Raw genomic sequence first — 115,343 nt, forward strand, 5'->3', positions numbered from 1 at the left:
CTCATCAAGTGTTCCGTAATCTTAAGGCCGTACTTGAAGCAGCAGGTGCTTCCTTTGAAACAGTCGTGAAAGCAACAGTTTTTATCAAAGATATGGAACAATTCGCAGAAGTAAATGAAGTGTACGGTGAGTATTTCCATACACATAAGCCAGCTCGTTCTTGTGTGGAAGTGGCAAGACTTCCTAAGGATGCACTCGTAGAAATTGAAGTGATTGCATTAGTAAAGTAAACAGGCAATCGTAACGAAAGCCGTTTGGTTTCATCATATGCAGGAAAAGACATCATCATGATGTCTTTTTTTCGCGCAGAGAATGTAAGCGTCGTCACTAAAGTGACAAAAAATGTATAAATATCCCGATATTTCAAAAAAAGTTTAAAAAAAGAGCAGGAGAATCACCACAATCGTTGAATACCTAAGTAATGCTTTTATATTGGGAAAAGGTGGTGAACTACTGTGGAAGTTACTGACGTAAGATTACGCCGCGTGAATACCGATGGTCGCATGAGGGCGATTGCATCCATCACGCTGGACCACGAATTTGTTGTTCATGATATTCGTGTGATTGATGGAAACAATGGCTTGTTTGTTGCAATGCCTAGCAAACGCACGCCTGATGGAGAGTTTCGCGACATTGCACATCCAATTAATTCAGGTACTCGGGGAAAAATCCAAGATGCTGTATTAAATGAATATCATCGCTTAGGCGAAGAGGAAGAGACAATTGAATATGAAGAAGCTGGAGCTTCTTAATGATACGTTAACCTAAAAAGGCAGCTTTAAGAGAAAATGGATGTTTTCTTTTAAATGCTGTCTTTTTTGCGTTTTTCCTCATGTGTCTTATATGTTTCATCCGTTAGAAAAATATTGTACTTCCTCATGTATCCTTGAAATCAGTCCTTATTTAGGATATATTTTTCTATGGATAATAGGGATATTGGAGGCCAATCAATGGATAAGCGGTTCGCAGTGATTTTAGCAGCGGGAAAAGGAACGAGAATGAAGTCAAAGCTATACAAAGTACTTCATCCAGTTTGCGGAAAGCCAATGGTCGAGCATGTGGCAGATGAAGCGTTAAAGCTTTCTTTAGCCAAGCTAGTGACGATTGTCGGTCATGGAGCAGAGAACGTCAAAGAGCAGCTTGGAGACAGAAGTGAGTATGCACTTCAAGAAGAACAGCTGGGAACAGCACATGCCGTCAAGCAAGCAAAGTCGTTCCTTGCGCAGGAAAAGGGAACAACCATTGTCATTTGTGGTGATACGCCATTATTGACAGCGGAAACAATGGAAGCTATGTTGAGCGAGCATCAAAAACATCAAGCGAAAGTCACTATTTTAACAGCACATGCGGATGACCCGACAGGTTATGGTCGTATTATTCGTGACGAAACTGGTGCTGTCGTGAAAATTGTGGAGCATAAAGATGCGAATGATGCGGAACGTCAAGTGAATGAAATTAATACAGGGACTTATTGTTTTTCAAATGAAGATCTCTTCCGTGTGATTGAGCAAGTGTCGAATGAAAATGCACAGGGCGAATACTATTTGCCAGATGTCATTGAAATTTTAAAGAATGAAGGACAAACGGTTGCAGCATATCAAACACCGCATTTTGAAGAAACACTTGGAGTCAATGATCGTATCGCTCTATCACAAGCAGAGCAATTCATGAAGCGACGTATTAATCATCAGCATATGAAGAATGGTGTGACCTTGATTGATCCTGAGAACACGTATATTTCACCTGATGCAGTGATCGGTGAAGATACAATGATTTATCCTGGGACGGTCATCAAAGGGAATGTGAAAATCGGTGCAGACGCCACTATTGGGCCAAACACTGAAATTGTTGACAGCATCATCGGAGACCGCACAGTGATTAAGCAATCTGTCGTCTGCGATAGTGAGGTTGGAGTCGATGTGACAATTGGGCCGTTTGCTCATATTCGCCCGTTGTCGAAAATTGGCGATGAAGTGAAGATCGGGAATTTTGTCGAAATCAAGAAAACGGTTTTCGGTGACCGCAGCAAAGCATCTCATCTAAGCTATATTGGAGATGCAGAGGTCGGAACTGATGTAAACCTTGGCTGTGGATCTATTACAGTCAACTATGATGGGAAGAACAAATTCTTAACGAAGATTGAAGATGGCGCTTTTATTGGCTGTAATTCTAATCTCGTGGCACCAGTCACTGTCGGAAAAGGGGCATATGTTGCAGCTGGTTCAACGGTTACAGAAGATGTACCGCAGGATGCATTGTCTATTGCTAGAGCAAGACAAGTCAATAAAGAAGATTATGTGAAAAATATTCATAAAAAATAATCCAAATACCCGGAGGTTTACCATGTCTAATCGTTATGCTGATGCGAATTTAAAGATATTCTCTTTGAATTCAAACCCTGAACTTGCGAAAGAAATTGCCGATCGTATCGGAGTTGATGTAGGAAAGAGCTCTGTTAAACGCTTTAGTGACGGTGAAGTCCAAATCAATATTGAAGAAAGTATCCGCGGCTGTGATTGTTATGTCATTCAATCCACTAGTGCGCCAGTGAATGAGCACATTATGGAGCTGCTCATTATGGTAGATGCACTAAAACGCGCTTCTGCGAAAACGGTCAATATTGTGATCCCTTATTACGGATATGCACGTCAAGATCGTAAGGCAAAACCTCGTGAGCCAATCACTGCGAAGCTATTTGCGAACTTACTTGAAACAGCGGGTGCTACACGTGTCATTGCACTTGATCTTCATGCGCCGCAAATCCAAGGTTTCTTTGATATTCCAATCGATAACTTAATGGCTGTGCCAATCTTAACAAACTATTTCGAACAGAAAAACTTGAATGATATCGTCGTTGTATCTCCTGACCACGGTGGTGTAACACGTGCGCGTAAAATGGCAGATCGCCTGAAAGCACCAATCGCAATTATCGACAAACGTCGTCCAAAGCCAAACGTTGCTGAAGTGATGAACATCATTGGTAACATTGAAGGCAAAACGGCGATTCTCATCGATGATATCATTGATACAGCTGGTACCATTACACTTGCTGCAAATGCACTTGTGGAAAATGGAGCGGCTGAAGTCTATGCTTGCTGTACTCACCCAGTATTGTCTGGACCAGCAGTAGAACGTATCACAAATTCTAAAATTAAAGAATTAGTTGTGACAAACAGTATTCACTTAACAGATGACAAGAAAGTTGGAAAATTCATTCCACTTTCAGTTGGGCCTTTGCTTGCAGAAGCCATCATCCGTGTACATGAAGAAGAATCTGTGAGCTACCTTTTCAGCTAATTTTCTGATTAAAAAAGGCCCTAGGCACCCGCTTAGGGTCTTTTTGCTATCATCATTCACAGCAAATAGGTTTAAAATGATTCGGTTATGGGTAATTATGAGAGTAGTGACAAAAATGAAATAGGATGGTGCTGAATATGGCAACTTTAAAAGCAAATAAAAGAACTGATTTCAAACGTTCCACACTGCAAAAAATCCGTCATTCAGGACACGTTCCTGGTGTCATATACGGAAAAAATACAGACAACCTGGCTGTTTCACTAGACAGCATCGATTTATTAAAGACCTTACGTGATGAAGGGAAGAATACAATCATCACACTAGACGTGAACGGTGAAACAAAATCTGTGATGGTCACAGAATTACAAACAGACCCGCTGAAAAATGAGCTTGTCCATGCAGATTTCCAAGTGGTCGATTTACAGCGTGAAATTGAAGCGGATGTACCTGTTCAACTGATTGGCGAATCTAAAGGAGTAAAAGATGGCGGTGTGCTTCAGCAGCCACTATTTGAACTATCCATTACAGCGAAACCAAAAGATATCCCTCAGCATATAGAAGCAGATATTACAAACTTAGAAGTGAATGATGTCCTAACAGTCGCTGATTTGTCTGTTCAGTCATCATATCAAGTGAATAACGATCCAGAAGAAGTCGTGGCATCCATTTTACCGCCTCAGCAATCAGAGGTTCCTGAACCAGATAGCGCAGAGGAACCAAAAGAACCTGAGGCCATTAAAGAAAAGGATAACGATGGAGAATAACTGGTCATTTAGAGACGTAACCCTCCCGCGGTTGCGTCTTTTGTGCTAGAATGAAAAGAATTCATACGTTTTACATGAGGCAATCCTATTGGCTCATTTTTTAGGCGTGTGCTTTGTGACAAAGGAGGTTATTGGTTTCATGCTTGCATTCATTGGATTGGGTAATCCAGGAAAAGAATATGAAAAAACAAGACATAATGTCGGGTTTATGACAATAGATGAATTATCGAAAAAATGGGACATCCCTTTAAATCAGTCAAAATTCAATGGACTGTTTGGAACAGGGTTTGTTTCAGGGCAAAAGGTTCTACTTGTAAAGCCGCTTACATATATGAACTTATCAGGAGAATGCGTGCGTCCGCTAATGGATTACTATGATATTCCTCTTGAACATTTGAAAGTCATCTATGATGATCTTGATTTGCCAACTGGCCGGATTCGTTTGCGTACAAAAGGAAGTGCTGGCGGGCATAATGGAATCAAATCGTTGATTCAGCATTTAGGGTCACCTGAGTTTGATCGATTCCGTATTGGCATTGGACGCCCTCAAAATGGCATGAAAGTCGTCGATTACGTGCTAGGACGCTTTTCAGAAGAGGAGCAGCCTGACATTGCATCAGCCATTCAGGCGTCTGTTGAAGCTTGTGAGGCGGCTTTAACTAAGCCATTTTTAGAAGTGATGAATGATTTTAACAAAAAGGTATAAGAATGATAAGCAAAGCACATACTGATCATAAAATCTCAGCATGGGAGGATCACGTATGGCTTTGCATTATTACTGCCGGCACTGTGGTGTAAAGGTTGGCAGTCTAGATGAATCCGCTGTTCAAAGTGAAGCACTTGGATTTCATCACTTAACAAATGAGGAAAGAAACGATATGATTTCTTATAGGGAAAATGGTGATTTACATGTACAAACCATTTGTGAGGATTGCCAAGAGGCGCTCGAAAGAAATCCTGATTACCATCAGTATCATACCTTTATTCAATAAAAAGCTTTGGTGTAGATAATAGACCAAAGCGTTTTTCTGTTTTAAACAAGCAGGGAGGAGGAGCCAAATGAAAAATATACAATCATTTATCAAACAAAGTGATGATTTTCAGTCCATTTTTAATGGGCTAAAGGAAGGGTTAAAAGAACAGCTGCTCGCCGGACTATCAGGCTCCGTCAGATCTTTATTTACAGCCGCTATATCAGACGAACTTAAGCGGCCAATGTTTATTGTGACTCACAACTTGTATCAAGCGCAGAAGGTAACAGATGATCTTGCCAGTGTGATGTCAGATCGCTCGGTCCTTCTTTATCCTGTGAATGAACTCATTGCTTCAGAAATTGCCGTTGCAAGCCCTGAGCTCAGAGCACAGCGTCTAGATGTTCTGAACCGGCTGGCGAATGGAGAAAACCCCATTATCGTCACCCCGGCTGCTGCGGTGCGTCGAATGCTTCCGCCAGTTGAGCTCTGGAAGGAGAGTCAGATCTATTTAAAGCTTGGTGAAGAAATTGATTTGGAGGCGTTTTCAAAACAGCTTGTACAAATCGGTTATGACCGGACGTCAATGGTTGCTGCGCCCGGAGATTTTAGTGTGCGCGGAGGAATCATTGATATTTATTCGTTAACGGAAGATCACCCAATTCGTATTGAGCTGTTTGATACAGAAGTAGACTCAATTCGAACATTCCACTCGGATACACAGCGTTCATTAGAAACACTTCAAGAAATTAAAATCGGTCCCGCAAAAGAGCTGATTGTGAGAGGGCCTGAACGAGTGAGAGCCATTGAACAGCTTGATCAAGGACTTGCGAAGAGCTTAAAGAAATTCAACTCGGACCAGCAAAAAGAATTGTTGCATCAACATATTTCTGCTGATCGAGAGAAGCTGCTAGAAGGTATCGTGACACAGGAAATGACGAAGTACCTGTCCTATTTCTATGAAAAACCTGCTAGTTTGCTAGATTACACTTCACAGGATACGATTATTATTTTAGATGAAATTAGCAGGATTCAGGAGATGGAAGAACAGCTTGAGCAGGAAGAAGCCGATTGGACAATTAGCCTGCTTGAAGAAGGCAATATTCTTCATGATTTATCCCTTTCTTTCCCGTTCCAACAACTGATCAATCAGCAATCGCGGTCGATTCTGTACTACTCCTTGTTCCTGAGACATGTCCAGCAGACAAATCCGCAAAATATCGTCAATGTATCTAGTAAGCAAATGCAGAATTTCCACGGTCAGATGAATGTGCTTGCAAGTGAAATTGAACGCTACAAAAAACAACAATACACAGTTGTCTTCTTAGGTGCGGATGAAGAGCGGACAGACAAACTGTCTTCTGTCTTACATGATTACGACATTGAAGCCGCTCTTGCCAAGCCGGCCGCAGAGCTTGTAAGCGGGCAGGTGTATATTTTACAAGGTGAGCTGCAAACAGGCTTTGAACTGCCGTTATCGAAAATTGCCGTGATCACAGAAGGCGAGCTCTTCAAGAAACGTGTGAAGAAGCAGGCGCGTAAGCAAAAGTTGACCAATGCAGAGCGAATTAAGAGCTATTCAGAGCTTCAAGTCGGCGATTATGTGGTGCACATTAACCACGGGATCGGTAAGTATTTAGGAATTGAAACGCTTGAAATCGGCGGCATTCATAAAGATTATTTAAATATTCATTATCAAGGAAGCGACAAGCTTTATGTACCGGTTGAACAAATTGATCAGGTACAGAAATATGTGGGATCAGAAGGTAAAGAGCCAAAGCTGTACAAACTAGGCGGCAGCGATTGGAAACGTGTGAAGAAAAAAGTAGAGTCCTCTGTACAGGACATCGCAGATGATCTCATTAAGCTGTACGCAGAGCGTGAGGCAAGCAAAGGGTATGCCTTCTCGCCTGATCATGAGATGCAGCACCAGTTTGAATCAGCGTTCCCTTACCAGGAAACAGATGATCAAATCCGTTCGATTCATGAAATCAAACAAGACATGGAGCGGGAGCGTCCAATGGACCGCCTACTTTGTGGAGATGTGGGATACGGAAAAACAGAAGTGGCGATTCGAGCCGCCTTCAAAGCAATTGCTGACGGGAAGCAAGTTGCTCTACTCGTGCCGACAACCATCTTAGCGCAGCAGCATTTTGACACGATTATGGACCGATTCCAAGACTATCCGGTCAAAATTGCTCAGCTGAGCCGTTTCCGTACAAGAAAAGAAACAACCGAAACGTTAAAAGGGTTGAAAAATGGAACGATTGATATGGTTATTGGTACACACCGTTTGCTTTCTAAAGATATTGTCTATAAAGACTTAGGTTTGTTGATTATTGATGAAGAGCAGCGTTTTGGTGTGACCCATAAAGAGAAAATTAAACAGATGAAAGCCAATATCGATGTACTGACATTAACGGCTACGCCAATTCCGCGTACGCTGCATATGTCTATGCTTGGCGTACGGGATTTATCGGTTATTGAAACACCGCCTGAAAACCGTTTCCCTGTTCAAACCTATGTGGTCGAGTACAATGGCGCTTTAGTCAGAGAAGCGATTGAGCGAGAACTAGCACGCGGTGGTCAAGTGTACTTCCTGTACAACCGTGTCGAGGATATTGAACGAAAAGCAGATGAAATCTCTATGTTAGTTCCAGATGCGAAAGTCAGCTATGCACATGGGAAAATGAGTGAGAACGAGCTGGAATCAGTGATGATCAATTTCCTTGAAGGTGAATCAGATGTATTGGTCAGTACCACCATCATTGAAACGGGAGTCGACATTCCAAATGTGAACACGCTCATCGTCCACGATGCGGATAAAATGGGGCTTTCTCAGCTGTACCAGCTAAGAGGACGAGTAGGACGCTCGAATCGTGTCGCATATGCTTATTTCACGTATCGAAAAGATAAAGTTCTTTCTGAAGTAGCAGAGAAGAGACTTCAAGCTATTAAAGAATTCACAGAGCTCGGATCAGGATTTAAAATTGCGATGCGTGATTTAACGATTCGAGGAGCAGGAAATTTACTTGGTGCACAGCAGCATGGATTCATTGATTCTGTTGGATTCGACCTCTATTCTCAAATGCTGAAAGAAGCCATTGAGGAAAGAAGAGGCGATACAACGGCTCAAGATAAATTCGAACCGGAAATCGATCTGCAAATCGATGCTTACATCCCGGACACTTACATTTCGGATGGGAAGCAAAAGATCGAGATGTATAAACAGTTCAAAGCGATTGGATCAATTGAAGAGCGAAAAGAGCTTCAAGATGAGATGATCGACCGATTCGGTGAATATCCGCAAGAAGTGGCGGACTTGTTCACGATTGCGACGATGAAAGTATACGCAGTGCAGGAACGTGTCGAACTGATCAAGATGGAGAAAGGCATTGTCAGGCTCACCCTTGAAGAGCAATCAAGCAGTGAAATCGACGGTCAAAAATTATTTGCCCTCGGCAGTAAATATGGCCGTGATATTGGCTTAGGAATGGAAGGCAGCAAGCTAATTATTTCTGTCCAAACGAAAGGCAAGAAGACAGGGGAATGGCTTGAAATCGTTCTGAATATGCTTCGGGGTCTTCAAGATGTGAAAAAAGAAACCATTCCATCTTCATAAAAATTTGTTTGTCTCTCGTGTATATTACGGTTGATGTGACGGATACTAATCTCAGGGTCAAGTGGTGAATGTTGCATAAAGTGGACGCTTTTGCTCCATTCACCCAACACATCATCAAACGAAAGAGAGGCAGCAGTGAATGAAAGCAACTGGAATTGTACGCCGCATCGATGATCTAGGTAGAGTGGTTATTCCGAAGGAGATTCGCAGAACATTGCGCATCCGGGAAGGAGATCCGCTTGAGATTTTCGTCGACCGCGATGGAGAAGTCATTTTGAAGAAGTATTCGCCGATTAGTGAGCTAGGAGACTTTGCGAAGGAATATGCTGATGCATTATTCGACAGTTTGGGTCATTCCATCCTGATTTGTGATCGAGATACGTATATTGCTGTATCCGGCAGTTCGAAAAAAGAGTACTTAAACAAATCCATCAGTGATTTACTTGAACGAACAATGGACCAGCGCAATTCTGTATTAGAAGAAAGCAAAAAAGAAATTCAACTTGTCGATGGTATTGATGATGACGTATCTGCTTATACCATTGCACCTATTGTTGCAAACGGAGATCCGATTGGCGCCGTCGTCTTATTTTCTAAAGAGCGTTCAATGGGGGAAGTGGAGCATAAAGCGGCAGAAACAGCAGCTGGCTTCCTAGCCCGTCAAATGGAACACTAGGTCTAATAATTCTATATCATTTTGATGAAACGAAAGAATGCCGATGAAATCATTTGATTTTGTCGGCGTTTTTTATATGGAATGAAACAAAACGAGAAATGTGCCGTCTACTCCTTAGAAAGAAACGGCTTTTCATTCACGTATGATATAATGAGTGCGTTTAACTGTAGATCTATTTTTAAAGGAGTCATCCATGAAAAATGCTGTGAATCAGCCGCATTGGCTTTTCCAGGGTGCGGTGATTTTGACCATCGCAGGCTTGTTATCAAAGGTACTAAGTGCCGTTTATCGTGTTCCGTTCCAGAACATCGTAGGAGACACAGGGTTTTATATTTATCAGCAAGTGTACCCCTTCCTTGGTATTGCGATCATGCTCGGCACCACAGGGTTTCCTGTCATGGTGTCCAAGCTTCTGAGTGAGCATGGGGAAGAAAATCGAAGGATCATTACAAGGGTATCTTTGGTCTATATCACTTTACTGAGCCTAGTCTTATTTCTTTGTCTTTACATAGGAGCAGGTAGAATTGCGAGCCTTATGGCGGACAGTCAATTAATCCTGCTCATCCAAATGAGTGCTTTCGTGTTTTTATTCCTGCCGCTTACCGTGATGCTGAGAGGCGTTTTTCAGAGTGACGGTATGATGCTTCCAACGGCTGTTTCTCAATTGGTTGAGCAGCTCATCAGGGTAGGCGTCCTGCTTGTTTTATCCTTCTATTTCGTCAGGCACGGCTATTCGCTTTATGAAACAGGGGCGGGTGCAGTCTTCTCCTCCATAGCGGGAAGCGCGGCCTCGCTTATACTGCTTCTTTTCCTTTGGCTGACTTACCGAAAACAGTCTTCTGCACCTATGACAGTCAAGCGGGCGACACTTCGGAAAAAGGATGTTTTGAAGAGTTTGGTGCTGTATACATTCACGATTTGTGTCAGCGGATTGCTCATTTTATGGATGCAAATGATTGATGCCTTTCATCTGTATGCGTTGCTGCGCAGTGAAGGACTGAGTGAAGCCGCGGCAAAGGCGGCAAAAGGTGTGTATGATCGAGGGCAGCCGTTTTTACAGCTAGGGACAGTGTTTGCCATTAGCATCGGGACCTCTCTTGTGCCATTTTTATCTGCTGCCATGAGGAATGGAGAGCATGAAGCGATCAGGCAAAAAGTACGTACATCGTTTAAAACCACGTCAGTTTTAGGGATTGGTTCCGCAGTTGGGCTGATTTGTATTCTTTCGTCAGTCAATACCATGCTTTTTCGTAATGATTTAGGTACCGATGCGCTGCAAATATTCTGTATTTCCATCGCATTTACATCGATTGCGATTACGCAAGCAGCTTTACTTCAAGGGCTTGGGCATACTGTGTATCCGGCTGTTGTGGTGCTTCTCAGTGTGCTGGTGAAATGGATACTTACGCTTGCACTGGTCCCGCTATTTGGCATCTACGGTGCCGCATGGTCAACCGTGTGCGGTTTTCTCGCTGCCGCTCTGCTCAATGCCGTTTATTTGAGGCATAAAGGATGGATTTCGTTGAGAGAGCTGTTCCCAGTGAAAATTCTTTTATCGGCCGCTTTCATGGCCATTGTCTTAATAGGGTATCAGGCACTGTTTTCTTGGGTCATTCCCTTTGAAAAACGTCCTTTTTCCGTTTTAGAGAGCCTGACGTCAGTTTTTATTGGTGGTTTCGCCTTTTTATATAGTATTCTTAAGCTAGAAGTATTTACGGACGAGGAATGGAGACTCATTCCATTAGGAGAAAAGATTTTATATTTTAAACAGATGAGAGGGAATCAAAATGGCAGGTAAGATTACCGTCGTCGGTCTTGGGGCAGGAGACATGGATCAGCTGACGCTCGGTGTATACAAGCAGCTGAAGCAGGCGAAAGAAGTATTTATGAGAACGCAGGACCACCCGCTTACCGCAGAGTTGATGCAGGAGGTTCCATCGCTGACCTTTTTTGATGAGATTTATGAAAAGCACGATCAGTTTGATTCGGTCTATCAGGAAATCACGGAAATTTTATTTACAGAGGCTGCGGAAAAGGAGATTGTGTACGCAGTACCAGGTCACCCATTTGTCGCTGAAAAGACCGTCCAGCTATTAGTTTCTCAGCAGCAAGAGCGCGGGATTGAGGTGTCCGTTGCTGGTGGACAAAGCTTTTTGGATGCGACGTTTAACTCCTTGCAGATCGACCCCATCGAGGGATTCCAATTCGTTGATGCAGGAGATATGAGAGCGGACGATCTGAAATTGACCCAGCATGTCCTCATTTGTCAGGTATATGATCAGCTCACCGCTTCGAATGTGAAACTCACGCTGATGGAAAAGCTTCCAGACGATTATGAAGTCTATATTGTGACTGCGGCTGGAAGCAGCCTGGAACAGATTACTGCCGTTCCTTTATTTGAACTTGATCGAGATGTGTCGATAAATAACTTAACGAGTGTTTATGTGCCTCCGATTCAAGATGAAAAGCTGCTTTACCAACAATTTGACACCTTCCGTGACGTCATCCGTACATTAAGAGGTCCGGGCGGCTGTCCATGGGATCAACAACAAACCAATGAGTCACTTAAACCCTATTTAATTGAAGAATGCTATGAACTGCTTGAAGCGATAGATGAAGATGATCCAGACCATATGGTGGAAGAGCTCGGAGATGTGATGCTGCAGGTGTTACTTCATGCTCAAATTGGTGAAGATGACGGCTTTTTCTCAATTGATGACGTCATCCAGCATGTCACAGAAAAAATGATTCGTAGACATCCCCATGTGTTTGGTGACACAAATGTTTCTGAAGCAGAAGAAGTGGTCGTCAACTGGGAAAAAATCAAGCAGCAGGAGAAGCCGGAGCGGGCAGCCTCTATGTTGCAATCCATCCCGGCGACGCTTCCAGCATTAACAAAGGCATATAAGCTCCAAAAGAAAGCCGCCAAAGTAGGCTTTGATTGGACAGATGTGAAAGATATTTGGAACAAATACGAAGAAGAAAAGCAGGAATTTCTCGTTGAAGTGGCAGAGAAGCCGGACGAAAGTGCAACGAAGCAGATGAAAGACGAATTTGGAGATCTTTTGTTTGTTCTCGTCAACATTGGAAGGTTCTATCAGCTAGAACCTGAAACGGCGCTCGCTTCCGCCAACACAAAATTCATGCGTCGCTTTCAGCATATCGAACAAAAAGCAAAGGACATGGGACGTTCATTAGAGAACTTAACGCTAGAGGAAATGGACGATCTATGGAACGATGCCAAACGTATAGAAAGAGGTGAGCATACATGAGATTAGATAAATTTTTAAAAGTGTCCCGTTTAATCAAAAGAAGAACATTGGCAAAAGAAGTCGCTGATCAAGGCAGAATTTCGATTAACGGCACACAGGCGAAAGCCAGCTCTGATGTGAAAGAAGGAGACGAGCTTAAAATCCGTTTTGGTCAAAAACTAGTGACGGTTCAAGTCAACGAGTTAAAGGACACAACGAAAAAAGAAGAAGCCGCTGGCATGTATACTGTGCTAAAAGAAGAAAAAACAACAGAATAGGGCTTGTTCTAAATGATCCTCCTGTCACATACAATGCAGTAACAATGCAAGTATGAGATATGGGGGATGTATAAATGAATCAATATTATAATCAACCTCAAGGCACGAAGCTGTCATCAGAAGCGGAGCACAATATCACAATGCGAAACAGAAAGCATTTAGATATTACCGGCGTCAAACAGGTGGAAAGCTTTGATAATGAAGAATTTCTGCTTGAGACGGTCATGGGGATTCTCGCTATCCGTGGAGAAAATCTGCAAATGAAAAACCTAGACGTCGAAAAAGGCGTTGTGTCGATTAAAGGACGTGTCTTTGACTTAATTTATGTAGATGAGCAGCACGGGGAGAAAGCTAAAGGATTTTTTAGCAAGCTGTTTAAATGACGCTGACAGTCCAGTTTTATACGATGCTTTCGATGGTAGCGATGGGCATCTGGCTGGGCGCATCGCTTGATACGTACAAGCTGTTTGTGAATCGGGAAAAGACAGCAAAATGGCTTTTGATTATACACGATCTCCTTTTTTGGCTGGTACAGGGTCTCTTATTCTTTTATGTTCTGCTGCTGACAAATGAGGGAGAATTCAGGCTTTATATCTTTCTAGCCGTTGCACTAGGTTTCTCGATGTATCAGGCATTGATGAAACAGCTGTATATGAACATTCTCAAATTTATCACGATGTGTATTTATCAAACCGTTCTCATCCTTAAAAGGCTGGTCATGTCGATCGTCTTCCAGCCGATCCGTTGGATTGTCACAATGGTCATAAGTGTTATACTGTTCTTGTTCCACTCGCTCTTACGTCTTGTTCGTTTTACGTTTCGGCTCGTGTGGAAGGTGCTGTCCATTGTTTGTTATCCGCTCATCTGGTTACTTAATGTGACCATTATTCATCGGATTCCCGAAAAATGGCGAACATCAATGAGATTGTTTTTCTCTAAAGGAGCAGGAATTTTACAAGGGACCAAGAAATTATCTGGTACCATCAAAACGAAATGGAAACAATTCTGGACAAAGTAAGAGAGGAGGCCTTCAACCTTGAACAAGAGAAAAAGAAATATCGCACAAATTCAAAATGATTACCAAAAACAAATGGAACAGCAAGCGCAACGCTTAAAACGCAAACGCCGTGGACTCCTTAGAAGGCTTACCGTGTTTGGTGTGATCGTGCTCATGTTTGCTGTCTTGGTGACAAGTGCCCTCTGGTCGCAATCGTCCTCATTAAAGGAAAAAGAAGAGAAGAAGGTTGCGCTCGAAAAAGAATTAAAGCAATTACAAACAAAGCAGGAAGATATTTCTGATGAAATTAAAAAGCTGAAAAGCAAGGAATACGTACTCGAACTGGCACGACGAGACTATTATATGTCCAAAAAAGGCGAAAAAATCTTTGATGTGGGCAATAAGAGCGATTAGCCTTGTTGACACTTAAAATTCAGTTTATGTATAATTGAACAAATGAGATTTTTTTATAAGTCTAAGGAGGAGCACTTTTTTTATGTCGATTGAAGTTGGCAGCAAGTTACAAGGGAAAGTTACGGGCATTACAAATTTTGGAGCTTTTGTGGAGTTGCCAGGCGGTTCAACTGGTCTCGTTCATATCAGTGAGGTAGCCGATAACTATGTAAAAGATATTAATGAGCATTTAAAAGTCGGTGAACAAGTTGAAGTGAAAGTGATTAACGTTGAAAAAGACGGTAAAATCGGCTTGTCCATTAAAAAAGCAAAAGATCGTCCTCAACAACAACAATCAAGACCGAGCAGAAATGATTTCCGTCCGAAGGAATCGTTTGAGCAAAAAATGAACAAATTCTTAAAAGATAGTGAAGACCGCTTAACATCTTTAAAACGTAACACGGAATCAAAACGTGGGGGACGCGGAGCAAGAAGAGGTTAACTTGTTGCTGCTTTCTATATATCTTTCACAACAAAGCACCTGCTGTCCGCAGGTGCTTTTTTTCTTGATCTATACGACATTTTTTGAGATTTCGTCATTTAATTTAAAACTTCCTATTGACGGACAAGCGATTCCTTTGTATTATAGATCTTGTGCTTCTTAGCGCATTTTTATTATGGCGGTGTAGCTCAGCTGGCTAGAGCGTACGGTTCATACCCGTGAGGTCGGGGGTTCGATCCCCTCCGCCGCTATCCTTTTTATTAGAACATAAAAGCAAGGCCCGTTGGTCAAGCGGTTAAGACACCGCCCTTTCACGGCGGTAACACGGGTTCGAATCCCGTACGGGTCATCTTCGAAAACAGCTTTCTTTAGGAAAGCTGTTTTTTTGTGTCTTCGTAAAATTCTGATGAAAGACATCGACTTTCATGAAAGTATGCCTTTTTGACGAATAAAGCGTCGAACGTTTTATGGAAACGACAACTTCTTTTGACAAAATTTCTTTTTCACCTTCGCTATAATGACAAGCAACGAATATCAGGTGGGGGATGAAAAGATGGAAAAACTAGAAAGAAGAACTGATTTAACAGGAGCGGGGTTTGAAAGAATCAGTGCAGGGTTAAAAAAGATGAAAAACCTGTTTCTTCATCATACGCATTCTCTTTTTTTCTATAAAGGGTTTATTTATGTCGTTCTTGGTTTTTTATTAGGACGAGCCTTTATATTATCTGAAATTATGCCGTTTGCTCTGCCTTTCTTTGGCTCCATGCTACTTATCAAAAGAGATAAGTCCATGCTTGCTTGTCTCGCTTTACTTGCTGGAGCCATGACGATATCACCTCAAAATGCATTGTTTGTGTTTGCGTCGCTGATCGTATTCCTTCTTATGTCCAAGGTGGTTTCTTTCATCATCAAAGACCCAGTGAAAACATTGCCGGTTGTCATTGTGCTGTCAATGCTGATCACCAGAGGAGCATTTGTTTACCTAGAGCAAGGTGCTGTGCAAAGCTACGATTACGTCATGGCGGGTGTTGAAGCAGGACTTGCCTTCATTTTGACACTGATTTTCCTTCAAAGCCTGCCGATTTTTACCGTTAGGAAAATCAAACACTCCTTAAAGGTTGAAGAAATTATTTGCTTTATGATTTTGATTGCCTCAGTTTTAACAGGTCTGGCTGGCATCACATTTCAAGGAATGCAGGCAGAGCATATTTTGTCACGATATGTAGTGCTGAGCTTTGCCTTTATTGGAGGAGCGAGTATTGGTTGTACAGTGGGTGTCGTGACTGGATTAATTCTCGGTCTCGCTAACATCGGAAACCTATATCAGATGAGTCTTCTTGCCTTTTCAGGTTTATTAGGGGGATTGCTGAAAGAGGGGAAGAAAGCAGGCGCAGCCATTGGCTTAATTGTGGGTTCCTTACTTATTTCCTTGTACGGAGAAGGATCAGCAGGACTCATAACCACGCTATATGAATCATTGATTGCGGTTGCGCTCTTCTTGCTCACGCCACAATCAGTGACCTCTAAGGTAGCGAAATATATTCCTGGTACGGTAGAGCATGTACAGGAACAGCAACAATACGCCCGGAAAGTACGAGATGTGACAGCAAAAAAGGTAGACCAATTTTCTAATGTATTTCATGCGCTGTCTGAGAGTTTTGCGACATTTTACGATTCCATTCCTGAAGAAAAGAAACAGGAAGAGGATGTAGATCTTTTTTTAAGTACGATCACAGAACGATCCTGTCAAACGTGCTATAAGAAAAATAAATGCTGGGTGCAGAACTTTGATACAACCTATGAACTGATGAAACAAGTTATGCATGAATCTGATGAAAAAACCTACGAGCAAAACCGGAAATTGAAGAAGAAATTTAGCCAGCACTGCTCAAAATCAAAACATGTTGAGGAATTGATTGAAGAGGAGATCGCTTACTATAAAGCCAACCAGACTCTGAAGAAAAAAGTCCAAGACAGCAGACGCCTTGTAGCTGAACAACTGATGGGTGTCTCACAAGTGATGGAGGATTTTTCCCGGGAAATAAAACGGGAAAGAGAACAGCATTTTATTCAAGAAGAGCAGATGATAGAAGCACTTCAGCACTTTGGAATTGAAATTCAGCAAGTAGAAATTTATAGCTTGGAGCAGGGGAATGTCGATATTGAAATGAGAATCCCATATTGCCAGGGCCATGGTGAATGTGAAAAAATCATCGCCCCTATGCTCTCAGATATTTTAGAAGAACAGATTTTAGTCAAAGCAGAGCAGTGTGCAGAGCACCCAACAGGCTATTGCCACGTTGTATTTGGCTCTGCAAAATCATATCGAGTGGCTACAGGCGTAGCGCATGCAGCAAAAGGCGGAGGATTAGTGTCTGGAGACAGCTACAGCATGATGGAGCTGGGTGCGGGCAAATATGCCGCGGCTATTAGTGATGGAATGGGCAATGGAGCAAGGGCTCATTTTGAAAGCAATGAAACGATTAAGCTGTTAGAAAAAATATTGGCATCAGGCATCAATGAAAAAGTGGCGATTAAAACCATTAATAGTATTTTATCTTTACGAACGACAGATGAAATCTATTCAACGTTAGATTTGTCCATTATTGATTTACAGGATGCGAGCTGTAAATTCCTTAAGATCGGTTCAACACCCAGCTTTATTAAACGGGGTGATCAGGTGATGAAGGTACAAGCGAGCAACTTACCGATTGGGATTATTGATGAATTTGAAGTGGAGGTTGTGAGTGAACAGATGAAGGCAGGAGATCTGCTGATTATGATGAGTGATGGCATTTTCGAAGGACCAAAGCATATTGAAAATCATGATCTCTGGGTGAAACGCAAAATGAAAAGCTTTAAAACAGAAGATCCGCAAGAGATTGCTGATTTATTAATGGAAGAGGTCATTCGAACAAGATCGGGTCAAATTGATGACGATATGACGGTTGTTGTCATCAGGCTTGATCACAATACGCCTAAATGGGCATCCATTCCGACTGGTACATTCTATCTTGAGAAACAAGAGATTTCTTGAAATATCGTATAATATGAATTTCTTCTGGCGATGATGGGGATATAAAGCATTCAGTTACGATCCCAGGAGGAATGAAGATGCGAAAAGGTCACGTAAACCAAATCTTATTGATTACAGATGGCTGCTCAAATCACGGGGAAGATCCACTTGCGATTGCCTCATTGGCAAAGGAACAAGGGATTACAGTCAATGTCATTGGCATTATGGAGGAAAACAGACACGATCATGAAGCAATGAAAGAAGTTGAGGGGATTGCTCTAGCAGGCGGAGGCATTCATCAAGTTGTCTACGTCCAGCAGTTATCTCAAACGGTACAAATGGTTACAAAAAAAGCGATGACACAAACCTTGCAAGGTGTTGTGAATAAAGAATTGCAGCAAATCCTTGGTAAGGACACTGAAATTGAAGAGCTTCCGCCTGATAAGCGCGGGGAAGTGATGGAAGTAGTCGATGAGTTAGGAGAGACGGTTCACCTTCAAGTACTTGTGCTTGTTGATACAAGTGCAAGTATGAAACCGAAGCTGCCGACCGTTAAAGAAGCACTCATTGACCTCTCCATTAGTTTAAATTCAAGAATTGGTGAAAATCAGTTTGGAATGTGTATATTTCCCGGGAAAAACTCAGATGCTGAAATTGTGTTGAATTGGACGCCTCGATTCGATTCACTGTCATCTATTTTCCCGAAACTGACCACGGGAGGAATTACTCCAACTGGACCAGCCCTTCGAGAAGCACTCCAACATTTCAAATCAGTTCGTTCACGTAAAGGGCTGCTTGAAGCAAAGGAAGAGCATGATGAATTCGGCTTCTAACATTCCGTTAGGCACGGTGATTCAAGGGAAATGGCATCACCATCATTACCGCATCGTAAAAGAGCTAGGAAAAGGGGCGAACGGTATTGTCTATCTAGCCGAATCGCCAAATGGTCAAGTAGCCCTTAAAGTGAGTGATGACAGTATGCTCATTGCATCTGAAGTCAATGTGTTAAAATCCTTTTCTAAGGCTCCTGTGAAAACCATGGGGCCTTCTTTTTATGATATGGATGATGCGATTTATCCCGGCATGCTTCAAAAGCGTTCCTTTTATGTGATGGAGTATGTCAGAGGCCCATTACTACTTGAATTTGTAAAACAAAAAGGTGATGAGTGGATCGTTGTTTTAATGGTTCAACTTTTATCTAACCTGGCTCATTTACATCAAGAAGGCTGGATTTTTGGTGACTTGAAGCCAGATAATCTCATCGTGTCAGGTCCCCCGGCCGCGATCCGGTGCATTGATGTAGGGGGAACGACAAAAGCAGGCAGGGCAATCAAGGAGTATACCGAGTTTTTTGATCGAGGCTATTGGGGATTCGGCACAAGAAAGGCAGAGCCATCTTATGATCTGTTTGCCTTAAGCATGGTGATGGTGAACTGTGCGTATAAGAAAGAATTCAAAAAAGGAGCAGAACCGGAAAAGCAGCTTTACAGAGCCATTGAAGGACATCCTTTATTAAAGCGTTATGAAAGGGTGTTAAAGGCTGCTCTACATGGTAAATATCAATCAGCGGCGGCTATGAAGAGTGCAATGCTGAAAGAAGGACAGTTGATCGCTTCAAGAAAAGCGAGTCAAAAGAAGCAGCAGCAAAAAAACGGGCAAAAGCCCGCTGTTCAACAAAATCAACAGGCGACTTCACGATCGAGAGTTGCAGCAGCAAAAAGAACATCAGTACGCCAAAAATCAGGCGGGCTTTTTGAAACTGTTCTTATCGTGTGCAGTGTACTTGCTCTTTACTGTGCATATGTAGTTTTGTTCCTGCTATAGACCTGTAAAAAAGCAGGCTTCATCTTTGCTTGGAGCTACTGAAAGTGATAGGATATGTATATCTTTAAATTACCTGCTCTTTGTGAGGAGGAAGTTGTGAATAGAATTGAATCATTTTTGAAAAAACATGATGTTTACCTTGAAAATACGACAGTCATTGTCGGGGTTTCTGGCGGACCAGATTCCATGCTTTTACTGCACGAACTAAACAAACGTCGAAAAGGTTCATTTCAGCTGATTGCAGCCCATGTAGATCACATGTTCAGAGGAGAAGAATCCTTTGCTGATTTGGCATTTGTTGAGGCATACTGCAAGGAGCAAGGAATTCTTTTTAAATCGGCCCGCATACAAGTTGCCCAATATGCAAAAGAAAACCACTTAAACAAACAGGCAGCTGCAAGAGAGTGCAGATATGCTTTCTTTCGTCAATTGATGGAGCAATACAACGCTCAATTTCTAGCGCTTGCACATCATGGAGACGACCAAGTAGAAACAATGATGATGAGGCTTGTGAGAGGGACAGTTGGAATAGGACTCGCAGGTATCCAAGCAAAACGTCCTTATCAAGATGGATGGCTGATTCGGCCGCTCATTGGATATTCCAAGGATGACGTGCTGACCGCTTGTGAAAAAGAACATATTCCCTATGTCATTGATCAAAGCAATCACACAGATGACTACTTGAGAAACCGGATAAGAAGACACATTCTTCCTGTGTTAAAAGAAGAGGCACCTCATGTACATGAAAGCTTTCAGTTTGTAAGTGACATGCTGACTGAAGATGAGCAATATTTGCAGGCATTAACAAAGGAACAAATGAACCAAGTGATAACGAATCAATCGCCTAAGCAAATTAAGATCAAAACGAAGCCTTTGCTTGACCTGCCTTTGCCTTTACAAAGAAGAGGCATTCAACTAATATTAAACTATCTTTATGAAAACACTCAATCAGCGTTTTCAAACCAGCATATTCTAGGGACTTTGGACTGGTTATCTCATACCGAACAACCGTCTGGATCATTAGATTTGCCAAAAGGTTTACAAGCTGTCAAGTCTTATGATTACTGTATGTTTACCTTTGAACGATCGCTTGTACTAGACCAGACTTATGCTCTTCACTTAAAGGGTGAGCTTGGAGAGAAGCTTTTCCTTCCAAATGGGCAGTCTATCGTGGTATCAAATCATGTTCCGAAGGATGCACGGAACGGAAACCATTTTTTCTTGCTTCAAAAAGATCAAGTTCGTTTCCCTTTGATCATTCGCTCACGAAAAAATGGTGATCGAATGAAACTTAAAGGGATGAATGGATCAAAAAAGGTGAAGGATATATTTATTGATAAAAAAGTGCCTCTTGCAGAAAGAGACAGCTGGCCGATCGTCACTGACTCGGATCATCAAATCATCTGGATCCCAGGTCTGAAAAAATCCGTTTTTGAAGAAATTGATATGACAAACAGCGATCTCATTGTATTACAATATAGACAGCATGAAAATTTGTAGGGGGCAAGCAAAAGCATGAAACAAGATATTGAAAAGGTTTTGATCTCAGAAGAAGAGATCCAGCAAAAAGTGAAGGAACTGGGTGCAACATTAACCAGCGATTATGATGGTAAATTTCCCCTGGCTATTGGTGTTTTGAAAGGGGCTCTTCCATTCATGGCAGACCTGATCAAACACATTGATACATATTTAGAACTTGATTTTATGGATGTATCTAGCTACGGAAAATCTACCGTATCTTCAGGAGAAGTAAAGATCATAAAAGATCTAGATACTTCTGTTGAAGGAAGAGATATTTTAATTATGGAAGATATCATCGACAGTGGGTTAACTTTGAGCTATCTGGTAGAGCTTTTCCGATACCGTAAAGCAAACTCCATAAAAATTGTGACATTGCTTGATAAACCAAGCGGTCGTAAAGCAGACATCAAAGCAGATTATGTTGGATTTGAAGTGCCAGATGCATTTGTTGTCGGCTATGGATTGGATTTCGCTGAACGTTACCGAAACCTCCCGTATATTGGAGTGTTAAAACCATCTGTTTACGAAGGCTAATCAGCATACGTATACATGAGGTTATTGGTTGTATTGGAATGATTTTCTATGATACTATTGAACATAGTTGTGCTTACTGTGGGAGGAGGTAAGGAATGAATCGGGTTTTTCGTAATACGATTTTTTATATACTTATTTTATTACTTGTGATAGGGGTAGTCAGTTGGTTAGGATCCCCTAATCAAAAGCCTGAGAACATGTCTTACAGCAAATTTTCGCAAAATCTAAGTGCGGGAAAAGTGGAGAGTATCTCCATTCAGCCTGTAAGAGGGGTTTATGAAATTCGTGGTCAATTAGATGGCGCGAAGAAAGATGAATACTTCATTACCCATGTTCCAGATGGTCAAGGTGTTGACCAGATTTACAGTGCACTAAAGAATACAGATGTAAAAGTAGAACCAGCACCTGAAACAAATGGATGGCTGCAAGTTCTGACAACCATCATTCCGTTCATCATCATCTTTATCCTGTTCTTCTTCTTACTGAACCAAGCTCAGGGCGGTGGAAGCCGTGTTATGAACTTTGGTAAGAGTAAGGCGAAGCTTTACACAGAAGAGAAGAAACGTGTGAAATTTAAAGATGTTGCCGGTGCAGATGAAGAAAAGCAAGAGCTTGTAGAAGTGGTAGAGTTCCTGAAGGACCCACGTAAATTCGCAGAGCTTGGCGCAAGAATTCCTAAAGGGGTTTTACTAGTAGGACCTCCAGGTACAGGTAAAACATTGCTTGCGAGAGCATCTGCAGGAGAAGCAGGCGTTCCTTTCTTCAGCATCAGTGGTTCTGACTTCGTCGAGATGTTCGTCGGTGTCGGTGCATCACGTGTACGTGATTTATTCGAAAATGCGAAAAAGAATGCACCATGCTTAATCTTTATTGATGAGATTGATGCAGTGGGTCGTCAGCGTGGAGCCGGTCTAGGCGGTGGTCATGACGAGCGTGAACAAACGCTTAACCAGCTTCTTGTTGAAATGGATGGTTTTAGTGCGAACGAAGGTATTATTATCATCGCTGCGACGAACCGTGCAGATATCCTAGATCCTGCATTGCTGCGTCCGGGACGTTTTGACCGTCAAATTACGGTTGACCGCCCAGATGTCATTGGCCGTGAAGAAGTGCTGAAGGTTCATGCGAAAAACAAACCGCTTGATGATACAGTGAATTTGAAAGCCATTGCAAGCAGAACACCTGGTTTCTCAGGAGCAGATCTTGAGAACTTACTAAACGAAGCAGCACTTGTTGCTGCCCGTCATAACAAAAAGAAAATTGATATGCGTGATATCGACGAAGCGACTGACCGTGTCATCGCTGGGCCGGCGAAGAAAAGCCGCGTCATTTCGAAGAAAGAACGTAATATCGTGGCTTACCATGAAGCAGGTCATACCGTCATTGGTCTTATCCTAGACGAAGCGGACATGGTGCATAAAGTAACGATCGTTCCTCGGGGTCAGGCAGGCGGATATGCGGTCATGCTTCCAAGAGAAGACCGTTATTTCCAAACGAAGCCAGAGCTTCTTGATAAAATTGTCGGCTTGCTCGGCGGTCGTGTTGCAGAGGAAATTACGTTTGGTGAAGTAAGTACAGGTGCTCACAACGATTTCCAGCGTGCAACTGGCATTGCAAGAAAAATGGTTACAGAGTTCGGTATGTCTGATAAACTTGGACCACTTCAATTCGGTCAAGCACAAGGAGGTCAAGTATTCCTTGGCCGTGACTTTAACAACGAGCCGAATTATAGTGAAGCGATCGCTTACGAAATTGACCAAGAAATTCAGCGTTTCATCAAGGACAGCTACGAACGTGCGAAACAAATTCTCACTGAGAATAAAGATAAGCTAGAAATCATCGCACAAGCTCTTCTAGAAGTTGAAACATTAGATGCTGAGCAAATTAAATCTCTTTACGAAACTGGAAAGCTTCCAGAGCGTGTATACGCAGATGACGAAGAGAAAAACGATGATGTGAAAGTGAACATCAAGAAAAAAGAAGAAGATGAGGAGATCTAATCTCCTTCTGTGAAAGCTGCCGGGATCATCGGCAGCTTTTTTTATTTCGATTCCTGAATGGATCGGTTTCGAATTGTTTACAAATGGAACTCAATTCGTGTATGGTATGATAGAAAGTCGAAAAATGCTCTTTTTGAGAAACTATTCAAAGTGGTGATGAAGTTGTTACTCGTGATAGATGTAGGGAACACAAATACCGTTTTAGGTGTTTATCATAATGGCGATCTAAACTACCATTGGCGAATTGAAACAAGCCGTCATAAAACAGAAGATGAATTTGGTATGGCCATCAGGTCTTTATTTGATTATGTCGGGCTGATGTTTGACCAAATAGAAGGAATTATCATCTCGTCTGTTGTCCCGCCAATGATGTTTGCATTAGAAAGAATGTGCGAGAAGTACTTTCACATAACTCCCCAAATTGTAGGGCCTGGAATGAAGACTGGATTAAACATTATGTGTGACAATCCAAAGGAAGTCGGGGCTGATCGAATTGTGAATGCAGTAGCGGCGATTCATCTATATGGGGCACCTCTCATTGTCGTAGACTTTGGCACAGCGACAACCTACTGCTATATCAATGAACAAAAACAATACATGGGTGGGGCAATAGCACCTGGTATTACCATCTCAACAGAGGCTTTATATACAAGAGCGGCGAAACTGCCGAGAATTGAAATTGTCCGTCCAGATCACATTGTTGGAAAAAACACCATCAGTGCGATGCAATCCGGCATCCTTTATGGATATGTTGGGCAAGTCGAGGGAATAGTGAAACGGATGAAGCAGCAAGCGAAACAAACACCGAAAGTCATTGCAACAGGCGGTTTGTCAACATTGATTGGAAATGAATCAGACTGCATTGATATTGTCGATCCGTTCTTAACATTAAAAGGACTTCAACTCATTTATGAACGTAATCGTGTCGGTGTACTATAGGAGGTTTAAAATCGAATGGACTACTTAGTTAAAGCGTTAGCATATGACGGAAAAGTCCGAGCATATGCTGCAAACACAACAGATACAATCAACGAAGCACAAAGAAGACACCATACATGGCCAACAGCATCAGCAGCGATTGGCAGAACAATGACAGCTACAGTCATGATGGGTGCTATGCTGAAAGGTGAAAATAAGCTAACGGTCAAAATTGAAGGCGGTGGACCAATCGGTGCCATCATTGCTGATGGAAACGCAAAGGGCCAGGTGCGCGGATATGTCTCAAACCCACAAGTCCATTTTGACTTAAATGAACATGGCAAGCTGGATGTTAGACGTGCAGTCGGGACATCTGGAACGTTAAGTGTTGTTAAAGATATCGGGCTGAAAGATCACTTTACAGGACAAACGGAGATCGTTTCAGGTGAAATTGGAGATGACTTCACTTATTACCTTGTCTCTTCTGAGCAAGTGCCTTCCTCTGTAGGTGTAGGGGTTTTGGTCAATCCAGATAACTCGATCCTTGCAGCAGGCGGTTTCATCATTCAATTGCTGCCTGGAACAGAAGATGCTGTCATTGAAAGATTAGAAAAGCGGCTCTCAACCATTGAACCCATTTCTAAACTCATTGAAAAAGGGATGACACCAGAAGAAATCTTAGAAGAAGTACTCGGAGAAAAACCTCAAATTTTAGAAACTGTACCTGTCGAATTCTCTTGTAACTGCTCAAAAGAACGTTTTTCTAATGGCATTATCAGCCTAGGAAAAGCCGAAATTGAAGACATGATTGAACAAGACGGACAAGCAGAAGCTCAATGCCATTTTTGTAACGAAACGTATGTATTTACAAAAGAAGAGCTAGAAGAGCTACGTGAAGAAATAACCCGCTAAGCTCTAAGCAGCGGGTTTTCTTTTTAGAATGGAAAGGAGACGAAAGATGAGACTGAAAGCAAGAGTGGTATGGACATTTATTCTCGTGTTGCTTATGATCAATGCCGTTGTCATTGCATATGTATTAACAAAGTCGCAAATGTCACAGGCTTCTTCAAACGGGAAGAGCGGTGAAGAAATTGCGTCGATTGGAAAAGAGAAGGTGACACGTCAAGAATGGTTAAAGAAGATGGAAGACCGCTATGGAAAGGCAACACTTGAGCAAATGATTAATCAGAAGGTGGTCGATCAGCTTGCGAAAGAAAACAAGCTTGAGGTGTCCTCAAAAGAAATCAATCGTGAATTGTTAATGCTTAAAGCGGTATCAAATAATTTCTACGAAGATGGACATACGAGTGAAAAGGACTGGACAGAACAGATTCGTTATCAAATATTATTAGAGCAGCTTTTAACGAGAGATGCTGTCGTTTCTGAAAAAGAAGCGAAATCCTTTTATGAAAAAAACAAGGACTTATATCAATATGATGATTCATACCGTATTCGTCATATCGTCGTGAAGACAAAGGGCGAAGCTGAAAATGTATTGAAGGATCTAAAAGGCGGATCTAGCTTCGAAGCGGTGGCAGCTGAACGCTCCATTGACCGCTACACCTCTCCATATGGCGGAGATCTTGGGTTTGTGACAGAAGAACAAGAAAGTATCCCAGCCCTGTACATACAGGAAGCTCAAAAGCTTCAGCCAGATCAATGGACTAAAGAACCGATCGAGACCAAAAACGGGTATGCCATTATTCAATTGAAAGAAAAATTAGATGGCCGCTCCTTCTCGTATGAAGAAGTCAAAAATCAGATCAAAAGGCAGATTGCCATGGAAGATCTAGGTGAAAAGGCGAATGTTAAAACCCTGTGGAAAGAAGCAAAAGTCACATGGTTTTACGATGGCGAGCAGGACTAAAAGCATTGACAAAATTTTTCGAAATTGATAATTTAATATTAATACAATAAAATTACTCGGAGATAGAGGTGTTAGTGATGGCTCGTATTGCAAATTCAGTTTTTGAACTAATAGGAAATACACCAGTCGTTAAATTAAACCGTTTAGTAGATGAAGACAGTGCGGATGTCTACTTGAAACTTGAATATATGAACCCGGGCAGCAGTGTAAAAGATCGTATTGCGTTAGCGATGATCGAAGATGCTGAAGCGAAAGGTACTTTAAAAGCCGGCGACACGCTCATCGAACCAACAAGCGGAAACACAGGGATCGGTCTTGCAATGGTAGCGGCAGCTAAAGGAATTAACGCAATTCTAGTGATGCCAGACACAATGAGTCAGGAGCGCCGCAACCTTTTACGCGCTTATGGTGCAGAGCTTGTATTAACACCAGGTGCAGAAGGAATGAAAGGTGCCATCAAAAAGGCAGAAGAATTGGCAGAAGAGCACGGTTACTTCATGCCTCAGCAATTTAACAACGAAGCCAATGCGGAGATTCACCGTCGTACTACAGGAAAAGAAATTCTTGAACAGTTCGACGGCGAGCTTGATGCATTTATTGCAGGTGTTGGTACGGGCGGCACAATTACGGGTGCTGGTGAAGTCCTCAAAGAAGCCATCCCGTCGATTCAGCTTTATGCGGTAGAGCCGACAGATTCTCCTGTATTATCAGGCGGAAAGCCAGGCCCGCATAAAATCCAAGGGATTGGAGCAGGTTTTATCCCTTCCATCTTGAACACGGAAGTATATGACGGCATTATCCAAGTGAAAAACGAAGATGCATTTGAGCTTGCAAGAAAAGCAGCGAAGGAGGAAGGAATCCTTGGCGGTATTTCTTCAGGAGCAGCTATTTACGCAGCACTTCAAACAGCGAAGAAGCTTGGTAAAGGGAAAAAGGTTCTCGCAATCATCCCAAGTAATGGGGAGCGTTACCTCAGCACACCTCTTTATCAATTCGATTAAACCAATTACCCCAGCATTTGCTGGGGTTTTTTTATGAAATCTGTAGATGGAAAGCAAATACTATTTTCTAAATAAATTGGATTGCATTACAATAAGATTAATGAAAATGAAAAAGGATGATAACATGACACAACGCAGGCCGATGGGCATCAAAATTCCTTTTACGAAAGATGCATTCTTGAAAAGATACGAACAATTAACTGCTGGCGAAACACACCACGTTCTGCTTGAAAGTGCTCGCGGCGGTTCATACAGCATTGCTGGCATTCACCCAATCGCTAAAGCGAAGGGAAAAGACGGGATGACAACCATCCATTATCAAGATGAGGTGCTGTTCAAAGAAGGCGATCCATTTAGAGCGTTTACGGATTGGTTCCAAACCCTTCGAACCGAAACGAATGAGGAATACCCTGATTTTCAAGGTGGGGCGATTGGATTTTTAAGCTATGATTATGCTAGATATATCGAGCATTTTAAGATGCTGTCCATTGATGACCTGAAAACACCTGACCTTTATTTTCTCGTGTTTAATGATGTTGCGGTCTTTGATCATGAAGAAAACGTGCTGTGGCTGATCACTCACACAGAGGGAGCGGAATCTGTGAGTGACATTCATCAAAGACTCGAAGATTTGAAGCAAAAGTGGACAAGCTCTGCAAAAGAATCAGCACAATCACCTGTTTATGAACCTTCTGCAGAATGTGTACCAGCAGCACCTTTTACGGAAGAAACCTTTGGAGAAGCAGTAGAGAAGATTAAGCAATATATCGCAAGCGGTGATGTGTTCCAAGTGAATTTATCCATCAGACAAGATGAACAGCTCCACACCCACCCTTATGATTTATACAAAACGTTACGTCAAGTCAATCCATCTCCTTATATGTCTTATCTGCACACGCCTGATTTCCAAATTGTTTGTGGATCTCCAGAGCTGCTGATTAAGAAAAAGGGGACTCAATTAGAAACAAGACCGATTGCGGGTACAAGATCAAGAGGCAAAGACGATGCTGAGGATCAAGCGCTGGCAAAAGAGCTCATTGAAAATGAAAAAGAACGCGCGGAGCATGTGATGCTCGTGGATCTTGAGCGGAATGACCTTGGACGCGTGTCCACTTATGGCTCAGTAAGAGTGAACGAATTTATGGCGATTGAGAAATATTCACACGTGATGCACATTGTATCCAACGTACAAGGGGAACTGCGTGATGATTGTGATGCAGTAGATGTCATGAGAGCTGTATTCCCAGGCGGCACAATTACAGGTGCTCCAAAGGTGAGAACAATGGAAATCATAGAAGAGCTTGAGCCGACAAGGCGTGGGCTTTATACTGGATCTATAGGCTGGTTTGGATTCAATCAAGATATGCACTTTAACATCGTCATTCGTACGGCGTACTGCACTGAAGGCAAAGCCTTTATGCAATCGGGTGCTGGGATCGTCATCGATTCTGTACCAAAGCACGAATACAAAGAATCGATTAAAAAAGCCTATGCAGTAAAAAAAGCATTACAGTTGAGCAAAGAAGAGACTATTTTGAGTTAGAGGTGAGTAGAGCATGATATTAATGATTGATAATTATGATTCATTTACGTACAACCTGGTCCAGTATTTAGGTGAGCTTGGAGAAGAATTGATTGTGAAACGGAATGATCAAGTAACCATTCAAGAAATCGAAGAACTCAAGCCAGATTTTCTCATGATTTCTCCAGGGCCATGCAGTCCTGATGAAGCGGGAATTAGTATGGAGGCAATCAAGCACTTTGCGGGAAGTATTCCAATCTTCGGTGTGTGCCTGGGGCATCAATCCATTGCGCAAGTCTTTGGAGGGGATGTCGTTCGTGCTGAACGCTTAATGCATGGTAAAACGTCAGAGATTGCTCATGACGGAAAAGGTGTCTTCACTGGACTCCAAAATCCGCTCGTCGCAACGAGATATCATTCGTTAATTGTCAAAAATGAAACGCTGCCGGAGTGCTTTGACGCAACAGCTAGTACAAAGGAAGGCGAGCTCATGGCCATTCGCCATAAAGAGCTACCAATTGAAAGTGTACAGTTTCATCCTGAATCGATTATGACGTCCTTCGGAAAAGAAATGCTGAAAAATTTCATTGAAACCTATCGTAAAAAGGGGCATGAAGTAAACGCATGATCATTTATCTGAACGGTCAGTATATAGAGGAGAAAGACGCGACTCTTTCTCCTTTTGATCATGGTTTTCTATATGGCATCGGTGTATTCGAAACATTTACCAGCCTGGCAGGACAAGTCTTTCTGTTAGATTGGCACCTTGAAAGGCTCAATCAATCATTGCGTGACCTTTGCATCGAATCCACAATAGAGAAACCATTTGTACTCGACATCATTCGTACCTTACTGAATAAAAACGAAATAGCCGGTGCTCATGCGAGAATTCGCTTCAATGTTTCTGCAGGCAGAGGCAATGGATTTTCTGCAGATCCTTATGAAGAGCCTGTCGTGTTTGTCATGATCTCTCCATTCCGGCCCGAATCTATTTTAGATGAGAAGCAGGGGGTCATTCTTCAAACGAGGAGAAATACGCCGGAAGGTCCAAGGCGCCTCAAGTCTCATCATTATATGAACAACCTGCTGGCTAAAAGAGAAGTGGGAAATGATCCGTCGTTAGAAGGCATCTTTTTAACAAAAGAAAATGATGTGGCAGAAGGCATTACCTCCAATGTATTTTGGCGAAAAGGCGATGTGATTTATACACCGTCACTTGATACAGGCATTTTAAATGGGGTCACTCGTCGATATTGTATCGAAACACTCCAAGCGATGGAGGCGTCGCTAAAAGTAGGGCGATACCCGGTCTCCCATTTGCTATCAGCTGATGAGGCATGGATGACCAATTCTGTTCAAGGGATTGTGCCTTTCAGAAGTATAGGGGAAATCTCCTTTTCCCAAAACAGCCGGATCATCTCAATGAAATTGAGAACACAATATAAAAAAGAACGTCTAGAACATAAAGAGTAGGTGGACACAATGACACAACAAGTGATAAAACAGCCTAAAATCATACAAGCCAAGCACCACACCCTTAGTTATGAAGAAAAGACATTGGTCATGGGCATTTTAAATGTCACACCTGACTCTTTTTCAGATGGAGGAAAGTTTAATCAAGTGGATAAAGCGCTGGCTCATGCAGCGCAGCTGATAGAGGACGGGGCACATATCATTGATATAGGCGGAGAATCGACTCGTCCGGGAGCGGCATTTGTCTCAGAACAAGAGGAGCTTTCAAGAGTCATTCCCGTCATTGAAAAGATCACAAAAGAATTGGATGTACCGATTTCCATTGATACGTATAAAGCCCATGTGGCAGATGAAGCAGTGAAAGCCGGAGCTTCCATCATCAATGATGTATGGGGAGCGAAGGCAGATCCTCAAATGGCGCATGTGGCAGCGAAGCACAATGTGCCGATTATTTTAATGCACAATCGGCCAGAGCGAAACTATACACATCTAATTTCAGATATGATCGCAGATTTGAAAGAAAGTGTTCAAATTGCGAAACAAGCGGGTGTCCGTGATGACATGATCATATTAGACCCAGGTATAGGGTTTGCGAAAAATAAAGAGGACAACCTGATAGTGATGAATGAGCTCGAACATTTTTGTCACCTTGGGTATCCACTGCTCTTAGCTACATCTCGAAAACGATTCATCGGAGCTGTCTTAGACCTGCCACCGGAAGAACGTACTGAAGGAACGGGGGCTACGGTCTGCCTTGGGATTCAAAAAGGCAGTGCGATGGTTCGTGTACATGATGTAAAAGAAATCGCAAGAATGGCAAAAATGATGGATGCCATGTTGAATAAGGGAGGCGCTTATCATCGATAAAGTATATGTAAATGGAATGGAATTTTACGGCTACCATGGCGTATTTGCAGAAGAAAATAAATTAGGACAGCGGTTCCGTGTGGATTTAACAGCTTCACTTGATTTAAGTAAAGCCGGACAAACGGATGACCTCAATGAGACGATCAATTATGCAGAGCTCTACCATATCTGCAAAAGCATTGTAGAGGGTGAATCAGTCAACCTCGTTGAAACACTGACAGAAAGAATTGCGAGCCAAGTGTTAAAGGACTTCCCGACAGTTCAGGAATGTACAGTGAAGGTGATCAAACCAGATCCGCCAATTCCAGGACACTATCAGTCCGTTGCCATTGAAATGACGAGATCGCGCGCATGAACAATACCGCATACATCGCTTTAGGTTCGAACATAGGGAAAAAGGAAACCTATTTAAAAGAAGCCGTCAAAAAACTGCACGAACATCCAGAGGTTCAAGTAGAATCAATCTCATCTATATATGAAACAACACCTGTAGGTTACGAAAACCAAGATGACTTTTTAAATATGGCTGTGAAAATTTCCACCTCGCTTCGCCCAGATGAACTACTGACACTTACTCAGAAAATCGAGCAAGAGTTAGGCAGAACAAGAGAAGTGAGATGGGGACCGCGAACGGCTGATCTTGACATTTTACTTTATAATCGTGAAAATATTGAAACAGAACAGCTTGTAGTGCCACATCCTAGAATGTACGAACGTTTATTCGTTCTCGTTCCGATGAGTGAGATTTGCCCAGAAATCGGCGAAGTACAAATAAATGCCGTAACAGACCAAGAAGGTGTAAGCATATGGAAAAAGATATGTGGGGTAGAAGAATTCGTGCATACCGAAAGCTAAAAGGGTATACTCAGGAAGGGTTCGCGAAAAGACTGGGCATCTCTGTCTCTGTCTTAGGAGAAATTGAGCGAGGCAATCGATTACCAACAAACCAATTGGTTGATCAAATAGCAGATGCTTTAAATATAACGGTGGAAGAACTTTCACCAATTCTTGAAGAAGGAAGGAGGGGAAATGATGTTTAAAATCGGAGATATCGACATTAAAAACAAAGTGGTGCTCGCACCTATGGCTGGTGTGTGCAACTCTGCCTTCAGACTGACAGTGAAAGAGTTTGGAGCAGGTTTAGTCTGCGCTGAAATGATCAGTGACAAGGCGATCCTGATCAACAATGCAAGAACAATGGGTATGCTATACATTGATGAACGGGAAAAGCCTTTGAGCCTTCAGATATTTGGAGGTGAAAAAGACACTCTCGTTGAAGCAGCAAAGTTTGTAGACCAGAATACCACAGCGGACATTATCGATATCAACATGGGCTGTCCTGTACCGAAGATTACGAAATGTGATGCAGGAGCGAAATGGCTGCTTGATCCAAACAAGATTTATGAAATGGTCTCTGCTGTTGTAGATGCTGTAGATAAACCTGTTACGGTGAAAATGAGAATGGGCTGGGACGAAGATCATATCTTCGCTATCGACAATGCCCGTGCTGTTGAACGAGCAGGTGGACAAGCGGTTGCGCTTCACGGGCGGACACGTGTGCAGATGTACGAAGGAACAGCGAATTGGGATATTATAAAAGAGGTCAAACAATCTGTTTCCATTCCTGTCATCGGCAATGGAGATGTTAAAACCCCTCAAGATGCAAAACGTATGCTTGATGAAACGGGTGTAGATGCTGTCATGATCGGAAGAGCCGCACTAGGAAACCCGTGGATGATCTATCGAACGGTTCATTATTTAGAAACGGGTGAACTGAAAGAAGAGCCAAATGTACGTGAGAAGATGTCAGTGTGCAAGCTTCACTTAGACAGACTCATTGATCTAAAAGGCGAGCATGTGGCTGTCAGAGAAATGAGAAAGCACGCAGCATGGTACTTAAAAGGTGTCCGAGGCAATGCGGACGTGAGAAATCAAATCAATCAAAGTGAAACGAGAGCGGAGCTTGTACAAGTTCTTGATGACTTTACGATCGAAGCCGAGGCAAAAGAGCTTCAAAGTATAAAAGTAGGATAAGACTATCTTTCTTTTTGTAGCTCACTGCTAGTGCATGTACTGGCAGTTTTTCTGCTTTTCTCTGCAAAATACATTATTGGAGTGATATAAATGAGTAATGAAGGGCTTAACAACGAAGAATTAAATGACCAATTTCAGGTCAGACGTGACAAAATGAATAAAATGAGAGAAGAGGGTATCGATCCATTCGGTGAACGATATGACCGTTCTCATCAATCTGCACAAATTATTGCAGAATACGATGAGTTTTCTAAAGAAGACTTAGAAGAAAAGTCTGCCCAAGTGACAATCGCTGGACGTATGATGACAAAGCGTGGAAAAGGGAAAGCTGGCTTTGCGCATATACAAGACTTAGAAGGACAAATTCAAATCTACGTTCGTAAAGATAGTGTAGGAGAAGAAGCTTACGAATTATTCAAAAGCTCAGACCTAGGCGATATTATCGGTGTAACAGGAGCGGTATTTAAAACGAATGTAGGAGAACTTTCTATTAAAGCGACTAGCTTTGAGGTTCTCACAAAAGCACTTCGCCCGCTTCCTGATAAATATCATGGACTTAAAGATGTTGAACAACGTTATCGTCAGCGTTACCTTGACCTGATTGTAAATCCAGAAAGCAAGCAGACGTTCATCATGCGAAGCAAGATCATTCAATCTATGAGAAGATACTTAGATTCTAAAGGATACCTAGAAGTTGAAACACCAACTATGCACAGCATCCCTGGTGGTGCATCAGCACGTCCTTTCATTACTCATCATAATGCACTGGATATGCCGCTCTATATGCGTATTGCGATTGAATTGCACTTAAAACGCCTCATTGTCGGTGGCCTAGAGAAAGTATACGAGATTGGCCGTGTATTCCGTAACGAAGGTGTATCAACTCGTCATAACCCAGAATTCACTATGATCGAGCTGTACGAAGCTTACGCAGATTACAAAGACATCATGAACCTAACTGAAAACCTGATTGCTCATATTGCCGAAGAGGTACTAGGGACAACCACGATTCAATATGGAGAAGATGAAATTGATCTCAAGCCTGAATGGAAAAGACTCCATATGGTTGAAGCGGTCAAAGAAGCAACTGGTGTAGACTTCTGGCAGGAGATGTCTATAGAAGAAGCGAAACAGCATGCAGCTGATCACGGAATTGAAATTACGAAAAACATGACAGTAGGTCATATCATCAATGAGTTCTTCGAGCAAAAAGTTGAGGAAACATTGGTGCAGCCTACCTTTATTTACGGACACCCAGTGGAGATTTCTCCATTAGCTAAGAAAAATCCTGAAGATCCTCGCTTCACTGATCGCTTTGAGCTATTTATCGTACGCCGTGAACATGCTAATGCATTCACAGAGCTAAACGATCCAATCGATCAAAGAGAACGATTCGAAGCTCAATTAAAAGAACGTGAAGAAGGAAATGACGAAGCGCATCTAATGGATGACGATTTTGTTGAAGCATTAGAATATGGTATGCCTCCAACAGGCGGACTAGGAATCGGTATCGACCGGTTAATCATGCTATTAACAAATTCTCCATCAATCAGAGATGTACTGCTTTTCCCACAAATGAGAAACCGCTAATACATCAATTAATGCGCCATTTTAACTATGGCGCTTTTTATTTTTCATAAAATGAAACTTTTTTTAAAAAAACTATTGCAAGGAAAGAATCAAGGTGGTATATTATTATTCGTTGCCGCAAAACAGCAACGAGGTTAAAAAAAGAAATTGAAAAAACTTCTTGACTTTAACCAATACGAAATGTTAAGATATTAAAGTCGCTTACGAGCGATAACGAAAATGATCTTTGAAAACTAAACAAGACAAAACGTACCTGTTAATTCGAGTTTTTATAAAAAATCCTATGTTATATCATAGGTAGTCAGTCAAACACTGACGAAAAACAAAACTTCGGTTTTGTACTTTTTCGGAGAGTTTGATCCTGGCTCAGGACGAACGCTGGCGGCGTGCCTAATACATGCAAGTCGAGCGGACAGAAGGGAGCTTGCTCCCGGATGTTAGCGGCGGACGGGTGAGTAACACGTGGGTAACCTGCCTGTAAGACTGGGATAACTCCGGGAAACCGGAGCTAATACCGGATAGTTCCTTGAACCGCATGGTTCAAGGATGAAAGACGGTTTCGGCTGTCACTTACAGATGGACCCGCGGCGCATTAGCTAGTTGGTGGGGTAATGGCTCACCAAGGCGACGATGCGTAGCCGACCTGAGAGGGTGATCGGCCACACTGGGACTGAGACACGGCCCAGACTCCTACGGGAGGCAGCAGTAGGGAATCTTCCGCAATGGACGAAAGTCTGACGGAGCAACGCCGCGTGAGTGATGAAGGTTTTCGGATCGTAAAGCTCTGTTGTTAGGGAAGAACAAGTGCGAGAGTAACTGCTCGCACCTTGACGGTACCTAACCAGAAAGCCACGGCTAACTACGTGCCAGCAGCCGCGGTAATACGTAGGTGGCAAGCGTTGTCCGGAATTATTGGGCGTAAAGGGCTCGCAGGCGGTTTCTTAAGTCTGATGTGAAAGCCCCCGGCTCAACCGGGGAGGGTCATTGGAAACTGGGAAACTTGAGTGCAGAAGAGGAGAGTGGAATTCCACGTGTAGCGGTGAAATGCGTAGAGATGTGGAGGAACACCAGTGGCGAAGGCGACTCTCTGGTCTGTAACTGACGCTGAGGAGCGAAAGCGTGGGGAGCGAACAGGATTAGATACCCTGGTAGTCCACGCCGTAAACGATGAGTGCTAAGTGTTAGGGGGTTTCCGCCCCTTAGTGCTGCAGCTAACGCATTAAGCACTCCGCCTGGGGAGTACGGTCGCAAGACTGAAACTCAAAGGAATTGACGGGGGCCCGCACAAGCGGTGGAGCATGTGGTTTAATTCGAAGCAACGCGAAGAACCTTACCAGGTCTTGACATCCTCTGACAACCCTAGAGATAGGGCTTTCCCTTCGGGGACAGAGTGACAGGTGGTGCATGGTTGTCGTCAGCTCGTGTCGTGAGATGTTGGGTTAAGTCCCGCAACGAGCGCAACCCTTGATCTTAGTTGCCAGCATTTAGTTGGGCACTCTAAGGTGACTGCCGGTGACAAACCGGAGGAAGGTGGGGATGACGTCAAATCATCATGCCCCTTATGACCTGGGCTACACACGTGCTACAATGGACAGAACAAAGGGCTGCGAGACCGCAAGGTTTAGCCAATCCCATAAATCTGTTCTCAGTTCGGATCGCAGTCTGCAACTCGACTGCGTGAAGCTGGAATCGCTAGTAATCGCGGATCAGCATGCCGCGGTGAATACGTTCCCGGGCCTTGTACACACCGCCCGTCACACCACGAGAGTTTGCAACACCCGAAGTCGGTGAGGTAACCTTTATGGAGCCAGCCGCCGAAGGTGGGGCAGATGATTGGGGTGAAGTCGTAACAAGGTAGCCGTATCGGAAGGTGCGGCTGGATCACCTCCTTTCTAAGGATATATGGAGCAGCGTGCGTTTTCGTCTTGTTTAGTTTTGAAGGATCATTCCTTCAAGACATGTCTCTAGCGAGACAGGATTGTTCTTTGAAAACTAGATAACAATAAGTAATACATTCACATTGAATGCAATGCAAAGTTCATCACACATAGTGATTCTTTCTAAAGTAAGAAATGGTTAAGTTAGAAAGGGCGCACGGTGGATGCCTTGGCACTAGGAGCCGATGAAGGACGGGACGAACACCGATATGCTTCGGGGAGCTGTAAGCAAGCTTTGATCCGGAGATTTCCGAATGGGGAAACCCACTGCTCGTAATGGAGTAGTATCCATACTTGAATACATAGAGTATGAGAAGGCATACCCGGGGAACTGAAACATCTAAGTACCCGGAGGAAGAGAAAGCAAATGCGATTCCCTGAGTAGCGGCGAGCGAAACGGGAACAGCCCAAACCAAGAGGCTTGCCTCTTGGGGTTGTAGGACACTCTATACGGAGTTACAAAGGAACGATATAAGCGAAGAGGTCTGGAAAGGCCCGCCAAAGAAGGTAACAGCCCTGTAACTGAAATGTTGTTCTCTCCAGAGTGGATCCTGAGTACGGCGGAACACGTGAAATTCCGTCGGAATCCGGGAGGACCATCTCCCAAGGCTAAATACTCCCTAGTGACCGATAGTGAACCAGTACCGTGAGGGAAAGGTGAAAAGCACCCCGGAAGGGGAGTGAAATAGATCCTGAAACCGTGTGCCTACAAGTAGTCAGAGCCCGTTAAAGGGTGATGGCGTGCCTTTTGTAGAATGAACCGGCGAGTTACGATCCCGTGCAAGGTTAAGCAGAAGATGCGGAGCCGCAGCGAAAGCGAGTCTGAATAGGGCGCATGAGTACGTGGTCGTAGACCCGAAACCAGGTGATCTACCCATGTCCAGGGTGAAGTTCAGGTAACACTGAATGGAGGCCCGAACCCACGCACGTTGAAAAGTGCGGGGATGAGGTGTGGGTAGGGGTGAAATGCCAATCGAACCTGGAGATAGCTGGTTCTCTCCGAAATAGCTTTAGGGCTAGCCTCAAGGTAAGAGTCTCGGAGGTAGAGCACTGATTGGACTAGGGGCCCCTACCGGGTTACCGAATTCAGTCAAACTCCGAATGCCGATGACTTATCCTTGGGAGTCAGACTGCGAGTGATAAGATCCGTAGTCGAAAGGGAAACAGCCCAGACCGCCAGCTAAGGTCCCAAAGTATACGTTAAGTGGAAAAGGATGTGGAGTTGCTTAGACAACCAGGATGTTGGCTTAGAAGCAGCCACCATTTAAAGAGTGCGTAATAGCTCACTGGTCGAGTGACTCTGCGCCGAAAATGTACCGGGGCTAAACGTATCACCGAAGCTGCGGACTGTTCTTACGAACAGTGGTAGGAGAGCGTTCTAAGTGCTGTGAAGTCAGACCGGAAGGACTGGTGGAGCGCTTAGAAGTGAGAATGCCGGTATGAGTAGCGAAAGACGGGTGAGAATCCCGTCCACCGAATGCCTAAGGTTTCCTGAGGAAGGCTCGTCCGCTCAGGGTTAGTCGGGACCTAAGCCGAGGCCGAAAGGCGTAGGCGATGGACAACAGGTTGATATTCCTGTACCACCTCCTCACCATTTGAGCAATGGGGGGACGCAGGAGGATAGGGTAAGCGCGGTATTGGATATCCGCGTCCAAGCAGTTAGGCTGGGAAATAGGCAAATCCGTTTCCCGTGAAGGCTGAGCTGTGATGGCGAGCGAAATTTAGTAGCGAAGTTCCTGATTCCACACTGCCAAGAAAAGCCTCTAGCGAGGTGAGAGGTGCCCGTACCGCAAACCGACACAGGTAGGCGAGGAGAGAATCCTAAGGTGATCGAGAGAACTCTCGTTAAGGAACTCGGCAAAATGACCCCGTAACTTCGGGAGAAGGGGTGCTTCTTAGGGTGTTAAAGCCCCGAGAAGCCGCAGTGAATAGGCCCAGGCGACTGTTTAGCAAAAACACAGGTCTCTGCGAAGCCGTAAGGCGAAGTATAGGGGCTGACGCCTGCCCGGTGCTGGAAGGTTAAGAGGAGCGCTTAGCGTAAGCGAAGGTGCGAATTGAAGCCCCAGTAAACGGCGGCCGTAACTATAACGGTCCTAAGGTAGCGAAATTCCTTGTCGGGTAAGTTCCGACCCGCACGAAAGGCGCAACGATCTGGGCACTGTCTCAACGAGAGACTCGGTGAAATTATAGTACCTGTGAAGATGCAGGTTACCCGCGACAGGACGGAAAGACCCCGTGGAGCTTTACTGCAGCCTGATATTGAATGTTGGTACAGCTTGTACAGGATAGGTAGGAGCCTTGGAAACCGGAGCGCTAGCTTCGGTGGAGGCATCGGTGGGATACTACCCTGGCTGTATTGACCTTCTAACCCGCTGCCCTTATCGGGCAGGGAGACAGTGTCAGGTGGGCAGTTTGACTGGGGCGGTCGCCTCCTAAAATGTAACGGAGGCGCCCAAAGGTTCCCTCAGAATGGTTGGAAATCATTCGCAGAGTGTAAAGGCACAAGGGAGCTTGACTGCGAGACCTACAAGTCGAGCAGGGACGAAAGTCGGGCTTAGTGATCCGGTGGTTCCGCATGGAAGGGCCATCGCTCAACGGATAAAAGCTACCCCGGGGATAACAGGCTTATCTCCCCCAAGAGTCCACATCGACGGGGAGGTTTGGCACCTCGATGTCGGCTCATCGCATCCTGGGGCTGTAGTCGGTCCCAAGGGTTGGGCTGTTCGCCCATTAAAGCGGTACGCGAGCTGGGTTCAGAACGTCGTGAGACAGTTCGGTCCCTATCCGTCGCGGGCGCAGGAAATTTGAGAGGAGCTGTCCTTAGTACGAGAGGACCGGGATGGACGCACCGCTGGTGTACCAGTTGTTCTGCCAAGGGCATCGCTGGGTAGCTATGTGCGGACGGGATAAGTGCTGAAAGCATCTAAGCATGAAGCCCCCCTCAAGATGAGATTTCCCATTCCGCAAGGAAGTAAGATCCCTGAAAGATGATCAGGTTGATAGGTCTGAGGTGGAAGCGTGGTGACACGTGGAGCTGACAGATACTAATAGATCGAGGACTTAACCTATATTCTAATGTGAAGCTTGAACATTGTTATCTAGTTTTGAGAGAACATTCTCTCCATCAGGTTTGGTGGCGATAGCGAAGAGGTCACACCCGTTCCCATACCGAACACGGAAGTTAAGCTCTTCAGCGCCGATGGTAGTTGGGGGTCTCCCCCTGTGAGAGTAGGACGCCGCCAAGCTTGTATAAGGATCAGTTCCATACGGAACTGGTCTTTTTTGTGTTTTTGAAAAACTTACTTCTATTAAATCGCTTTGTAAAGTGAGAAGTGATGACGTAGTAAGCCTCATCGATCAATTAATCCTTCCGTTCGTCTCACTTTCATGTATTCTCATTGAACAACGCAGCTGTTGTGTGGATCGGTCGTTCAATTCGTATAGGTTGAAGATCAAAAGAATAGAAAGCAGCCAATAAGAATTTTCTTTGGCAACCAGATACAGAGGGCTGTTTAGAGACACACTAGATAACTGAGTATTGCCAAAGAACATAGAGCACCTTCAATTAATTTTTTCACCCGCTCTAAGTAAGAACAAGAAAGAATCAATAACTAACTTGTTAAGCAAGTAACACTTTAATATTGAAGATGGTAAAGAACAGCATCATTTACGAATATTTTTACACGAAAATGATTTCTCAGAAAAATAAAATAATAAAAGAATCCCTTCTCTAGATGATTTGTATGAGAAGATATATTGAAGAAAACAAGCATATAAAAAACATGAAAAGGGTCATTTCACACCAATAAAGCTTTATTAGAGCGCTTTTTAACAAAAAAACATAAAAAAATGAAAAAAAGACTTTTAAAATGATGAGACAAGTGGTAAACTTCTTTAGGTGCCTTAACGAAAAGATGAAAAAAACAACGTTAAAATAAATTCAAAAATTATTTTAAAAAAGTCTTTACAAACAATATCTTATCGTTATATAATACTACTTGTCGGATCGAGAGACATTCGAAATGACAACACAATATGGAGGATTAGCTCAGCTGGGAGAGCATCTGCCTTACAAGCAGAGGGTCGGCGGTTCGAGCCCGTCATCCTCCACCATATTTATTCTTACATAATGTTAGGATAGATAAAGCCGGTGTAGCTCAACTGGTAGAGCAACTGACTTGTAATCAGTAGGTTGGGGGTTCAAGTCCTCTTGCCGGCACCAGTTTCATATGGTAAGATAGACAAATCGCTTTTAAAGCGAGCCATTAGCTCAGTTGGTAGAGCATCTGACTTTTAATCAGAGGGTCGAAGGTTCGAGTCCTTCATGGCTCACCATGTTTCATGCGGGTGTGGCGGAATTGGCAGACGCGCTAGACTTAGGATCTAGTGTCTTTATGACGTGGGGGTTCAAGTCCCTTCACCCGCATTGCCAAATAAAATAAAGAAATCCTGTAATGCGGAAGTAGTTCAGTGGTAGAACACCACCTTGCCAAGGTGGGGGTCGCGGGTTCGAATCCCGTCTTCCGCTTATACCATCCACGCCGGGGTGGTGGAATTGGCAGACACACAGGACTTAAAATCCTGCGGTAGGTGACTACCGTGCCGGTTCAAGTCCGGCCCTCGGCATTATAAAATAAGCGCCCGTAGCTCAATTGGATAGAGCGTTTGACTACGGATCAAAAGGTTAGGGGTTCGACTCCTCTCGGGCGCGCCATTAAGATCGGGAAGTAGCTCAGCTTGGTAGAGCACTTGGTTTGGGACCAAGGGGTCGCAGGTTCGAATCCTGTCTTCCCGACCATCTTTTATGGGGCCTTAGCTCAGCTGGGAGAGCGCCTGCCTTGCACGCAGGAGGTCAGCGGTTCGATCCCGCTAGGCTCCACCAATATGATCTTTGAAAACTAAACAAGACAAAACGTACCTGTTAATTCGAGTTTTTATAAAAAAATCCTATGTTATATCATAGGTAGTCAGTCAAACACTGACGAAAAACAAAACTTCGGTTTTGTACTTTTTCGGAGAGTTTGATCCTGGCTCAGGACGAACGCTGGCGGCGTGCCTAATACATGCAAGTCGAGCGAACAGAAGGGAGCTTGCTCCCGGATGTTAGCGGCGGACGGGTGAGTAACACGTGGGTAACCTGCCTGTAAGACTGGGATAACTCCGGGAAACCGGAGCTAATACCGGATAGTTCCTTGAACCGCATGGTTCAAGGATGAAAGACGGTTTCGGCTGTCACTTACAGATGGACCCGCGGCGCATTAGCTAGTTGGTGGGGTAATGGCTCACCAAGGCGACGATGCGTAGCCGACCTGAGAGGGTGATCGGCCACACTGGGACTGAGACACGGCCCAGACTCCTACGGGAGGCAGCAGTAGGGAATCTTCCGCAATGGACGAAAGTCTGACGGAGCAACGCCGCGTGAGTGATGAAGGTTTTCGGATCGTAAAGCTCTGTTGTTAGGGAAGAACAAGTGCGAGAGTAACTGCTCGCACCTTGACGGTACCTAACCAGAAAGCCACGGCTAACTACGTGCCAGCAGCCGCGGTAATACGTAGGTGGCAAGCGTTGTCCGGAATTATTGGGCGTAAAGGGCTCGCAGGCGGTTTCTTAAGTCTGATGTGAAAGCCCCCGGCTCAACCGGGGAGGGTCATTGGAAACTGGGAAACTTGAGTGCAGAAGAGGAGAGTGGAATTCCACGTGTAGCGGTGAAATGCGTAGAGATGTGGAGGAACACCAGTGGCGAAGGCGACTCTCTGGTCTGTAACTGACGCTGAGGAGCGAAAGCGTGGGGAGCGAACAGGATTAGATACCCTGGTAGTCCACGCCGTAAACGATGAGTGCTAAGTGTTAGGGGGTTTCCGCCCCTTAGTGCTGCAGCTAACGCATTAAGCACTCCGCCTGGGGAGTACGGTCGCAAGACTGAAACTCAAAGGAATTGACGGGGGCCCGCACAAGCGGTGGAGCATGTGGTTTAATTCGAAGCAACGCGAAGAACCTTACCAGGTCTTGACATCCTCTGACAACCCTAGAGATAGGGCTTTCCCTTCGGGGACAGAGTGACAGGTGGTGCATGGTTGTCGTCAGCTCGTGTCGTGAGATGTTGGGTTAAGTCCCGCAACGAGCGCAACCCTTGATCTTAGTTGCCAGCATTTAGTTGGGCACTCTAAGGTGACTGCCGGTGACAAACCGGAGGAAGGTGGGGATGACGTCAAATCATCATGCCCCTTATGACCTGGGCTACACACGTGCTACAATGGACAGAACAAAGGGCTGCGAGACCGCAAGGTTTAGCCAATCCCATAAATCTGTTCTCAGTTCGGATCGCAGTCTGCAACTCGACTGCGTGAAGCTGGAATCGCTAGTAATCGCGGATCAGCATGCCGCGGTGAATACGTTCCCGGGCCTTGTACACACCGCCCGTCACACCACGAGAGTTTGCAACACCCGAAGTCGGTGAGGTAACCTTTATGGAGCCAGCCGCCGAAGGTGGGGCAGATGATTGGGGTGAAGTCGTAACAAGGTAGCCGTATCGGAAGGTGCGGCTGGATCACCTCCTTTCTAAGGATATATGGAGCAGCGTGCGTTTTCGTCTTGTTTAGTTTTGAAGGATCATTCCTTCAAGACATGTCTCTAGCGAGACAGGATTGTTCTTTGAAAACTAGATAACAATAAGTAATACATTCACATTGAATGCAATGCAAAGTTCATCACACATAGTGATTCTTTCTAAAGTAAGAAATGGTTAAGTTAGAAAGGGCGCACGGTGGATGCCTTGGCACTAGGAGCCGATGAAGGACGGGACGAACACCGATATGCTTCGGGGAGCTGTAAGCAAGCTTTGATCCGGAGATTTCCGAATGGGGAAACCCACTGCTCGTAATGGAGTAGTATCCATACTTGAATACATAGAGTATGAGAAGGCATACCCGGGGAACTGAAACATCTAAGTACCCGGAGGAAGAGAAAGCAAATGCGATTCCCTGAGTAGCGGCGAGCGAAACGGGAACAGCCCAAACCAAGAGGCTTGCCTCTTGGGGTTGTAGGACACTCTATACGGAGTTACAAAGGAACGATATAAGCGAAGAGGTCTGGAAAGGCCCGCCAAAGAAGGTAACAGCCCTGTAACTGAAATGTTGTTCTCTCCAGAGTGGATCCTGAGTACGGCGGAACACGTGAAATTCCGTCGGAATCCGGGAGGACCATCTCCCAAGGCTAAATACTCCCTAGTGACCGATAGTGAACCAGTACCGTGAGGGAAAGGTGAAAAGCACCCCGGAAGGGGAGTGAAATAGATCCTGAAACCGTGTGCCTACAAGTAGTCAGAGCCCGTTAAAGGGTGATGGCGTGCCTTTTGTAGAATGAACCGGCGAGTTACGATCCCGTGCAAGGTTAAGCAGAAGATGCGGAGCCGCAGCGAAAGCGAGTCTGAATAGGGCGCATGAGTACGTGGTCGTAGACCCGAAACCAGGTGATCTACCCATGTCCAGGGTGAAGTTCAGGTAACACTGAATGGAGGCCCGAACCCACGCACGTTGAAAAGTGCGGGGATGAGGTGTGGGTAGGGGTGAAATGCCAATCGAACCTGGAGATAGCTGGTTCTCTCCGAAATAGCTTTAGGGCTAGCCTCAAGGTAAGAGTCTCGGAGGTAGAGCACTGATTGGACTAGGGGCCCCTACCGGGTTACCGAATTCAGTCAAACTCCGAATGCCGATGACTTATCCTTGGGAGTCAGACTGCGAGTGATAAGATCCGTAGTCGAAAGGGAAACAGCCCAGACCGCCAGCTAAGGTCCCAAAGTATACGTTAAGTGGAAAAGGATGTGGAGTTGCTTAGACAACCAGGATGTTGGCTTAGAAGCAGCCACCATTTAAAGAGTGCGTAATAGCTCACTGGTCGAGTGACTCTGCGCCGAAAATGTACCGGGGCTAAACGTATCACCGAAGCTGCGGACTGTTCTTACGAACAGTGGTAGGAGAGCGTTCTAAGTGCTGTGAAGTCAGACCGGAAGGACTGGTGGAGCGCTTAGAAGTGAGAATGCCGGTATGAGTAGCGAAAGACGGGTGAGAATCCCGTCCACCGAATGCCTAAGGTTTCCTGAGGAAGGCTCGTCCGCTCAGGGTTAGTCGGGACCTAAGCCGAGGCCGAAAGGCGTAGGCGATGGACAACAGGTTGATATTCCTGTACCACCTCCTCACCATTTGAGCAATGGGGGGACGCAGGAGGATAGGGTAAGCGCGGTATTGGATATCCGCGTCCAAGCAGTTAGGCTGGGAAATAGGCAAATCCGTTTCCCGTGAAGGCTGAGCTGTGATGGCGAGCGAAATTTAGTAGCGAAGTTCCTGATTCCACACTGCCAAGAAAAGCCTCTAGCGAGGTGAGAGGTGCCCGTACCGCAAACCGACACAGGTAGGCGAGGAGAGAATCCTAAGGTGATCGAGAGAACTCTCGTTAAGGAACTCGGCAAAATGACCCCGTAACTTCGGGAGAAGGGGTGCTTCTTAGGGTGTTAAAGCCCCGAGAAGCCGCAGTGAATAGGCCCAGGCGACTGTTTAGCAAAAACACAGGTCTCTGCGAAGCCGTAAGGCGAAGTATAGGGGCTGACGCCTGCCCGGTGCTGGAAGGTTAAGAGGAGCGCTTAGCGTAAGCGAAGGTGCGAATTGAAGCCCCAGTAAACGGCGGCCGTAACTATAACGGTCCTAAGGTAGCGAAATTCCTTGTCGGGTAAGTTCCGACCCGCACGAAAGGCGCAACGATCTGGGCACTGTCTCAACGAGAGACTCGGTGAAATTATAGTACCTGTGAAGATGCAGGTTACCCGCGACAGGACGGAAAGACCCCGTGGAGCTTTACTGCAGCCTGATATTGAATGTTGGTACAGCTTGTACAGGATAGGTAGGAGCCTTGGAAACCGGAGCGCTAGCTTCGGTGGAGGCATCGGTGGGATACTACCCTGGCTGTATTGACCTTCTAACCCGCTGCCCTTATCGGGCAGGGAGACAGTGTCAGGTGGGCAGTTTGACTGGGGCGGTCGCCTCCTAAAATGTAACGGAGGCGCCCAAAGGTTCCCTCAGAATGGTTGGAAATCATTCGCAGAGTGTAAAGGCACAAGGGAGCTTGACTGCGAGACCTACAAGTCGAGCAGGGACGAAAGTCGGGCTTAGTGATCCGGTGGTTCCGCATGGAAGGGCCATCGCTCAACGGATAAAAGCTACCCCGGGGATAACAGGCTTATCTCCCCCAAGAGTCCACATCGACGGGGAGGTTTGGCACCTCGATGTCGGCTCATCGCATCCTGGGGCTGTAGTCGGTCCCAAGGGTTGGGCTGTTCGCCCATTAAAGCGGTACGCGAGCTGGGTTCAGAACGTCGTGAGACAGTTCGGTCCCTATCCGTCGCGGGCGCAGGAAATTTGAGAGGAGCTGTCCTTAGTACGAGAGGACCGGGATGGACGCACCGCTGGTGTACCAGTTGTTCTGCCAAGGGCATCGCTGGGTAGCTATGTGCGGACGGGATAAGTGCTGAAAGCATCTAAGCATGAAGCCCCCCTCAAGATGAGATTTCCCATTCCGCAAGGAAGTAAGATCCCTGAAAGATGATCAGGTTGATAGGTCTGAGGTGGAAGCGTGGTGACACGTGGAGCTGACAGATACTAATAGATCGAGGACTTAACCTATATTCTAATGTGAAGCTTGAACATTGTTATCTAGTTTTGAGAGAACATTCTCTCCATCAGGTTTGGTGGCGATAGCGAAGAGGTCACACCCGTTCCCATACCGAACACGGAAGTTAAGCTCTTCAGCGCCGATGGTAGTTGGGGGTCTCCCCCTGTGAGAGTAGGACGCCGCCAAGCTTGTATAAGGATCAGTTCCATACGGAACTGGTCTTTTTTGTGTTTTTGAGAGGTTTGACACCATATAAATGTGGAAATAATATTCTTAGTTGAGCGATTATCTTGAAAAATCGACCGAAAAAATTTATAGTAAGATTAAAGTCAAATATAGTCAAAGTCAATGGAGGAGGAGGCGGAGTGGCACAAAATATTTCTGATATCATCGAGCAGTATTTGAAAGAAGTCTTGGATCAGAATGGTCGAGAAATATTAGAAATTAAGCGCAATGAAATTGCAGATAAGTTTCAATGCGTACCTTCACAAATTAACTATGTTATCAATACACGCTTTACGAGCGAGAGAGGCTATATCGTTGAAAGTAAGCGTGGCGGCGGTGGCTATATCCGCATCATTAAAGTCAAAATGAATGATGAAGTCGACTTATTGAACAATATTATTTCCCAAATATATCATCGTTTATCACAGGCTGCCTCTGATCATATCATCATGCGTCTTGTCGAAAATAACATTTTATCTGAAAGAGAAGCAAAGATGATGATCAGTGTCATGGACCGTTCTGTTTTGCACATTGATTTACCTGAACGGGATGAATTGCGGGCTCGGATGATGAAAGCGATGTTAAATGCTTTGAAATTAAAGTAAAGCGGGTGAAAAGATTGATTTGTCAAGAATGCAATGAGAGACCAGCCACTTTTCACTTTACGAAAGTTATAAATGGAGAAAAACAGGAAATGCACATATGTGAACAATGTGCAAAAGAAAACAGTGATTCATATGCTATGAGTGGAAACCAAGGTTTCTCGATTCACAACCTATTATCAGGCTTACTGAATATTGATCCTAGCTTTACCACAAGTGCGAATAAGGGATCATCCATTTTTCAAGAAGCGAGAGAAGTGGATCAATGTCCTAAATGTGGCTTAACCTTTCAACAATTCAGAAAAACAGGCCGTTTTGGCTGTGCAGAATGCTATCGTTCATTTGATCAGTATCTAAACCCTGTTTTACGGAAAGTCCATAGTGGAAATACAGTCCATCATGGAAAAGTGCCTAAACGGATTGCCGGTAGTCTTCATGTGCGTCGGAAACTTGAGTTGATGCAGCAAGAGCTAAAGCAGTTAATTGAACAAGAAGAGTTTGAAAAAGCAGCGGAAGTTCGAGATCAAATTCGTGCATTAGAGCATGAGCAATCTCAGCAGAGGGAGGGAGATTAACAACATGTCGCTCCAGCATTTTATTCAAGACGCTTTAAGTCAATGGATGAAACAAAAAGGACCAGAAAGTGACATTGTTCTAAGCAGTCGAATCAGGCTAGCGCGCAATCTAGAGCATGTTCGTTTCCCAACTCAGTTTTCTCAGGAAGAGGCTGAAGCTGTTCTCCAGCAATTCGAGCAAAAGTTTGCTAGCCAGGAAGTGAAGGACATCGGAAACTTTGTTCTAATTCGAATGAATGAAACACAGCCTTTAGCAAAGAGGGTACTTGTTGAAAAGCATTTGATTAGCCCAAACTTAGCAGAATCAAGATTTGGCGGTTGTTTGCTTTCTGAAAATGAAGAAATCAGTGTGATGCTGAATGAAGAAGACCATATTCGGATCCAATGCTTATTTCCAGGATTCCAACTAGCCAATGCACTGAAAGCGGCTAACCAGATAGATGACTGGATTGAAGAGCAAGTGGATTATGCGTTTTCTGAAAAGCGAGGATACTTAACGAGCTGTCCAACCAATGTAGGTACAGGTATTAGGGCTTCGGTCATGATGCATTTACCAGCTTTAGCCCTCACAAGACAAATGAATCGGATTATTCCGGCGATTAATCAATTAGGTCTTGTAGTCAGAGGAATTTATGGTGAAGGCAGCGAAGCAATAGGGAACATCTTTCAAATTTCAAATCAAATGACACTTGGTCAATCAGAAGAAGACATTGTAGATGATTTAAATAGTGTGACCGCTCAGCTCATTGAACAAGAGCGATCTGCACGAAAAGCGTTATATCAAACATCTAAAATTGAACTTGAGGACAGAGTGTACCGTTCGTTAGGGATTTTGTCCAATTGTCGTATGATTGAATCAAAGGAAACAGCAAAGTGTTTGTCAGATGTGCGCCTTGGAATTGATTTAGGTATCATTAAGGGGCTTTCAAGTAATATACTGAATGAACTCATGATTTTGACACAGCCTGGCTTTCTTCAACAATATTCAGGAGGAGCTCTGGAGCCAAATGAACGAGATATAAAACGAGCAGCGATTATTAGAGAAAGGCTGCGTTTAGAAATGCATAGGAATGGACAGGAGGATGAAACGATATGATGTTTGGAAGATTCACTGAAAGAGCTCAAAAGGTATTAGCACTTGCACAAGAAGAAGCCATTCGCCTAGGCCATAAGAACATTGGTACTGAACACATTTTACTTGGTCTAGTTCGTGAGGGTGAGGGCATCGCCGCAAAAGCGTTAGAAGCACTGGGCCTTGTTTCAGATAAAATCCAAAAAGAAGTCGAAAGCTTGATTGGAAGAGGGCAAGAGGTGTCTCAAGCTATTCCTCATTATACGCCTAGAGCGAAGAAGGTCACTGAGCTTTCAATGGATGAAGCAAGAAAGCTAGGTCATTCCTATGTAGGGACAGAACATATTCTATTAGGTCTTATTCGCGAGGGAGAGGGTGTAGCTGCCCGCGTGTTAAATAACCTCGGAGTGAGCTTAAATAAAGCACGTCAGCAAGTCCTGCAGCTGCTTGGCAGCAATGAAACAGGTGCATCTGCCGCTGGCTCTAACAGCAATGCAAATACACCAACATTAGATAGCTTGGCAAGAGATTTAACAGCGATTGCGAAAGAAGATAGCTTGGACCCTGTTATTGGACGAAGCAAAGAAATTCAGCGTGTCATCGAGGTTTTAAGCAGAAGAACAAAGAATAACCCTGTGCTGATTGGTGAGCCTGGTGTTGGTAAAACAGCCATTGCTGAAGGTCTGGCACAGCAAATTATTCATAATGAAGTGCCTGAAATCCTGCGCGATAAACGAGTGATGACGCTTGATATGGGAACTGTTGTAGCGGGAACGAAATATCGTGGTGAATTTGAGGATCGCTTGAAAAAAGTCATGGACGAAATTCGTCAGGCAGGAAATATCATTCTCTTCATTGATGAGCTTCATACATTGATTGGTGCTGGTGGAGCAGAGGGTGCGATTGACGCATCTAATATTCTCAAACCATCCTTAGCACGTGGAGAGCTTCAATGTATTGGGGCGACAACGTTAGATGAGTACCGTAAATATATTGAAAAGGATGCTGCGCTTGAACGACGTTTCCAGCCAATTCAAGTAGATCAGCCATCTGTTGATGAAAGTATTCAAATTTTAAGAGGACTTAGAGATCGTTATGAGGCACATCACCGTGTGTCCATTACAGATGAAGCGATTGAGGCGGCGGTGAAGTTATCTGACCGTTATATATCTGATCGTTTCCTTCCAGATAAGGCGATTGATTTAATTGATGAGGCAGGGTCGAAAGTCCGCTTACGTTCTTTCACAACACCGCCTAACCTAAAAGAACTAGAGCAAAAGCTAGATGAAGTACGCAAGGAAAAGGATGCGGCTGTTCAAAGTCAGGAATTTGAAAAAGCAGCTTCTCTTCGCGATACAGAGCAGCGTTTGCGTGAAAAAGTAGAAGTCACAAAGAAATCTTGGAAAGAAAAGCAAGGTCAGGAGAATTCAGAGGTATCAGTGGATGATATCGCAATGGTTGTCTCTAGCTGGACGGGAGTGCCTGTTTCAAAAATTGCCCAAACCGAAACAGATAAGCTTCTAAATATGGAACAATTACTCCATTCTCGTGTAATTGGGCAGGATGAAGCAGTTGTCGCTGTAGCAAAAGCTGTGAGACGTGCGCGTGCTGGCTTAAAAGATCCAAAACGTCCAATCGGCTCATTTATCTTCTTAGGCCCAACAGGAGTTGGTAAAACGGAGCTTGCAAGAGCACTCGCAGAGTCTATTTTCGGTGATGAAGAAGCGATGATTCGTATCGATATGTCTGAATACATGGAAAAACACTCTACATCTAGACTTGTTGGGTCACCTCCAGGCTATGTTGGCTATGAAGAAGGCGGACAACTGACTGAAAAAGTGAGAAGAAAACCTTATTCTGTTGTGCTTTTAGATGAGATTGAAAAGGCGCATCCAGATGTATTCAACATCTTACTGCAAGTGTTAGAGGATGGTCGTCTGACTGATTCTAAAGGGCGTACTGTTGACTTTAGAAACACGATTTTAATCATGACATCCAACGTTGGAGCTAGTGAACTGAAGCGAAATAAATATGTTGGCTTTAATGTGCAGGATGAAGGTCAAAATTACAAGGATATGAAAGGCAAAGTGATGGGCGAGTTGAAACGTGCGTTTAGACCAGAATTCATCAACCGTATTGATGAAATCATTGTCTTCCATTCTCTTGAAAAGAAACATCTAAAAGAGATCGTGTCTCTCATGTCTGATCAATTGACGAAACGATTAAAAGAACAAGACCTTTCAATCGAATTGACAGAAGCAGCAAAAGCGAAGATTGCCGACGAAGGTGTAGACCTTGAGTACGGTGCGCGTCCGTTAAGAAGAGCGATTCAAAAGCATGTGGAAGATCGACTTTCTGAGGAGCTTCTGAAGGGCAATATTGAAAAAGGTCAACAAATCGTATTAGATGTGGAAGATGGAGAAATTGTCGTAAAAACGACGGCTGCTACGAACTAATATAGTAAGAAAAAAGTGTGAGGCATACCAGTCAGGTGTATGCCTCCCTTTACTTATTTCTGACCAGTATAAGGAGTTGTATTCTTCAATCTATGGCTAAGACAAAATCAAAATTTATATGCCAATCGTGCGGTTATGAGTCAGCCAAATGGATGGGGAAATGTCCAGGCTGCGGCACGTGGAACAGTATGACAGAAGAGGTCGTTCGCAAAGAGCCGGCAAACCGTCGAAGTGCTTTTAATCATTCTGTTCAAACCATTCAAAAACCTTCACCTATATCTGCAATTGAAACATCTGATGAACCCCGAATCAAAACGAATTTAGAAGAATTTAACCGAGTATTAGGAAGTGGAATTGTCAAAGGCTCTCTTGTTCTCATTGGCGGAGATCCTGGGATTGGGAAGTCCACATTATTATTACAAGTATCAGCACAGCTCTCAGACAAAAATCAGAATGTATTATACATATCTGGTGAGGAGTCCATTAAACAAACGAAGCTAAGAGCGGACCGCCTTGGCATAAAAAGCACCTCTTTACATGTTTTGGCTGAAACCGATATGGAGTATATAACGTCTGCTATACAAGAGATGAAACCCGCTTTTGTCGTGGTGGATTCGATTCAAACCGTTTATCAAAGCGATATTACGTCAGCTCCTGGGTCTGTATCTCAAGTGAGAGAATGTACAGCACAGCTGATGAAAATTGCCAAGACAAATGGGATTCCAATATTTATCGTTGGTCACGTGACCAAAGAAGGCTCGATCGCAGGTCCACGCCTTTTAGAGCATATGGTGGACACGGTTCTTTATTTTGAAGGCGAGCGTCATCATACGTTTCGTATCTTGCGTGCGGTGAAAAATCGATTTGGTTCGACGAATGAACTAGGGATTTTTGAAATGAGAGAGGAAGGGCTCACGGAAGTATTAAACCCATCCGAAATTTTCTTAGAAGAACGTTCGGCAGGTGTATCTGGTTCGTGTGTTGTTGCCTCAATGGAAGGAACAAGACCTGTTCTTGTCGAGATACAAGCATTAATTTCACCGACAAGCTTCGGAAATCCGCGCAGAATGGCCACTGGTCTTGATCATAATCGAGTGTCACTGCTCATGGCGGTTTTAGAAAAACGTGTCGGACTGCTGCTGCAAAACCAGGATGCGTATTTAAAGGTCGCAGGCGGTGTGAAGCTTGACGAACCGGCGATTGACTTGGCCATTGCGGTCAGTATTGCATCAAGCTTTAAAGACGCAGCGCCGCATCAAGCGGATTGTTTTATAGGAGAGGTCGGTCTGACGGGAGAAGTCAGAAGAGTATCAAGAATTGAACAGCGTGTGCAGGAAGCTGCGAAACTTGGATTTAAGCGAATGTTTATTCCTCAGGCGAATATAGATGGATGGAAAAAGCCGAGAGGGATTGAGTTAGTCGGTGTAGAAAATGTAGCGGAGGCACTTCGAATTTCACTAGGGGGATCATAGAAATGGAAAAAGAGAAAAAAGGAGCGAAAGAACTCGATCTCTTAGATATCGTACAGTTTGTGGCACCAGGGACACCTCTTCGGGCTGGGATTGAAAATGTCCTGAGGGCAAATACTGGCGGGCTTATTGTTGTTGGTTATAACGACAAAGTAAAGAGTGTTGTAGATGGAGGGTTTCATATTAACTCTGCCTTCTCCCCAGCACATTTATATGAATTGGCTAAGATGGACGGGGCCATTATTTTAAGCGATTCTGGTCAAAAGATCTTGTATGCGAATACACAGCTCATGCCAGATGCAACGATCCATTCATCGGAAACAGGCATGAGGCACCGTACAGCTGAACGTGTAGCGAAGCAGACAGGCTGCTTAATCATTGCGATATCTGAACGGAGGAACGTCATTACCTTATACCAAGGGAATCGTCGTTATACGCTGAAAGATATTGGCTTTATTTTAACGAAGGCCAACCAAGCGATACAAACACTTGAGAAATATAAAACCATTTTAGATCACGCCATTTCTACGCTAAGTGCCCTAGAATTTGAAGAGCTTGTGACCTTTGGTGATGTATTATCCGTGCTCCATCGTTACGAGATGGTGCTCAGAATCAAAAATGAAATCAATATGTATATCAAAGAGCTCGGAACAGAAGGGCATTTGATCCGTCTGCAAGTCAATGAATTGATTACAGATATGGAGCAGGAAGCGGCTTTATTTATTAAAGATTACGTGAAAGAAAAGATTAAAGATCCATATGTTCTGCTTAAGCAGCTCCAAGATATGTCGAGCTTTGAGCTTTTAGATGATTCCATTCTGTACAAGTTACTTGGCTATCCAGTTTCTACAAATATTGACGAATATGTGTACACAAGAGGTTACAGACTGCTTCACAAAATCCCTAGACTGCCTATGCCAATCGTCGAAAACGTGGTTGAAGCGTTCGGTGTGTTAGATCGAATTATGGAAGCGGATGTACAAGATTTGGATGAAGTAGAAGGAATTGGAGAAGTAAGAGCGAAAAAGATAAAAAAAGGATTAAAAAGGCTGCAAGAAAAACATTATATCGACCGGCAGCTGTAAGAAGAGAAATTTTTCTTAAACACGGTTAAAAATGGATGAATATGGGTATATTAAGGATGCTTTTGTTTTCTATTGATCATGATAGGAAACTTAAACATATATCAATGTCAGGTGAGGGTGGATTGACAGATGAAAAATAAAGGAGGTGAAGGTATGTTAAAAAGAATCGTTCAGGCGTTTTTTATCATTTTTGGTGCAGTTGTAGGGATTTTTATCATTCCAGAGTTATTTCTGCTGTTAAATGTAAAGGACATACCTTTCATAACAAATGCTTACTCTTCAGCACTAATAGGAGCCGCTGTGTTCTTTATCATCGGCAAATGGTGCACAGGCTATGTGGTTAATTGGGTGAAATGGATCGAGGATTCTCTATTAAAAGCGCCTCTTCCTGATCTTATTTCTGGAAGTTTCGGATTAGTATTTGGACTTATTCTAGCATATCTTATTGTAAACGTGATCCCGCTAAACAATATCCCATATCATATTTTTGGTACCATTATTCCGATTTTCCTGGCTTTCTTTTTAGGATACCTTGGATTTCAGGTAGGCTTTAAGAAGAAGGATGAAATGATGGGGCTGTTCTCCCGATCTGCAAAGGTCACCAAGAAAAAAGGAGCAGCCGATGATGAACCTGAAATAGAAGATAAAAAGCTGAAAATTTTAGACACAAGTGTTATCATTGATGGAAGAATCGCAGATATTTGTCAAACTGGATTCTTAGAAGGCGTCATGGTCATTCCTCAATTTGTGCTCGAGGAATTACAGCATATTGCAGACTCTTCTGATGTATTAAAGAGAAATAGAGGCCGAAGAGGTCTTGATATTTTAAATCGTATTCAAAAAGAATTAGATATCAAAGTTGAAATTTACGAAGGTGACTTTGAAGACATTCAAGAGGTTGATAGCAAGCTTGTGAAGCTCGCTAAATTAACTTCAGGTGTTGTTGTGACAAATGATTTTAATTTAAATAAAGTATGCGAACTTCAAAAAGTAGCAGTGTTAAACATCAATGATCTAGCCAATGCGGTGAAACCGGTTGTGCTGCCTGGGGAAGAAATGAAGGTACAGGTCATTAAAGATGGGAAAGAGCATAACCAAGGTGTTGCTTACTTAGATGACGGTACGATGATTGTGGTCGAAGAAGGACGCAATTACATTGGAAAAGACATCGATGTGCTCGTCACAAGTGTGCTGCAGACTGCTGCTGGAAGAATGATTTTTGCGAAGCCAAAACTTCTGGAGAAGGCGCTCTAAAGGGAGAACGAACATGTATTATGAAGTAGTTATTCCGGCTGCGGGGCAGGGGAAACGAATGAAGGCCGGCCGCAATAAGCTTTTTATTGAGCTGAAAAGAATGCCGGTCATTATTCATACACTAAAGGTGTTTGACGCTCATGCTCAATGCAAACGCATGATCCTAGCGATCAATGAGGAGGAGCGTCAAGACTTTGAAAGGCTACTCAAGGTACACGCTTTTCAAACGCCTGTTTCACTTGTCACTGGCGGTGAAGAACGTCAGCAAAGTGTATACGAAGGATTAAAGGCTGTGAAAGATGCGGACATCGTGCTTGTTCATGATGGGGCAAGGCCTTTTATTAAGCATACACAGATTGACTTGCTCGTTAAAGCAGCGATTGAAAAAGGCTCCGCAGTTGTAGCGGTACCAGTGAAAGACACAATCAAACGCGTTCAAGAAGGCAAAGTGGAACAAACCATTGAACGTCAGAGCTTGTGGGCAGTCCAGACCCCACAAGCTTTTCGTCATTCTATTTTAAAAGAGGCGCATGAATATGCAGAGCGGACCGGTTTCCTTGGAACAGACGACGCCAGTCTAGTGGAGCAATTACATGGTGAAAATGTGTATATTGTCCAAGGAGATTACACCAATATTAAGCTGACGACACCGGATGATTTATTGGTTGCCAAGGCAATTATGGATGCGGAAAGAGGGTACTAGATCATGTTGAGAATAGGACAAGGCTTTGATGTACATCAATTAACAGAGGGAAGACCTTTGATTATTGGCGGGGTCACCATCCCTTATGAAAAGGGGCTGCTTGGGCATTCAGACGCTGATGTACTGCTTCACACAGTGGCAGATGCCTGCCTAGGTGCGATTGCTGAAGGAGATATCGGCAGACATTTCCCAGACACAGATCCTGAGTTTAAGGATGCGGATTCTTTTAAATTACTGCAACATGTGTGGGCACTAGTAAAGGAAAAAGGCTACACACTTGTGAATATTGATTGCACCATCATGGCGCAAAAGCCCAAAATGGCACCTTACATTCAACCGATGTGTGAGAAGATTGCAGAAGCGCTTGAGGCAGATGTCACACAGGTGAATGTGAAAGCAACAACGACAGAGAAACTCGGATTTACAGGAAGAGGCGAAGGAATTGCCTCTCAGGCAACTGTGCTTCTTCAGAAAAAGTAAAACTCATTTTGATGAGAATGGGATTTGATGATAAAATACGTTTATAAAAAATTGGTGTCAGACAACATGATGCAGATGAAAGGAAGTTAAACTCATGGGAAATGAAGTGCGTGTTCGTTATGCACCGAGTCCAACTGGTCATTTACATATTGGGAATGCTAGAACGGCTCTTTTCAACTATTTGTTCGCACGCAGTCAAGGCGGCAAATTTATTATTCGAATCGAAGATACGGATCAAAAGCGTAATGTAGAGGGCGGAGAAGAAAGCCAGCTTCGCCACCTGCAATGGCTCGGTATTGATTGGGATGAGAGCATTGATAAAGATGGCGGCTACGGCCCTTACAGACAATCAGAGCGTAATGATATTTATAAAAAGTATTATGATGAGCTGCTAGAGAAGGACTTGGCGTATAAGTGCTATTGTACGGCTGAAGAGCTAGAGGAAGAGCGTGAAGCACAAATCGCCCGCAGTGAAATGCCTCGATATTCTGGTAAATGCAGTCATTTATCAAAAGAAGAAGAGGACAAGCTGATTGCTGAAGGAAGAGAGCCAAGCATCCGCTTCCGAGTGCCAAAAGGAGAAATTATCAAATTTGACGACATGGTCAAAGGCGATATTTCATTTGAGACAGACGGCATCGGTGACTTTGTCATTGTGAAGAAAGATGGTACGCCAACTTATAACTTCGCTGTAGCAGTGGATGATTATTTGATGAAAATGACTCACATTCTCCGTGGAGAGGATCACATTTCGAATACGCCTAAACAAATCATGATCTTCAATGCATTCGGCTGGGATGTTCCGCTATTCGGACATATGACGCTGATTGTGAACGAGAACCGCAAGAAATTAAGCAAGCGTGATGAATCCATTATTCAATTCATCGAGCAATATAAAAACTTGGGCTATTTACCAGAAGCCCTATTCAACTTCATTGCACTACTTGGATGGTCTCCAGTGGGCGAAGAAGAACTGTTTACAAAAGAGCAATTCATCGACATTTTCGATGTAAACCGACTTTCTAAGTCACCAGCTCTATTCGATATGCATAAACTAAAATGGGTGAATAACCAATACGTGAAGGCACTTGATCTTGATCAGGTTGTTGCGTTAACGCTTCCGCATCTTCAAAAGGCAGGCAAGGTAAGCGAGCAGCTGTCAGACGAAGAAAACACGTGGGTACGCAAGCTGATTGCTCTGTATCATGAACAATTAAGCTATGGAGCAGAAATTGTTGAGTTAACAGAGTTGTTCTTTAAGGAGCAAATTGAGTATAATCAAGAGGCAAAGGAAGTTCTAGCAGAGGAGCAAGTACCAGAAGTCATGGCATCTTTTGCTGGTCAGCTTGAACGACTTGAATCTTTCACACCTGATGAAATCAAGGCTGCTATTAAAGCAGTACAAAAAGAAACAGGGCATAAAGGCAAGAAACTATTCATGCCAATTCGTGTGGCTGTCACAGGACAAACGCATGGCCCAGAACTTCCGCAAAGTATTGAACTACTAGGTAAAGAAACGGTATTAAACCGCATTAAACAAATATAAGGAAATCGTTGCGAGGGAGAAGTACAATGTTTTCGTCCATCACAGAAAGAGTCTTCACCGGCTGAAAGAGACTTATGGGCAGACGTTGGAAATGCACCCTCAAGACCCTTGAGGAACACGAGTACGTTAGTATGCAAGGGCGGTACCCTCCGTTATGGGATTAAGTTGAGAAGGCTGCGAAATGAGGGCTTTCTAAACAGAGTGGAACCGCGTTTTCAAAACGTCTCTGTCATATGGCAGAGGCGTTTTTTATTTGTCCAAAAAAGAGAGCAAGTCCGAAGAGAGATTGATGGGGAAGAACGGGGGGAGCATGTGTTTTTCAAAATGCTGAAAGAAGATATTGATACTGTGTTTGATCAAGATCCTGCTGCTAGAAGCTATATTGAAGTAGTGCTAACCTATTCAGGGCTTCATGCGATTTGGGCTCATCGTATCGCGCATGCATTTTATAAGCGGAAGCTGTACTTTCTTGCGCGGATCATTTCTCAGGTCAGCCGGTTTTTCACAGGGGTTGAAATTCACCCTGCGGCAACCATTGGCAGGCGCTTCTTCATTGACCACGGTATGGGAGTGGTGATTGGGGAAACATGTGAAATTGGAGACAACGTCACTGTTTTCCAAGGCGTGACATTAGGGGGAACAGGGAAAGAAAAGGGAAAGCGGCACCCGACCATTTTAGACGATGCGCTCATTGCGACAGGTGCAAAGGTGCTTGGTTCCATTACAGTCGGAAAAGGAGCCAAGATTGGGGCGGGGTCGGTCGTGTTAAAGGACGTACCCGACCATTCCACCGTTGTCGGTATACCTGGGCGAGTCGTCGTTCAAAATGGTAAGAAAATCAATCGTGATCTCAATCATCAAGATTTGCCAGATCCAATTTCCGATCGTTTCAAAGAATTGGAACGAGAAATGGAAAAGCTAAAAGGTGAGCTGGCTTCATTGAGCAGAAAGGAAGAACAATCATGACAATCAATATTTATAATACATTGACACGTAAGAAGGAAGAATTCGTCCCGCTTGAGCCAGGAAAGGTCAAAATGTATGTGTGCGGACCAACCGTTTATAACTACATTCATATCGGGAATGCAAGGCCTGCTATTGTTTATGACACTGTACGTAAGTATTTAGAATACAGCGGCTATGATGTGAACTTTGTCTCAAACTTTACAGATGTGGATGATAAGCTCATCAAAGCAGCCAATGAACTCGGGGAAGATGTCCCGACGATTGCTGACCGCTTTATTCAAGCCTACTTTGAAGACGTCAGTGCACTAGGCTGCAAAAAAGCTGACCTTCACCCGCGAGTGACGGAAAATATGGATGATATCATTGCATTTATTGCGACATTGATTGAAAAGGGCTACGCCTATGAAGCGGATGGTGACGTGTATTACAGCACACGCTCATTTGAAGGCTACGGAAAGCTTTCTCACCAATCGATTGATGAACTGAAGACAGGTGCCCGTATTCGTGTAGGTGAGAAGAAACGAGATGCGCTGGACTTTGCTTTATGGAAGGCTGCAAAGGATCAAGAAATCTCATGGGATAGCCCGTGGGGCGAAGGACGACCAGGCTGGCACATCGAATGCTCGGCCATGGTTAAAAAATATTTAGGTGATACGATCGATATTCATGCTGGCGGACAGGATTTAACATTCCCTCACCATGAGAATGAAATTGCCCAATCCGAGGCTTTGACAGGGAAGCCTTTTGCGAAGTATTGGATGCATAACGGGTATATTAATATTGATAATGAAAAAATGTCAAAATCACTTGGCAACTTTGTGCTGGTGCATGACATTGTGAAAGAACAAGATCCTGACGTGCTCCGCTTCTTTATGTTGTCGGTTCACTATCGCCACCCTATTAACTATTCAATGGATTTATTAGAAAGTACAAAGAGTGCGTTTAACCGACTCAAAACATCGTATGCGAATTTACACCATCGCCTTGAGAGCAGCACGAATATCACGGAAGACAATGCTGAATGGCTAGCAAAAATTGAGGAGCAGCGTGCGACATTTATTTCTGAAATGAATGATGACTTCAATACGGCAAATGCGATCTCTGTTTTATTCGAACTTGCGAAACAGGCGAATTATTATATGGAAAATGATCATACTTCGGAGGAAGTGATCAAGGCATTTATCGGCTTGTTCCAAGAAATCACGTCTGTTCTTGGATTCTCTTTAGAAGAAAAGCATACGCTCGATGAAGAAGTAGAAGCGTTAATTGAAAAACGCAATGAGGCTAGAAGAAATCGTGATTTTGCGCTATCTGATCAAATTCGTGACCAGTTAAAGAGCATGAATATTGTATTGGAGGACACTCCTCAAGGTACTCGCTGGAAAAGAGGAGAATAGGTCATGTTGAATTTTGAAAAGCTGAAAGACGGTAAACAGTTAAACGGACTTGCGCTTGCTTACATGGGTGATGCCATTTTTGAAGTCTATGTGAGGCATCACCTCCTCCAAACGGGGGCGACAAAACCAAATGAGCTGCACAAACGAGCAAGCAAAATTGTTTCAGCTAAATCTCAGGCAGCCATTTTATTTACGCTACAGCAGCAAGGCTTTTTCACTGAAGCAGAAGAAGCGGTGCTGAAAAGAGGAAGAAATGCAAAATCAGGCACAGTGCCTAAAAACACAGACGTTCAAACGTATCGTTATAGTACGGCGTTTGAAGCGCTCATGGGTTATTTATTTATTGAAAAGCAGGACGAACGCTTAGAAGAGCTGATTAGTCAGGCGATTGAAATCGGAACGTCAGGGAGGAAGACAAATGAGTCAGCAACATGATTATGTGATTGGGAAAAATGCAGTGATTGAAACACTGAAGTCAGATCGGGAGTTATACAAGCTCTGGATGGCAGAAAACACTGTAAAAGGACAAGCCCAGCAGGTCATTGAACTCGCAAAAAAACAAAATATCACCATTCAGTATGTTCCGAGGAAAAAGCTTGATCAAATGGTAACAGGTCAGCACCAGGGAATCGTTGCACAAGTAGCAGCATATGAATATGCAGAATTGGACGATCTATATCAAATCGCTGAACAGCGGAATGAACAGCCATTTTTTCTTATCTTAGATGAAATTGAAGACCCGCATAATTTAGGTTCCATTATGCGTACAGCAGATGCTGTAGGTGCACATGGGATTGTGATTCCGAAAAGGAGAGCGGTCGGCTTAACGACAACCGTTGCCAAAGCATCCACTGGGGCAATTGAACATATTCCTGTTGCCAAAGTCACCAACCTTTCAAGAGCTCTTGATGAGATGAAAGAAAGAGGAATCTGGGTTGCGGGAACAGATGCGTCTGCCAAACAGGATTACAGACAATTTGATGGCACGATGCCGCTTGCTCTCGTGATTGGCAGTGAAGGAAAAGGGATTGGCCGATTGATCAAAGAAAAGTGTGATTTTCTGATTAAGCTGCCTATGGCCGGAAAGGTCACTTCGTTAAACGCGTCAGTTGCCGCTAGTCTATTGATGTATGAAGTGTATCGAAAACGTTATCCGTTAGGAGAATAGAGATGGACATCCTCTTAGTCGATGGATACAACATGATAGGTGCTTGGCCACGGCTGCAGCACTTAAAGGAAAACAGCTTTGAAGAAGCCAGAGACATACTGATTCAAAATTTAGCAGAATATCAAGCATACACAGGGTATCGAGTCATTGTCGTATTCGATGCCCATATGGTCAAAGGAATCGAAAAAAAGCGGATCAATCACCGAGTAGAGGTCATCTTTACGAGAGAGAATGAAACAGCTGATGAGCGGATTGAAAAGCTTGCCCAGGATTTGAATAATATTCGGACGCAGATTCATGTGGCGACCTCAGACTTTACAGAACAATGGGCAATCTTTGGACAAGGAGCTCTTCGAAAGTCGGCTCGAGAGCTTTTAAGAGAGATTGAAGTGATCGAACGAAAGATTGAAACGAGAGTCAAAAAGATTACTTCTGATAAACCAGCATCCAAGATTGAATTGTCAGAAGATGTATTGAAAACGTTTGAAAAATGGCGGCGTGGGAATCTAGAATAGCTTGACGATATTTCAACCATTAATGTATAATATTTCTATCTAGGTGCGGTCGGGGGGATCGAAGTGAATCTAAACAACAGCAAGGATAAATCCATCAGAGAGCAATTTTGCCAGTTGGAAGATGAACAAGTCATTGAAAGGGTTCATGTCGGAGATAGTGATGCGCTAGATTACTTAATAACGAAATACCGCAATTTTGTACGTGCAAAAGCAAGATCTTATTTCTTGATTGGAGCGGATCGAGAGGACATTGTTCAAGAGGGGATGATCGGACTTTATAAGTCTATCCGCGATTTCAGAGAGGACAAGCTTACTTCATTTAAGGCTTTTGCAGAATTATGTATTACCCGCCAAATTATCACCGCAATTAAAACAGCTACTCGCCAAAAACATATCCCGTTAAATTCCTATGTATCATTAGATAAGCCAATATATGATGAAGAATCAGACAGAACATTATTGGACGTCATTTCCGGTGCTAAAGCGCTTAACCCAGAAGATTTAATCATTAGCAAAGAAGAATTTGATGATATCGAAATGAAGATGGGTGAACTACTAAGCGAGCTGGAAAGAAAGGTTCTTGTGCTTTACCTTGATGGCAGATCCTATCAAGAGATTTCTGAAGATTTAAACCGTCATGTGAAATCAATTGATAACGCACTCCAAAGAGTAAAGAGAAAATTAGAGAAATATTTAGAGCTTCGCGAGATTAGTCTCTAATCAAACCTATATTGACAGCTTTTTCGACACTGTGATAAGGTACTAAGGAAATGATGTCGAGAAAATAGGTGTAAATATGAGGAAAAAGATTACTCTAGCCTGTAAAGACTGCGGAAGCCGCAATTATACGACAATGAAAAGTGATGCTTCAGCAGCTGAAAGATTAGAAGTTAAGAAATATTGCAAGACTTGTAATTCACATAAAACACATTTAGAAACGAAGTAAGATTTGCGTTCTTTAATCTGTGGAGGTCTTTTACAATGCGTATTATCAGTTTCTTAAAAAGTGTCGGGAAAGAAATGAAGAAGGTCAGCTGGCCAAAGAAAAACGAAATGATTCGCTACACAATCACTGTTATTTTAACAGTCGTATTCTTTGCAATCTTTTTCTCTTTTCTTGATATAGGAATCTCACAATTAATCGAATTAATTCATTAATACTTGAATAATGGTCTGCTGAACGTGCTATAATAGATCATAATATGACTTGCCAAAAAACCCGTTTTACGGGTTTTTTCAATTGCTTGAAAATATTTACCGGTACTCGAGATTCGTCAAATAGACATTACGAAATGTGGGGAGGGAAGGACTAAATAGTCCTGAACGAAATGGAAAAGAATTGGTATGTTGTGCATACGTACTCTGGCTATGAAAACAAAGTAAAAGCGAACTTGGAAAAGCGTGTTGAATCAATGGGCATGCAAGATAAGATCTTCCGCGTTGTTGTACCAGAAGAAGAAGAAACAGATATTAAAAATGGTAAGAAAAAAGTTGTCAAAAAGAAAGTATTCCCTGGCTATGTCCTAGTGGAAATCGTGATGACTGACGACTCTTGGTATGTTGTTCGTAATACACCAGGTGTCACAGGATTCGTTGGATCAGCTGGATCAGGCTCAAAGCCGACAGCGCTTTTGCCAGGCGAAGCTGAAACCATTCTGAAGAGAATGGGTCTTGAAGAACGCAAAACAGAAATCGACTTTGAATTGAAAGAAACGGTCAAGGTCATCGACGGACCATTTGCGAACTTCACAGGCTCTATCGAAGAGATTGATTACGATAAAAGCAAAGTCAAAGTATTCGTTAATATGTTTGGTAGAGAAACACCCGTGGAACTTGAGTTCACGCAGATCGATAAATTGTAATTCAAAAGAGCTTGAAATGAGTGTATAGAAGTGGTAATATAGCAAAGGTACGTCTTGAGTTCGCTCAAGATCGCTAGCTAGTTATTTCGTCATTCATATAAAGAATGAAGTTGTTGAGTGGGAGGGGGATTCCCCTATTACCACATCACGGACTTTAAGGAGGTGTGTCTCGTGGCTAAAAAAGTAGTTAAAGTTGTTAAATTGCAAATTCCTGCTGGAAAAGCTAACCCAGCTCCACCAGTTGGACCTGCACTAGGTCAAGCCGGTGTTAATATCATGGGATTCTGTAAGGAGTTTAATGCTCGTACAGCTGACCAAGCTGGTCTTATCATTCCTGTTGAAATTTCGGTTTTTGAAGACCGTTCATTTACATTTATTACTAAAACTCCACCTGCTGCAGTTTTACTTAAAAAAGCAGCTGGTATTGAGTCTGGTTCTGGTGAACCTAACCGTAATAAAGTGGCAACTGTTAAGCGTGATAAAGTACGCGAAATCGCGGAAACAAAAATGCCTGACTTAAACGCTGCTAGCGTTGAATCAGCTATGCGCATGGTTGAAGGTACTGCACGCAGTATGGGTATTGTCATCGAAGATTAATTTATTGTCTTGTTGGGTTGCGAGTTTGGTTTTGACAAGTTCGCAACCCTTATTCGTGGGAGGTTATTCCGCTAAAACCACATAAGGAGGATTTTTATAATGGCTAAAAAAGGTAAAAAGTATGTAGAAGCTGCTAAGCTAATCGAACGTACTAAAGCGTATGATGTAGCTGAAGCTGTTTCTCTTACAAAAAAAGCAAATACAGCGAAATTTGATGCGACTGTAGAAGTTGCTTTTCGTTTGGGCGTAGACCCTCGTAAAAACGACCAACAAATCCGCGGTGCAGTTGTACTTCCTAACGGAACTGGTAAAACTCAACGCGTTCTTGTGTTCGCTAAAGGCGAAAAAGCAAAAGAAGCAGAAGCTGCTGGAGCAGACTACGTTGGAGATTCTGATTACATCACTAAAATCCAACAAGGCTGGTTCGATTTCGATGTAATCGTTGCAACACCTGACATGATGGGTGAAGTTGGTAAGATCGGTCGTGTACTTGGACCAAAAGGTCTTATGCCAAACCCTAAAACAGGAACTGTTACATTTGAAGTAGAAAAAGCAATCAATGAAATCAAAGCTGGTAAAGTAGAATACCGCGTTGATAAAGCTGGTAACATCCACGCGCCAATCGGAAAGGTTTCTTTCGAGGACGAAAAGCTTGTTGAGAACTTTGCAACAATCTATGACACAATCCTTAAAGCAAAACCTGCAGCGGCTAAAGGTGTATACGTGAAAAACGTTTCTGTTACATCTACTATGGGCCCTGGTGTGAAAGTGGATCCATCTTCTTTCTCTGCAAAATAAATCTTGACTTATCACAATCATTTTGATAATATCAAAATGTTGTAAAATAGAATATGTCCATTTATACCGTAGACAGCAGGGGCCTTATGGCTTAATTAACCCGCCGAGGTGTATATGTCACAGTCTTACGTTAACGTATGCTTGTATATACAGCCTCCATGTCTTAATGGAGGCTTTTTATATGGAGAACCGTTCGTTAGGAACGTGATGGCCTGATCGGTATAAGTGTTACACAAACAATGTACAGGAGGTGTAACCATGAGCAATGCAATCGATACAAAAAAAGTTGTCGTTGATGAAATTACTTCTAAATTTAAAGATAGTATGTCTACTGTAATTGTAGATTACCGCGGTCTTTCAGTTTCTGAAGTGACTGAACTTCGTAAACAGCTTCGTGACGCTGGCGTAGAATTCAAAGTTTACAAAAACACTTTGACTCGCCGTGCAGTTGAACAAGTTGAACTAACAGGTTTAAACGATTTCTTAACAGGTCCAAACGCTATCGCATTCAGTAACGAAGATGTTATCGCACCTGCGAAAATCATCAACGAATTTGCGAAAAGCCACGAAGCTTTAGAAATCAAAGCTGGTGTCATCGAAGGGAACGTAGCGACTGTAGAAGAAGTGAAGGCTCTTGCGGAACTTCCGTCTCGCGAAGGCTTACTATCTATGTTGCTTAGCGTTCTTCAAGCTCCAGTTCGTAACCTTGCTCTTGCTACTAAAGCAGTTGCAGATCAAAAAGAAGAACAAGGCGCTTAATGCGTACTTAACGTAAAAAACTTAAAATGGAGGAATTACAAATGGCTTTAAATATCGAAGAAATCATTGCTTCAGTTAAAGAAGCAACTGTACTTGAGTTAAACGACTTAGTAAAAGCAATCGAAGAAGAATTTGGCGTAACTGCTGCTGCTCCTGTAGCTGTAGCTGCAGCTGGTGGTGCCGCTGCTGAAGAGAAAACTGATTTTGATCTAGTACTTGCTGGTGCTGGAGACCAAAAAATCAAAGTTATCAAAGTGGTTCGTGAAATCACTGGTCTTGGCTTGAAAGAAGCTAAAGAACTTGTTGACAACACTCCAAAACCACTTAAAGAAGGTATTGCTAAAGAAGAAGCTGAAGAACTTAAAGCTAAGCTTGAAGAAGTTGGCGCTTCTGTAGAAGTTAAGTAATCTTCGCCTAATCTTTTGGGAAAGCTCGCTTTTACTGGCGGGCTTTTTCTTTTCTATTCTCCTGAAACGATTGAATCCAGAGGAGGTCCATTCACCATGAGTGACCACTATTATACGGAAAAGCCATCAGTGAAAAGCAATAAACAGACATGGGACTTCACCTTGAGAAACCGTACCTTTACTTTTACAAGTGACAGTGGAGTGTTTTCTAAGAAAGAAGTCGACTTTGGTTCAAGGCTTTTAATTGAAGCTTTTGAAGAACCTGATGTGGATGGCGATATCTTAGATGTCGGTTGCGGTTATGGACCGATTGGCTTATCGTTAGCAAACGAAATGACGAGCCGCACCATTCATATGATTGATGTGAACGAAAGAGCAGTCGAACTTTCAAAGGAAAACGCTAAACATAATCGCGTTGATAATGTCCGCATCTATCAAAGTGATTTGTTCTCGAATGTTCATTCATCAGCTGCTTTTGCCTCTATACTGACCAATCCCCCAATACGGGCAGGGAAGAAAGTTGTACATGCGATCTTTGAAAAAAGTGCTGATCATTTATTGCCGGAAGGTGAGTTGTGGGTGGTTATTCAGAAAAAGCAGGGCGGACCATCTGCGATTGAGAAATTAGAACAGCTCTTTGGAGAAGTCGAAGTTGTATTGAAAAAAAAGGGCTACTATATTATCAAAGCTAAAAAAGTTTGACTCAGTTTCCTAGCTGTGTTAACATTATAAAATGCCAATGTGTATATTTTGCTTGATAGGCTTAAAAAACAACTATTTTGTATAAATTATGCATATTTGGGAAAACTAATAAAATCGGTATTTGTTTTTGGATGTGGTTTTCTTATTTTAGAAACCCTTTTTTCTTTTGTCTTGTAAAAGTATTTCTTTACTGACATTTGAAAGGCTGAAATACTTTTTACACATATAATACGCATGATTTGAGGGGTGAATCAGTTGACAGGTCAACTAGTTCAGTATGGACGACACCGCCAGCGCAGAAGCTACGCACGCATAAGCGAAGTGTTAGAATTACCAAATCTCATTGAAATTCAAACCTCTTCTTATCAGTGGTTTCTTGATGAGGGTCTTAGAGAGATGTTTCAAGATATATCCCCAATTGAGGATTTTACTGGTAACCTTTCTCTTGAATTCATTGATTACAGCCTAGGGGATCCTAAGTATCCTGTAGCAGAATCAAAAGAACGTGATGTAACTTACTCTGCTCCACTAAGAGTAAAAGTTCGTTTAATTAACAAAGAAACTGGAGAAGTAAAAGACCAAGATGTGTTCATGGGTGATTTCCCAATCATGACAGACACAGGTACTTTTATCATTAACGGTGCGGAACGTGTAATCGTTTCTCAGTTAGTACGTTCTCCAAGTGTATATTTCAGTGGTAAAGTAGACAAAAACGGTAAAAAAGGTTTTACTGCGACTGTCATTCCAAACCGTGGCGCATGGTTAGAATACGAAACTGATGCGAAGGATGTAGTCTATGTACGCATCGATCGCACACGTAAGTTGCCGGTTACGGTTCTTTTGCGTGCTCTCGGCTTCAGCTCTGATCAAGAGATTCTTGACCTCATTGGCGAGAATGAATACTTACGCAACACGCTGGAAAAAGACAATACAGAGAATGCGGATAAAGCACTTCTCGAAATCTACGAGCGCCTCCGTCCTGGAGAGCCGCCAACTGTTGAAAATGCGAAAAGCCTGCTAGACTCTCGCTTCTTCGATCCGAAGAGATATGACCTAGCAAATGTTGGACGCTACAAGATTAATAAAAAGCTTCATATTAAAAATAGACTGTTCAATCAAAAATTGGCTGAAACGTTAGTTGACCCTGAAACAGGTGAAATTCTAGCAGAAAAAGGTCAAATTTTAGACAGAAGAGTTCTTGATAAAGTTCTTCCATACTTAGAAAACGGCATCGGATTTAGAAAGCTTTATCCAAATGGTGGCGTAGTAGAAGATGAAGTAGAACTTCAATCTATTAAGATTTATGCACCGTCTGATCAAGAAGGCGAGCAAGTGATCAACGTGATCGGGAATGCATACGTAGAGGAAGCTGTGAAAAACATCACGCCTTCTGACATCATTGCATCGATCAGTTACTTCTTCAACCTTCTTCATGGTGTAGGTGACACAGATGATATCGATCACCTTGGTAACCGTCGCCTGCGTTCTGTAGGTGAACTTCTGCAAAACCAATTCCGTATTGGTTTAAGCAGAATGGAGCGTGTTGTTCGTGAAAGAATGTCGATCCAAGACACAAACACGATCACACCTCAGCAACTGATCAACATCCGTCCTGTGATCGCTTCTATCAAAGAGTTCTTTGGTAGCTCTCAGCTTTCTCAGTTCATGGATCAAACAAACCCGCTTGCTGAATTGACGCACAAACGTCGTCTGTCAGCGCTTGGGCCTGGTGGTTTGACACGTGAGCGTGCAGGAATGGAAGTTCGTGACGTTCACTACTCTCACTATGGCCGTATGTGTCCGATTGAAACACCAGAGGGTCCAAACATTGGTTTGATCAACTCTCTATCTTCATTTGCAAAAGTGAATCGTTTCGGCTTTATTGAAACACCTTACCGCCGGGTTGATCCTGAAACAGGTAAAGTGACACCGAGAATCGATTACTTAACTGCTGATGAAGAGGATAACTACGTTGTAGCACAAGCGAATGCTATATTAGGTGAAGATGGTTCGTTTATCGATGATAATATCATTGCTCGTTTCAGAGGGGAAAACACCGTTGTTCCTCGAAACCGTGTTGACTACATGGACGTTTCGCCAAAGCAGGTTGTTTCTGCAGCGACAGCATGTATCCCATTCCTAGAAAACGATGACTCTAACCGTGCTCTAATGGGAGCGAACATGCAACGTCAGGCTGTGCCTTTGATGCAGCCGGAATCACCGATTGTTGGTACAGGTATGGAGTATGTATCAGGTAAAGACTCTGGTGCTGCTGTCATCTGCCGTTACCCAGGTGTTGTAGAACGTGTTGAAGCAAAAAATATTTGGGTTCGCCGCTATGAAGATGTCGACGGACAACAAGTCAAAGGAAACCTAGACAAATACAGCTTGCTGAAATTTGTCCGCTCTAACCAAGGGACTTGCTACAACCAGCGTCCAATCGTAAGTGTTGGAGATGAAGTCGTAAAAGGAGAAATCCTTGCAGACGGTCCTTCAATGGAAAAAGGTGAATTGGCTCTAGGACGTAACGTTATGGTCGGCTTCATGACTTGGGACGGTTATAACTACGAGGATGCGATCATCATGAGTGAGCGCCTTGTAAAAGATGACGTCTACACATCTATTCATATTGAAGAATATGAATCAGAAGCTCGTGATACAAAGCTTGGACCGGAAGAAATCACTCGTGATATTCCAAACGTTGGGGAAGATGCTTTGCGCAACCTTGATGAGCGTGGAATCATCCGTATTGGTGCAGAAGTAAAAGACGGAGACCTTCTTGTAGGGAAAGTAACGCCTAAAGGTGTAACAGAACTAACAGCTGAAGAACGTCTATTACATGCAATCTTCGGTGAAAAGGCTCGTGAAGTACGTGATACATCTCTACGTGTTCCACACGGCGGCGGCGGAATTATCCACGATGTCAAAGTCTTTAACCGTGAAGATGGAGATGAATTACCTCCAGGTGTTAACCAATTAGTCCGCGTATACATCGTTCAGAAGCGTAAAATTTCTGAAGGTGACAAAATGGCTGGACGACATGGTAACAAAGGGGTTATCTCTAAAATCCTTCCAGAAGAAGATATGCCGTATCTTCCAGATGGAACACCGATTGATATCATGTTAAACCCTCTAGGGGTACCATCTCGTATGAACATCGGTCAGGTACTTGAGCTTCATATGGGTATGGCTGCACGTTACCTTGGCATCCACATTGCGTCACCAGTATTTGATGGTGCGCGTGAGGAAGATGTTTGGGAAACGCTTGAAGAAGCAGGTATGTCCCGTGATGCGAAAACAGTCCTTTATGACGGTCGAACTGGTGAACCATTCGATAACCGTGTATCAGTCGGAATCATGTACATGATCAAACTGGCTCACATGGTTGACGACAAACTTCACGCTCGTTCAACTGGACCATACTCACTTGTTACGCAGCAGCCACTTGGCGGTAAAGCACAGTTTGGTGGTCAGCGTTTCGGAGAGATGGAAGTATGGGCACTTGAAGCTTACGGTGCAGCATACACACTTCAAGAGATCTTAACAGTTAAATCGGATGACGTTGTGGGTCGTGTGAAAACATACGAAGCCATCGTCAAAGGGGATAACGTCCCTGAACCAGGTGTCCCTGAATCATTCAAAGTGTTAATTAAAGAACTTCAAAGTTTAGGTATGGATGTCAAAATCCTATCTGGCGATGAAGAAGAGATAGAAATGAGAGATTTAGAAGACGATGAGGAAACGAAGAAAGCAGACGGATTAGCGTTATCTAATGACGAAGATGCTGCAGACCTCGCACCTGTCGATCTTGAACGTGACGCAGTCACAAAAGAATAGCAGAAACGATTAGAGCAAGTGACTAGGGTATAACCCGAAGATTAAAAGGGAGGTAGGCCCCTTGCTAGATGTGAACAATTTTGAGTATATGAACATCGGTCTCGCATCACCTGATAAAATCCGTTCTTGGTCTTTTGGTGAAGTGAAAAAGCCTGAAACGATTAACTATCGTACACTGAAACCTGAAAAAGATGGTCTCTTTTGTGAACGTATCTTCGGACCACAAAAAGACTGGGAATGTCATTGTGGAAAGTATAAACGCGTTCGTTATAAGGGTGTTGTATGTGACCGTTGTGGTGTAGAAGTAACACGGGCAAAAGTCCGTCGTGAGAGAATGGGGCATATCGAACTGGCTGCCCCAGTTTCCCACATTTGGTATTTCAAAGGTATCCCAAGCCGTATGGGTCTTGTTCTTGATATGTCACCACGTGCGTTAGAAGAAGTGATTTACTTCGCTTCATACGTCGTGACAGATCCTGGCAACACACCGCTTGAGAAGAAACAACTTCTTTCTGAGAAGGAATTCCGTGCTTATTTAGATAAATACGGTAATACATTCCAAGCAGCTATGGGTGCAGAAGCAATCAATAAACTTCTTCAAGATATCGATCTTGTAAAAGAAGTAGATGCACTGAAAGAAGAGCTGAAAACTGCTCAAGGACAGCGTCGTACTCGTGCGATTAAACGCCTTGAAGTGCTAGAAGCCTTCCGTAACTCAGGAAACAAACCATCATGGATGATTCTTGATGTACTTCCGGTTATTCCGCCAGAATTACGTCCAATGGTTCAGCTTGATGGTGGACGTTTTGCTACTTCTGACTTAAACGACCTTTATCGTCGTGTCATCAACCGTAACAATCGTCTGAAACGTTTATTAGATCTTGGCGCGCCAAGCATCATCGTTCAGAACGAGAAGCGTATGCTTCAAGAAGCTGTCGATGCCTTGATTGATAATGGACGTAGAGGCCGACCAGTAACAGGACCAGGAAACAGACCATTGAAATCTCTTTCTCATATGCTGAAAGGGAAACAAGGACGTTTCCGTCAAAACTTGCTTGGTAAACGTGTTGACTATTCTGGACGTTCCGTTATCGTCGTAGGACCACATTTGAAAATGTATCAGTGTGGACTTCCGAAAGAAATGGCTCTTGAATTATTCAAACCATTCGTGATGAAGGAGCTTGTTGAAAAAGGTTTAGCTCACAACATCAAGAGTGCGAAGCGTAAAATTGAGCGCGTGCAGCCGGAAGTATGGGATGTTTTAGAATCAGTGATTCGTGAGCATCCAGTCTTACTAAACCGTGCACCGACTCTTCACAGACTTGGTATTCAAGCGTTTGAACCTACACTTGTGGAAGGACGCGCAATTCGTCTGCATCCACTTGTATGTACAGCCTACAACGCTGACTTTGACGGTGACCAAATGGCGGTTCACGTACCATTATCTGCTGAGGCTCAAGCTGAAGCTCGTATCTTAATGCTTGCTGCTCAAAACATTTTGAACCCGAAAGATGGAAAACCTGTTGTTACGCCATCTCAGGATATGGTGCTTGGTAACTACTACCTTACACTTGAGCGTAAAGGTGCTATCGGAGAAGGTATGATCTTCAAAGATACGAACGAAGCCCTTCTAGCTTATCAAAATGGGTATGTGCATCTTCATACACGTGTAGCTGTTGCAGCTAACTCGTTGAAGAATGTGACATTCACTGATGAACAGCGTTCTAAATTGTTGATTACAACAGTTGGAAAACTAATCTTTAACGAAATCTTACCGGAATCATTCCCTTACATGAATGAGCCGACAAAGAGCAATATTGAAGAAAAAACGCCTGACCGCTTCTTCCTTGAAAAAGGTGAAGATGTCAAAGCTGCGATTGAGAAACAAGAAATCAATGCGCCGTTCAAAAAAGGTATTTTAGGTAAAATCATTGCGGAAATCTTTAAGAGATTCCATATCACTGAGACATCTAAAATGCTTGACCGTATGAAAAATCTTGGTTTCAAATACTCTACTAAAGCGGGTATTACGGTTGGGGTGTCTGATATCGTCGTATTAGATGATAAACAGAAGATCCTCGAAGAAGCGCAAGCAAAAGTAGATAACGTCATGAAGCAATTCAGACGTGGTTTGATTACTGAAGAAGAGCGTTACGAGAGAGTCATTTCGATCTGGAGTTCTTCTAAAGATGTCATCCAAGGTAAACTGATGAAGTCCCTTGATGAAGTCAACCCAATCTACATGATGAGTGATTCCGGAGCGCGTGGTAACGCATCTAACTTCACTCAGCTGGCTGGTATGCGTGGTCTGATGGCCAACCCGGCTGGACGTATCATTGAACTTCCGATCAAATCTAGTTTCCGTGAAGGTTTAACCGTATTAGAATACTTTATTTCCACTCACGGAGCGCGTAAAGGTCTTGCCGATACAGCCCTTAAAACAGCTGACTCAGGTTACCTCACGCGTCGTCTCGTTGACGTTGCACAGGATGTCATCATCCGTGAAACAGATTGCGGTACAGACCGTGGAATCTTGGCGAAGTCCATTAGAGAAGGAAATGAAATTATTGAGAAACTTGAAGAACGTCTTATCGGACGTTTTGCAAGAAAACCAATTGTTCATCCTGAAACGGGTGAAGTCATGGTCGACGAAAACGAGCTAATTGATGAAGATAAAGCACTTGAAGTAGTTGAAGCAGGGATTGAGGAAGTATGGATCCGTTCTGCATTTACATGTAACACGCCTCATGGTGTATGTAAACGATGCTACGGCCGTAACCTTGCAACTGGCACTGACGTTGAAGTCGGTGAAGCAGTTGGAATCATCGCTGCTCAATCAATCGGTGAGCCAGGAACACAGCTTACAATGCGTACGTTCCACACCGGTGGGGTAGCAGGAGACGATATCACACAAGGTTTACCTCGTATCCAAGAGCTATTTGAAGCGCGTAATCCGAAAGGGCAAGCGACGATTTCTGAAATTGATGGTGTCGTTGCTGAAATTAACGATGTTCGTGACAAGCAGCAGGAAATTGTGGTTCAAGGCGACGTTGAAACTCGTTCTTACACAGCTCCTTACAATGCACGTCTGAAAGTTGTTGAAGGTGACAAAGTCACTCGTGGTCAAGTACTGACAGAAGGTTCGATCGATCCGAAAGAACTTCTTAAAGTGACTGATATGACAGCTGTTCAAGAATATCTGCTTCATGAAGTACAAAAAGTATACCGTATGCAAGGGGTAGAGATCGGAGATAAGCACGTTGAGGTAATGGTTCGCCAAATGCTTCGTAAAGTGCGTGTCGCTGATGCAGGGGATACAGATGTATTACCAGGCACACTTCTTGATGTACATCAATTCACTGAAGCGAACAAAAAAGTACTATTCGAAGGCAAGCGCCCTGCAACAGGCCGCCCAGTTCTTCTTGGTATTACAAAAGCATCGCTTGAAACAGACTCATTCTTGTCTGCAGCATCCTTCCAAGAAACGACTCGTGTCCTAACAGATGCGGCGATCAAAGGAAAACGTGATGAACTGCTTGGCTTGAAAGAGAATGTTATCATCGGTAAACTTGTTCCAGCTGGAACAGGAATGCCAAACTACCGTAAAGTTAAGCCGGTTTCACAAGTGCAACCGTCTGACGATATGGTGCCTGTAGAGTAATCTTTCTCGTGAGATTCCTATAAAATCATCAAAAAATGGTGAAGGATGTCAAGATAATCTGTCATATGATATTGACATCCTTCTGCCATGATGATAATATAACCAAGGTGCTCAAAATAAAACCTGTTACTTTGGAGGATATTCGATGTCTTATGATAAAGTATCACAGGCTCAATCCATTATTATTGGTACGAAGCAAACAGTAAAAGCTCTGAAACGAGATTCAGTAAAGGAAATCGTCGTAGCGAAAGATGCTGATCCTGCTTTAACAGCTAGTGTAACAAAACTAGCGCAAGAGAAGGGTGTAGACATTTTAGTGGTAGATTCCATGAAAAAGCTCGGCAAAGCCTGCGGAATTGAAGTTGGGGCAGCAGCTGTTGCCATTATGTTATAGCGTACTTGTTTTGTTTTTGCATGTGTAAATGCAAAAGCATTGTTTTTTGCCTTTTAATGAACCACCTGGGTATGTGGGTTATAAAAAAAGCAACGAAGGGAGGAATAACAACATGCCTACAATTAATCAGCTAATACGCAAAGGACGCGTGAGTAAAGTTGAAAACTCAAAGTCTCCTGCACTTAACAAAGGATACAACAGTTTCAAAAAAGAGCACACTAACGTAACATCTCCACAGAAGCGCGGGGTTTGTACTCGTGTCGGCACAATGACACCGAAAAAACCAAACTCAGCACTACGTAAATATGCTCGTGTACGTTTGTCTAACCTGATTGAGGTAACAGCTTACATTCCTGGTATCGGACATAATCTACAAGAGCACAGTGTAGTACTTATCCGTGGCGGACGTGTAAAAGACTTACCGGGTGTACGTTACCACATCGTTCGTGGTGCACTTGATACTGCCGGAGTTGACGGTCGTATGCAAGGACGTTCTAAATACGGAACAAAACGCCCTAAACAAAGTAAATAATACAAACAAACATAAGGGTTTTTAGAAGTTGATATCAGATCAGTGGAGTCAGGCAACTGACAATGATATTGAGATGAGAGACAGATAGAAATCCTTTTAAATGAGAAGGGAGGCTATCAGATGCCACGTAAAGGTCCTGTAGCAAAAAGAGACGTATTGCCAGATCCAATTTACAATTCTAAACTTGTATCTCGTTTGATCAACAAAATGATGATCGACGGTAAAAGAGGAAAGTCACAAACAATTCTCTACAAGTCATTTGATATCATCAAAGAACGTACTGGTAATGAAGCGATGGAGGTTTTCGAACAAGCCTTGAAAAACATCATGCCAGTTCTTGAAGTTAAAGCACGTCGTGTAGGTGGAGCTAACTACCAAGTTCCTGTAGAAGTTCGCCCAGACCGTCGTACTACTTTAGGTCTTCGCTGGTTAGTAAACTACGCTCGTCTTCGTGGAGAAAAAACGATGGAAGAGCGTCTTGCTAACGAAATCCTTGACGCAGCTAACAACACTGGTGCTGCTGTTAAGAAACGTGAAGATACACACAAAATGGCAGAAGCGAACAAAGCATTCGCTCACTACCGCTGGTAGGATTTATACCAAACTAAAAAAACTATTCCCTAATAAGGAAGGAGAAATTACCCAATGGCAAGAGAGTTCTCCTTAGACAAAACTCGTAATATTGGTATCATGGCTCACATCGATGCTGGTAAAACGACAACGACTGAGCGTATCTTATACTACACTGGTCGTATCCATAAAATTGGTGAAACTCACGAAGGAGCTTCCCAAATGGACTGGATGGAGCAGGAGCAAGAACGTGGTATTACAATCACTTCTGCTGCTACTACAGCACAATGGAAAGGTTACCGTGTAAACATCATCGATACACCAGGACACGTAGACTTCACTGTTGAAGTTGAACGTTCTTTACGTGTACTTGATGGTGCGGTAGCAGTTCTTGATGCACAATCAGGTGTAGAGCCACAAACTGAAACAGTTTGGCGCCAAGCAACAACTTACGGAGTACCTCGTATCGTATTCGTTAACAAAATGGATAAAACCGGTGCGGACTTCCTTTACTCTGTAGGCACATTAAGAGATCGTCTTCAAGCGAACGCTCATGCAATTCAATTGCCGATCGGCGCTGAAGATCAATTCGAAGGAATCATCGACCTTGTAGATAACGTAGCATACTTCTACGAAGATGACCTTGGAACTCGCTCTGATGCACAAGAAATCCCTGCTGAGTATAAAGACAAAGCTGAAGAGCTTCGCAACAGCCTTATTGAAGCTGTCGCTGAGCTTGATGAAGAGCTTATGGAAAAATACCTTGAGGGTGAAGAAATTACAATTCCTGAATTGAAAGCTGCAATCCGTAAAGGAACGTTGAATGTTGAATTCTACCCAGTTCTTGTTGGATCTGCTTTCAAAAACAAAGGTGTTCAGCTTGTACTTGATGCTGTGCTTGATTACCTTCCTGCACCAACTGATGTTGCTGCAATCAAAGGTATCCTGCCAGATTCAAATGAAGAGGTTGTTCGTGAGTCTACTGATGACGCACCATTCGCAGCTCTTGCATTTAAAGTTATGACTGACCCTTATGTTGGGAAACTTACTTTCTTCCGCGTATACTCTGGAACACTTGCTTCAGGTTCATACGTGAAGAACTCTTCTAAGAACAAGCGTGAGCGTGTTGGACGTATCCTTCAAATGCACGCAAACAGCCGTGAAGAAATCTCTACTGTATATGCAGGGGATATCGCAGCAGCTGTTGGTCTTAAAGATACATCTACTGGTGACACTCTTTGTGACGAGAAAGATACTGTTATCCTTGAGTCTATGGAATTCCCAGAGCCAGTTATCGATGTAGCCATCGAGCCTAAATCAAAAGCTGACCAAGATAAAATGGGTATCGCTTTAGCTAAACTAGCTGAAGAGGATCCAACATTCCGTACACAAACAAACCCTGAAACTGGTCAAACGATCATCTCTGGTATGGGTGAGCTTCACCTTGATATCATTGTTGACCGTATGAAGCGTGAGTTCAAGGTTGAAGCTAACGTAGGTGCTCCTCAAGTTGCGTACCGTGAAACATTCCGTTCTGGTGCAAAAGTTGAAGGTAAATTCGTACGTCAGTCTGGTGGACGTGGTCAGTTCGGACACGTTTGGATCGAATTCGAACCAAACGAAGAAGGCGCAGGCTTCGAATTCCAAAATGCAATCGTCGGTGGGGTTGTTCCTCGTGAATACATTCCAGCTATTCAAGCAGGTCTTGAAGATTCACTTGAAAATGGTGTATTAGCTGGATTCCCATTAATCGACATCAAAGCTAAATTATTTGATGGATCATACCACGATGTTGACTCGAACGAAATGGCGTTTAAAATTGCTGCATCTATGGCGTTGAAAAATGCTGTCAGCAAATGTAACCCAGTTCTACTTGAGCCAATGATGAAAGTAGAAGTCGTTATCCCTGAAGAATACATGGGAGACATCATGGGTGATATCACATCTCGTCGTGGACGTGTAGAAGGTATGGAAGCTCGCGGTAACGCTCAAGTTGTTCGCGCAATGGTTCCACTTTCTGAAATGTTCGGATATGCAACTTCACTCCGTTCTAACACACAAGGACGCGGTACTTTCACTATGCACATGGATCACTACGAAGAAGTGCCTAAGAGCATTAGTGAAGAAATCATCAAAAAAAATAAAGGTGAATAATTGATTTTGCCTTTAATCTAAAGTATAACTACTATTGAAGATCAGAAAGTGAAAGGTAACTCTTCACTTTCTATCACTCTATACCAAATACAATGAACCTTTAAGGAGGATTTTTAGAATGGCTAAAGAAAAATTCGACCGTTCCAAATCGCATGCTAACATTGGTACAATTGGACACGTTGACCATGGTAAAACAACTCTAACTGCTGCTATCTCAACAGTTCTTCATAAGAAGTCTGGTAAAGGATCAGCTATGGGATATGACCAAATCGATGGTGCTCCAGAAGAGCGCGAGCGTGGAATCACAATCTCAACTTCACACGTCGAGTATGAAACAGACACTCGTCACTATGCACACGTAGACTGCCCAGGACACGCTGACTACGTTAAAAACATGATCACTGGTGCTGCTCAAATGGACGGCGCGATCTTAGTAGTATCTGCTGCTGATGGTCCAATGCCACAAACACGTGAGCACATCCTACTTTCTCGTAACGTAGGTGTACCATACATCGTAGTATTCCTTAACAAATGTGACATGGTTGACGATGAAGAGTTACTTGAACTTGTTGAAATGGAAGTTCGTGACCTTCTTTCTGACTATGACTTCCCTGGTGATGATGTTCCAGTTATCAAAGGTTCTGCTCTTAAAGCTCTTGAAGGAGATGCTGATTACGAAGCAAAAATCTTTGAACTTATGGATGCGGTTGATGAGTACATCCCAACTCCAGAACGTGACATTGAGAAGCCATTCATGATGCCAGTTGAGGATGTATTCTCAATCACTGGTCGTGGAACTGTTGCTACTGGTCGTGTTGAGCGTGGACAAGTTAAAGTCGGTGACGAAGTTGAAATCATCGGTCTTCAAGAAGACAATGGTAAAACAACTGTTACAGGTGTTGAAATGTTCCGTAAACTTCTTGACTATGCTGAAGCTGGTGACAACATCGGTGCACTACTTCGTGGTGTATCTCGTGAAGATATCCAACGTGGTCAAGTACTTGCTAAACCAGGTACAATCACTCCACATAGCCGTTTCAAAGCTGAAGTTTATGTACTTTCTAAAGAAGAGGGTGGACGTCATACTCCATTCTTCGCTAACTACCGTCCGCAGTTCTACTTCCGTACAACTGACGTAACTGGTATCGTACATCTTCCAGAAGGTACTGAAATGGTTATGCCTGGCGATAACACTGAGATGGAAGTTGAACTTATCTCTACTATCGCTATCGAAGAAGGAACTCGTTTCTCTATCCGTGAGGGTGGACGTACTGTAGGTTCTGGCGTCGTTTCAAATATCATTAAGTAATAAACATATAAAAGAGACTCCTTGCAAAAGGGTCTCTTTTTTTGCTTTTCCAGATCAGAACGGCTACTATAAGCTATAGAATCTAAATGGAACCGAGAGGATCACTGGAATGGCGAAGACATATTTGAAGAAATGGTTAATCGGCGGGGTTGACCAATGGATTATGATCAAAGAAGATCACACAAGTGAAGCGAAGCCTGTTCTATTATTTTTACACGGTGGGCCCGGCTCCGCTCAAATCAGCTATATCGACTCATTTCATGAGGAACTTAATCAAGATTTTACAGTTGTTCATTGGGATCAGCGAGGCGCGGGACTTTCCTATCAAAAGAACCTCCCCAATACTTCTATGACCATTCAGCAATTTATTGAAGATACGATTGAACTGACAGAGAAAGTCCTTTCATATCTAGGTCAATCAAAATTGTACATCGCCGGATATTCATGGGGGTCATTAATCGCCATACAAGCAGTACATAAGCGCCCAGATCTATATCACGCTTATTATGGAATTAGTCAGGTAGTAGATGTAATAAAAGAAGATATTGTGTCATACAAGCTTCTTTTAGAGAAATGCGAACGAAATCGGTTGTTTACTTGTTGCCTGCGATTACTGACGCCTCCTCCGTGGAAACGAATATCAGCTCATGCTCTGTTCTCTCTATATAAAGAGCTCGGAAGCGTAGGTCTCACACATAGGTGGAAGCCGCTGATTCAAATGCTACGCGGGTTTCTTTTTAGTAAGGAATATCAGCTCAAAGATAAGTGGAATTTCCTTAAAGGACAGAAGCTTAGTCAGGACATGCTATGGGATGAATTGATGAATGAGAGCATTGAATACCGAGTTTCTACTATATTAATACCTTGTTACTTTATCATTGGTGAATATGACATGATTACACCAGCTGCTGTATCAAAACCTTATGTTGAGCAATTAACAGCACCAGTCAAAGAATGGTTCACCTTTAAAGAATCTGCACATTCCCCGCATCTAGAAGAACCAGAAGAATTTATTCGTACCATAAAAAAGACGGCTGTACATCATCTTCAGGGAAAGCTTGATTTATAGGCTGAACCCCTGTATAATATGAAAAGTGTGCAAATCATAAATTTATCCGATTTATTATTGCAACACGCAGGCCAATTTGGTACAATAGTGCATGTTGGTCTTTGACTGCGATGAAGTGAGAGGTTGCTGACACACCCGGCCGCTTTGCCATGGCAAGGTGATCAGGTTTTTCTCACGGAGAACTGTCTAACGTAAGTAGGCGAAAAGGAGGGAAAATAATGGCAAAACAAAAAATTCGTATTCGTTTAAAAGCATATGATCATAGAATTCTTGATCAATCTGCTGAGAAGATTGTTGAAACGGCTAAGCGTTCTGGTGCTAGTGTATCTGGTCCAATCCCGCTTCCAACTGAAAAATCAGTTTACACAATCCTTCGTGCGGTGCATAAGTACAAAGATTCTCGTGAGCAATTTGAGATGCGTACTCACAAACGTCTAATCGACATCGTGAATCCAACTCCACAAACAGTTGATGCACTTATGCGTTTAGATTTACCATCTGGTGTAGATATCGAAATCAAACTTTAATTCAAATAGAAAACACATATTATAGGAGGTGTGACTAATGACCAAAGGAATCTTAGGTAGAAAAATTGGTATGACGCAAGTATTCGCAGAAAACGGTGATCTTATCCCTGTAACTGTTGTTGAGGCTGCTGCTAACGTTGTTCTTCAAAAGAAGACTGCTGACACGGATGGCTATGAAGCAATCCAAATCGGTTTTGACGACAAACGTGAAAAGCTTTCTAACAAACCAGAGAAGGGCCACGTTGCTAAAGCGGAAACTGCTCCTAAGCGCTTCGTAAAAGAATTACGCGGTGCGGAGTTAGATGCGTATGAAGTTGGTCAGGAAGTCAAAGTTGATATTTTCGCAAATGGAGATATCGTAGATGTAACAGGAACATCAAAAGGTAAAGGATTCCAAGGGGCTATCAAGCGCCACGGACAATCACGCGGACCAATGACTCACGGTTCACGTTACCACCGTCGTCCTGGTTCAATGGGACCTGTTGATCCAAACCGAGTATTCAAAGGTAAACTTCTTCCAGGTCGTATGGGCGGAGAGCAAATCACTGTCCAAAACCTTGAGATCGTTAAAGTTGATGCAGAACGTAATCTTCTATTGATCAAAGGAAATGTACCAGGAGCTAAAAAATCTCTAGTAACTGTAAAGAGTGCAGTTAAATCTAAATAACTCTCTTAGGAAAGGAGGAAACAAGTCATGCCAAAAGTAGCATTATTTAACCAAAACGGTTCTACTAACGGTGAAATCGAATTAAACGCTTCTGTGTTTGGAATCGAGCCAAACGAAAGCGTAGTATTCGATGCTATTCTTATGCAAAGAGCTTCCTTACGTCAAGGAACTCACAAAGTAAAAACTCGTTCTGAAGTACGTGGCGGAGGTCGTAAGCCTTGGAGACAGAAGGGTACTGGTCGTGCTCGTCAAGGTTCTATCCGTTCACCACAATGGCGCGGAGGCGGTATCGTATTCGGTCCAACACCACGCAGCTATTCTTATAAATTACCTAAAAAAGTTCGCCGCTTGGCTATCAAGTCAGTATTGTCTTCTAAAGTAATCGACAACAACATCATCGTTCTTGAAGATCTGACTCTTGATGCAGTGAAAACGAAAGAATTCGCAGGCATCCTTAAAGGATTATCTGTCGAGAAGAAAGCGTTGATCGTCACTGCGGATGCAAACGAAACAGTTGCTTTATCTGCTCGTAACATCCCTGGAGTAACAGTTGTTGAAGCTAACGGTATCAACGTTCTTGACGTTGTCAACCACGAGAAACTTCTGATCACTAAAGCAGCGGTTGAAAAAGTAGAGGAGGGACTTGCATAATGAAAGATCCTCGTGATGTTCTAAAGCGCCCTATCATTACTGAACGTTCTGCTGATCTAATGACAGAGAAGAAGTACACGTTCGAAGTTGATGTCAGAGCTAACAAAACAGAAGTGAAAGACGCTGTTGAAGAAATCTTTGGAGTGAAAGTTGAGAAAGTCAACGTTCAAAATTACAAAGGGAAATCTAAACGCGTTGGACGCTACACTGGTATGACTAGCCGTCGCAGAAAAGCGATCGTGAAATTAACAGCTGACAGCAAAGAAATCGAAATTTTTGAAGCGTAAATCTTAAAAAGAAGGAGGGAAATTCAAAATGGCGATTAAAAAGTATAAACCAACCAGTAATGGTCGTCGTGGCATGACTACTTCAGATTTTGCTGAAATCACGACTGACAAACCAGAAAAATCGTTGCTTGCGCCGCTTCACAGAAAAGGCGGACGTAACAACCAAGGTAGAATGACTGTTCGTCATCAAGGTGGCGGTCATAAACGTCAATACCGTATCATCGACTTTAAACGTGATAAAGACGGTATACCTGGACGCGTTGCTACAATCGAGTATGATCCAAACCGTTCAGCGAACATCGCTCTTGTAAACTATGCAGATGGTGAGAAACGTTACATTCTTGCTCCGAAAGGAATCCAAGTTGGTACTGAAGTTACTTCTGGACCAGAATCTGACATCAAACCAGGTAATGCTCTTCCACTTATCAACATCCCAGTTGGTACAGTTGTGCATAACATTGAATTAAAACCAGGTAAAGGTGGACAATTAGTTCGTTCTGCTGGTACTTCTGCTCAAGTTCTTGGTAAAGAAGGTAAATACGTTCTTGTACGTTTGAACTCAGGAGAAGTTCGTATGATTCTTTCTGCTTGCCGTGCGACTATCGGTCAAGTTGGAAACGAGCAACACGAATTAATTAACATCGGTAAAGCTGGACGTTCACGCTGGAAAGGCGTACGCCCAACAGTTCGTGGTTCTGTAATGAACCCTAACGATCACCCACACGGTGGTGGTGAAGGACGTGCTCCAATCGGACGTAAATCACCAATGTCTCCATGGGGTAAACCGACTCTTGGATTCAAGACTCGTAAGAAAACCAACAAGTCTGATAAATTCATTGTACGTCGTCGTAAAAACAAGTAACGGGGTTGTCTACGGTTCATTTAGGACCGTAGTTCAATCACGAAGGGAGGTTCCACAATGGCTCGCAGCTTAAAAAAAGGACCATTTGTTGATGATCATTTGATGGCTAAAGTCGAGAAATTGAATGAAACTGACAAAAAGCAAGTCGTAAAAACTTGGTCTCGTCGTTCTACAATTTTCCCACAATTCATCGGTCACACAATCGCTGTCTATGACGGACGCAAACATGTACCTGTTTTCATTTCTGAAGATATGGTAGGTCACAAATTGGGCGAATTCGCACCAAGCCGTACTTACAAAGGTCATGCTAGTGACGATAAAAAAACAAGACGCTAATGAGAGGAGGCTTTTAAATGCAAGCTAAAGCTGTCGCAAGAACAGTCCGTATTGCTCCTCGTAAAGCACGTCTAGTAATGGACCTGATCCGAGGTAAGCAAGTAGGAGAAGCAGTTTCTATCTTAAACCTTACACCTAAGGCTGCTTCACCAATTATTGAAAAAGTATTAAAATCTGCTATCGCAAACGCTGAGCACAACTACGAGTTGGACGCTAACAGCCTAGTGATTACTCAAGCATTCGTTGACGAAGGTCCAACACTTAAGAGATTCCGTCCACGTGCTATGGGTCGTGCGAGCGCAATTAACAAACGTACTAGCCACATTACAATCGTTGTATCAGAAAAGAAGGAGGGATAATCCGTGGGTCAAAAGGTAAATCCAGTAGGTCTTCGTATTGGCGTCATTCGTGATTGGGAATCTAAATGGTTCGCAGGAAAAGATTACGCTGACTTCTTACATGAAGACTTGAAAATCCGTGAATTCATCAGCAAGCGTTTGTCTGACGCGTCTGTTTCTAAAGTAGAAATCGAACGTGCTGCAAACCGCGTAAATATCACAATCCACACGGCTAAACCAGGTATGGTAATTGGTAAAGGCGGATCTGAAGTTGAAGCACTTCGTAAAGCTCTTAACAGCCTAACTGGCAAACGTGTACACATCAACATCCTTGAAATCAAAAGAGCAGATCTTGATGCTCAGCTAGTTGCTGAAAACATCGCTCGTCAACTTGAAAATCGTATTTCATTCCGTCGTGCACAAAAACAAACAATCCAACGCACAATGCGTGCTGGAGCACAAGGAATCAAAACAATGGTTTCTGGTCGTCTTGGCGGTGCAGATATTGCTCGTTCTGAATATTACAGTGAAGGTACTGTTCCGTTGCACACACTTCGTGCTGACATCGACTATGCTACTGCTGAAGCTGACACTACTTATGGTAAGCTTGGCGTAAAAGTATGGATCTATCGTGGAGAAGTCCTTCCAACTAAGAAGAATACTGCGGAAGGAGGAAAATAATATGTTATTGCCAAAACGCGTGAAGTATCGCAGAGAACATCGTGGAAAAATGCGTGGACGTGCAAAAGGTGGTACTGAAGTACATTTCGGTGAGTACGGTATCCAAGCTCAAGAAGCTTCTTGGATCACGAACCGTCAAATCGAAGCTGCTCGTATTGCTATGACTCGTTACATGAAACGTGGCGGTAAAGTTTGGATTAAAATTTTCCCTTCTAAGCCATACACAGCTAAACCTCTAGAGGTCCGCATGGGTTCCGGTAAAGGTGCTCCAGAAGGATGGGTGGCTGTAGTAAAACCAGGCAAAGTTTTATTTGAAATTTCTGGTGTGTCTGAAGAAGTTGCTCGTGAAGCTCTTCGTCTTGCATCTCACAAATTGCCAATTAAAACGAAGTTCGTAAAACGTGAAGAAATTGGTGGTGAATCAAATGAAAGCTAATGAAATTCGTGACCTTACCACTGCTGAAATTGAACAAAAAGTAAAGTCTCTTAAAGAAGAACTTTTCAATCTTCGTTTCCAATTAGCGACTGGGCAGCTTGAAAACACTGCTCGCATTCGTGAAGTGCGTAAATCAATCGCACGCATGAAAACTGTGATTCGTCAAAGAGAAATCGCTGCTAATAAATAATAATTAGAGGGGAGGCCCCGCAAACATGAGCGAACGTAACCAACGTAAAGTGTATCAAGGTCGTGTTGTTTCTGACAAAATGGATAAAACCATCACTGTTGTAGTTGAAACATACAAAAAGCATTCACTTTATGGCAAACGTGTAAGATACTCTAAAAAGTTCAAAGCACATGATGAAAACAACCAAGCAAAAATCGGAGACATCGTAAAGGTCATGGAAACTCGTCCTTTATCTGCGACTAAACGCTTTCGTCTAGTTGAAGTTGTCGAAGAAGCCGTTATTATCTAATAAAGTTCGGATTTCTTTTTCCGAAAGGAGGTAACATTAATGATTCAACAGGAGACTCGTTTAAAAGTAGCTGACAACTCTGGCGCACGCGAAGTACTAACGATTAAAGTTCTTGGTGGCTCTGGACGTAAGACGGCTAACATCGGTGATGTCATTGTTTGTACGGTTAAACAAGCAACACCAGGAGGCGTTGTCAAAAAAGGTGAAGTTGTGAAAGCAGTTATCGTTCGTACAAAGAGCGGAGCTCGCAGAAACGATGGATCTTACATCAGCTTCGATGAAAATGCATGTGTCATTATCCGTGACGACAAGAGCCCACGTGGAACTCGTATCTTCGGACCAGTAGCACGTGAACTTCGTGAAAACAACTATATGAAAATTGTTTCTCTAGCACCAGAAGTACTTTAATGAATACAATCCGCGACTCAAGGAGGTGCGATTAAATGCATGTTAAAAAGGGCGATAAAGTAGTGGTTATCTCTGGTAAAGATAAAGGTAAACAAGGAGTCATCCTTGCTGCTTTCCCTAAGAATGACCGTGTTTTAGTAGAAGGTATTAACCTTGTGAAAAAACACTCTAAACCAACCCAAGCTAACCCTCAGGGCGGAATTTCTGAACAAGAAGCGCCGATCCACGTATCAAACGTAATGCCGCTTGATCCTAAAACGGGTGAAGTGACACGTGTTGGGTATAAAGTTGAGGACGGAAAGAAAGTCCGTGTAGCGAAAAAATCTGGGCAAGTTCTAGATAAATAGTAAATAAGGAAGGGAGGTCTTTCTCATGAACCGCCTTAAAGAAAAGTATGTAAAAGAAATTACACCTGCATTAGTTTCTAAGTTTGAATACAAATCAGTAATGCAAGTGCCAAAAATCGAAAAAATCGTGATCAACATGGGTGTTGGTGACGCCGTTCAAAACGCTAAAGCAATCGATACTGCTGTTGAAGAATTAACGTTTATCGCTGGTCAAAAACCTGTCGTTACTCGTGCGAAGAAGTCTATTGCTGGATTCCGTCTACGTGAAGGAATGCCAATCGGTGCGAAAGTAACACTTCGCGGAGAGCGCATGTACGATTTCCTTGATAAACTTATTTCTGTATCTTTACCACGTGTACGTGACTTCCGCGGGATTTCTAAGAAATCTTTCGACGGTCGTGGAAACTACACGCTTGGTATTAAAGAACAGTTAATCTTCCCAGAAATTGATTACGATAAAGTAACAAAAGTCCGCGGTATGGATATCGTTATCGTTACGACTGCCAATACGGACGAAGAAGCACGTGAGTTATTAACTCAAGTAGGTATGCCGTTCCAGAAATAATCAATGAAAGGGAGGCGAAATCGTGGCTAAAAAGTCTATGATTGCGAAACAACAACGCAAACAAAAGTTTAAAGTTCAAGAGTATACGCGCTGCGAACGTTGTGGACGTCCACATTCAGTAATTCGCAAGTTTAAACTTTGCCGTATTTGTTTCCGCGAACTTGCATATAAAGGACAAATTCCTGGCGTTAAAAAAGCCAGCTGGTAATCCCCATAAATGGGAAGGAGGTTATTAAATAATGGTTATGACAGATCCGATTGCAGATTTGCTGACTCGTATTCGCAATGCGAACATGGTACGTCATGAGAAGCTAGAAGTACCGGCTTCAAAAATCAAAAGAGAAATTGCTGAAATCTTAAAGCGTGAAGGTTTTATCCGTGACGTTGAATATATAGAAGACAGCAAACAAGGAATTATCCGTATGTTCCTTAAATATGGCCAAAACAACGAACGTGTTATCACTGGTCTTAAAAGAATCAGTAAACCTGGTTTACGTGTATATGCGAAATCAAATGAAGTACCACGTGTACTTAACGGACTTGGAATCGCAATTATTTCTACATCACAAGGTGTTTTATCGGACAAAGAAGCCCGTGCTAAACAAGCTGGTGGAGAAGTACTTGCTTACGTATGGTAAAAAAAGTTTAAGATGAATGGAGGTGCTTGGTATGTCTCGTATAGGTAAAAAACTAATCGAGATCCCTTCAGGAGTTACTGTGACAAACAACGATAACACAGTGACAGTAAAGGGACCAAAAGGTGAACTAACTCGTACATTTCACCCTGATATGGAAATTAAAATTGAGGACAGCGTCTTAACTGTAAGCCGTCCGTCTGATCATAAAGAACACCGTGCATTACATGGTACAACACGTAGCTTAATTGCAAACATGGTTGAAGGTGTATCTAAAGGTTTCGAAAGAGGTTTAGAACTTATCGGTGTCGGTTACCGTGCAGCTAAATCTGGAAACAAACTTGTTCTTAACGTTGGATACTCTCATCCAGTTGAAATCGTTCCTGAGGCTGGAGTTGAAGTCGAAGTTCCATCTCAAACGAAAGTAGTCATTAAAGGTATCGATAAAGAGCGTGTGGGAGCTCTAGCTTCTAACATCCGCGCTGTCCGTTCTCCAGAGCCTTACAAAGGTAAAGGAATTCGTTACGAAGGTGAATTCGTTCGCCGTAAAGAAGGAAAAACTGGTAAGTAAGATCGCTTAATGTGAAGAAAGGAGTGACTCGGATGATTACGAAAACTAGCAAAAACGCTACTCGTCTTAAAAGACACGCTCGTGTTCGTGCGAAACTTTCAGGTACTGCTGAAAGACCTCGCCTTAACGTTTTCCGTTCTAACAAGAACATCTACGCTCAAGTAATTGATGATGTTAACGGTGTAACACTTGTAAGTGCTTCTACTCTTGATAAAGAGTTAAAGATCGAGAATAGTTCTGACGCTGCAGCTGCTACTAAAGTTGGCGAACTTGTTGCAAAACGTGCTGTTGAAAAAGGAATCTCTAACGTGGTATTTGACCGCGGAGGATACTTATATCATGGACGTGTAAAAGCTCTAGCTGAAGCTGCTCGTGAGGCTGGACTTAAATTTTAATAAAAGAAGGAGGGACACATCCGAATGAGTCGTATTGACCAAAGCAAATTAGAGTTAGAAGAACGCTTAGTTACGGTTAACCGCGTAGCGAAAGTTGTTAAAGGTGGACGTCGTTTCCGTTTTGCAGCTTTAGTTGTTGTCGGTGACAAAAACGGTCATGTAGGTTTCGGTACTGGTAAAGCACAAGAAGTACCAGAAGCGATCCGCAAAGCTGTTGAAGATGCGAAAAAGAATTTAATTGAAGTACCAATGGTTGGAACTACAATTCCACATGAAATCATCGGTCGATTCGGTGCAGGAAACGTTCTATTGAAGCCTGCTTCAGAAGGTACAGGAGTTATCGCTGGAGGCCCAGTGCGTGCGGTTCTTGAGCTTGCTGGTCTAGCTGATATCCTTTCTAAATCTCTAGGTTCTAATACACCGATCAACATGATCCGCGCAACACTTCAGGGTTTAAGTGAACTTAAACGTGCTGAAGACGTTGCGAAGCTTCGTGGAAAATCTGTAGAAGACCTGTTAGGATAAGGAGGGAACATTAATGGCAAATAAATTAGAAATTACCCTCAAACGCAGTGTAATCGGTCGCCCAGAAGATCAGCGTGTCACTGTTCGTACTCTTGGTCTTAAGAAAACAAACCAAACAGTCGTACATGAAGACAATGCAGCGATCCGCGGCATGATTAACAAGGTGTCTCATTTAGTTTCTGTTAAAGAACAATAAAACATTTTTAATCGATAAGGAGGTGCCCAAATGAAACTTCATGAATTGAAGCCTTCAGAAGGTTCACGTAAAGTACGCAACCGTGTTGGTCGTGGTATTGGATCAGGTAACGGTAAAACTTCTGGTAAAGGTCATAAAGGTCAAAACGCTCGTTCTGGCGGCGGTGTACGCCCTGGTTTCGAAGGTGGTCAGATGCCTTTATTCCAACGTCTTCCAAAACGTGGTTTTACAAACATCAACCGTAAAGATTACGCGGTAATCAACTTAGACAGATTAAACAGTTTTGACGAAGGAACGGAAGTAACTCCTGAACTTCTTCTAGAGACTGGTGCAATAAGCAAGTTAAAAGCAGGAGTAAAAATTCTTGGCAACGGTAAATTAGAAAAAAAATTAACTGTAAAAGCCAATAAATTCTCTGCTTCTGCGAAAGAAGCTATTGAAGCTGCTGGCGGTACAGCCGAGGTGATCTAACTTGTTTAAGACAATCTCCAATTTTATGCGCGTGAAAGATATACGGAATAAGATTATATTCACTCTTTTAATGTTAATCGTCTTTCGTATAGGTGCTTTCATCCCTGTGCCTAATGTGAACGCCGAAGTTCTCCAGGCACAGGATCAAATGAGTGTTTTCGGGATCCTCAACACGTTTGGGGGCGGGGCACTTTTCCAATTCTCCATTCTTGCAATGGGGATTATGCCGTATATCACCGCTTCGATCATCATTCAGCTCTTGCAGATGGATGTTGTTCCGAAGTTCACTGAGTGGTCAAAGCAAGGAGAGGTTGGCCGCCGAAAATTAGCACAATTCACAAGGTATTTTACAATTGTTCTAGGTTTTATCCAGGCGTTAGGAATGTCATATGGATTCAACAATATGGCAGGAGGCATGCTGATTGAAAACCCAGGTGTTTCAACGTACCTCTTAATTGCGGTCGTACTCACTGCGGGAACAGCATTTTTAATGTGGCTGGGAGAGCAGATTACTGCTCACGGTGTTGGTAACGGTATTTCGATTATTATCTTTGCCGGGATCATCGCAGGTATCCCTCAAACATTAAAACAAGTGTACGCTCAGCAGTTTGTAGGTGGAGATGGACAGTTGTTCATGCAAATCCTGAAAATTGCCCTTATTGTCATTGCTATTCTTGTCATTGTTATTGGTGTTATTTACATTCAAATGGCAGTGAGAAAGATTGCGATTCAATATTCAAAAGGAACTGGCCGTGCACAAATGTCTGCTAGTCAAGCAACGCACCTTCCATTGAAAGTGAATCCAGCAGGGGTGATTCCAGTCATCTTTGCCGTTTCTTTCATTATTACTCCGCAGACGGTCGCATCGTTCTTCGGAACCAATAATGTGACAACTTGGATAACCAACAACTTTGACTATACTAAGCCAATCGGTATGACGATTTATGTAGCACTGATTGTTGCTTTCACATATTTTTATGCCTTTGTCCAAGTGAATCCTGAACAAATGGCTGAAAATCTGCAAAAGCAGGGTGGCTATATCCCGGGAGTTCGTCCAGGGAAAATGACTCAAGATAGAATTACGAGCATTTTGTACCGACTCACGTTTGTGGGCGCCATTTTCTTAGCCGTGATTTCAATACTTCCTATCTTTTTCATTCAATTCGCTGGATTACCTTCCGCTGCACAAATTGGCGGCACAAGTCTTCTCATTGTTGTAGGTGTTGCACTTGAAACAATGAAACAGCTTGAAAGCCAATTAGTGAAACGAAACTACCGTGGATTTATGAAATAAAACAGAGGGCTGGGCTCCTGCCCAACCTCTCTAAGTAAGGAAGGGGAAATCCGAAATGAACTTAGTCTTAATGGGGCTTCCGGGTGCTGGTAAAGGCACTCAGGCAGAACGAATTGTTGATGATTATGGGATCCCTCATATCTCAACAGGAGATATGTTCCGCGCTGCTATGAAAGAGGAGACACAACTTGGGCTCGAAGCAAAATCCTTTATCGATAAAGGAGAGCTTGTTCCTGATGAGGTCACAATCGGTATTGTTAGAGAAAGACTTGGCAAAAATGATTGTGAACAAGGTTTTCTTCTGGACGGATTTCCGCGAACAGTCGCTCAGGCTGAAGCTTTAGAAGACATTCTAAAGGACCTTGGCAGAACGATTGATTATGTCATTAATATTAAAGTCGATAAAGATGCATTGATGGAGCGTCTGACTGGCCGAAGAATTTGCAAAAATTGCGGAGCAACCTATCATTTAGTATTCAATCCACCTGCGAAAGAAAATGTTTGCGATAAGTGTGGAGGCGAGCTTTATCAACGTGCAGATGATAATGCAGAAACCGTTTCGACTAGACTTGAAGTAAACTTAAAGCAGACTGAACCTTTACTGAACTTCTATTCAGAAAAAGGATATCTTGCAAACATTGATGGTGCAAAACACATTAACGATGTATATGCAGATATCAAGGACCTGCTTGGGGGATTAAATAAATGATTATCTGTAAAACTCCTCGCGAGCTTGAGATTATGAGAGAAGCTGGACGCATTGTCGCACTGACTCATGAAGAGCTGAAGAAACACATAAAACCAGGTATTTCGACAAAAGAATTGGATCAAATTGCCGAACGTTTTATTACAAAGCAGGGTGCAATCCCATCTTTTAAAGGGTATAATGGTTTTCGCGGGAGCATTTGCGTTTCGGTGAATGAAGAACTCGTTCACGGTATTCCTGGTAAACGGGTTTTACGTGATGGTGACATCATTAGTATCGATATTGGCGCAAAGTTAAATGGCTATCATGGTGACTCTGCTTGGACTTATCCAGTTGGGGTAATCAGTGATGAAGACCGCAAACTACTGGAAGTCACAGAGGAATCTCTATATAAAGGCTTACAGGAAGCAAAGCCAGGCGAACGTCTGTCGAACATTTCCCATGCCATACAAACGTATGTAGAAAACGAGAATTTCTCAGTTGTTAGAGAATATGTTGGACATGGGGTCGGACAGGATCTTCATGAGGACCCTCAAATTCCTCATTATGGTCCGCCCAACAAAGGCCCGCGGCTAAAACCTGGAATGGTGTTGGCCATCGAACCGATGGTGAACGCAGGCAGCCGATATGTGAAAACATTGGCTGATAACTGGACGGTTGTAACGGTTGATGGGAAAAAGTGTGCTCACTTTGAGCATACGATTGCGATTACAGATACAGGTTTTGATATACTGACTAAGATTTAGGTCTTCACTGAAGCCTTTCAGGCCCAAATCGGGCAGGTTGTCTGTATAGTCCAAAGGAAAGAACAAGATCAGTATACAGGTGTCATCGGCATGTTCGGTGGCTGCCATGTACTAATCGCAGACGGAGAAAAGCGTAAATTTCATTCTCCTAAGAAAAAATATCAATCATATAACCTTTTATGGTTGCGTATCTCCGGAAGTTCAGAACAGTATATTCAAAACAGGTCGGGTGATAGATGGACAATTGAGATGAACTCATTTGGACATTTGTCAGAGAGCAAGTTACTGATTTGAAGAAGGGAGAACACTTGAATGGCGAAAGACGATGTAATTGAAGTGGAAGGTACTGTAGCAGAAACTTTGCCAAATGCAATGTTCAAAGTTGAACTAGAGAATGGTCATACAGTTTTGGCTCATGTATCAGGAAAAATCCGTATGCACTTCATTCGCATTTTACCTGGAGACAAAGTTACGGTAGAATTATCTCCATATGACTTAACTCGTGGTAGAATTACGTACCGTTACAAATAAAGCAACTCCGGAAGAAGGAGGTTGGAAACACATGAAAGTGAGACCATCTGTTAAACCTATCTGTGAAAAATGTAAAGTTATTCGCAGAAAAGGAAAAGTAATGGTGATCTGTGAAAACCCAAAACATAAACAAAAACAAGGCTAATAACAAGGAGGTGCCCAAATCATGGCTCGTATTGCTGGTGTAGATATTCCACGTGATAAACGTGTTGTCATTTCTTTAACATATGTTTTTGGAATTGGTCGTACGACTGCGCAACAAGTCCTTAAAGAAGCAGGTGTTTCTGAAGACACTCGCGTTCGCGATCTAACTGAAGACGAACTTGGTAAAATCCGTGATATCATTGACAAACTTAAAGTAGAAGGTGACCTTCGTCGTGAAGTTTCACTTAACATTAAGCGTCTAATTGAAATCGGAAGCTACCGCGGAATCCGTCATCGTAGAGGACTTCCTGTTCGTGGACAAAACACAAAAAACAACGCGCGTACTCGTAAAGGTCCGCGTCGTACTGTAGCTAACAAGAAAAAATAAGTAAAGGAGGTAGTTAAAGAATGGCTGCTGCTCGTAAACAAAATACGCGTAAACGTCGCGTGAAAAAGAATATTGAAGCTGGAATCGCTCATATTCGTTCCACTTTCAACAACACGATTGTAACGATTACTGATGTTCATGGAAACGCAATTTCTTGGTCAAGTGCTGGTGCATTAGGATTCAGAGGTTCTCGTAAATCTACTCCTTTCGCTGCACAAATGGCTGCTGAAACTGCTGCTAAAGGTTCTATCGAACATGGTCTTAAAACACTTGAAGTAACTGTTAAAGGTCCTGGTTCTGGTCGTGAAGCTGCAATTCGTGCACTTCAAGCTGCAGGTCTTGAAGTTACTGCAATCAGAGACGTAACTCCAGTTCCTCATAACGGATGCCGTCCACCAAAACGTCGCCGCGTGTAATTTGTTTGTATAGATTTTGTGTCCCTGTCAATAATGGGTTATGATACAGTTATTTATGAGACGAATACACGACTCGTTGCCTGAGCACATACGGGACTAAACAATGAGGAATTTCGGATGGAATCTCATATGATTCTATTCGAGGTTTCGACGTTTTGAAGGAGGGTTTTATTAGATGATCGAAATTGAAAAACCAAAAATCGAAACGGTTGAAATCAGCGACGATGCCAAGTATGGCAAGTTTGTCGTAGAGCCACTTGAGCGTGGATATGGTACCACTTTAGGGAACTCCCTTCGTCGTATCCTTTTATCCTCACTTCCTGGTGCAGCTGTAACATCGATCCAGATAGATGGTGTCTTACACGAATTCTCAACGATCGAAGGCGTGGTTGAAGATGTTACAACGATTATCTTAAACATTAAAAAGCTTGCACTCAAAATCTACTCTGAAGAAGAGAAGACGCTTGAAATTGATGTACAAGATGAAGGTACTGTAACAGCTGCTGATATTACACACGACAGCGATATTGAAATCTTAAATCCAGATCTCCACATCGCAACTCTTGGCAAGAATGCGAGCTTCCGTGTTCGCTTAACTGCACAAAGAGGTCGCGGGTATAATCCTGCTGATGCAAACAAAAGAGACGATCAGCCAATCGGTGTGATTCCGATCGACTCAATCTATACACCTGTCTCTCGTGTGACTTATCAAGTGGAGAACACCCGTGTTGGGCAAATCACAAACTATGATAAATTAACACTAGATGTATGGACTGATGGAAGCACAGGACCGAAAGAAGCGATCGCTCTAGGTTCTAAGATTTTAACTGAACACCTGAATATTTTCGTTGGGTTAACTGACGAAGCTCAGCATGCTGAGATTATGGTTGAGAAAGAAGAAGACCAAAAAGAAAAAGTGCTTGAAATGACAATTGAAGAGCTTGATCTTTCTGTTCGTTCTTACAACTGTTTGAAGCGTGCGGGTATTAACACTGTTCAAGAGCTTGCTAACAAGACAGAAGAGGATATGATGAAAGTTCGTAACCTTGGACGTAAATCTCTTGAAGAAGTGAAAGCGAAACTAGAAGAACTTGGACTGGGTCTTCGTAAAGACGATTGACTAGTTTCATTGTGAACTAGGATTTTCGTGTGTTTTTTATTCATACAGCATTCTCTAACTAAGGAGGGGACATCACATGGCATACAGAAAGCTAGGACGCACTAGTGCACAACGTAAAGCAATGCTTCGTGACCTAACGACTGATTTGATCATCAACGAACGCATCGAAACAACTGAAACACGTGCGAAAGAACTTCGCTCTGTAGTTGAAAAAATGATCACTCTTGGCAAACGCGGAGATCTTCATGCTCGCCGTCAAGCTGCAGCTTACATTCGTAATGAAGTAGCTAACGCTGAAACAAACCAAGATGCACTTCAAAAATTATTCGCTGACGTTGCAACTCGCTACGAAGATCGCCAAGGTGGATACACTCGTATCATGAAGCTTGGACCTCGTCGCGGCGATGGCGCACCAATGGCTGTCATTGAATTAGTTTAATCACATAGCGTGTATCTAAGAAAGGGCGGGACAGTTCATAACTGGATCTATGCCCTTTTTTAGATACTACGGCTTTTTAGCAAGAAGCAAAGAAGAGGTTGAGCTGAGAGGAGGTCCGGTAGAGATGGGGAAGACATTAATTGACGTAAAGGACATTGTATTTCGTTATCACAAGGATGCAGACAAGCCCGCTTTAGATCAAGTGTCATTGCATGTGAATCAAAATGAATGGCTCGCCATTGTTGGTCATAACGGTTCAGGTAAATCCACACTTGCCCGTGTACTGAATGGGCTCATTTTACCGGATGCTGGAACGGTCAAGGTTGGAGAGATTGAGCTGAAAGAAGAGAGTGTCTGGGTTATTCGCAAAAAGGTCGGAATGGTCTTTCAAAACCCAGATAACCAATTCGTTGGCTCAACGGTTCGTGATGATGTGGCTTTTGGTTTAGAAAATAACGGGGTTGAGCGGGAATTGATGATAGAACGTGTAGATTGGGCTGTCAAACAGGTCAATATGCAGGAGTTTCTTGATCAAGAGCCGCACCATCTATCAGGCGGGCAAAAACAGAGAGTCGCCATTGCAGGTGTACTTGCCGCAAGCCCTGACATCATGATCTTGGATGAAGCAACATCAATGCTTGATCCGATTGGCCGTGAAGAAGTGTTAGAGACTGTTAGACTATTGAAGGAACAAGGGACGGTCACAGTCATTTCCATTACACATGATTTAGACGAGGCCGCCAAGGCAGACCGGGTCATTGTCATGAATGGCGGGAAAAAATTTGCCGAGGGAACACCAGAGGAAGTATTTGAACTAGACGAACAGCTAGTTCAAATTGGACTTGATCTGCCATTCTCCTATCGGCTGAGCAAACAATTGAAGCAGCAAGGTGTACCGCTTGCAAATGCCCATTTGACACAAGAAGGATTGGTGAAAGAGCTATGGACATTACGATCAAAGAATTAGAGCATCGTTATCAAATGAAAACGCCGTTTGAGCGTCTCGCTTTGTATGATGTCAATGCTTCCATCCAAGAGGGCAGCTATGTCGCTGTCATTGGTCATACGGGCTCTGGCAAGTCCACGTTGCTGCAGCACTTAAATGGATTGCTCAAACCAACAAAGGGGAGCATTGCGCTTGGAGATACCGTCTTACAAGCCAATAAAAAGCAGAAGGATTTAAAGTCCCTCCGAAAAAAAGTAGGCATCGTGTTTCAGTTTCCTGAGCATCAGCTCTTTGAAGAAACGATCCTTAAGGATATCTGCTTTGGTCCGATGAATTTCGGTGTTCCTCAGGAAAAGGCAGAAGCAAAGGCGAAGGAAATGCTGAAACTAGTTGGTCTTCCTGAATCCCTATTATCTCGATCTCCCTTTGAACTAAGCGGCGGTCAAATGAGACGTGTGGCGATTGCAGGTGTTCTAGCGATGGAGCCAGAAGTGCTTGTGCTGGATGAGCCGACTGCAGGGTTAGATCCACGCGGACGAAAGGAAATCATGGACATGTTCTATGAGCTTCATCAAAAGGCAAACCTCACCACGATTCTGGTTACACACAGTATGGAGGACGCCGCTCATTATGCGGATCAAATGATTGTGATGCATAAAGGAACGGTGAAGGCGACAGGTACGCCGAGAGAATTGTTTGCCAATCGTACAGATATGTCTTCGTTTGGTCTCGACCTCCCAGAAACGATTAAATTCCAGCAGACTGTAGAAGAAAAGCTGGGCATTACGTTTCCAAGACCGCTTCTGACCATGGATGAAATGGCAGAAGCTTTAACAGCTCTTTATCAGGAGGACACGACATTATGATGGATAGTATGATTATCGGCAAATATGTGCCAGGTTCATCCTTTGTTCATCGTCTTGATCCAAGGACAAAGCTGTTATCAATTTTCTTTTTTGTCTTTATTGTCTTTTTTGCTAATAATTACATCACTTACGGGCTTTTAGGTGTCTTTACCCTTCTTGTGGTGATGGTTTCTCAGGTGCCGCTATACTTTATTCTCAAAGGAATGAAGCCGATCCTGTGGATTGTCCTGTTTACCTTCATTCTGCATATTTTTATGACAAAGGATGGCGCCTTGCTATTTCACTTTGGTTTTTTAAATATTTATGAAGAAGGTCTAAAGCAGGGGATTTTCATTTCACTCCGTTTTGTCTATCTCATCATGATGACGACACTTCTGACGTTAACCACAACGCCTATAGAAGTGACAGACGGTATGGAAAAGCTACTTCACCCATTCCGTAAAATCAAACTGCCCGTTCATGAGCTTGCTCTCATGATGTCCATCTCTCTTCGGTTTATTCCAACTTTACTAGAAGAGACGGACAAAATCATGAAGGCGCAAATGGCAAGAGGTGTTGATTTTACAAGCGGACCTCTTAAAGATCGCATGAAAGCCATCGTTCCTTTACTTGTCCCGCTTTTCGTCAGTGCGTTTAAGCGTGCAGAGGAACTGGCGACCGCTATGGAAGCGAGAGGCTACCGCGGAGGAGAAGGGCGGACGAAATACCGTCAGCTTGTCTGGGGCATGAAAGACACGTTCACACTGCTCCTATTTATCCTGTTAACAGCACTCCTTGTGCTTCTGAGAAATTAGGTGATTCCTATATGAAGGTCAAATGTACCGTATCCTACGATGGAACACATTTTAAAGGCTATCAGGTGCAGCCTGGGCAGCGAACTGTTCAGATGGAGATCGAGTCGGCTCTTGCAAGAATGCACAAACAGGATGAACTGATTCCGATTGTGGCTTCTGGCCGGACGGACAGCGGCGTCCATGCGAAGGGGCAGGTCATCCATTTCGACACGCCGCTCTCGATTCCGATGGAAAGATGGCCTTTTGCCCTCAACAGTCTCCTGCCGGATGACATCCGGGTTCTAAAGGCTGAGGAAGTGGATGAGTCGTTTCATGCACGTTTTAGTGTCGTTTCGAAGGAGTACCGTTATAAGGTCTCAACGGAAACGCACCAAAATGTGTTCACGAGACAGTATGCCTGCCACTTTCCTTACCGGCTGGATGCAGACAAAATGAGAGAAGCTGCTGGGCACCTCATTGGCACACACGACTTCACAAGCTTTTGTGCGGCCAATACAGAGGTCCAGGACAAGGTGAGGGAGATTTACACCCTCGAGTGGAAAAACGTCTCAGATGGGCTTGAAATGCGCGTGAGAGGAAATGGGTTTTTATACAACATGGTGCGAATTATCGCTGGAACGTTACTTGAAATCGGATCTGGTAAATTTCACCCTGAGGAGATAAAAGCCATGCTTGCCGCCCGAAATCGCGAAGCGGCAGGCAAGACTGCGCCTAGTCACGGACTGTATTTATGGGAAGTTTTCTATGACAACTAAACCAGGTGTAACATGTTCTTGACACAGGAAGCAGAAAGTTATAAGATATCATATGGTATGTATTTCAACCCCACAAATAAGCCCCGGAAGACTTATCTTGTGTTTTGAAATAGAACGTAGCATTTGATTCAAGGAAAAATCATTGATTTATTTAGGAGGGAAACTCATGCGTACAACACCAATGGCGAACGCAAGCACAATTGAGCGCAAATGGCTAGTTGTTGATGCGGCAGGCAAGACTCTAGGTCGTCTTTCTACTGAAGTAGCATCACTTTTGCGCGGTAAGCACAAACCAACTTATACACCACACGTTGATACAGGTGATCATGTCATCATCATCAATGCTGAGAAAATCGAACTAACAGGTAAGAAATTGACGGACAAAATTTACTACCGTCACACAATGCACCCAGGTGGTTTGAAACAAAGAACTGCTCTTGAGATGCGTACAAACTACCCTGAAAAAATGTTGGAGCTTGCTATCAAAGGTATGCTTCCAAAGGGTCCATTAGGCCGTCAAATGTTCAAAAAATTAAATGTGTACCGTGGTTCTGAGCATCCACATCAAGCACAACAACCTGAAGTTTACGAACTTCGCGGTTAATTATAAGGGAGGTTAACAATTTGGCACAGGTTCAATATTACGGTACAGGTCGTCGTAAAAGTTCTGTAGCGCGCGTTCGCTTAGTTCCAGGTGAAGGCCGTATCGTCGTTAATAATCGTGAAATTACTGAATACATTCCATTCGCTGCTTTAATCGAAGACGTGAAACAGCCTTTGAACATCACAGAAACAGCTAACAGCTACGATGTTCTTGTAACTGTTCACGGTGGTGGATTCTCTGGTCAAGCTGGAGCAATTCGTCACGGTATCTCTCGTGCTCTTCTAGAAGTAGATCCTGAGTACCGTACATCACTTAAACGTGCTGGACTTCTTACTCGTGACCCTCGTATGAAAGAGCGTAAGAAATACGGTCTTAAAGGCGCACGTCGCGCACCTCAGTTCTCAAAACGTTAATCAATTTTATATTGTATGGACGTTTTACAAAGGTTTGTTACAAACAAACCTTATAAAAAAGCATCAGCTTCGTGCTGGTGCTTTTTTTTGTGCTTTTTATGTGATAGATCATAACTAGCCTCTTCCTCTTGAATACGTATAAAATATGAGTATAGAAGTTTTCTGTTAAAAAAGATGGAGGTTGTCCTATGAATCTAACGACAGAAAGATGTCTCATTCGACCATTTACGGATGATGATTGGCAGGATGTCTATGCTTATACATCTGATCCGGTAGTGATGAAGTATATTCCGGAAGATGTATTTTCTAAAGAAGATGCGAAGGAATTTGTCAAAAATAATCGTCATGAAGATGCTAAGTATGTCGCTGTCCTATTAAAAGAAGATCATACATGCATCGGGCATATCGCATTTCATCCTTACTTTGGTGATCACACGTATGAAATTGGCTGGGTCTTCAATCCTGTATATCAAAACAAAGGCTATGCATCTGAAGCAGCCTATGCTGTACTGCATCATGGCTTTCACACAATGAATTTACATCGGATCATTGCCACTTGTCAGCCTGAAAATGTGCCATCGTGGAGAGTGATGGAGAAAATGGGGATGAGAAGAGAAGGATATTTTGAAAAATGTATCCCACAAGGAAATGAGTGGTGGGATGAGTTTTACTATGCCATCTTAAGTGAGGAATGGAAAACTTGATAAGTTTTCATGATATGAAGTAATTCGTCATTCCAAATATCCCTTGGCTTTCGCTATTGATATAATCAGATCAAATAAGCAGAAGAGGGGCGCCAAGCATGAGGATCTTTGATGCACATTTTCATATCATTGATTTTGATTTTCCCATTCAAGAAAACCAAGGGTATACACCCCCTAGTTATGTGGTGAATGATTATAGGAGAGAGACGGCTGATCTAGGGATTTTAGGTGGAGCAATCGTCTCAGGGTCATTTCAAGGCTTTGATCAAGGCTATTTGTTGAAAGCGCTAGATGAACTGGGGCCAGATTTTTGCGGCGTGACTCAATTACCTTTTACGGCAACTGATGATGAGATTGTTCATTTGGATCAACATGGGGTGAAGGCTTTACGTTTTAATGTGAAGCGGGGCGGTTCGGAGGATATTTCGAAGCTCGATTATTTTGCGAGAAGGGTGTATGAGCTGGCGGGATGGCATAGTGAGCTCTACATAGACGCTAAGCATCTCCCTGCAATTTCATCTATGCTTGAACAGCTGCCGGCCGTTTCGATTGATCATTTAGGCTTATCGGAAGAAGGTTTGCCACATTTGCTCAAGCTGGTTGATAAAGGAGTTCGGGTAAAAGCAACAGGTTTTGGACGTGTCGATTTAAACGTTGAACATGCGTTGACATCCATTTATCAAACGAATCCTGATGCACTGATGTTTGGTACAGACCTTCCATCCACAAGGGCGAAGCGTCCATTTGAATACGGTGATGTTGAGTTGATTCAACAGCTATTTGAGGAAAAAGCAGCTGACCACATCTTATATAAGAACGCGCATCAATGGTATTTTGGTCAATAATTTCATAGGAGGTGTGTTCAATGGGGTTAAGTCAACTGACGTTCAGAGAAGCCAAGCTGGATGATCTCGATAAAATCGTCTTTATGCTCGCGGATGATATGTTAGGTCAAAAAAGAGAGCGTTACACGCAACCATTGTTAGAAAGCTATATCGAAGCCTTTCATACAATAGATGCTGATCCAAATATTGAACTCATTGTTGCGTGTGATCAGGAAGAAGCTGTAGGTGTTCTCCAATTGACCATGACGCCATTTCTTACACATCAAGGAGGATGGAGAGCTTCAATAGAAGGAGTTCGTACGGCCTCGTCTCATAGAGGGAAAGGAATTGGCACGCTGCTCATAAAATGGGCGATTCAACGCGCCATCGACCGCGGGTGTCATATGGTTCAGCTAACAACAGACAAACAGAGACCAGATGCACGCCGTTTTTACGAAAAGTTGGGCTTTGAAGCTACGCATGATGGGATGAAGCTGCAAGTTCATCGTCAATAAACACACAAAGAAGCAAAGGTATTCACAATCCTTTGTTTTTTGTGCCTTTATTTCAAATATTTGTTATATTGAAGATGAGAATCTATAGTGGTTGGGAAAGGAGAAACATTTGAATAAAACAAAGGAAGATCTTTTGACATTTGTCACGAAAAACAAAAAGGACGTATCAGCGACAATTATTGAAAATGAAGATGTGGTATTAGATTGGAATGGTAATCAAAAAACACCACTTGCAAGTACGGTGAAATTAATGGTTTTGTTTCATTTTGTTAAAACCGTCTCTAGCGGTGACATCAAGCTAGATGAAAAAGTGGCATTGGCGGACATAGAGCGGTTTTATATTGATAGAACAGATGGCGGTGCTCACACATACTGGCTGGAGGTCAACGATTTTTCTGAGCATGCAACTTTATTAGATGTTGCCAAAGGGATGATGCAAGTCAGTTCGAATGCTTGTACTGATTATTTGATTGACCGCCTCGGCTTAGATAAGATCAATGATCGAATGAAACAAGCGGACCTTACAGAACATGGTGAAGTCATGCCACTGACACCCAAGCTGTTGTGGCCAGCCTATATATCTGATCATGAGTGGGATGCATTCAAGCAAATGAGCGATGTAACTGATGGACAATACAAATTTCTGATGATTGAGATTTTTAATATCATGAAAAATGACCTAGAGCATAAAAAGGCGTTAGAAGAAAAATTGATGAAAAAAGACTTGTTAAGCTTGCGTATTCAATCATTACTGACGCAAAAAATGACAAGGTCTACAACTAATCAATATGCACATTTTATGAAACGTCTACAGGATGAGCTGTTAACAACAGAAGAAAAGCGTCTTTTTAGCCAAATTGTGCTGGGAGAAACATTCAAGGCGGAAACAGATCAATATCTTTGGTATAAAAGTGGAGCAACATTGTTTGTTTTCACAGCTGCTTTATATCGAAGAACAGATACATCCTCTATATCCGTCTCTCTTTTTATCAATGATTCGAAAGCGAACAATTCTCACTGGATTGAGGAAGTATTCAATGAATTTATGCTTACTGCAGCAGTGGATCAAAACTTTAGACAACGTTTAATTAAGGCTTTTACTACATAATCATCAAAAAAACAGAGCGAGATACCCCTCTGTTTTATTATTTCTGCATTGGAAACACTTTGTATACATCTTGGCGTTTCTCTTTTGACTTCACAACTCCATCAACCAGTTCCTTCTGCCAAAGCGCTACATCGTCTTGGTACTCTTTAAATGAGTGAGGCAGCTTTTTTTCTAGCTCTTGTCTTTTAAACGTGACGGATTGTTTGTCGTTAGAGTTCATCTTGAGTGTCACTTGCTCAGCATTATCGATAAGAATAAAAAGTGCCAATGCGTTATATAAGTAGTTTTTTTCAATGTTATCCTTCTTGTCAAACCAAAATGTATCAAATTGTTCTTCTGTATCATTGGCATCTTCTTTCACGCCATATGTCACTTTTAGCTCTTTTTCATCTACGATTTCATACTCACGAATCACGTTACCTGGAAGATCTGATAAAATAGCGCCAATTGCTCCGTTGTCTCCAATATAAGAATTTTTGTGCTTAGAAAGCTGTTTTAATGATATTTCTTCTATTCCTTTTATGTCGCTCTTCTGCTCGGTCGCGTGACTGCTGCATCCAGTTCCATTCTTTCTATATATAAGTGTTCATCTTATCACAATTTTCCAATCCATTAGCTCATTGATTTCCATTTACTGAACTGCATGTTTTGTTCAAACCAACGAACAATACAAAGAAAAAAGGAGTTCAGTCCATGGCAGAGGTTCTTTCATTTTATCAATTGAAAACAAAACGAGATGTCACGCTTGAAAAGAAACTGTTGCGTACATTGTCTCTTCAACAGGTGACGGTCGCTTCCGAGAAATTCACGAAGAAGCTGTTCCCATTTGCAGATGATCCAGCTGGGATTATGAGTGATGGCTGCATCGATTTCGCCATTGAAGCTTTTTTAGCAGGTGGGAGATACGGTGAGTCGAGCAAGTACGGTGAATCGTTCGATGATATAAAGAAGCGGTCAGTTCATGAAGAAGATGAGCTGGTTGAGGAGCTAGCAGGGTGTTTGCAATCGTGGGGGAATATGTTCCGAATGGAGCGGAAGATGTCGTGTCTGTATCCATTTGCGAAGGATTTTTTAAGCATGTGGTGGCAGGAAGGCTTTCGAGAATCAGAAAAAAGGCATAAGCTTCGGCTGCATTAAGCATATTTCCAGTCCTTGTCCCATATCTATAAAATAATGGTGTATGGGAGGGACAGGGATGAAAAGAAAGCTGAAATGGACAGGGTTTTTAATCGGGTTTATTGTCCTCTTATTCTTATTCAGGTTTCAATTTCTAAATGATGATTCGTGGAAATCGTGGAACTTGCCTCTGAGCGGCAAGATCATCTATTTAGATCCGGGTCATGGCGGTCCAGATGGCGGGGCTGTAGGAGGAGAGCTGCTTGAAAAAGAGATTGCGCTGGATGTATCCATGAAGATACGTGACTATTTACAGGAGCAGGGTGCACTTGTTCTTATGACCCGCGAGGATGATTCTGATTTATCATCAAAGAACACAAAGGGATATGCCCGGAAGAAAGCGGAGGATTTAAGGAACCGTGTAAAAGTCATCAATGAGTCTGAAGCGGATCTCTATTTAAGTATTCATTTAAATGCGATACCATCGAACAAATGGAGCGGAGCGCAGACGTTTTTTTACGGAAAGTATGAAGAGAATGAAAAGGCAGCGAAGTTCATACAAGATGAATTACGCAATAATCTTGAAAACACAGATCGAAAGGCGAAGCGGATCAATGGCATTTATTTAATGCAAAATGTGACGAAGCCAGGAGCTCTTGTGGAGATTGGATTTCTCTCCAATCCGAAAGAGGCCGGTCAGCTTGCAACACCTAAATATCAAGATCAAATAGCCGCCTCCATTTATAAAGGCATTTTAAGATATTTAACAGAGCAAAAAGAGCCACCTGAATAAGGGGCTTTTTCCTTTTGTGCGCAGGCAAACAGGACAGACATTGTAAGGATATGTATGATATACTTGGATTGTAAACGAATTCAATAAAGGGTGAGGTTCTGCTATGATCGGACAAGATGATGTGAGAAAACTAGTTGGGAAGATGGACGAACCTTTCCTTCATATACCGCTTGGTGAGCTGGATGCCATCAAGGAAATCAGCCTAAAGCCTGAAAAAGAACATGTGAGCTTAAAGGTGGCCATTGCCAAAACGGGCACTGCTGAGCAGATGAAGCTGCAGCAAGACATCGTACAAGCCTTGAAAGCAGAGGGTGCTAACACAGTAGGACTTCGTTTTGAAGAACTGCCTCAGGAAACTCTTGAAAGGTTTATGCCGTCACAAGATGAGGAAGAAAACCTACTCAATTCTAAAAATCCGCCTGAATTCCTTGCGATTGCGAGTGGAAAGGGAGGCGTTGGGAAATCCACCGTGTCTGTGAACCTTGCTGTAGCACTGGCTCGTCTAGGAAAAAAAGTCGGACTGATTGATGCAGATATTTATGGCTTTAGTGTACCGGATATGATGGGAATCACCGTCAGACCAACGGTTAAAGGGGAAAAAATCATACCTGTGGAACGCTTTGGTGTCAAAGTGATTTCAATGGGCTTTTTTGTTGAAGAAAATGCACCGGTCATATGGAGAGGACCGATGCTTGGTAAAATGCTAAATAACTTCTTCCACGAAGTCGAGTGGGGAGAATTAGATTACTTACTATTAGACCTTCCGCCTGGAACGGGAGATGTGGCGCTTGATATTCATACAATGCTTCCAAGCTGTAAAGAAATCATTGTCACAACTCCGCATCCTACAGCTGCCTTCGTTGCTGCTAGAGCAGGCGCAATGGCACTGCAAACAGATCACGAAGTGCTAGGGGTCGTTGAGAATATGAGCTATTATGAAAGCAAAAAAACAGGTGAGAAAGAATACGTCTTTGGAAAAGGCGGCGGGGACAAGCTGGCAGAAGAACTGCGTGTATCGGTCCTTGGTCAAATTCCTTTAAGGCAGCCTGATTGGAATGAAGATGATTTTGCTCCATCTGTCTATGATGCGAGTCATCCGACGGGAGAAGTGTATCAACACATTGCGAATAAAGTCATTGAACAATTAGCAGTAAAAGCATAATGAAAGCCCGAGTGGAGGTATGTCCACTCGGGTGATGTTTAACTGCCGCTTTCTTCGCTGCCTTTTGATCCGGAATCACTGCTTTCAGATGCTGCTTTTTTAAGCTCATCTTCGAATTTCTTCTTATAAAGAGGACTGCTTAATGTTTCCGTAATCACTTTTTCTAAGTGCTTTCTGAACTCTTTGCTTTTCACCAGTTCACCGTATTTCTTTTCCATTTCAGGATCCTTGAGAATATCCATCATCAATTGCTGATAGTCAGGGTCCTTCATTAACTGTTTTAACATCTTTTCATGCTGTTGCTGCATGGATTTTGCGAAAGTCTCGGCAAATTTAGAATCCTCAAAGACCTTCTTCCAGAACTCTTTGCCTTTATCAGAAGTCAGTGTTTTCTCTATCGTTTTTTTCACAGTTTGTTCATCCATTACCAAAGCTTCATTCATTGCCTCGTCATTTAATAACTGTTGAATGGCCTTTTTACCGTCATCTGTCTTCAATATATCGACGACCATTTTCTTTGTTTCGTCATAGTCCATATTAGATGAGGATTGGGTTTTGGGAGCACAAGCTGTTAGAGATAAAAGGAGAAAACAGCTCATTATACGCAAGATGCCTTTTGACATACTGTGGCTCCTTTCGTTACATGTCTTACTTTTAATATGAATGTTTCACGTAAATTTATACATAACAAAAATAGGGGTTGGGTCAATTCAATGAAAAGTCGGGATTTAGTTCGTTTTTTCTTCTCTGTGCTAGCTGTTGGAGCGGTCATTACAAGCGTGGTAGGCTTTGCGCTGGAGTGGGGGAAATATCAGAAGCTTTTTATATCGTTTGAAATACTAGAAATCGCATCTGTGTTATTTTGGTTCATTGGTGTGGGGATGATTTTTAGTGTCATTAGTCAGATGGGGTTTGTTGTCTTTTTGACGGTGCACCGGTTTGCGTTAGAGATATTCCGGTCACATTCTTTATGGAATACCATTCAGCTGTTTCTGGTGATCTTTGTGCTGTTTGATTTAGCTTACTTGCGATTTTTGTTTTTCGGGGAGAATGAATCATTTCTTCCATACCTATGGCTGCCTGTCTTTATCGGTGTGTTCGCATTGATCGTGGCGTACTTTAAACAGCAGCAGTCCTCTAAGAAAACATTTGTTTCCGCAATGTTTCTCATGGTCGTCATCACGTCGCTAGAATGGTTCCCGGCGCTCAGAGTTAATGAAGAGGACTGGCTGTATTTAATGCTATTCCCGCTATTAGGCTGTAATGCGTTTCAGTTATTAGCTATGCCGCGGTTTTCAAAGGCAAAAGCTACTTAACTTCCGATGACCTTGTTTTGGTATTGGAGATCAGTTCGCCAACCGTCACATTCTTTAAATTCTTTTCTTTGATTTGTTTCAAAATAGCTGGTAAGGCTTGAGCGGTTTGGGTTGCTGAATCTGAGGCATGGAGGAGAACAATGTCTCCGCTTTTCATTCGATCATTTACATTCTGAACAATCTGATCGACGCCTGGATTCAGCCAATCCTGTGAATTGACGCTGTAATGGACAACGGTATAACCGTACTGTGTGGCAATTTTTAAAGCTTTTTCGTTAAATTGCCCAGTTGGCGGTCTTAATAGTTGAATGTCATCTAGTCCAAGCTTTTGAAATGAATTTTGTGCCCGGACAAGATCTTGCTTGATTTCACTATCTTCAAGCTGGCTATAATTTTTATAAGCATAGCCAAGGCTGCCGATTTGGTGACCGTCCTCTCTAATTTGTTTGACGATATCAGGATGACGCTCAGCCCAAGAAGCAGACAGAAAGAAAGTAGCGTTCTTTATATCGTACTCTCGAAGGACATTTAAAATAGGAACTGCCTTCTCATCTCCCCAGCCGATATTAAAAGTAAGGGAGACATGTTTTGAGGAAGTCTCGCCTTTATAAATGGCTCGGGGTCCGTGTTCTGTTTTAAATACCGACAGCGGCGGTGCCTTTTGTACATAAAAAAAGGTTGCAGCTGCAAGGGCTGCTACAAGAATAATGACAACTTGCTTCAGCCGTGTAATAGGCAACACATATAATCGACTCAATTCAAACACTCCTGCCTTGTCCAAGATTGTTACTTGATTGTATGCAGGACAAGGGTTTGAGATGCACAATAAAACTATTTCAAAAAAAGTTTTGAAAAGGCGTTGACCAATAGAAAGTTTTCGTGATATATTATTAATCGTCGCTGACACACAGTGACAAACACAAAACGCTTCGGGAAATAAACTTGAAAAAAGTTATTGACATAAGATGAAGCGAAATGTTATATTATTAAAGCCGCTAAGAACGGCGAAGATGATCTTTGAAAACTAAACAAGACAAAACGTACCTGTTAATTCGAGTTTTTATAAAAAAATCCTATGAAGCATCATAGGTAGTCAGTCAAACACTGACGAAAAACAAAACTTCGGTTTTGTACTTTTTCGGAGAGTTTGATCCTGGCTCAGGACGAACGCTGGCGGCGTGCCTAATACATGCAAGTCGAGCGGACAGAAGGGAGCTTGCTCCCGGATGTTAGCGGCGGACGGGTGAGTAACACGTGGGTAACCTGCCTGTAAGACTGGGATAACTCCGGGAAACCGGAGCTAATACCGGATAGTTCCTTGAACCGCATGGTTCAAGGATGAAAGACGGTTTCGGCTGTCACTTACAGATGGACCCGCGGCGCATTAGCTAGTTGGTGGGGTAATGGCTCACCAAGGCGACGATGCGTAGCCGACCTGAGAGGGTGATCGGCCACACTGGGACTGAGACACGGCCCAGACTCCTACGGGAGGCAGCAGTAGGGAATCTTCCGCAATGGACGAAAGTCTGACGGAGCAACGCCGCGTGAGTGATGAAGGTTTTCGGATCGTAAAGCTCTGTTGTTAGGGAAGAACAAGTGCGAGAGTAACTGCTCGCACCTTGACGGTACCTAACCAGAAAGCCACGGCTAACTACGTGCCAGCAGCCGCGGTAATACGTAGGTGGCAAGCGTTGTCCGGAATTATTGGGCGTAAAGGGCTCGCAGGCGGTTTCTTAAGTCTGATGTGAAAGCCCCCGGCTCAACCGGGGAGGGTCATTGGAAACTGGGAAACTTGAGTGCAGAAGAGGAGAGTGGAATTCCACGTGTAGCGGTGAAATGCGTAGAGATGTGGAGGAACACCAGTGGCGAAGGCGACTCTCTGGTCTGTAACTGACGCTGAGGAGCGAAAGCGTGGGGAGCGAACAGGATTAGATACCCTGGTAGTCCACGCCGTAAACGATGAGTGCTAAGTGTTAGGGGGTTTCCGCCCCTTAGTGCTGCAGCTAACGCATTAAGCACTCCGCCTGGGGAGTACGGTCGCAAGACTGAAACTCAAAGGAATTGACGGGGGCCCGCACAAGCGGTGGAGCATGTGGTTTAATTCGAAGCAACGCGAAGAACCTTACCAGGTCTTGACATCCTCTGACAACCCTAGAGATAGGGCTTTCCCTTCGGGGACAGAGTGACAGGTGGTGCATGGTTGTCGTCAGCTCGTGTCGTGAGATGTTGGGTTAAGTCCCGCAACGAGCGCAACCCTTGATCTTAGTTGCCAGCATTTAGTTGGGCACTCTAAGGTGACTGCCGGTGACAAACCGGAGGAAGGTGGGGATGACGTCAAATCATCATGCCCCTTATGACCTGGGCTACACACGTGCTACAATGGACAGAACAAAGGGCTGCGAGACCGCAAGGTTTAGCCAATCCCATAAATCTGTTCTCAGTTCGGATCGCAGTCTGCAACTCGACTGCGTGAAGCTGGAATCGCTAGTAATCGCGGATCAGCATGCCGCGGTGAATACGTTCCCGGGCCTTGTACACACCGCCCGTCACACCACGAGAGTTTGCAACACCCGAAGTCGGTGAGGTAACCTTTATGGAGCCAGCCGCCGAAGGTGGGGCAGATGATTGGGGTGAAGTCGTAACAAGGTAGCCGTATCGGAAGGTGCGGCTGGATCACCTCCTTTCTAAGGATATATGGAGCAGCGTGCGTTTTCGTCTTGTTTAGTTTTGAAGGATCATTCCTTCAAGACATGTCTCTAGCGAGACAGGATTGTTCTTTGAAAACTAGATAACAATAAGTAATACATTCACATTGAATGCAATGCAAAGTTCATCACACATAGTGATTCTTTCTAAAGTAAGAAATGGTTAAGTTAGAAAGGGCGCACGGTGGATGCCTTGGCACTAGGAGCCGATGAAGGACGGGACGAACACCGATATGCTTCGGGGAGCTGTAAGCAAGCTTTGATCCGGAGATTTCCGAATGGGGAAACCCACTGCTCGTAATGGAGTAGTATCCATACTTGAATACATAGAGTATGAGAAGGCATACCCGGGGAACTGAAACATCTAAGTACCCGGAGGAAGAGAAAGCAAATGCGATTCCCTGAGTAGCGGCGAGCGAAACGGGAACAGCCCAAACCAAGAGGCTTGCCTCTTGGGGTTGTAGGACACTCTATACGGAGTTACAAAGGAACGATATAAGCGAAGAGGTCTGGAAAGGCCCGCCAAAGAAGGTAACAGCCCTGTAACTGAAATGTTGTTCTCTCCAGAGTGGATCCTGAGTACGGCGGAACACGTGAAATTCCGTCGGAATCCGGGAGGACCATCTCCCAAGGCTAAATACTCCCTAGTGACCGATAGTGAACCAGTACCGTGAGGGAAAGGTGAAAAGCACCCCGGAAGGGGAGTGAAATAGATCCTGAAACCGTGTGCCTACAAGTAGTCAGAGCCCGTTAAAGGGTGATGGCGTGCCTTTTGTAGAATGAACCGGCGAGTTACGATCCCGTGCAAGGTTAAGCAGAAGATGCGGAGCCGCAGCGAAAGCGAGTCTGAATAGGGCGCATGAGTACGTGGTCGTAGACCCGAAACCAGGTGATCTACCCATGTCCAGGGTGAAGTTCAGGTAACACTGAATGGAGGCCCGAACCCACGCACGTTGAAAAGTGCGGGGATGAGGTGTGGGTAGGGGTGAAATGCCAATCGAACCTGGAGATAGCTGGTTCTCTCCGAAATAGCTTTAGGGCTAGCCTCAAGGTAAGAGTCTCGGAGGTAGAGCACTGATTGGACTAGGGGCCCCTACCGGGTTACCGAATTCAGTCAAACTCCGAATGCCGATGACTTATCCTTGGGAGTCAGACTGCGAGTGATAAGATCCGTAGTCGAAAGGGAAACAGCCCAGACCGCCAGCTAAGGTCCCAAAGTATACGTTAAGTGGAAAAGGATGTGGAGTTGCTTAGACAACCAGGATGTTGGCTTAGAAGCAGCCACCATTTAAAGAGTGCGTAATAGCTCACTGGTCGAGTGACTCTGCGCCGAAAATGTACCGGGGCTAAACGTATCACCGAAGCTGCGGACTGTTCTTACGAACAGTGGTAGGAGAGCGTTCTAAGTGCTGTGAAGTCAGACCGGAAGGACTGGTGGAGCGCTTAGAAGTGAGAATGCCGGTATGAGTAGCGAAAGACGGGTGAGAATCCCGTCCACCGAATGCCTAAGGTTTCCTGAGGAAGGCTCGTCCGCTCAGGGTTAGTCGGGACCTAAGCCGAGGCCGAAAGGCGTAGGCGATGGACAACAGGTTGATATTCCTGTACCACCTCCTCACCATTTGAGCAATGGGGGGACGCAGGAGGATAGGGTAAGCGCGGTATTGGATATCCGCGTCCAAGCAGTTAGGCTGGGAAATAGGCAAATCCGTTTCCCATAAAGGCTGAGCTGTGATGGCGAGCGAAATTTAGTAGCGAAGTTCCTGATTCCACACTGCCAAGAAAAGCCTCTAGCGAGGTGAGAGGTGCCCGTACCGCAAACCGACACAGGTAGGCGAGGAGAGAATCCTAAGGTGATCGAGAGAACTCTCGTTAAGGAACTCGGCAAAATGACCCCGTAACTTCGGGAGAAGGGGTGCTTCTTAGGGTGTTAAAGCCCCGAGAAGCCGCAGTGAATAGGCCCAGGCGACTGTTTAGCAAAAACACAGGTCTCTGCGAAGCCGTAAGGCGAAGTATAGGGGCTGACGCCTGCCCGGTGCTGGAAGGTTAAGAGGAGCGCTTAGCGTAAGCGAAGGTGCGAATTGAAGCCCCAGTAAACGGCGGCCGTAACTATAACGGTCCTAAGGTAGCGAAATTCCTTGTCGGGTAAGTTCCGACCCGCACGAAAGGCGCAACGATCTGGGCACTGTCTCAACGAGAGACTCGGTGAAATTATAGTACCTGTGAAGATGCAGGTTACCCGCGACAGGACGGAAAGACCCCGTGGAGCTTTACTGCAGCCTGATATTGAATGTTGGTACAGCTTGTACAGGATAGGTAGGAGCCTTGGAAACCGGAGCGCTAGCTTCGGTGGAGGCATCGGTGGGATACTACCCTGGCTGTATTGACCTTCTAACCCGCTGCCCTTATCGGGCAGGGAGACAGTGTCAGGTGGGCAGTTTGACTGGGGCGGTCGCCTCCTAAAATGTAACGGAGGCGCCCAAAGGTTCCCTCAGAATGGTTGGAAATCATTCGCAGAGTGTAAAGGCACAAGGGAGCTTGACTGCGAGACCTACAAGTCGAGCAGGGACGAAAGTCGGGCTTAGTGATCCGGTGGTTCCGCATGGAAGGGCCATCGCTCAACGGATAAAAGCTACCCCGGGGATAACAGGCTTATCTCCCCCAAGAGTCCACATCGACGGGGAGGTTTGGCACCTCGATGTCGGCTCATCGCATCCTGGGGCTGTAGTCGGTCCCAAGGGTTGGGCTGTTCGCCCATTAAAGCGGTACGCGAGCTGGGTTCAGAACGTCGTGAGACAGTTCGGTCCCTATCCGTCGCGGGCGCAGGAAATTTGAGAGGAGCTGTCCTTAGTACGAGAGGACCGGGATGGACGCACCGCTGGTGTACCAGTTGTTCTGCCAAGGGCATCGCTGGGTAGCTATGTGCGGACGGGATAAGTGCTGAAAGCATCTAAGCATGAAGCCCCCCTCAAGATGAGATTTCCCATTCCGCAAGGAAGTAAGATCCCTGAAAGATGATCAGGTTGATAGGTCTGAGGTGGAAGCGTGGTGACACGTGGAGCTGACAGATACTAATAGATCGAGGACTTAACCTATATTCTAATGTGAAGCTTGAACATTGTTATCTAGTTTTGAGAGAACATTCTCTCCATCAGGTTTGGTGGCGATAGCGAAGAGGTCACACCCGTTCCCATACCGAACACGGAAGTTAAGCTCTTCAGCGCCGATGGTAGTTGGGGGTCTCCCCCTGTGAGAGTAGGACGCCGCCAAGCTTTTTGTTTATATCCTTCCAATGGAAGAAGTTACTTTATCATTCCGCAGTAGCTCAGTGGTAGAGCTATCGGCTGTTAACCGATCGGTCGTAGGTTCGAGTCCTACCTGCGGAGCCATGCTTCCATAGCTCAGTAGGTAGAGCACTTCCATGGTAAGGAAGAGGTCAGCGGTTCGAGCCCGCTTGGAAGCTTTCCTCTAAATGTTGCTCTGACAAGGTTTCTCGATGATGAGAAGGCTTTTTTTTTATGTCCTTTTTTAATTGCTTGAGGACAAATTAGGGGCCAATTATCGAATTTGCAATAAGTTTGTTATAGCTTCCGCATGACCTAAACGCTGAGAGACAGATTTGATATTAAACCCAGGCATTTTGCCGATTTGATTTAATAGCATATTAGCATGAGTATGACACATATCATGCAAATGAATTTTCTTATATCGTGCCTTTTTGCGAATCGCTCCCACCATGTATTTAAATTTGAAAAGGTAGTTGAGAACGCACAATGCTAATTCGTTCAGCTGATGACAGAGCAAGGCATTCCATTGGCCAAGGTTGTGCCACATAAGAGATGGAACGGATCGAAGACAAAAGCAGCTCTTCAAAAAGCATTGAAAAAATGAAAAAAGTAAAGCCCCTGACCATAGAGAACAGGGGCTTTTTGATGTTTATTTTTCATCGTTTGAAAATGCGTGAAGCTGCAATTCTTTTGCATTTGCAACTTTCATTGTTCTTCTTTTGAAGTGCAGTCCCAGCAAGTGGTAATGCTTTAGTGTTCCAAATCGGTGCTAACGCAACTCAACAAATTTCAGTTCATATTGATAAAATGAGTACAGATGCATTGGGAGTTAAAGATGCTAATGGGATTGTAGCGAATCAAGCTATTAAAGACATCGATGTAAGAAGAGAAACATGATTAGTGTAAAACCGTGTGGAAACAACACTTTTTCACATGCCCTAAAAACACTCGATAAAGTAACAGAGAAAAGAAAAAGGATTTTGAGAGAAGGATTCAGGATAGATTGAAGGTCAGACTCTTTATCCTGCGTACCAGTGTTTCCAGCTTGAACCACTAGTTCACGTACACGTTGAAGGATTGAGTGAGTTTCAGTCAATGCACCTTCCGCCCCTTTATATAGGGGTTTTTTTGTTTGTCTTTATTCAATTCGATGTTTCATTTTATTGATCGTTCTAAAAGACGCTTCATCCAAGTGTTCATCAGGGAAAGATCTCCAGCGATAGAACGTTTAAAGGAAAAGTTTCAAGCAGCTGGCGTACAAGTAGACGTAGTTGGAATGGATATACAAAGTCGAAATCTTGTGAAACAGGTGAATAGTTCTTAATAAGTTCTTTCTGTTTGTTACAATAGAAAGGGTAGAAAGTGAAGGATGGAGGTGGCCGGCATGCTTGTGCGTTTGAACCAAGTGCTCGGCCGGATGATGCCGCTTATTACGCCTATTAGTGTGTTATTCGGCGTTTTATTGGCGGCCTATTTAAAGGATTTTACGTTTTTGGTGCCATGGGTATTTGCTGTTATGACTTTTGCAGGGAGTTTGTCTTCTACTTTTTCGGCTTTAAAGCATACGGTAATGCACCCATTGCCTTTGATTTTATCGT

At 43.4% G+C, this 115,343-nt stretch carries 116 protein-coding genes, 13 tRNA genes, 9 rRNA genes, 3 pseudogenes and 2 other annotated features (2 of these 143 cut by a window edge); of the genes and pseudogenes, 137 read left to right on the top strand and 4 right to left on the bottom strand.

Translation table 11 applies throughout. The features are described from left to right. The 125 genes and pseudogenes from ridA to MHH54_RS00930 all read left to right on the top strand — a co-directional run. Positions 1–230: the 3' portion of a 2-iminobutanoate/2-iminopropanoate deaminase gene (gene ridA / locus MHH54_RS00310; protein ID WP_003217959.1), read on the top strand. It extends 148 nt beyond the left edge of the window; 230 of the gene's 378 nt are visible here — the last part of the coding sequence; its start codon lies beyond the left edge, outside the window; the stop codon is at positions 228–230. A gap of 225 nt (positions 231–455) precedes the next feature. Continuing rightward, positions 456–752 carry a septation regulator SpoVG gene (spoVG, locus tag MHH54_RS00315; RefSeq protein ID WP_034324487.1) on the top strand — a complete coding sequence of 99 codons (297 nt, stop codon included), beginning with the start codon at positions 456–458 and terminating at the stop codon, positions 750–752. A 198-nt stretch (positions 753–950) separates the two neighbouring features. After that, positions 951–2,321, top strand: coding sequence for a bifunctional UDP-N-acetylglucosamine diphosphorylase/glucosamine-1-phosphate N-acetyltransferase GlmU (gene glmU, locus MHH54_RS00320; protein WP_003217924.1), 1,371 nt, complete (start codon positions 951–953; stop codon positions 2,319–2,321). A gap of 22 nt (positions 2,322–2,343) precedes the next feature. Beyond that, positions 2,344–3,297: a ribose-phosphate diphosphokinase gene (locus MHH54_RS00325; RefSeq protein ID WP_003217907.1), complete on the top strand. Its 954-nt coding sequence runs from the start codon at positions 2,344–2,346 to the stop codon at positions 3,295–3,297. Between the two features lie 137 nt (positions 3,298–3,434). Beyond that, on the top strand, positions 3,435–4,061 hold the full coding sequence (locus MHH54_RS00330; RefSeq protein WP_003217956.1) for a 50S ribosomal protein L25/general stress protein Ctc: 627 nt from the start codon (positions 3,435–3,437) through the stop codon (positions 4,059–4,061). A 139-nt stretch (positions 4,062–4,200) separates the two neighbouring features. After that, positions 4,201–4,767, top strand: a complete 567-nt coding sequence (pth, locus tag MHH54_RS00335; RefSeq protein WP_003217909.1) for an aminoacyl-tRNA hydrolase — start codon at positions 4,201–4,203, stop codon at positions 4,765–4,767. A gap of 55 nt (positions 4,768–4,822) precedes the next feature. Then, a complete protein-coding gene (locus MHH54_RS00340; RefSeq protein ID WP_003217967.1) occupies positions 4,823–5,053 on the top strand; it encodes an anti-sigma-F factor Fin family protein in 231 nt (76 codons plus the stop codon). Between the two features lie 67 nt (positions 5,054–5,120). Beyond that, positions 5,121–8,654 (top strand): transcription-repair coupling factor, encoded by a 3,534-nt coding sequence (mfd, locus tag MHH54_RS00345; RefSeq protein WP_342500563.1) that lies wholly within the window; start codon positions 5,121–5,123, stop codon positions 8,652–8,654. A gap of 139 nt (positions 8,655–8,793) precedes the next feature. Continuing rightward, on the top strand, positions 8,794–9,330 hold the full coding sequence (spoVT, locus tag MHH54_RS00350; protein ID WP_003217990.1) for a stage V sporulation protein T: 537 nt from the start codon (positions 8,794–8,796) through the stop codon (positions 9,328–9,330). Between the two features lie 193 nt (positions 9,331–9,523). Continuing rightward, entirely contained in the window at positions 9,524–11,128 is a 1,605-nt protein-coding gene (locus tag MHH54_RS00355; protein ID WP_342500564.1) for a polysaccharide biosynthesis protein, read from the top strand. Next, positions 11,118–12,602, top strand: coding sequence for a nucleoside triphosphate pyrophosphohydrolase (mazG, locus tag MHH54_RS00360; protein ID WP_342500565.1), 1,485 nt, complete (start codon positions 11,118–11,120; stop codon positions 12,600–12,602). Before MHH54_RS00355 ends, mazG begins: the two co-directional genes overlap by 11 nt. Continuing rightward, positions 12,599–12,859 carry an RNA-binding S4 domain-containing protein gene (locus MHH54_RS00365; RefSeq protein ID WP_342500566.1) on the top strand — a complete coding sequence of 87 codons (261 nt, stop codon included), beginning with the start codon at positions 12,599–12,601 and terminating at the stop codon, positions 12,857–12,859. The genes mazG and MHH54_RS00365 overlap by 4 nt, the downstream gene beginning before the upstream one ends. 74 nt (positions 12,860–12,933) lie before the next feature. After that, positions 12,934–13,242, top strand: coding sequence for a sporulation protein YabP (gene yabP, locus MHH54_RS00370; RefSeq protein ID WP_003217974.1), 309 nt, complete (start codon positions 12,934–12,936; stop codon positions 13,240–13,242). Next, positions 13,239–13,877 (top strand): spore cortex biosynthesis protein YabQ, encoded by a 639-nt coding sequence (gene yabQ, locus MHH54_RS00375; protein ID WP_003217942.1) that lies wholly within the window; start codon positions 13,239–13,241, stop codon positions 13,875–13,877. Before yabP ends, yabQ begins: the two co-directional genes overlap by 4 nt. Before the next feature lie 18 nt (positions 13,878–13,895). Continuing rightward, positions 13,896–14,270, top strand: a complete 375-nt coding sequence (locus MHH54_RS00380; RefSeq protein ID WP_003217952.1) for a septum formation initiator family protein — start codon at positions 13,896–13,898, stop codon at positions 14,268–14,270. 82 nt (positions 14,271–14,352) lie between these two features. Next, the gene (locus MHH54_RS00385; protein WP_003217901.1) at positions 14,353–14,751 is read left to right on the top strand and encodes a S1 domain-containing RNA-binding protein; all 399 of its coding nucleotides are present in this window, start codon (positions 14,353–14,355) and stop codon (positions 14,749–14,751) included. A gap of 177 nt (positions 14,752–14,928) precedes the next feature. Next, positions 14,929–15,002, top strand: a tRNA-Met gene (locus MHH54_RS00390). A gap of 26 nt (positions 15,003–15,028) precedes the next feature. Continuing rightward, a tRNA-Glu gene (locus MHH54_RS00395) sits at positions 15,029–15,100 on the top strand. Positions 15,101–15,304: 204 nt separating this feature from the next. Continuing rightward, on the top strand, positions 15,305–17,788 hold the full coding sequence (gene spoIIE / locus MHH54_RS00400; RefSeq protein ID WP_003217965.1) for a stage II sporulation protein E: 2,484 nt from the start codon (positions 15,305–15,307) through the stop codon (positions 17,786–17,788). A 77-nt stretch (positions 17,789–17,865) separates the two neighbouring features. Continuing rightward, a complete protein-coding gene (locus MHH54_RS00405; protein WP_003217969.1) occupies positions 17,866–18,600 on the top strand; it encodes a VWA domain-containing protein in 735 nt (244 codons plus the stop codon). After that, positions 18,584–19,591 carry a serine/threonine protein kinase gene (locus MHH54_RS00410; protein WP_106030290.1) on the top strand — a complete coding sequence of 336 codons (1,008 nt, stop codon included), beginning with the start codon at positions 18,584–18,586 and terminating at the stop codon, positions 19,589–19,591. Before MHH54_RS00405 ends, MHH54_RS00410 begins: the two co-directional genes overlap by 17 nt. A 96-nt stretch (positions 19,592–19,687) precedes the next feature. Next, positions 19,688–21,091 (top strand): tRNA lysidine(34) synthetase TilS, encoded by a 1,404-nt coding sequence (gene tilS / locus MHH54_RS00415; protein ID WP_034620894.1) that lies wholly within the window; start codon positions 19,688–19,690, stop codon positions 21,089–21,091. A gap of 15 nt (positions 21,092–21,106) precedes the next feature. Further along, entirely contained in the window at positions 21,107–21,646 is a 540-nt protein-coding gene (hpt, locus tag MHH54_RS00420; protein WP_003217950.1) for a hypoxanthine phosphoribosyltransferase, read from the top strand. Positions 21,647–21,741: 95 nt separating this feature from the next. After that, positions 21,742–23,646: an ATP-dependent zinc metalloprotease FtsH gene (ftsH, locus tag MHH54_RS00425; RefSeq protein WP_034620893.1), complete on the top strand. Its 1,905-nt coding sequence runs from the start codon at positions 21,742–21,744 to the stop codon at positions 23,644–23,646. A gap of 162 nt (positions 23,647–23,808) precedes the next feature. Next, complete coding sequence (locus MHH54_RS00430) at positions 23,809–24,585, top strand: type III pantothenate kinase (RefSeq protein ID WP_008341820.1); 777 nt, start codon at positions 23,809–23,811, stop codon at positions 24,583–24,585. A gap of 15 nt (positions 24,586–24,600) precedes the next feature. Continuing rightward, positions 24,601–25,476: an Hsp33 family molecular chaperone HslO gene (gene hslO / locus MHH54_RS00435; RefSeq protein WP_003217983.1), complete on the top strand. Its 876-nt coding sequence runs from the start codon at positions 24,601–24,603 to the stop codon at positions 25,474–25,476. 52 nt (positions 25,477–25,528) lie between these two features. Next, the gene (locus MHH54_RS00440; protein WP_223251241.1) at positions 25,529–26,431 is read left to right on the top strand and encodes a peptidyl-prolyl cis-trans isomerase; all 903 of its coding nucleotides are present in this window, start codon (positions 25,529–25,531) and stop codon (positions 26,429–26,431) included. A 77-nt stretch (positions 26,432–26,508) separates the two neighbouring features. Further along, positions 26,509–27,432: a cysteine synthase A gene (gene cysK, locus MHH54_RS00445; RefSeq protein WP_003217917.1), complete on the top strand. Its 924-nt coding sequence runs from the start codon at positions 26,509–26,511 to the stop codon at positions 27,430–27,432. A 124-nt stretch (positions 27,433–27,556) separates the two neighbouring features. After that, a complete protein-coding gene (locus tag MHH54_RS00450; protein WP_003217936.1) occupies positions 27,557–28,975 on the top strand; it encodes an anthranilate synthase component I family protein in 1,419 nt (472 codons plus the stop codon). A gap of 13 nt (positions 28,976–28,988) precedes the next feature. Beyond that, the gene (gene pabA / locus MHH54_RS00455) at positions 28,989–29,582 is read left to right on the top strand and encodes an aminodeoxychorismate/anthranilate synthase component II (RefSeq protein ID WP_003217897.1); all 594 of its coding nucleotides are present in this window, start codon (positions 28,989–28,991) and stop codon (positions 29,580–29,582) included. Next, positions 29,579–30,427: an aminodeoxychorismate lyase gene (pabC, locus tag MHH54_RS00460; RefSeq protein ID WP_003217905.1), complete on the top strand. Its 849-nt coding sequence runs from the start codon at positions 29,579–29,581 to the stop codon at positions 30,425–30,427. Before pabA ends, pabC begins: the two co-directional genes overlap by 4 nt. Before the next feature lie 9 nt (positions 30,428–30,436). After that, positions 30,437–31,294 (top strand): dihydropteroate synthase, encoded by an 858-nt coding sequence (gene folP / locus MHH54_RS00465; protein WP_106036312.1) that lies wholly within the window; start codon positions 30,437–30,439, stop codon positions 31,292–31,294. Beyond that, positions 31,287–31,649: a dihydroneopterin aldolase gene (gene folB / locus MHH54_RS00470; protein ID WP_034620891.1), complete on the top strand. Its 363-nt coding sequence runs from the start codon at positions 31,287–31,289 to the stop codon at positions 31,647–31,649. Before folP ends, folB begins: the two co-directional genes overlap by 8 nt. After that, a complete protein-coding gene (folK, locus tag MHH54_RS00475) occupies positions 31,646–32,149 on the top strand; it encodes a 2-amino-4-hydroxy-6-hydroxymethyldihydropteridine diphosphokinase (protein WP_003217988.1) in 504 nt (167 codons plus the stop codon). The genes folB and folK overlap by 4 nt, the downstream gene beginning before the upstream one ends. Then, positions 32,101–32,334 (top strand): helix-turn-helix transcriptional regulator, encoded by a 234-nt coding sequence (locus MHH54_RS00480; protein ID WP_003217963.1) that lies wholly within the window; start codon positions 32,101–32,103, stop codon positions 32,332–32,334. Before folK ends, MHH54_RS00480 begins: the two co-directional genes overlap by 49 nt. Then, positions 32,327–33,328 carry a tRNA dihydrouridine synthase DusB gene (gene dusB, locus MHH54_RS00485; protein ID WP_003217922.1) on the top strand — a complete coding sequence of 334 codons (1,002 nt, stop codon included), beginning with the start codon at positions 32,327–32,329 and terminating at the stop codon, positions 33,326–33,328. The genes MHH54_RS00480 and dusB overlap by 8 nt, the downstream gene beginning before the upstream one ends. 90 nt (positions 33,329–33,418) lie before the next feature. Next, positions 33,419–34,918 carry a lysine--tRNA ligase gene (gene lysS, locus MHH54_RS00490; RefSeq protein WP_003217915.1) on the top strand — a complete coding sequence of 500 codons (1,500 nt, stop codon included), beginning with the start codon at positions 33,419–33,421 and terminating at the stop codon, positions 34,916–34,918. A 343-nt stretch (positions 34,919–35,261) separates the two neighbouring features. Then, a 16S ribosomal RNA gene (locus tag MHH54_RS00495) occupies positions 35,262–36,810 on the top strand. Between the two features lie 182 nt (positions 36,811–36,992). Beyond that, a 23S ribosomal RNA gene (locus tag MHH54_RS00500) occupies positions 36,993–39,923 on the top strand. A 61-nt stretch (positions 39,924–39,984) separates the two neighbouring features. Further along, positions 39,985–40,100: ribosomal RNA gene (rrf, locus tag MHH54_RS00505) — 5S ribosomal RNA — on the top strand. A gap of 792 nt (positions 40,101–40,892) precedes the next feature. After that, positions 40,893–40,968 (top strand) — tRNA-Val (locus MHH54_RS00510). Positions 40,969–41,001: 33 nt separating this feature from the next. Next, positions 41,002–41,077, top strand: a tRNA-Thr gene (locus MHH54_RS00515). 37 nt (positions 41,078–41,114) lie between these two features. Continuing rightward, positions 41,115–41,190, top strand: a tRNA-Lys gene (locus tag MHH54_RS00520). Between the two features lie 8 nt (positions 41,191–41,198). Continuing rightward, positions 41,199–41,281: transfer RNA gene (locus MHH54_RS00525), tRNA-Leu, on the top strand. Between the two features lie 30 nt (positions 41,282–41,311). Beyond that, positions 41,312–41,383: transfer RNA gene (locus MHH54_RS00530), tRNA-Gly, on the top strand. A gap of 12 nt (positions 41,384–41,395) precedes the next feature. Continuing rightward, a tRNA-Leu gene (locus tag MHH54_RS00535) sits at positions 41,396–41,481 on the top strand. Positions 41,482–41,492: 11 nt separating this feature from the next. Further along, a tRNA-Arg gene (locus MHH54_RS00540) sits at positions 41,493–41,569 on the top strand. A gap of 7 nt (positions 41,570–41,576) precedes the next feature. Continuing rightward, positions 41,577–41,653: transfer RNA gene (locus MHH54_RS00545), tRNA-Pro, on the top strand. Between the two features lie 8 nt (positions 41,654–41,661). Further along, positions 41,662–41,737: transfer RNA gene (locus tag MHH54_RS00550), tRNA-Ala, on the top strand. 127 nt (positions 41,738–41,864) lie between these two features. Continuing rightward, positions 41,865–43,413: ribosomal RNA gene (locus MHH54_RS00555) — 16S ribosomal RNA — on the top strand. A gap of 182 nt (positions 43,414–43,595) precedes the next feature. Next, positions 43,596–46,526: ribosomal RNA gene (locus MHH54_RS00560) — 23S ribosomal RNA — on the top strand. A 61-nt stretch (positions 46,527–46,587) separates the two neighbouring features. Then, positions 46,588–46,703: ribosomal RNA gene (gene rrf / locus MHH54_RS00565) — 5S ribosomal RNA — on the top strand. Together the 16S, 23S and 5S rRNA genes with 9 tRNA genes alongside form the textbook arrangement of a ribosomal RNA operon. 177 nt (positions 46,704–46,880) lie before the next feature. Next, on the top strand, positions 46,881–47,345 hold the full coding sequence (locus MHH54_RS00570; protein WP_003217184.1) for a CtsR family transcriptional regulator: 465 nt from the start codon (positions 46,881–46,883) through the stop codon (positions 47,343–47,345). A 14-nt stretch (positions 47,346–47,359) separates the two neighbouring features. Continuing rightward, positions 47,360–47,917, top strand: coding sequence for a UvrB/UvrC motif-containing protein (locus MHH54_RS00575; RefSeq protein ID WP_034620770.1), 558 nt, complete (start codon positions 47,360–47,362; stop codon positions 47,915–47,917). 4 nt (positions 47,918–47,921) lie between these two features. Then, on the top strand, positions 47,922–49,013 hold the full coding sequence (locus MHH54_RS00580; protein ID WP_003217181.1) for a protein arginine kinase: 1,092 nt from the start codon (positions 47,922–47,924) through the stop codon (positions 49,011–49,013). Next, the gene (clpC, locus tag MHH54_RS00585; RefSeq protein ID WP_003216969.1) at positions 49,010–51,445 is read left to right on the top strand and encodes an ATP-dependent protease ATP-binding subunit ClpC; all 2,436 of its coding nucleotides are present in this window, start codon (positions 49,010–49,012) and stop codon (positions 51,443–51,445) included. The genes MHH54_RS00580 and clpC overlap by 4 nt, the downstream gene beginning before the upstream one ends. 92 nt (positions 51,446–51,537) lie before the next feature. Continuing rightward, positions 51,538–52,917, top strand: a complete 1,380-nt coding sequence (radA, locus tag MHH54_RS00590; RefSeq protein ID WP_034620767.1) for a DNA repair protein RadA — start codon at positions 51,538–51,540, stop codon at positions 52,915–52,917. A gap of 2 nt (positions 52,918–52,919) precedes the next feature. Beyond that, positions 52,920–53,999, top strand: coding sequence for a DNA integrity scanning diadenylate cyclase DisA (gene disA, locus MHH54_RS00595; RefSeq protein WP_050945822.1), 1,080 nt, complete (start codon positions 52,920–52,922; stop codon positions 53,997–53,999). Positions 54,000–54,152: 153 nt separating this feature from the next. Further along, positions 54,153–55,253, top strand: a complete 1,101-nt coding sequence (locus tag MHH54_RS00600; protein ID WP_003217214.1) for a PIN/TRAM domain-containing protein — start codon at positions 54,153–54,155, stop codon at positions 55,251–55,253. Positions 55,254–55,266: 13 nt separating this feature from the next. After that, the gene (ispD, locus tag MHH54_RS00605) at positions 55,267–55,956 is read left to right on the top strand and encodes a 2-C-methyl-D-erythritol 4-phosphate cytidylyltransferase (protein ID WP_003217158.1); all 690 of its coding nucleotides are present in this window, start codon (positions 55,267–55,269) and stop codon (positions 55,954–55,956) included. A gap of 3 nt (positions 55,957–55,959) precedes the next feature. After that, positions 55,960–56,436 (top strand): 2-C-methyl-D-erythritol 2,4-cyclodiphosphate synthase, encoded by a 477-nt coding sequence (gene ispF / locus MHH54_RS00610; protein ID WP_003216928.1) that lies wholly within the window; start codon positions 55,960–55,962, stop codon positions 56,434–56,436. A 94-nt stretch (positions 56,437–56,530) separates the two neighbouring features. Beyond that, entirely contained in the window at positions 56,531–57,982 is a 1,452-nt protein-coding gene (gltX, locus tag MHH54_RS00615; RefSeq protein WP_003217162.1) for a glutamate--tRNA ligase, read from the top strand. Then, positions 57,982–58,213: a binding site (T-box leader), on the top strand. It overlaps the preceding gene by 1 nt. An 81-nt stretch (positions 58,214–58,294) precedes the next feature. Then, on the top strand, positions 58,295–58,948 hold the full coding sequence (gene cysE / locus MHH54_RS00620; RefSeq protein WP_012008691.1) for a serine O-acetyltransferase: 654 nt from the start codon (positions 58,295–58,297) through the stop codon (positions 58,946–58,948). Next, positions 58,945–60,345: a cysteine--tRNA ligase gene (gene cysS / locus MHH54_RS00625; protein WP_342500567.1), complete on the top strand. Its 1,401-nt coding sequence runs from the start codon at positions 58,945–58,947 to the stop codon at positions 60,343–60,345. Before cysE ends, cysS begins: the two co-directional genes overlap by 4 nt. Positions 60,346–60,348: 3 nt before the next feature. Next, a complete protein-coding gene (locus MHH54_RS00630) occupies positions 60,349–60,780 on the top strand; it encodes a Mini-ribonuclease 3 (RefSeq protein ID WP_003217007.1) in 432 nt (143 codons plus the stop codon). Then, positions 60,764–61,513 (top strand): 23S rRNA (guanosine(2251)-2'-O)-methyltransferase RlmB, encoded by a 750-nt coding sequence (rlmB, locus tag MHH54_RS00635; protein ID WP_003217141.1) that lies wholly within the window; start codon positions 60,764–60,766, stop codon positions 61,511–61,513. Before MHH54_RS00630 ends, rlmB begins: the two co-directional genes overlap by 17 nt. Positions 61,514–61,515: 2 nt before the next feature. Next, a complete protein-coding gene (gene rae1 / locus MHH54_RS00640; protein WP_003216949.1) occupies positions 61,516–62,028 on the top strand; it encodes a ribosome-dependent mRNA decay endonuclease Rae1/YacP in 513 nt (170 codons plus the stop codon). A 63-nt stretch (positions 62,029–62,091) separates the two neighbouring features. Further along, positions 62,092–62,748 carry an RNA polymerase sporulation sigma factor SigH gene (gene sigH / locus MHH54_RS00645; RefSeq protein WP_003217132.1) on the top strand — a complete coding sequence of 219 codons (657 nt, stop codon included), beginning with the start codon at positions 62,092–62,094 and terminating at the stop codon, positions 62,746–62,748. A 76-nt stretch (positions 62,749–62,824) separates the two neighbouring features. Then, positions 62,825–62,974: a 50S ribosomal protein L33 gene (gene rpmG / locus MHH54_RS00650; protein WP_012008694.1), complete on the top strand. Its 150-nt coding sequence runs from the start codon at positions 62,825–62,827 to the stop codon at positions 62,972–62,974. Between the two features lie 35 nt (positions 62,975–63,009). Beyond that, the gene (gene secE, locus MHH54_RS00655; RefSeq protein WP_003216942.1) at positions 63,010–63,186 is read left to right on the top strand and encodes a preprotein translocase subunit SecE; all 177 of its coding nucleotides are present in this window, start codon (positions 63,010–63,012) and stop codon (positions 63,184–63,186) included. A gap of 170 nt (positions 63,187–63,356) precedes the next feature. Continuing rightward, on the top strand, positions 63,357–63,890 hold the full coding sequence (gene nusG / locus MHH54_RS00660; RefSeq protein WP_003217197.1) for a transcription termination/antitermination protein NusG: 534 nt from the start codon (positions 63,357–63,359) through the stop codon (positions 63,888–63,890). A gap of 171 nt (positions 63,891–64,061) precedes the next feature. After that, on the top strand, positions 64,062–64,487 hold the full coding sequence (gene rplK / locus MHH54_RS00665; protein WP_003216956.1) for a 50S ribosomal protein L11: 426 nt from the start codon (positions 64,062–64,064) through the stop codon (positions 64,485–64,487). Positions 64,488–64,586: 99 nt separating this feature from the next. Further along, complete coding sequence (gene rplA / locus MHH54_RS00670) at positions 64,587–65,285, top strand: 50S ribosomal protein L1 (protein ID WP_003217271.1); 699 nt, start codon at positions 64,587–64,589, stop codon at positions 65,283–65,285. 48 nt (positions 65,286–65,333) lie between these two features. Further along, positions 65,334–65,474, top strand: a sequence feature (ribosomal protein L10 leader region). 69 nt (positions 65,475–65,543) lie between these two features. Next, a complete protein-coding gene (rplJ, locus tag MHH54_RS00675; protein ID WP_003217048.1) occupies positions 65,544–66,044 on the top strand; it encodes a 50S ribosomal protein L10 in 501 nt (166 codons plus the stop codon). A 41-nt stretch (positions 66,045–66,085) separates the two neighbouring features. Then, positions 66,086–66,451 (top strand): 50S ribosomal protein L7/L12, encoded by a 366-nt coding sequence (gene rplL / locus MHH54_RS00680; protein ID WP_003216952.1) that lies wholly within the window; start codon positions 66,086–66,088, stop codon positions 66,449–66,451. Positions 66,452–66,547: 96 nt separating this feature from the next. Further along, the gene (locus MHH54_RS00685; RefSeq protein WP_034620762.1) at positions 66,548–67,153 is read left to right on the top strand and encodes a class I SAM-dependent methyltransferase; all 606 of its coding nucleotides are present in this window, start codon (positions 66,548–66,550) and stop codon (positions 67,151–67,153) included. A 255-nt stretch (positions 67,154–67,408) separates the two neighbouring features. Beyond that, a complete protein-coding gene (gene rpoB, locus MHH54_RS00690) occupies positions 67,409–70,990 on the top strand; it encodes a DNA-directed RNA polymerase subunit beta (protein ID WP_003217223.1) in 3,582 nt (1,193 codons plus the stop codon). Between the two features lie 61 nt (positions 70,991–71,051). Continuing rightward, positions 71,052–74,651 carry a DNA-directed RNA polymerase subunit beta' gene (rpoC, locus tag MHH54_RS00695; protein ID WP_342500568.1) on the top strand — a complete coding sequence of 1,200 codons (3,600 nt, stop codon included), beginning with the start codon at positions 71,052–71,054 and terminating at the stop codon, positions 74,649–74,651. A gap of 145 nt (positions 74,652–74,796) precedes the next feature. Continuing rightward, positions 74,797–75,045: a 50S ribosomal protein L7ae-like protein gene (locus MHH54_RS00700; RefSeq protein WP_003216985.1), complete on the top strand. Its 249-nt coding sequence runs from the start codon at positions 74,797–74,799 to the stop codon at positions 75,043–75,045. Between the two features lie 112 nt (positions 75,046–75,157). After that, a complete protein-coding gene (gene rpsL / locus MHH54_RS00705; RefSeq protein ID WP_003216962.1) occupies positions 75,158–75,577 on the top strand; it encodes a 30S ribosomal protein S12 in 420 nt (139 codons plus the stop codon). 120 nt (positions 75,578–75,697) lie between these two features. Then, positions 75,698–76,168 (top strand): 30S ribosomal protein S7, encoded by a 471-nt coding sequence (gene rpsG, locus MHH54_RS00710; protein ID WP_003216884.1) that lies wholly within the window; start codon positions 75,698–75,700, stop codon positions 76,166–76,168. Between the two features lie 54 nt (positions 76,169–76,222). Further along, positions 76,223–78,301, top strand: coding sequence for an elongation factor G (fusA, locus tag MHH54_RS00715; RefSeq protein WP_050945820.1), 2,079 nt, complete (start codon positions 76,223–76,225; stop codon positions 78,299–78,301). A 118-nt stretch (positions 78,302–78,419) separates the two neighbouring features. After that, entirely contained in the window at positions 78,420–79,610 is a 1,191-nt protein-coding gene (tuf, locus tag MHH54_RS00720; protein ID WP_003217109.1) for an elongation factor Tu, read from the top strand. A gap of 109 nt (positions 79,611–79,719) precedes the next feature. Then, positions 79,720–80,679, top strand: a complete 960-nt coding sequence (locus MHH54_RS00725; RefSeq protein ID WP_268492757.1) for an alpha/beta hydrolase — start codon at positions 79,720–79,722, stop codon at positions 80,677–80,679. A 218-nt stretch (positions 80,680–80,897) separates the two neighbouring features. Further along, entirely contained in the window at positions 80,898–81,206 is a 309-nt protein-coding gene (gene rpsJ, locus MHH54_RS00730) for a 30S ribosomal protein S10 (RefSeq protein ID WP_003156464.1), read from the top strand. A gap of 37 nt (positions 81,207–81,243) precedes the next feature. Continuing rightward, positions 81,244–81,873, top strand: a complete 630-nt coding sequence (gene rplC / locus MHH54_RS00735; protein WP_003217069.1) for a 50S ribosomal protein L3 — start codon at positions 81,244–81,246, stop codon at positions 81,871–81,873. 27 nt (positions 81,874–81,900) lie between these two features. Further along, a complete protein-coding gene (gene rplD, locus MHH54_RS00740; protein WP_003217216.1) occupies positions 81,901–82,524 on the top strand; it encodes a 50S ribosomal protein L4 in 624 nt (207 codons plus the stop codon). Continuing rightward, positions 82,524–82,811, top strand: coding sequence for a 50S ribosomal protein L23 (gene rplW, locus MHH54_RS00745; RefSeq protein WP_003217016.1), 288 nt, complete (start codon positions 82,524–82,526; stop codon positions 82,809–82,811). The genes rplD and rplW overlap by 1 nt, the downstream gene beginning before the upstream one ends. Positions 82,812–82,839: 28 nt before the next feature. Then, positions 82,840–83,673, top strand: coding sequence for a 50S ribosomal protein L2 (gene rplB, locus MHH54_RS00750; protein WP_003217065.1), 834 nt, complete (start codon positions 82,840–82,842; stop codon positions 83,671–83,673). Positions 83,674–83,730: 57 nt separating this feature from the next. Further along, positions 83,731–84,009, top strand: a complete 279-nt coding sequence (gene rpsS / locus MHH54_RS00755; protein WP_003216920.1) for a 30S ribosomal protein S19 — start codon at positions 83,731–83,733, stop codon at positions 84,007–84,009. 17 nt (positions 84,010–84,026) lie between these two features. Next, positions 84,027–84,368, top strand: coding sequence for a 50S ribosomal protein L22 (gene rplV, locus MHH54_RS00760; protein ID WP_007496316.1), 342 nt, complete (start codon positions 84,027–84,029; stop codon positions 84,366–84,368). Between the two features lie 3 nt (positions 84,369–84,371). Continuing rightward, complete coding sequence (gene rpsC / locus MHH54_RS00765) at positions 84,372–85,028, top strand: 30S ribosomal protein S3 (RefSeq protein ID WP_003217241.1); 657 nt, start codon at positions 84,372–84,374, stop codon at positions 85,026–85,028. Between the two features lies 1 nt (position 85,029). Next, on the top strand, positions 85,030–85,464 hold the full coding sequence (rplP, locus tag MHH54_RS00770) for a 50S ribosomal protein L16 (RefSeq protein ID WP_003217039.1): 435 nt from the start codon (positions 85,030–85,032) through the stop codon (positions 85,462–85,464). Further along, entirely contained in the window at positions 85,454–85,654 is a 201-nt protein-coding gene (gene rpmC / locus MHH54_RS00775; RefSeq protein ID WP_003217155.1) for a 50S ribosomal protein L29, read from the top strand. The genes rplP and rpmC overlap by 11 nt, the downstream gene beginning before the upstream one ends. A 25-nt stretch (positions 85,655–85,679) precedes the next feature. Continuing rightward, positions 85,680–85,943 carry a 30S ribosomal protein S17 gene (rpsQ, locus tag MHH54_RS00780; RefSeq protein ID WP_003216906.1) on the top strand — a complete coding sequence of 88 codons (264 nt, stop codon included), beginning with the start codon at positions 85,680–85,682 and terminating at the stop codon, positions 85,941–85,943. A 39-nt stretch (positions 85,944–85,982) separates the two neighbouring features. Further along, entirely contained in the window at positions 85,983–86,351 is a 369-nt protein-coding gene (gene rplN, locus MHH54_RS00785; protein ID WP_003216882.1) for a 50S ribosomal protein L14, read from the top strand. A 35-nt stretch (positions 86,352–86,386) separates the two neighbouring features. Beyond that, the gene (gene rplX / locus MHH54_RS00790) at positions 86,387–86,698 is read left to right on the top strand and encodes a 50S ribosomal protein L24 (protein ID WP_003217151.1); all 312 of its coding nucleotides are present in this window, start codon (positions 86,387–86,389) and stop codon (positions 86,696–86,698) included. Positions 86,699–86,723: 25 nt separating this feature from the next. Then, a complete protein-coding gene (rplE, locus tag MHH54_RS00795) occupies positions 86,724–87,263 on the top strand; it encodes a 50S ribosomal protein L5 (RefSeq protein WP_003217159.1) in 540 nt (179 codons plus the stop codon). A gap of 22 nt (positions 87,264–87,285) precedes the next feature. Then, complete coding sequence (gene rpsN, locus MHH54_RS00800) at positions 87,286–87,471, top strand: 30S ribosomal protein S14 (RefSeq protein ID WP_008356542.1); 186 nt, start codon at positions 87,286–87,288, stop codon at positions 87,469–87,471. A gap of 31 nt (positions 87,472–87,502) precedes the next feature. Then, entirely contained in the window at positions 87,503–87,901 is a 399-nt protein-coding gene (gene rpsH, locus MHH54_RS00805) for a 30S ribosomal protein S8 (RefSeq protein ID WP_113768751.1), read from the top strand. A gap of 31 nt (positions 87,902–87,932) precedes the next feature. Beyond that, a complete protein-coding gene (gene rplF / locus MHH54_RS00810) occupies positions 87,933–88,469 on the top strand; it encodes a 50S ribosomal protein L6 (protein WP_003217186.1) in 537 nt (178 codons plus the stop codon). A 32-nt stretch (positions 88,470–88,501) separates the two neighbouring features. After that, on the top strand, positions 88,502–88,864 hold the full coding sequence (gene rplR, locus MHH54_RS00815) for a 50S ribosomal protein L18 (RefSeq protein WP_003216951.1): 363 nt from the start codon (positions 88,502–88,504) through the stop codon (positions 88,862–88,864). Positions 88,865–88,888: 24 nt separating this feature from the next. Continuing rightward, on the top strand, positions 88,889–89,389 hold the full coding sequence (gene rpsE, locus MHH54_RS00820; protein WP_003217179.1) for a 30S ribosomal protein S5: 501 nt from the start codon (positions 88,889–88,891) through the stop codon (positions 89,387–89,389). Positions 89,390–89,402: 13 nt separating this feature from the next. Next, the gene (gene rpmD / locus MHH54_RS00825) at positions 89,403–89,585 is read left to right on the top strand and encodes a 50S ribosomal protein L30 (RefSeq protein WP_003217067.1); all 183 of its coding nucleotides are present in this window, start codon (positions 89,403–89,405) and stop codon (positions 89,583–89,585) included. 30 nt (positions 89,586–89,615) lie between these two features. After that, positions 89,616–90,056: a 50S ribosomal protein L15 gene (gene rplO, locus MHH54_RS00830; protein WP_003216888.1), complete on the top strand. Its 441-nt coding sequence runs from the start codon at positions 89,616–89,618 to the stop codon at positions 90,054–90,056. A 1-nt stretch (position 90,057) separates the two neighbouring features. Further along, on the top strand, positions 90,058–91,350 hold the full coding sequence (secY, locus tag MHH54_RS00835; RefSeq protein WP_012008710.1) for a preprotein translocase subunit SecY: 1,293 nt from the start codon (positions 90,058–90,060) through the stop codon (positions 91,348–91,350). A 55-nt stretch (positions 91,351–91,405) separates the two neighbouring features. Continuing rightward, positions 91,406–92,059, top strand: a complete 654-nt coding sequence (locus MHH54_RS00840) for an adenylate kinase (RefSeq protein ID WP_012008711.1) — start codon at positions 91,406–91,408, stop codon at positions 92,057–92,059. Continuing rightward, positions 92,056–92,802 carry a type I methionyl aminopeptidase gene (gene map / locus MHH54_RS00845; RefSeq protein ID WP_003217210.1) on the top strand — a complete coding sequence of 249 codons (747 nt, stop codon included), beginning with the start codon at positions 92,056–92,058 and terminating at the stop codon, positions 92,800–92,802. Before MHH54_RS00840 ends, map begins: the two co-directional genes overlap by 4 nt. Before the next feature lie 27 nt (positions 92,803–92,829). Further along, positions 92,830–93,137, top strand: a pseudogene (locus tag MHH54_RS00850) (RNA-binding protein). Beyond that, a complete protein-coding gene (gene infA, locus MHH54_RS00855; protein ID WP_003217190.1) occupies positions 93,115–93,333 on the top strand; it encodes a translation initiation factor IF-1 in 219 nt (72 codons plus the stop codon). Before MHH54_RS00850 ends, infA begins: the two are co-directional and overlap by 23 nt. A gap of 31 nt (positions 93,334–93,364) precedes the next feature. Further along, on the top strand, positions 93,365–93,478 hold the full coding sequence (gene rpmJ / locus MHH54_RS00860; protein WP_003156543.1) for a 50S ribosomal protein L36: 114 nt from the start codon (positions 93,365–93,367) through the stop codon (positions 93,476–93,478). A gap of 21 nt (positions 93,479–93,499) precedes the next feature. Beyond that, positions 93,500–93,865, top strand: coding sequence for a 30S ribosomal protein S13 (rpsM, locus tag MHH54_RS00865; protein WP_003217023.1), 366 nt, complete (start codon positions 93,500–93,502; stop codon positions 93,863–93,865). Positions 93,866–93,885: 20 nt separating this feature from the next. Then, positions 93,886–94,281 (top strand): 30S ribosomal protein S11, encoded by a 396-nt coding sequence (gene rpsK, locus MHH54_RS00870; RefSeq protein WP_003217231.1) that lies wholly within the window; start codon positions 93,886–93,888, stop codon positions 94,279–94,281. Between the two features lie 175 nt (positions 94,282–94,456). Continuing rightward, entirely contained in the window at positions 94,457–95,401 is a 945-nt protein-coding gene (locus tag MHH54_RS00875; RefSeq protein ID WP_003217009.1) for a DNA-directed RNA polymerase subunit alpha, read from the top strand. A 76-nt stretch (positions 95,402–95,477) separates the two neighbouring features. Then, positions 95,478–95,840: a 50S ribosomal protein L17 gene (rplQ, locus tag MHH54_RS00880; protein WP_003216944.1), complete on the top strand. Its 363-nt coding sequence runs from the start codon at positions 95,478–95,480 to the stop codon at positions 95,838–95,840. A gap of 124 nt (positions 95,841–95,964) precedes the next feature. Further along, positions 95,965–96,807 carry an energy-coupling factor ABC transporter ATP-binding protein gene (locus MHH54_RS00885; RefSeq protein ID WP_342500569.1) on the top strand — a complete coding sequence of 281 codons (843 nt, stop codon included), beginning with the start codon at positions 95,965–95,967 and terminating at the stop codon, positions 96,805–96,807. After that, positions 96,783–97,652, top strand: a complete 870-nt coding sequence (locus tag MHH54_RS00890) for an energy-coupling factor ABC transporter ATP-binding protein (protein WP_065097637.1) — start codon at positions 96,783–96,785, stop codon at positions 97,650–97,652. The genes MHH54_RS00885 and MHH54_RS00890 overlap by 25 nt, the downstream gene beginning before the upstream one ends. Beyond that, complete coding sequence (locus MHH54_RS00895; RefSeq protein WP_044139647.1) at positions 97,649–98,446, top strand: energy-coupling factor transporter transmembrane protein EcfT; 798 nt, start codon at positions 97,649–97,651, stop codon at positions 98,444–98,446. The genes MHH54_RS00890 and MHH54_RS00895 overlap by 4 nt, the downstream gene beginning before the upstream one ends. 11 nt (positions 98,447–98,457) lie before the next feature. Then, positions 98,458–99,201 carry a tRNA pseudouridine(38-40) synthase TruA gene (gene truA / locus MHH54_RS00900; protein WP_106033200.1) on the top strand — a complete coding sequence of 248 codons (744 nt, stop codon included), beginning with the start codon at positions 98,458–98,460 and terminating at the stop codon, positions 99,199–99,201. Between the two features lie 166 nt (positions 99,202–99,367). Continuing rightward, on the top strand, positions 99,368–99,805 hold the full coding sequence (gene rplM, locus MHH54_RS00905; RefSeq protein ID WP_003217042.1) for a 50S ribosomal protein L13: 438 nt from the start codon (positions 99,368–99,370) through the stop codon (positions 99,803–99,805). 20 nt (positions 99,806–99,825) lie between these two features. Then, the gene (gene rpsI, locus MHH54_RS00910; RefSeq protein WP_003217273.1) at positions 99,826–100,218 is read left to right on the top strand and encodes a 30S ribosomal protein S9; all 393 of its coding nucleotides are present in this window, start codon (positions 99,826–99,828) and stop codon (positions 100,216–100,218) included. A 188-nt stretch (positions 100,219–100,406) separates the two neighbouring features. Continuing rightward, a complete protein-coding gene (locus MHH54_RS00915; RefSeq protein WP_106030275.1) occupies positions 100,407–100,922 on the top strand; it encodes a GNAT family protein in 516 nt (171 codons plus the stop codon). A 98-nt stretch (positions 100,923–101,020) separates the two neighbouring features. Next, complete coding sequence (locus MHH54_RS00920; RefSeq protein ID WP_342500570.1) at positions 101,021–101,767, top strand: amidohydrolase family protein; 747 nt, start codon at positions 101,021–101,023, stop codon at positions 101,765–101,767. Positions 101,768–101,787: 20 nt separating this feature from the next. Then, complete coding sequence (locus MHH54_RS00925; protein WP_342500571.1) at positions 101,788–102,261, top strand: GNAT family N-acetyltransferase; 474 nt, start codon at positions 101,788–101,790, stop codon at positions 102,259–102,261. A 109-nt stretch (positions 102,262–102,370) separates the two neighbouring features. Continuing rightward, positions 102,371–103,369 (top strand): serine hydrolase, encoded by a 999-nt coding sequence (locus tag MHH54_RS00930; protein ID WP_342500572.1) that lies wholly within the window; start codon positions 102,371–102,373, stop codon positions 103,367–103,369. A gap of 37 nt (positions 103,370–103,406) precedes the next feature. Here MHH54_RS00930 and MHH54_RS00935 read toward each other — a convergent pair whose 3' ends face one another. Further along, the gene (locus MHH54_RS00935) at positions 103,407–103,949 is read right to left on the bottom strand and encodes a DUF4825 domain-containing protein (protein ID WP_326849159.1); all 543 of its coding nucleotides are present in this window, start codon (positions 103,947–103,949) and stop codon (positions 103,407–103,409) included. A gap of 113 nt (positions 103,950–104,062) precedes the next feature. On the opposite strand from MHH54_RS00935, the gene MHH54_RS00940 reads away from it, so the two are divergent. The 3 genes from MHH54_RS00940 to MHH54_RS00950 all read left to right on the top strand — a co-directional run bounded on the left by MHH54_RS00940 (position 104,063) and on the right by MHH54_RS00950 (position 106,440). Then, positions 104,063–104,506: a YbaK family protein gene (locus tag MHH54_RS00940; RefSeq protein ID WP_050945810.1), complete on the top strand. Its 444-nt coding sequence runs from the start codon at positions 104,063–104,065 to the stop codon at positions 104,504–104,506. A 58-nt stretch (positions 104,507–104,564) separates the two neighbouring features. Next, a complete protein-coding gene (gene cwlD / locus MHH54_RS00945; protein WP_017359175.1) occupies positions 104,565–105,278 on the top strand; it encodes an N-acetylmuramoyl-L-alanine amidase CwlD in 714 nt (237 codons plus the stop codon). Positions 105,279–105,381: 103 nt separating this feature from the next. Next, positions 105,382–106,440: an Mrp/NBP35 family ATP-binding protein gene (locus MHH54_RS00950; protein WP_058015818.1), complete on the top strand. Its 1,059-nt coding sequence runs from the start codon at positions 105,382–105,384 to the stop codon at positions 106,438–106,440. A gap of 38 nt (positions 106,441–106,478) precedes the next feature. Here MHH54_RS00950 and gerD read toward each other — a convergent pair whose 3' ends face one another. Next, entirely contained in the window at positions 106,479–107,063 is a 585-nt protein-coding gene (gene gerD / locus MHH54_RS00955; protein ID WP_003217144.1) for a spore germination lipoprotein GerD, read from the bottom strand. Positions 107,064–107,153: 90 nt separating this feature from the next. On the opposite strand from gerD, the gene kbaA reads away from it, so the two are divergent. Further along, a complete protein-coding gene (gene kbaA, locus MHH54_RS00960) occupies positions 107,154–107,756 on the top strand; it encodes a KinB-signaling pathway activation protein (RefSeq protein ID WP_003217204.1) in 603 nt (200 codons plus the stop codon). Here kbaA and pdaB read toward each other — a convergent pair. Beyond that, a complete protein-coding gene (pdaB, locus tag MHH54_RS00965) occupies positions 107,749–108,513 on the bottom strand; it encodes a polysaccharide deacetylase family sporulation protein PdaB (RefSeq protein WP_003217051.1) in 765 nt (254 codons plus the stop codon). The two genes, kbaA and pdaB, sit on opposite strands and share 8 nt — an antisense overlap. Positions 108,514–108,891: 378 nt before the next feature. Here pdaB and MHH54_RS00970 point away from each other — a divergent pair. The 6 genes and pseudogenes from MHH54_RS00970 to MHH54_RS00995 all read left to right on the top strand — a co-directional run. Continuing rightward, positions 108,892–110,440, top strand: a 16S ribosomal RNA gene (locus MHH54_RS00970). 182 nt (positions 110,441–110,622) lie between these two features. Next, a 23S ribosomal RNA gene (locus MHH54_RS00975) occupies positions 110,623–113,553 on the top strand. A gap of 61 nt (positions 113,554–113,614) precedes the next feature. Beyond that, positions 113,615–113,730 (top strand): 5S ribosomal RNA (rrf, locus tag MHH54_RS00980). 42 nt (positions 113,731–113,772) lie between these two features. Continuing rightward, positions 113,773–113,847, top strand: a tRNA-Asn gene (locus MHH54_RS00985). Between the two features lies 1 nt (position 113,848). After that, positions 113,849–113,921 (top strand) — tRNA-Thr (locus MHH54_RS00990). Between the two features lie 550 nt (positions 113,922–114,471). Beyond that, positions 114,472–114,633, top strand: a pseudogene (locus MHH54_RS00995) (flagellin); the annotation flags it as partial. A 109-nt stretch (positions 114,634–114,742) separates the two neighbouring features. Here the strand turns inward: MHH54_RS00995 and MHH54_RS01000 are convergent. Continuing rightward, positions 114,743–114,865, bottom strand: a pseudogene (locus MHH54_RS01000) (flagellin); the annotation flags it as partial. Between the two features lie 12 nt (positions 114,866–114,877). On the opposite strand from MHH54_RS01000, the gene MHH54_RS01005 reads away from it, so the two are divergent. Beyond that, on the top strand, positions 114,878–115,069 hold the full coding sequence (locus MHH54_RS01005) for a hypothetical protein (RefSeq protein ID WP_342500573.1): 192 nt from the start codon (positions 114,878–114,880) through the stop codon (positions 115,067–115,069). Between the two features lie 60 nt (positions 115,070–115,129). Next, a protein-coding gene (locus tag MHH54_RS01010) for a bile acid:sodium symporter family protein (protein ID WP_342500574.1) crosses the window boundary here: on the top strand, positions 115,130–115,343 show its start. The gene runs 752 nt beyond the window's last position; only the first 214 of its 966 coding nucleotides appear in the window; it begins with the start codon at positions 115,130–115,132; the stop codon falls past the right edge of the window.

The sequence above is a fragment of the Bacillus sp. FSL K6-4563 genome (assembly GCF_038630405.1).
Classification (GTDB): domain Bacteria; phylum Bacillota; class Bacilli; order Bacillales; family Bacillaceae; genus Bacillus; species Bacillus pumilus.

Coding starts and splice junctions, on each gene's coding strand:
- rae1 (WP_003216949.1), top strand. CDS start 61,516: ATGGACATCCTCTTAGTCGATGGATACAACATGATAGGTGCTTGGCCA.
- folP (WP_106036312.1), top strand. CDS start 30,437: ATGACACAACAAGTGATAAAACAGCCTAAAATCATACAAGCCAAGCAC.
- MHH54_RS00340 (WP_003217967.1), top strand. CDS start 4,823: ATGGCTTTGCATTATTACTGCCGGCACTGTGGTGTAAAGGTTGGCAGT.
- rplE (WP_003217159.1), top strand. CDS start 86,724: ATGAACCGCCTTAAAGAAAAGTATGTAAAAGAAATTACACCTGCATTA.
- MHH54_RS00385 (WP_003217901.1), top strand. CDS start 14,353: ATGTCGATTGAAGTTGGCAGCAAGTTACAAGGGAAAGTTACGGGCATT.
- rplA (WP_003217271.1), top strand. CDS start 64,587: ATGGCTAAAAAAGGTAAAAAGTATGTAGAAGCTGCTAAGCTAATCGAA.
- rplV (WP_007496316.1), top strand. CDS start 84,027: ATGCAAGCTAAAGCTGTCGCAAGAACAGTCCGTATTGCTCCTCGTAAA.
- pth (WP_003217909.1), top strand. CDS start 4,201: ATGCTTGCATTCATTGGATTGGGTAATCCAGGAAAAGAATATGAAAAA.
- rpsE (WP_003217179.1), top strand. CDS start 88,889: ATGAGTCGTATTGACCAAAGCAAATTAGAGTTAGAAGAACGCTTAGTT.
- rplF (WP_003217186.1), top strand. CDS start 87,933: ATGTCTCGTATAGGTAAAAAACTAATCGAGATCCCTTCAGGAGTTACT.
- MHH54_RS00405 (WP_003217969.1), top strand. CDS start 17,866: ATGCGAAAAGGTCACGTAAACCAAATCTTATTGATTACAGATGGCTGC.
- MHH54_RS00725 (WP_268492757.1), top strand. CDS start 79,720: ATGGCGAAGACATATTTGAAGAAATGGTTAATCGGCGGGGTTGACCAA.
- rplW (WP_003217016.1), top strand. CDS start 82,524: ATGAAAGATCCTCGTGATGTTCTAAAGCGCCCTATCATTACTGAACGT.
- rpsM (WP_003217023.1), top strand. CDS start 93,500: ATGGCTCGTATTGCTGGTGTAGATATTCCACGTGATAAACGTGTTGTC.
- spoIIE (WP_003217965.1), top strand. CDS start 15,305: ATGGAAAAACTAGAAAGAAGAACTGATTTAACAGGAGCGGGGTTTGAA.
- truA (WP_106033200.1), top strand. CDS start 98,458: ATGAAGGTCAAATGTACCGTATCCTACGATGGAACACATTTTAAAGGC.
- MHH54_RS00700 (WP_003216985.1), top strand. CDS start 74,797: ATGTCTTATGATAAAGTATCACAGGCTCAATCCATTATTATTGGTACG.
- map (WP_003217210.1), top strand. CDS start 92,056: ATGATTATCTGTAAAACTCCTCGCGAGCTTGAGATTATGAGAGAAGCT.
- rpsJ (WP_003156464.1), top strand. CDS start 80,898: ATGGCAAAACAAAAAATTCGTATTCGTTTAAAAGCATATGATCATAGA.
- rlmB (WP_003217141.1), top strand. CDS start 60,764: ATGAGTCAGCAACATGATTATGTGATTGGGAAAAATGCAGTGATTGAA.
- gerD (WP_003217144.1), bottom strand. CDS start 107,063: ATGTCAAAAGGCATCTTGCGTATAATGAGCTGTTTTCTCCTTTTATCT.
- cwlD (WP_017359175.1), top strand. CDS start 104,565: ATGAAAAGAAAGCTGAAATGGACAGGGTTTTTAATCGGGTTTATTGTC.
- MHH54_RS00600 (WP_003217214.1), top strand. CDS start 54,153: ATGTTAAAAAGAATCGTTCAGGCGTTTTTTATCATTTTTGGTGCAGTT.
- glmU (WP_003217924.1), top strand. CDS start 951: ATGGATAAGCGGTTCGCAGTGATTTTAGCAGCGGGAAAAGGAACGAGA.
- rpsH (WP_113768751.1), top strand. CDS start 87,503: ATGGTTATGACAGATCCGATTGCAGATTTGCTGACTCGTATTCGCAAT.
- yabQ (WP_003217942.1), top strand. CDS start 13,239: ATGACGCTGACAGTCCAGTTTTATACGATGCTTTCGATGGTAGCGATG.
- spoVT (WP_003217990.1), top strand. CDS start 8,794: ATGAAAGCAACTGGAATTGTACGCCGCATCGATGATCTAGGTAGAGTG.
- MHH54_RS00630 (WP_003217007.1), top strand. CDS start 60,349: ATGTTGAATTTTGAAAAGCTGAAAGACGGTAAACAGTTAAACGGACTT.
- dusB (WP_003217922.1), top strand. CDS start 32,327: ATGTTTAAAATCGGAGATATCGACATTAAAAACAAAGTGGTGCTCGCA.
- MHH54_RS00330 (WP_003217956.1), top strand. CDS start 3,435: ATGGCAACTTTAAAAGCAAATAAAAGAACTGATTTCAAACGTTCCACA.
- MHH54_RS00875 (WP_003217009.1), top strand. CDS start 94,457: ATGATCGAAATTGAAAAACCAAAAATCGAAACGGTTGAAATCAGCGAC.
- MHH54_RS00895 (WP_044139647.1), top strand. CDS start 97,649: ATGATGGATAGTATGATTATCGGCAAATATGTGCCAGGTTCATCCTTT.
- MHH54_RS00580 (WP_003217181.1), top strand. CDS start 47,922: ATGTCGCTCCAGCATTTTATTCAAGACGCTTTAAGTCAATGGATGAAA.
- disA (WP_050945822.1), top strand. CDS start 52,920: ATGGAAAAAGAGAAAAAAGGAGCGAAAGAACTCGATCTCTTAGATATC.
- rpsL (WP_003216962.1), top strand. CDS start 75,158: ATGCCTACAATTAATCAGCTAATACGCAAAGGACGCGTGAGTAAAGTT.
- MHH54_RS00950 (WP_058015818.1), top strand. CDS start 105,382: ATGATCGGACAAGATGATGTGAGAAAACTAGTTGGGAAGATGGACGAA.
- rplM (WP_003217042.1), top strand. CDS start 99,368: ATGCGTACAACACCAATGGCGAACGCAAGCACAATTGAGCGCAAATGG.
- MHH54_RS00890 (WP_065097637.1), top strand. CDS start 96,783: ATGGACATTACGATCAAAGAATTAGAGCATCGTTATCAAATGAAAACG.
- rpsQ (WP_003216906.1), top strand. CDS start 85,680: ATGAGCGAACGTAACCAACGTAAAGTGTATCAAGGTCGTGTTGTTTCT.
- infA (WP_003217190.1), top strand. CDS start 93,115: ATGGCGAAAGACGATGTAATTGAAGTGGAAGGTACTGTAGCAGAAACT.
- lysS (WP_003217915.1), top strand. CDS start 33,419: ATGAGTAATGAAGGGCTTAACAACGAAGAATTAAATGACCAATTTCAG.
- rplC (WP_003217069.1), top strand. CDS start 81,244: ATGACCAAAGGAATCTTAGGTAGAAAAATTGGTATGACGCAAGTATTC.
- MHH54_RS00885 (WP_342500569.1), top strand. CDS start 95,965: ATGGGGAAGACATTAATTGACGTAAAGGACATTGTATTTCGTTATCAC.
- MHH54_RS00355 (WP_342500564.1), top strand. CDS start 9,524: ATGAAAAATGCTGTGAATCAGCCGCATTGGCTTTTCCAGGGTGCGGTG.
- rpmC (WP_003217155.1), top strand. CDS start 85,454: ATGAAAGCTAATGAAATTCGTGACCTTACCACTGCTGAAATTGAACAA.
- pabC (WP_003217905.1), top strand. CDS start 29,579: ATGATCATTTATCTGAACGGTCAGTATATAGAGGAGAAAGACGCGACT.
- rpsG (WP_003216884.1), top strand. CDS start 75,698: ATGCCACGTAAAGGTCCTGTAGCAAAAAGAGACGTATTGCCAGATCCA.
- folK (WP_003217988.1), top strand. CDS start 31,646: ATGAACAATACCGCATACATCGCTTTAGGTTCGAACATAGGGAAAAAG.
- rplO (WP_003216888.1), top strand. CDS start 89,616: ATGAAACTTCATGAATTGAAGCCTTCAGAAGGTTCACGTAAAGTACGC.
- nusG (WP_003217197.1), top strand. CDS start 63,357: ATGGAAAAGAATTGGTATGTTGTGCATACGTACTCTGGCTATGAAAAC.
- radA (WP_034620767.1), top strand. CDS start 51,538: ATGGCTAAGACAAAATCAAAATTTATATGCCAATCGTGCGGTTATGAG.
- MHH54_RS00325 (WP_003217907.1), top strand. CDS start 2,344: ATGTCTAATCGTTATGCTGATGCGAATTTAAAGATATTCTCTTTGAAT.
- rpsK (WP_003217231.1), top strand. CDS start 93,886: ATGGCTGCTGCTCGTAAACAAAATACGCGTAAACGTCGCGTGAAAAAG.
- MHH54_RS00450 (WP_003217936.1), top strand. CDS start 27,557: ATGACACAACGCAGGCCGATGGGCATCAAAATTCCTTTTACGAAAGAT.
- ftsH (WP_034620893.1), top strand. CDS start 21,742: ATGAATCGGGTTTTTCGTAATACGATTTTTTATATACTTATTTTATTA.
- rplR (WP_003216951.1), top strand. CDS start 88,502: ATGATTACGAAAACTAGCAAAAACGCTACTCGTCTTAAAAGACACGCT.
- hslO (WP_003217983.1), top strand. CDS start 24,601: ATGGACTACTTAGTTAAAGCGTTAGCATATGACGGAAAAGTCCGAGCA.
- rpsS (WP_003216920.1), top strand. CDS start 83,731: ATGGCTCGCAGCTTAAAAAAAGGACCATTTGTTGATGATCATTTGATG.
- MHH54_RS00480 (WP_003217963.1), top strand. CDS start 32,101: ATGGAAAAAGATATGTGGGGTAGAAGAATTCGTGCATACCGAAAGCTA.
- rplD (WP_003217216.1), top strand. CDS start 81,901: ATGCCAAAAGTAGCATTATTTAACCAAAACGGTTCTACTAACGGTGAA.
- MHH54_RS00365 (WP_342500566.1), top strand. CDS start 12,599: ATGAGATTAGATAAATTTTTAAAAGTGTCCCGTTTAATCAAAAGAAGA.
- cysK (WP_003217917.1), top strand. CDS start 26,509: ATGGCTCGTATTGCAAATTCAGTTTTTGAACTAATAGGAAATACACCA.
- fusA (WP_050945820.1), top strand. CDS start 76,223: ATGGCAAGAGAGTTCTCCTTAGACAAAACTCGTAATATTGGTATCATG.
- MHH54_RS00685 (WP_034620762.1), top strand. CDS start 66,548: ATGAGTGACCACTATTATACGGAAAAGCCATCAGTGAAAAGCAATAAA.
- MHH54_RS00940 (WP_050945810.1), top strand. CDS start 104,063: ATGGCAGAGGTTCTTTCATTTTATCAATTGAAAACAAAACGAGATGTC.
- rplN (WP_003216882.1), top strand. CDS start 85,983: ATGATTCAACAGGAGACTCGTTTAAAAGTAGCTGACAACTCTGGCGCA.
- mfd (WP_342500563.1), top strand. CDS start 5,121: ATGAAAAATATACAATCATTTATCAAACAAAGTGATGATTTTCAGTCC.
- tuf (WP_003217109.1), top strand. CDS start 78,420: ATGGCTAAAGAAAAATTCGACCGTTCCAAATCGCATGCTAACATTGGT.
- MHH54_RS00840 (WP_012008711.1), top strand. CDS start 91,406: ATGAACTTAGTCTTAATGGGGCTTCCGGGTGCTGGTAAAGGCACTCAG.
- rplL (WP_003216952.1), top strand. CDS start 66,086: ATGGCTTTAAATATCGAAGAAATCATTGCTTCAGTTAAAGAAGCAACT.
- cysS (WP_342500567.1), top strand. CDS start 58,945: ATGACAATCAATATTTATAATACATTGACACGTAAGAAGGAAGAATTC.
- pabA (WP_003217897.1), top strand. CDS start 28,989: ATGATATTAATGATTGATAATTATGATTCATTTACGTACAACCTGGTC.
- rpmD (WP_003217067.1), top strand. CDS start 89,403: ATGGCAAATAAATTAGAAATTACCCTCAAACGCAGTGTAATCGGTCGC.
- clpC (WP_003216969.1), top strand. CDS start 49,010: ATGATGTTTGGAAGATTCACTGAAAGAGCTCAAAAGGTATTAGCACTT.
- ispD (WP_003217158.1), top strand. CDS start 55,267: ATGTATTATGAAGTAGTTATTCCGGCTGCGGGGCAGGGGAAACGAATG.
- gltX (WP_003217162.1), top strand. CDS start 56,531: ATGGGAAATGAAGTGCGTGTTCGTTATGCACCGAGTCCAACTGGTCAT.
- ispF (WP_003216928.1), top strand. CDS start 55,960: ATGTTGAGAATAGGACAAGGCTTTGATGTACATCAATTAACAGAGGGA.
- yabP (WP_003217974.1), top strand. CDS start 12,934: ATGAATCAATATTATAATCAACCTCAAGGCACGAAGCTGTCATCAGAA.
- rpmJ (WP_003156543.1), top strand. CDS start 93,365: ATGAAAGTGAGACCATCTGTTAAACCTATCTGTGAAAAATGTAAAGTT.
- secE (WP_003216942.1), top strand. CDS start 63,010: ATGCGTATTATCAGTTTCTTAAAAAGTGTCGGGAAAGAAATGAAGAAG.
- MHH54_RS00410 (WP_106030290.1), top strand. CDS start 18,584: ATGAATTCGGCTTCTAACATTCCGTTAGGCACGGTGATTCAAGGGAAA.
- hpt (WP_003217950.1), top strand. CDS start 21,107: ATGAAACAAGATATTGAAAAGGTTTTGATCTCAGAAGAAGAGATCCAG.
- rplB (WP_003217065.1), top strand. CDS start 82,840: ATGGCGATTAAAAAGTATAAACCAACCAGTAATGGTCGTCGTGGCATG.
- mazG (WP_342500565.1), top strand. CDS start 11,118: ATGGCAGGTAAGATTACCGTCGTCGGTCTTGGGGCAGGAGACATGGAT.
- rplX (WP_003217151.1), top strand. CDS start 86,387: ATGCATGTTAAAAAGGGCGATAAAGTAGTGGTTATCTCTGGTAAAGAT.
- rplQ (WP_003216944.1), top strand. CDS start 95,478: ATGGCATACAGAAAGCTAGGACGCACTAGTGCACAACGTAAAGCAATG.
- MHH54_RS00925 (WP_342500571.1), top strand. CDS start 101,788: ATGGGGTTAAGTCAACTGACGTTCAGAGAAGCCAAGCTGGATGATCTC.
- kbaA (WP_003217204.1), top strand. CDS start 107,154: ATGAAAAGTCGGGATTTAGTTCGTTTTTTCTTCTCTGTGCTAGCTGTT.
- MHH54_RS00915 (WP_106030275.1), top strand. CDS start 100,407: ATGAATCTAACGACAGAAAGATGTCTCATTCGACCATTTACGGATGAT.
- rplP (WP_003217039.1), top strand. CDS start 85,030: ATGTTATTGCCAAAACGCGTGAAGTATCGCAGAGAACATCGTGGAAAA.
- rplJ (WP_003217048.1), top strand. CDS start 65,544: ATGAGCAATGCAATCGATACAAAAAAAGTTGTCGTTGATGAAATTACT.
- MHH54_RS00920 (WP_342500570.1), top strand. CDS start 101,021: ATGAGGATCTTTGATGCACATTTTCATATCATTGATTTTGATTTTCCC.
- rpmG (WP_012008694.1), top strand. CDS start 62,825: ATGAGGAAAAAGATTACTCTAGCCTGTAAAGACTGCGGAAGCCGCAAT.